Genomic DNA, 112,170 nt, shown 5'->3' on the forward strand with positions numbered 1-112,170 from the left:
GGTTACATTCCGAACCCGGAAGCTAAGCCTCACAGCGCCGATGGTACTGCAGGGGGGACCCTGTGGGAGAGTAGGACGCCGCCGAACAATCATTGTGGGAATGCCCCGCACCTCTGGTGCGGGGCATTTCTGCGTTCCAGGCCCCCTTGCAGGCGTCGGCCTGCCCTGAGGGTAAGGTCAGGAGGCATCGTTGGCTCGTTCCACACAGGAGGCTCCCGGGTGGAGGTCCAGGAGACCCGCGTCCAGACGGACCGGGTGCTCACCATCCCCAACATCCTCAGCATGGCCCGCCTCGTCGGCGTACCGCTCTTCCTGTGGCTGATCCTCCGCCCCGAGTTCGGCGGGCCCAACAGCGACGGCTGGGCCCTGCTGGTGCTGATGCTGAGCGGCGTCAGCGACTACCTCGACGGAAAGCTCGCGCGCCGCTGGAACCAGATCAGCAGCCTCGGCCGGCTCCTCGACCCCGCCGCGGACCGGCTGTACATCCTTTCCACCCTGGTTGGCCTCACGTGGCGCGAGATTCTGCCACTGTGGCTCACCGCCGCCCTATTGGCCCGTGAGCTGATGCTTCTGGTGATGGTGGGGATCCTCCGCAGGCACGGTTACCCGCCTCCCCAGGTGAACTTCCTCGGGAAGGCGGCTACCTTCAACTTGATGTACGCCTTCCCGCTCCTGTTGCTCAGTGACGGAAGTGGATGGCTTGCGTCACTCGCCGAAGTTTTCGGATGGGCGTTCGCAGGATGGGGTACAACGCTGTATTGGTGGGCAGGAGTCCTGTATGTGGTCCAGGTCCGCCGGCTCGTCAAGGCGGACAACGTGGCCGATTGAGCTCGTCGATGTGGTGCCGCGCAATGTCGCCGGCTCACGCCTGACGCCATGCGGCCTCGTTCCAGACGGGTGAAGTCGGCGAGACCGTCTCTTCAAGGAGGACGCTTCCGACATGAAGGCCGTCGTGATGGCCGGTGGCGAAGGTACTCGACTTCGTCCCATGACCTCAAGCATGCCCAAGCCACTCCTGCCGGTCGTGAACCGGCCGATCATGGAGCATGTGCTGCGGTTGCTCAAGCGCCATGGGCTCAGCGAGACCGTCGTCACCGTGCAATTCCTCGCCTCCCTCGTCAAGAACTATTTCGGCGACGGTGAAGAGCTGGGCATGGAGCTCAGCTATGCGAACGAGGAGAAGCCGCTCGGCACCGCGGGGAGCGTGAAGAACGCCGAGGAGGCACTGAAGGACGATGCGTTTCTCGTCATTTCCGGTGACGCCCTCACCGACTTCGACCTGACCGACCTCATCGCCTTCCACAAGGAGAAGGGCGCACTGGTGACGGTGTGCCTGACCAGGGTCCCGAATCCACTGGAATTCGGTATCACGATCGTGGACGAGGAAGGAAAGGTCGAGCGCTTCCTGGAAAAGCCCACCTGGGGCCAGGTCTTCTCCGACACAGTGAACACGGGCATCTATGTCATGGAGCCCGAGGTCTTCGACTACGTCGAGGCCGATGTGTCGGTGGACTGGTCCGGCGATGTCTTCCCTCAGCTCATGAAGGAGGGCAAGCCGATCTACGGCTATATCGCCGAGGGGTACTGGGAGGACGTCGGCACGCACGAGAGCTACGTCAAGGCCCAGGCCGACGTACTCGAAGGCAAGGTCGACGTCGACATCGACGGCTTCGAGATCTCCCCGGGCGTCTGGGTCGCCGAAGGCGCCGAGGTCCACCCCGACGCCGTGCTGCGCGGACCGCTGTACATCGGTGACTACGCCAAGGTCGAAGCCGACGTCGAGATGCGCGAGCACACCGTCATCGGCTCCAACGTGGTCGTCAAGACCGGAGCGTTCCTCCACAAGGCCGTCGTCCACGACAACGTCTACATCGGGCAGCACAGCAATCTGCGCGGCTGCGTGATCGGCAAGAACACCGACATCATGCGGGCCGCCCGCATCGAGGACGGCGCGGTCATCGGCGACGAGTGCCTGGTCGGTGAGGAATCGATCATCCAGGGCAATGTGCGGGTGTACCCGTTCAAGACCATCGAGGCCGGCGCCTTCGTCAACACCTCGGTCATCTGGGAGTCCCGCGGACAGGCGAATCTCTTCGGCGCCCGTGGTGTTTCGGGCATCCTGAACGTCGAGATCACGCCAGAAGTCGTGGTCCGGCTGGCGGGGGCGTACGCGACCACGCTGAAGAAGGGCTCCACCGTCACTACGGCGCGTGACCATTCGCGTGGTGCCCGTGCCCTCAAACGAGCCGTGATCTCCTCGCTCCAGTCGAGCGCCATCGACGTACGGGACCTGGAGAACGTGCCACTGCCCGTCGCCCGGCAGCAGACCGGCCGGGGCAGCGCGGGCGGCATCATGATCCGGACGTCGCCGGGGGTGCCCGACTCCGTCGACATCATGTTCTTCGACGAGCGGGGCGCCGACCTCTCCCAGGCGGGCCAGCGGAAGCTCGACCGGGTGTACGCCCGCCAGGAGTACCGCCGCGCGTTCCCCGGCGAGATCGGGGATCTTCACTTCCCCGCCAGCGTCTTCGACTCGTACACCGGCTCCTTGCTCCGCAACGTCGACACCACCGGGATCTCCGAGGCCGGGCTCAAGGTCGTCGTCGACGCCTCCAACGGCAGCGCCGGGCTCGTCCTGCCCAGCCTGCTCGGCCGGCTCGGCGTCGACGCCCTGACGATCAACCCGGGGCTCGACGAGTCCCGGCCCACGGAAACGGCCGAATCACGTCGCTCGGGACTGGTCAGGCTCGGTGAGATCGTCGCCTCCGCGCGGGCCGCGTTCGGCGTGCGGTTCGACCCCGTCGGTGAGCGGCTGTCCCTGGTGGACGAACGCGGCCGGATCATCGAGGACGACCGTGCCCTGCTGGTCATGCTCGACCTGGTCGCCGCGGAGCGACGCAGCGGGCGGGTGGCGCTCCCGGTGACCACCACGAGGATCGCCGAGCAGGTCGCCGCGTACCACGGCACACAGGTGGAGTGGACGACGACATCGCCCGACGACCTGACCCGGGTGGGCCGTGAGGAGACCACGATCTTCGGCGGGGACGGCCGCGGCGCCTTCATCGTGCCGGAGTTCAGCAGCCTCCTCGACGGTACGGCGGCCTTCGTACGGCTCATCGGTCTGGTGGCCCGTACGCAGCTCACCCTGAGCCAGATCGACGCACGGATCCCGCGCGCCCACGTCCTGCGCCGGGATCTGGCGACCCCGTGGGCCGTCAAGGGTCTGGTGATGCGCAGCGTCGTGGAGGCGGCCGGTGAGCGTCAGGTGGACACCACCGACGGGGTGCGCGTGGTGGAGACCGACGGACGCTGGGTGATGGTGCTGCCCGACCCGTCCGAGGCCGTCACCCATCTGTGGGCGGAGGGTCCTGACGACGCGTCGGCCCAGGCGCTGCTCGACGAGTGGTCGTCCGTGGTGGACAGCGCAGGTCATTAAGGGCGGTCCGGGACGCTTCGCAGGCGTCCCGGAGGCAGGCCGGACGGCGTCCTTCGACGCCGTCCGGCGCGTCGGTGGGGCCATTCGGCGGTAGCGGTCGCGACGTGCGACGATGTGCGGCATGTCGCAGCAGCCCCCCATCAGGAGCACCACTTCTCCGCCCGCGCGTCCGGACGCGTCGATGTCGCTGCTGAACAGTGTGATGGACCACAGCCTCGACGAGGGGTACGCGGAGGCCGCGGCCCGCAGGGACGCGGAGGACGGCGGGCTGCCGCGCACGCTCAAGGCCAAACTGGGCCTTGCCGCAGGGCTGGTGCTGGCCGCTCTCGTGGTCACTGTCGGTGCCGCCCAGGCGCGTATCTCGGCCCCTGTGGTGGCGAAGGAACGCGAGGAGCTGATCGACCGGATCAACTCGGAGACGTCGACCGCCGACGGGCTGGAGAGCACGGTCGAGAAGCTCCGCAAGGAGGTCGGTGACCGGCAGCGTGCCGCCCTGCGGACCCAGGGCGGCGACCAGGGCGAAGTGGTGGCCCTGCTGGCCGGTGCGACCCCCGTGCGGGGGCCCGGCGTGAAGCTGGTCGTCGACGACGCCAAGGACGCCTCGTCGGGTGGTGGCGGCGGTCCCCGGGAGAGCAGTGGTTTCTCCGACACGGGCCGGGTACGCGACCGTGACATGCAACGGGTCGTCAACGGCCTGTGGGAGTCGGGTGCCGAGGCGATCGCCATCAACGACCAGCGGCTGACCTCGCTGTCGGCGATCCGGGCCGCCGGGGACGCCATACTGGTCGACAACAGGCCACTCGTGCCGCCGTACACGGTGCTCGCGGTGGGGGACGGAAAGAAGCTGAGCACCGCGTTCCAGGACAGCGCCGATGGCCAGTATCTGCACTCCTTGCAGGAGAACTTCGGCATCCGCACCAGCATTTCGGACCAGCGGGACGTACGCCTTCCCGCCGCGCCCAGCCTGATCGTACGTACAGCAGAGCCGGAGACCGCCGACGCCGGGAAGGGCACCGGGCAGGACGCGGCCGACATGGAGAAGGGCACATCGTGATCGCCGTACTGGGCCTCGTCGTGGGAGTCGTGGTCGGACTGTTGGTCCGGCCCGAGGTGCCGGCCGTGGTCGAGCCGTATCTTCCGATCGCCGTCGTCGCCGCTCTGGACGCGGTCTTCGGCGGGCTGCGGGCCATGCTCGACGGGATCTTCGTCGACAAGGTGTTCGTGGTCTCCTTCCTGTCGAACGTGGTGGTCGCCGCGCTGATCGTCTTCCTCGGCGACAAGCTGGGCGTGGGCGCGCAGTTGTCCACGGGTGTGGTCGTCGTCTTCGGTATCCGGATCTTCTCCAACGCTGCCGCCATCCGCCGGCACGTGTTCCGGGCGTGACGCCGATGAACAGCGAAGAGAACCCCCGGAACCCCCAGAAGCCCGAACCCCCCGAGCCCTCCGGGACCCCCGGGAACGCGCAGCGTTCCGAGAGGCCCCAGGGCGCCGAGGGGGCCTCCGGCGCCGCGGACGCGACCCCCGGAGCCGGTGCGGCCCCCGAGGGCGCCACCGGGGACGCCCCGGGGCGGTCCGGGGCTCAACAGCTCACCGGACGCCAGCGGTTGGCGGCCGGGCTGTGGCCGCCGCGGGTGACGCGGGCGCAGCTCATCGTCGCCGTCCTGCTGTTCGGGCTCGGGCTCGGACTCGCCATCCAGGTCAGGTCGAACAACGACGACAGCGCGCTGCGCGGCGCCCGCCAGGAGGACCTGGTGCGGATCCTGGACGAGCTGGACAACCGGACGCAGCGGCTGGAGGACGAGAAGCAGCGGCTGGACGCCCAGCGCACCGAGCTGGAGACCAGCTCGGACCAGGCCGAGGAGGCCCGTAAGCAGACCAAGGAAAAAGAGCAGCAGCTCGGCATCCTGGCCGGTACGGTCGCCGCTCAGGGGCCCGGCATCACGCTGACGATCAGGGACATCAGCGGGACGGTCGAGCCGGACATGCTGCTCGACGCGCTCCAGGAGCTGCGGGCGGCCGGCGCGGAGGCCATTCAGATCAACGATGTCCGCGTCGTCGCCGATACGTACTTCTCGGGTGCGGGAGGTGAGGTGCGGGTGGACGGCAAGGCGGTGTCCTCGCCGTACGTCTTCAAGGTCATCGGTAAACCGCAGGATCTGGAGCCTGCCCTGAACATTCCGGGCGGGGTGGTCCAGACGCTGGAGAAGGAGCAGGCCACGGCCACGGTGACACGGGCTGAGAAGATCATTGTGAATGCCTTGCGACCCGCGAAGCGGCCTGACTACGCTCGGTCGTCATCACGGTGAGGCGGGGGCGCATGCGAGCCGTCGTACGGGGGCATGAGGTTGCGGGGGGTCGACGCACGAACAGTGCGGTGAGTGGTGGAAACTGTCCGGTGGATACGGACGTTGTCAAGATGTCCGGGTCGGCAGGTGTGTTCATTCAGGGTTCGTCCTGCCCCACGGGCGGGTCTGTTTCGGTCAAGGGGAATCGCCCGTGAAGTTGTTTGGGAAGTTGTTCGGCAAGAGCGCACGCGAGGACGGCGGGGGGCGCTCCCGCCATCGCGCAGCGCGTGGTGGGAGCGAGGAGCAGGGCGGCGAACGTCCGCTCTTCCGCGACCAGGTGGGCGGCGAGGCCACCGGCGCGTCGTCTGTTGACCCTGCCGGTCCCGGCCGCATAGGTTTCGGGGAATCATCGGCCCCCGGGGGGCCGTCGCGGCAGGAGGATCCCTCTATGGCGGCCTTGCCGGTTTGTACGAGGTGCGGGCACCGCAATGCCGAGGCCAGTCGGTTCTGCTCCAACTGCGGGGCGCCGCTGCGGGGCGGAGTGCCCCCGGAGCGCGCTTCGGAGACGACCTCGACGATCTCGATCTCGGGTCTTGAGGCGTACGACTCCGAGGTGACGGGCCAGACGTCGCTTCCTTCGCTCACCCCGGAGGCGCAGGCCGCCGTCGACGCCCTGCCGCTCGGCTCGGCGCTCCTGGTGGTGCGGCGCGGTCCGAACTCGGGCAGCCGCTTCCTGCTGGACGGCGAGCTGACCACGGCCGGCCGCCATCCGGAGAGTGACATCTTCCTGGACGACGTGACCGTGTCGCGCCGCCACGTGGAGTTCCGCAGGGGCGGCGACGGTCACTTCACGGTCTCGGACGTCGGCAGCCTGAACGGTACGTACGTCAATCGTGAGCGGATCGACTCGGTCCTGCTGGCGAACGGCGACGAGGTCCAGATCGGGAAGTACCGGCTGGTCTTCTACGCGAGCCAGCGGGGCGTGTGACAAGCCCCTGAGGAAGGTCCATGCCGCGTACACCGACGGGCGGTGCCGGACACGGCGCCGCCCCCGCCGGCGACCCGCTGATGAGTATCGGCGCGGTTCTGGGCAGGCTGCGGGACGAGTTTCCCGAGGTCTCCATCTCCAAGATCCGGTTTCTGGAGGCCGAGGGGCTCGTCGAGCCCTGCCGGACCCCTTCGGGGTATCGGAAATTCAGCGCGGAGGACGTTGAGCGGCTCGCTCGCGTCCTGCGGATGCAGCGGGACCACTATCTGCCGCTGAAGGTCATCAAGGGACACCTGGACGCCCTGGAGCGCGGCGAGGACGTGCCTCTTCCCGGCTCTCGGCGGGCGCTGAGGGGGCCGCGGGGGGATGCGGAGTCCGATCTTCCGACCGCGGCGCGGATCGGCCGTGAGGAGCTGCTGGCGGCTACCGAGGCCGACGGGCGCGCGCTCGCCGAGTGGGAGGCGTACGGGCTGGTCGCCCCGATGCCGGACGGCGGCTACGACGCGGAGTCGGTGACGGTCGCGAAACTTGTCTCGGATCTGGGCAGATTCGGCCTGGAACCGCGGCACCTGCGCGCCATGAAAGCGGCGGCCGAGCGCGACGCGGGACTGGTCGAGCAGGTCGTGGCCCCGCTGCGGCTGCACCGTAACCCGCAGACCAGAGCCCATGCCGAGGAGACCACGAAGGAGCTTTCGGCACTCTGTGTGCAGCTTCACGCGGCCCTGCTGCGTACGGCTCTCGGGCCGGGTCCGCACTGATCATGGGAGAGTCCGACTACCCAAACCTGCCGGGCACGTCCTAGGGTTGCTGTGTGAACGAGCTCGACGTTGTGGGTGTCCGGGTGGAAATGCCCTCCAACCAACCGATCGTGCTCCTGCGTGAAGTGGGAGGCGACCGGTACCTCCCCATTTGGATCGGACCGGGGGAGGCGACCGCCATTGCCTTCGCCCAGCAGGGCATGGCCCCGGCCCGGCCGCTGACCCATGATCTCTTCAAGGACGTGCTGGAAGCGGTGGGCCAGGAGCTCACCGAGGTCCGGATCACGGACCTGCGTGAAGGGGTCTTCTACGCGGAGCTGGTCTTCGCGAGCGGGGTCGAGGTGAGCGCGAGGCCGAGCGATGCCATAGCGCTCGCTCTGCGCACGGGTACGCCGATCTACGGCAGTGACGGGGTTCTGGACGATGCCGGCATCGCCATCCCGGACGAGCAGGAGGACGAGGTGGAGAAGTTCCGCGAGTTCCTCGACCAGATCTCTCCGGAGGACTTCGGGACCAACAGCCAGTGAGCGGCCGGTGAGCGCTGCACCGGGCCCCGTCAGCGCATTCGGTCAGCCTTTCCCCGAAATGGGGCACGGGAAACCACTCTCAGGGTGATTATCACTCGGCGTGGCGAGTGTGGCGATCGTTGACGCACCCCTGGTGACTGCCTACCTTCGACAGGGCAGGTCAAGGACGGAGGGTCGGCGTGAGAAGCAGCGGCGACGGTACGGCGGCGGGCGGTCCGTATCCGCTTCACAGCAGCGCGCCCGACCCCGGAGCGGAGACGGTCGGATACCGGGGGCCCACCGCGTGCGCGGCGGCGGGCATCACCTACCGCCAGTTGGACTACTGGGCGCGTACGGGGCTGGTCGAGCCCAGCGTGCGGCCCGCGTACGGGTCGGGCACACAGCGGCTCTACAGCTTCCGGGACGTGGTCGTCCTCAAGATCGTGAAGCGGTTCCTGGACACCGGGGTCGCGCTCCAGAACATCCGGGCGGCGGTCCAGCACCTCCGGGACCGCGGCTTCCGGGATCTGGACCGTATGACGCTGATGAGCGACGGTGCCACCGTCTACGAGTGCTCCTCGCCCGACGAGGTGGTGAGCCTGCTCCAGGGCGGCCAGGGGGTCTTCGGGATCGCGGTCGGCGTGGTGTGGCGGGACGTCGAGTCCGCGCTGTCCCAGCTCCACGGGGAGCGGATCGACACCGGCGAGACGCTGATCGGGAACAACCCCGCCGACGAACTGGCCAGGCGGCGCCGCGACCGGGCCGTCTGACCAGGCCCTTTCCGCCCACCGGCCGCCGCGCGGCGGCGTCCCGGGCCGATTGTCAGTGGTGTGAGGCAGCATCAGTGGTGTGAGAACCGCGCCGACCGTCCTCCATCTGGACATGGATGCCTTCTTCGCCGCCGCAGAGCAGGCCGCGAAGCCGAGTCTGCGCGGAAAACCGGTGGTCGTCGGCGGTCTGGGGCCGCGAGGGGTGGTCTCCACGGCGTCCTACGAGGCACGGCGGTTCGGGGTGCACTCCGCGATGCCGATGGCCCAGGCGAGACGCCTCGCGCCGAACGCCGCGTATCTCGTGCCGCGCTTCACGCTCTACCGCGCGGTCAGCGAGCAGGTGATGGGGCTGCTGGGCAGGCTCTCACCGCTGGTGGAGCCGCTCAGCCTGGACGAGGCGTTCGTGGACCTGGAGGCGGGCGGCTCCGCCGATGACACGGCCTCGGCGCTGGCGGCGGGGGAGCGGCTGCGCCGGGACATCAGGGAGCTGACCGGGCTCAGCGGCTCGGTGGGGCTCGCCGGGTCCAAGATGCTCGCGAAGATCGGTTCCGAGCAGGCCAAGCCGGACGGGCTGGTCCTGATAGAGCCCGGTACGGAGCGCGAGCTGCTGGCGCCCCTGACCGTACGGACCCTGCCCGGGGTGGGGCCCGCGACGGGTGAGCATCTGCGCCGGGCCGGTATGACGACGGTCTCCGACCTGGCCGAGGCGGGCGAGGACGAGCTGGTACGGCTGCTGGGCAGGGCGCACGGCGCCTCGCTGTACCGGATGGCGATGGGCAACGACGACCGGCCGGTGGTCTCCGAGCGCGAGGCCAAGTCCGTGTCGGTCGAGGACACCTTCGACACGGACCTCCACGACCGGCTGCGGGTGCGTACGGAGGTGGACCGGCTGGCGGAGCGGTGCGTGCGGCGGCTGCGGGGATCCGGGCACTCCGGGCGGACCGTCGTCCTCAAGGTGCGCAGGTACGACTTCTCCACGCTGACCCGCTCGGAGACGCTCAGAGGCCCCACGGACGACCTGGACGTGGTCAGGGAGGCCGCGGGGCGCCTGCTGGAGTCCGTGGACACCACGGGCGGCGTACGGCTGCTCGGGGTGGGGGTGACGGGGCTCGCCGACTTCACACAGGAGGACCTCTTCGCGCAGGCAGCCGCCCGCGAGCGGGAGGAGCGGGAGCATGCCGACCCTGCCGACCCGCTCGGCGAGGCCGCGGGGCAGGGGGACGCCGCGGCGGAGGGCGGTGCTGGAGAGGGGAAGGAGGAGGCGGCCGCGGGGGACGGGGCGTCGCCCCCTCCGGCGGGGCCCTCCGGGCTGTCCGAGCCGTCCGAGGAGCGGCGGTTCCCGGCCGGACACGATGTGCGCCATGCCGAGTTCGGTCCCGGCTGGGTGCAGGGCAGCGGGCTGCGGAGGGTCACCGTACGGTTCGAGGAGCCGGGGTCCGCACCGGGGTGGGTGCGGACGTTCTGGGTCGACGATCCCGATCTGGAGCTCTCCGAGCCGCTGCCCCTGGTGCCGGAGACGGGGCAGTCGCGTCAGTCGTCCTGGCCCGCCAGCCGCCCGAAGTTCCGCTCGGAGTCCCGGTCCGAGAGGGCCGCGGGCCCCTCCGGCGGTTCCGGGTCCGGCAGGGCGAGGCCGTAGTGGTGGTAGAGCTGAAGCTCCTGCTCGGGGGAGAGGTGGCGGCCGACACCGAAATCGGGGGCGTCCTTGATCAGCGCCCGTTCGAACGGGACCCGCAGCCCCTCCGCCTCCAGTGTGCTGGGGGCGAGGGGGACGAAGGCGTCCCGGCTGAAGAGCCCGGTGCGGACGGCGGCCCATTCGGGCGTACCCGTGGCGTCGTCGAGATAGACCTCGTCGACCGTGCCGAGCTTGCGCCCCTCCCGGTCGTACGCCTTGCGTCCTATCAGGCTGCGCGGATCGATATCGGTCTCCACGGTCCCTCCAGCGGGTCGCAACTGCTCGTAAGCACTACAGAAGTCTCGTAAGCACTACAGAAGTGCAGAACCGGGGCGACGGCCACTCGAAAGTTGCCCGGAAGATCCCGCTGGTAGGCTGGCAAGCGGCTGCTGACCCCGTGCGGGAGAGTTCTCCGGTGAGCCCACCGGAGGCGCCGAAGGAGCAAATCCTCCCCGGAATCTCTCAGGCCCCCGTACCGCGCGGACGAGGTCACTCTGGAAAGCAGGGCGGACGCCGGACCGTACGGCATCCGCTCTCACCGACGGTGAAAGCCGGACCGCCGCACGGCGGACCGGTGAAGCTCTCAGGTCGAGATGACAGAGGGGGAGGCCGATTAGGGCACCCGCGCCTTGGTGCCCCCGCAGGTCGTGGCAGACCAGGAGGCCTCCGTACATGAACGCCCACCGCACGCCGCTCGCCCAGCTTGAGCGTGGCATCCCCTTCGAACAGCGCCACATAGGCCCCGACGCGGGGGCGCAGGCGAAGATGCTCGCGCAGGTCGGCTACGGCTCGCTCGACGAGCTGACCGCCGCCGCGGTACCCGACGCGATCAAGAGCGCCGAGGCGCTGAACCTCCCGGACGCCCGCACCGAGCCCGAGGTCCTCGCCGAGCTGCGCTCGCTCGCCGACCGCAACCAGGTGCTGGCGCCGATGATCGGGCTGGGCTACTACGGCACGTTCACCCCGCCGGTGATCCTCCGCAACGTGATGGAGAACCCGGCCTGGTACACCGCGTACACGCCCTACCAGCCCGAGATCTCCCAGGGCCGGCTGGAGGCGCTGCTCAACTTCCAGACCGTCGTGGCCGAGCTGACGGGGCTGCCGACCTCCGGCGCCTCCCTGCTGGACGAGTCCACGGCCGCCGCCGAGGCCATGGCGCTCTCCCGCCGCGTCGGCAAGGTCAAGGGCGGGGTCTTCCTGGTCGACGCCGACACCCTGCCGCAGACGATCGCCGTGATCCGTACCCGCGCCGAGCCGACCGGTGTCGAGGTCGTCGTCGCGGACCTCGGCGAGGGCATCCCCGCCGACGCCGCCGAACGCGGCGTCTTCGGGGTGCTGCTCCCGTACCCGGGCGCCTCCGGGGCCGTACGGGACCTCAGGCCCGTGATCGAGCGGGCGCACGAGCTCGGCGCGGTCGTCACCGTCGCCGCCGACCTGCTCGCGCTGACGCTCCTCACCCCGCCCGGCGAGCTGGGCGCCGACATCGCCGTCGGCACCACCCAGCGCTTCGGCGTCCCCATGGGCTTCGGCGGACCGCACGCCGGCTTCATGGCCGTACGCGAGAAGTTCGCGCGCAGCCTGCCGGGACGCCTCGTCGGCGTCTCCGTCGACGCCGACGGCCACAAGGCGTACCGGCTCGCGCTCCAGACCCGCGAGCAGCACATCCGCCGCGAGAAGGCCACCAGCAACATCTGCACCGCGCAGGTGCTCCTCGCCGTCATGGCCGGCATGTACGCGGTCTACCACGGCCCCGACGGGCTGCGCTCCATCGCCCGGCGCACCCACCGATACGCGGCGGTGCTCGCCGCGGGGCTGAGCGCCGGCGGGGTCGAGGCCGTGCACACCGCGTACTTCGACACGCTCACCGTCCGGGTCCCGGGACGGGCCGCCGAGGTCGTCGCCGCCGCCCGCGAGGGCGGGGTCAACCTCCGCCAGGTCGACGCCGACCAGGTCTCCGTGGCCTGCGACGAGACCACCGGCCGCGCGCAGCTCGCCGCCGTGTGGACCGCCTTCGGTGTCCAGGGCGACATCGACGCGCTGGACGCGGCCACCGACGACGCGCTGCCGGCCGCGCTGCTGCGCACCGGCGACTACCTGACGCACCCGGTCTTCCACGAGCACCGCTCCGAGACCGCGATGCTGCGCTACCTGCGCCGGCTCGCCGACCGCGACTACGCGCTGGACCGCGGCATGATCCCGCTCGGCTCCTGCACGATGAAGCTGAACGCGACCACCGAGATGGAGCCGGTCACCTGGCCCGAGTTCGGCGCGCTGCACCCCTTCGCCCCGGCCGAGCAGGCGCAGGGCTATCTGACGCTGATCCGCGAGCTGGAGGAGCGGCTCGCCGAGGTCACCGGGTACGACGCGGTCTCCCTCCAGCCCAACGCCGGGTCGCAGGGCGAGCTGGCCGGACTGCTCGCCGTACGGGCGTACCACCGGGCCAACGGCGACACCGGGCGCACCGTCTGCCTCATCCCGTCCTCCGCGCACGGCACGAACGCGGCGAGCGCGGTCATGGCCGGGATGCGGGTCGTCGTCGTCAAGACCCGCGAGGACGGCGACGTCGACGTCGAGGACCTGCACGCCAAGATCGAGCAGTACGGCGCCGAGCTGTCCGTCCTGATGGTCACCTACCCGTCCACGCACGGGGTGTTCGAGGAGCACATCGGCGACATCTGCGCGGCGGTGCACGACGCGGGCGGTCAGGTGTACGTCGACGGCGCCAACCTGAACGCGCTGGTCGGGCTGGCGAAGCCCGGCCGGTTCGGCTCCGACGTCTCGCATCTCAACCTGCACAAGACGTTCTGCATCCCGCACGGCGGCGGCGGCCCCGGTGTCGGTCCCGTCGGCGTACGGGCGCACCTCGCCCCGTACCTGCCCAACCACCCGCTCCAGCCGGCCGCCGGGCCCGAGACCGGCGTCGGGCCGATCTCGGCGGCGCCGTGGGGCTCGGCCGGCATCCTGCCGATCTCCTGGGCGTACGTACGGCTGATGGGCGGGGAAGGGCTCAAGCGCGCGACCCAGGTCGCCGTGCTCGCCGCCAACTACATCGCCAAGCGCCTGGAGCCGCACTACCCCGTGCTCTACACCGGTCCGAACGGACTGGTGGCGCACGAGTGCATCGTGGATCTGCGCCCGCTCTCCAAGGCCACCGGGGTCAGCGTCGACGACATCGCGAAGCGCCTGATCGACTACGGCTTCCACGCGCCGACGATGTCGTTCCCCGTGGCGGGCACGCTGATGATCGAGCCCACCGAGAGCGAGGACCTGAACGAGATCGACCGCTTCTGTGAGGCGATGATCGCGATCCGTGGGGAGATCGAGCGGGTCGCGTCGGGTGAGTGGCCCGCTGACGACAACCCGCTGTGTCACGCCCCGCACACGGCCGCCGCGCTGGGCGGGGAGTGGGAGCACGCCTACAGCCGCGCCGAGGCGGTCTTCCCGGCCGGGGTCTCGGCCGCGGACAAGTACTGGCCGCCGGTCCGCCGTATCGACGGCGCGTTCGGCGACCGTAATCTGGTCTGCTCGTGCCCGCCGGTGGACGCGTACGACAACTGACGTACGGGGCGTACGCGGCGGCAGGCTGCGTACGAGACGTTCGTGGACATGCGTCGGGGCCGGTGCGGAGTGAGTCTCCGGGCCGGCCCCCGTTCTTCCGGTGGCAGCCGCGCGCCTCGCGGGCGGCGAACTGCCGGGCGGCGGCCGGGGTTCAGGCCGCCGTGGCCACCTGCTCCGTGCGCAGCGGCCGGTGCGGAGCGATGATCTGCCCGTCGGGCAGCAGCTCACCGGTGTCCTCGAAGAGCAGTACGCCGTTGCACAGCAGGCTCCAGCCCTGCTCCGGGTGGTGCGCGATCAGCCGAGCGGCTTCGCGGTCGGCGGAGTCGGCTGTCGGACAGGCTGGCTGGTGCTGGCACATGGGTGGATTCTTTCGCTGTGTCGTGAGTGTCCTGCGGCTCGATGTGGTCATGGCCGCCCCCCGTATCTGTCTGGTCCAGTCCTAGTGTTGCCCTACGGACGGTAAATCCGCAGGTATTTCGCGGCAGCGCTTCCTTCTGCTTAAGGACGTGCCACCCGCCCGGACGGTTCAGCTCAACTGCGCTCTCTTTTCGGGTGGTTCGCAGTGGCCTGAGCGGACTACGCCACATGGTCAGCGAAGTGCCCCGCGGCCGCCGGGGGCCGCGGGGCACAGGCGCCAGGAGCGCGTTCAGGCCGGGGTGCGGAGCAGGGGCGGCGCGGGAGTGAGCGGAGGGGCCGGAGGGAGAGGCGGGGCCGAGGGGAGCGGAGGGGGCGGAGTGAGCCGCAGTCCGATCACCGGCAGCAACTCGGCGACCCGGTGCGGGCGGTGCGCGGCGATGCCCGGCGGCGCGGGCGCCAGCGGGACGAGGATGTCGGTCGGCGCGGGCGCGCCCGCGCCGGCGTCGGCCTCCGTGTCGCCGTGCAGCCAGAGGGCGAGCATGTACAGCTCGGGTATGGAGAGCAGCCGGGGCTGGTAGGCCGTCGTCAGGCTCTCGGCCTGACGCAGCGCGCGCTCCGTGGAGGGCAGGTACGGGCCCTCGAAGAAGCGCGAGAAGGTCCAGCCGTCCGCGGTGGGCATGGTGTCGGCGGCGGCCACGGTGCGTTCGCCGCTACGGATCAGGAAGCGCCAGCCGGTCAGCCTGGTCCGCGGTGCTCCGCTGCCTGCTGTGGTCGTTCGGTCCTCCGGGGTGACGTGGTCGAGCACATGAACGGGAAGCGGGAGTTCGGGGCTCAGCGGTCCCTGGACGGACTGGAGAGCGGGGGTGCGGGCATCGCGCACGGCGGTGGGGGAACCGAGTGCCGCGAGAACGCTGCGCAGGGCGGGCGCCGGGGCCGGGGGTACATGCAGCGGCATGGTGGGTTGCCTCTCATTCAGGAGACAGGGTGACGCGTGAAATGGAGCGTGGGCGGGTGCGGACATCGCTGTCGGCGTGCGGGGTCAGAGGTGGGTCACCGGGTCGCTGGCGGCCGGGCGCCGACTCTCTGCCTCGTGGGCAGAGTTTATACGACGCGTGTTCACGCCATGTTTCCGCTAGCTGTACTGGATATTGCGGGCAAGACACTATTAAGTCCATCTCCCGCGCGCTTTCTGTTGATAAATAGGGAAGGGAGGGTGTCTGGCCTGGGGTGATTCACCGGATGGGGTCGGCTGAAAACGGTCGGCGATTTTGGAGGACGGTTCCGGGAGTGGAAACGAATATCCACTGCCTGCCCTGTCACCTGTCATGCCGAGGGAATGTGCCGGACGCCTCGGGGGCCGGACTCGCCACCCTACCGGGCGCCGGGCGACGGCGGGACGTTACGGATCACTCTGTGTGGGCATTATCGATCGTGACGCGAGCGGCCCCAGCCGCCGGAAGCCCAGTCGAGGAGGGACACTTCGATGGGGGAGAAGGTCGAAGCGGGCGGTTCCGACCTGTCCGATCGGCAGAAATACCGCAGGAAGCTCCAACAGTGCCTGAGGGTGCTGGAGCGACTACTGGCGGAGGAGAGGTTCGACCGGCCCAAGAATCTGATGGGCCTGGAGATCGAACTGAATCTGGCGGGCTCCGACGGGATGCCCCGCATGATGAATGCGGAGGTACTGAAGCGCATCGCGAGCGGCGATTTCCAGACCGAACTCGGAATGTTCAACATGGAAGTGAACGTGGCTCCGCACCGCCTGGGCGGGCGCGTACTCGATCAGCTCGCTGAGGAACTGCGCACGGGCCTCGGATATGCCCACCGTAAAGCGAGTGAGGTCGACGCGGGGATCGTGATGATCGGAATTCTCCCGACCCTCACACAGCACGACGTGGTCTCCGCGAACCTTTCCGACGTGGACCGCTACACACTCCTCAACGAGCAGATGGTGGCGGCCCGCGGCGAGGATTTCACCCTCGACATCGAAGGCGTGGAACGGCTTACGTGCACATCGGCCTCGATCACCCCGGAGGCCGCCTGCACCTCCGTACAACTGCATCTCCAGGTCACCCCCGACCGGTTCCCCGACGTGTGGAACGCGGCCCAGGCGGTGGCGTCCGTACAGGTGGCACTCGGTGCCAACGCGCCCTTCCTGTTCGGCCGGGAGCTGTGGCGTGAATCCCGGCCGCCGCTCTTCGAACAGGCCACCGACACCCGGCCGCCGGAGCTGAAGGCACAGGGGGTACGCCCCAGGACCTGGTTCGGCGAGCGCTGGATCAGCTCCGCCTACGACCTGTTCGAGGAGAACCTGCGCTACTTCCCCCCGCTGCTGCCGATCTGCGACGACGAGGACCCGATGAGCGTCCTCGACGCGGGCGGGATGCCCGACCTCCAGGAGCTGGCGCTGCACAACGGCACGGTCTACCGCTGGAACCGGCCCGTGTACGAGGTCGCCGACGGCGCCCCGCATCTGCGGGTGGAGAACCGGGTGCTGCCCGCGGGGCCCACGGTCACCGACGTCATCGCGAACGTCGCGTTCTACTACGGGCTCGTGCGGGCGCTCGCCGAGGACACCCGGCCGGTGTGGAGCAGGCTGCCCTTCGAGGACGCCGCCCGGAACTTCGAGGAGGCGTGCCGGCACGGCATCGACGCGGAGCTGCGCTGGCCGCGCCCGGGCCGCACCGGCGGGATGACGACCGTACCGGCGGTGAAGCTCGTACGGGACGAACTGCTGCCGCTCGCCGCGGCCGGGCTCGACGCGTGGCAGGTCGCGCCGGTGGACCGGGACTTCTACCTCGGGGTGATCGAGGAGCGGTGCAAGCGCCGGGTGAACGGCGCCTCCTGGCAGGTGGAGACCTTCCACCGGGCGCTGGAGGCCGGGCTGGAGCGGGACGCGGCGCTCGCGGCGACGACCCGCCGCTACTGCGAGCTGATGCACCGGGGTGAGCCGGTGCACACCTGGCCGACGGGGTTCCCGGCCCGGTCCGGCGTGGGGCTGTCCGGTACGGGCGACTCCGATCCGGGCGACTCCGACGTGGGGCCGTTCGCCTCCGGGACGGGGCGAGGTCTCCGCGAGCCGGAGCCGCGTGAGCCGGACCTCCCGCTGCCGTAGCCGCATGCCCCGGAGTCCCGCGAGCCGAAGCCCCACCGGAGCCCCCGGGGGAGCGAACGGCGGGGCCCCGGCCGGTCCGGCCGGTCCGAGCGGGCCGGCGGCGTCGGCGAGTCAGGGGCGCGCCGCGGTGGTGCCGCCCGTGGCGTCCGCCGCGGACTCGCTCGCCGACAGCATGATCGCCCGCAGGATCACCGACTGGATGTCGGCCGGGTCGCTCACCTGGTACCCCGCGCCGCCGGTGGCCCGCGCGATCGCGTCGATCTCCTTGCGGTCCGCGTCGGGCCCCACCGCGACCCCGATCAGCGGCACCGGTCGCGCCGGGTCCGCGAGCTTCTTCAGCCGCTTGACGAGATCGCCGCGCGAGATGCCGTCGTCGTCCTTGTTGGAGCCGTCGCTGAGGATGACGAGCGCGTTGAACTTGCCGGGCACATAGCCGGCCTGCGCCTCCTGGTAGGCGGCCAGCGTCGTGTCGTACAGCCCGGTGTCACCGCCGGGGACGGGCTTCAGCGCGGTGAAGGCGTCGGACAGCCGCTCGCGGTGGGTGCCGCCGCCCCGCGAGGGCTCACCGAGCCGGGCCGTCCTCTCCAGCTTGCGGTAGTCCTTGGCGCCGTCCAGACGGGTGCTGAACTCCCACAGACCGATCTCGTCCTCGGCGGTGAACTGCGCGAGGGCCCGCAGCAGCGACGCCTTGGTGACGTCCATACGGCTCTGGCCACCGCGTCCCGGCACGGGCTCCTCCATCGAGCCCGAGGCGTCCACGACCGTCGTCAGCCGGATGCTGCGTACGGACATCGTCCACAGGCCGAGGGCCCGCTCCACCGCTTCGGCGGACGGCGGGCGCGCGTCCTCCCCGGTGTACGGCTGGGGCGAGCGGCCACCGGCCGTACGGAGCACGTCGGCGTGGACGGGGCTGTTCGCGACCCGGAAACCGTGCTCCGCCAGGGTGCGGTACGAACCGTCCTCGCTGAGCAGCACCATGAACCGCATGGCGGCGCGGCTCTCGTCCGTACTCAGCTCGGTCTGGTTGACCAGGCTGTACGGGTAGTCGAGCGCCGGCGCCCCGTCGGTGGGGTAGAAGAGTTCGAGCCGCGCGGAGTCGCCGGTCCCGGAGTTGTGGCGGAACGCGGCCTGCTCGGAGAGGAGCACCGCCTCGTTGCGCCGGGGGTCGGCGAGCCCGGCGCCCGCGTCGTCCCGGGCGAGGCTCTCCAGCACCCGCGTGTCCGACTCCGAGACCCGCTGGGTGAGCAGCTTGGCGAGGGCGGCGGCCCGGGTGCCACCGGCCCCGTCCTGCCGCTCGGACTCCTTCGGCCTGCCGCCCCGCCGCTCGGACTCCTGCCGCTCCGACTCCGCGATGCTGCTGAGCGCGAGCAGTCCGGTGGCGCTGCGCGACGGGTCGGCGGAGCCCAGGCGCAGGGTGTCGGCGTTGCCGGCCGCGGCGGCGAGCGCGGCCCAGGTGTAGGTCTTCGTGGGCCAGCCGAGCGCCCGCGCCGACGCGGGCAGCGCGGCCAGCGCCACCGGGGAGAGGGCCACATTGCCCGCCGGGGTCAGGGAGACGGCGTCCTCGATGTTCTTGGCGCGGTCCACCCACAGGTCCGAGTCCGGTACCCAGATCTGGTAGTCGGGCGCGGCCGTGGCGGTGGCGAGCGCGTTCGCGACCTCGGCGTTCTCGCGAGCGGTGACCCGGATGTCGATACAGCGGCCGTCGGAGGTGACATGGTCGCGCCGGGCGCGGTCGGCGACGGCGCGCAGGGCGGGGGCGATGTCCGGGGAGGCCACGAGATCCAGCCGTACCGGCGCGTTCCCGCAGGAGGTCTCCGAGAGGGAGAGCAGACCGCTCCCCGCCGCGATCCCCGTCCCCGCGGCCACCGACACCACGACCGCGGCGGCGATCGTGACGGTGCGCCGGCGGGGCGGCCAGACCCTGCGCACTCCTGCCGATCGTGCGTCGGGCAAGCTGTGACGTCCCATGGCGGTGGTGCCCCTCCTTCGTGAAGGGTGAACAAGGGCTGGGAGAGTGGACGGGCCCCGAGGTCCAGGGCCCGGACGCCGAAGGGCGCCGGTCTCCCGGCCTGTCGCGAGCGATCTTCGTATCTGCATTCGAGACCCTAGCGGCACCGTGCGAGGCATGAGGCGCGAATACTCAACTGGAGGCTGTGTGCAGGCGGAGGCGGGGCGGGTGGACGGCTCATACCCCCAAGAGGCCCTCTCACCGAGGACGTTGCGGTCCGAGACGGTGCTCGTGCTGGCGCTCTCGCTCGGCGCGAGCGGGGTGTCGGCGCTCATCAGTTTCATCGGCTCGCTGACCAGGCCCGGAGCACTGAGCGACCAGGCGGCCCGGCTCAACGCCTCGGCGGCGCCGGGCCGGCCGTGGCTCGACCTCGCCTGGCAGCTCTTCGGGATCACCACGGCGCTGGTGCCGGTCGCGCTGGTCGCGCACCTTCTGCTGAGGGAGGGCAGCGGGCTGCGGGACATCGGCTTCGACGGCCGCAGGCCCTGGCCGGACCTGGGGCGCGGCACGCTGGTGGCGGCCGGGATCGGCAGCGCGGGACTGGCGTTCTACCTGGCGATGCAGGCGGCCGGGTTCAATCTGACGGTGCAGCCGGAGTCGCTGCCCTCCGTGTGGTGGAAGTTCCCGGTGCTGATCCTCTCGGCGGTGCAGAACTCCGTACTGGAGGAGGTCATCGTCGTCGGGTATCTGCTGCGCAGGCTCGGACAGCTCGGCTGGACGCCGATGGGCGCGCTGGTGGCGAGTTCGGTGCTGCGCGGTTCGTACCACCTGTACCAGGGGATCGGCGGCTTCATCGGCAACATGGTGATGGGCGTGGTGTTCGTCCTGCTCTACCGGCGGTGGGGCCGGGTCGGCCCGCTGGTCGCCGCCCACGCGCTGCTCGACATCGGGGCGTTCGTCGGGTACGCGCTGCTGGCGGGGCATGTCTCCTGGCTGCCCACGGTGTGACGTGGTGACGCGCTGACGTGGTGACGCGCTGACGCGGTGACGCGGTGATGTGGTGACGGTGGCATGACGCGTGAGCGGTGCCGAGGGGCTTACGGGGCCGCCGTACGCCCCTCGGCGGTGTCACGGTGGTGTCACGGCGCGCTGTGCAGCTCGCCGTCGATGACCGTCACGGCCCGCCCGGTGAGCAGCGTCCGGTCGCCGCGCAGCGAGGTGCGGACGAGGCCGGTACGGGCGGAGGCCTGGAGCCCGGTGAGCTCCGTACGGCCCAGCCGGGCCGACCAGAACGGGGCGAGCGTGGTGTGCGCGCTCCCGGTCACCGGATCCTCGTCGATCCCGACGTTGGGGAAGAAGCCCCGCGAGACGAAGTCGTAGCCACGGCCCGGGTCCTCGGCGACTGCGGTCACGATGACGCCCCGCCGGGAAACCGCGCTGAGCGCCGCGAAGTCCGGGGCGAGGCTCCGTACGGTCCGCTCGTCGGCCAGCTCCACCAGCAGGTCCCCGATGTGCTCCGACGTGTCGTGCACGGAGAGCGGTTCGGCGCCCAGGGCGGCGGGGACACCGTCCGGAACGGTGACCGGGGTCAGTGGCGAGGTCGGGAAGTCCAGGGTGAGGGAGCCGTCCTCGTGCGCGGTGGCGCCGAGCACCCCGGGGCGGGCGGCGAAGCGCAGGGGGCCGCTCGCGCGTCCCGTGCTGTGCAGCACATGGGCGGTGGCGAGGGTGGCATGGCCGCACATGTCCACCTCGGTGACCGGGGTGAACCAGCGCAGCGCCCAGTCGGCGTCGCCGCCGGGCGGCAGGGGATGGGCGAAGGCGGTCTCCGCGTGGTTCACCTCGGCCGCCACCCGCTGGAGCCAGGCGGCGTCGGGGAAACCGTCGGATTCGAGGAGCAGCACCCCGGCGGGGTTGCCGGTGAAGGGGCGGTCGGCGAAGGCGTCGACGATTCGAATGCGCATGGGGCGAGCGTACGAGCCGTACGGGAGCCGGGGTCCGAGGCGGACCCCCGGGCACCGGACCCTCGGGCCCCGGATCCCGCACGGACACCGCCGGAGCCGGTGTCGGACCTCCGCCGTCCCCGCGCCCTGGGTACACCTCACAGGGGCACCCAGGGCCGGACCGGGCCGCCTACGCTCGAAGCCATGGAGCTGGAGAGCCTCGGGGCCTATCTCAAGAGCCGCCGTGACCGGGTCACGCCCGCCGACGCGGGACTGCGCACCTACGGAACGGCCCGTCGCGTGCCGGGTCTGCGGCGCGAGGAGCTGGCCCAGCTCGCGGGGGTGAGCGCCGGCTACTACACGCGGCTGGAACAGGGCCAGGCCGGTACGGCCTCCCGGCAGGTCCTCGACGCGCTCGCCCATGTGCTTCAGCTCGATCCGGCCGAGACGGCCCACCTGCGCAACCTCGCCCGTCAGCCCGCCACATCACGGCTGGTCCGCCCCCGCCCGGAGGAACCGCACCCCCGGGTACGGGCGCTCCTGGCCTCCCTGGGTGAGACCACGCCGGCCGTCGTCCTCGGCCGCCGTGGCGACGTACTGGTGTGGAACCGCACCGGACACGCCCTCGTCGCGGAGCACCTCGACTTCGACGCGCCCCACGATCTCGCACGACGGCCGTCCATCCCCCGGATGTTCTTCCTCGACCCCCTCACCCGCGATCTGCACCAGAACTGGGAGGAGTTGGCCCGATCCCATGTCGCCTACCTGCGGTTTACCGCCGGCAGATATCCCCACGACGCCCGGCTGGCCGAACTGATCGGTGAACTCGCCATGCACAGCGCCGACTTCGCCGAACTGTGGGCCAGGGGCGATGTCGCGGAGTGCACCGTGGGCACCATGCGCCTGCGCCACCCGACCGTCGGCAGGGTCGACGTCGACTACCAGGTGTGGCTCCAGCCCGAGAGCCCCAGCCACCGGCTGGAGGTCTACACACCCAACGACACGGCCTCGGCCGACGCACTGCGCCTGCTGTCCGACCAGGTCGCCGATCAGCGGGAACCCGGGGCCGCCCGCCCCGAGGCGCTCCGGCGCACGGGCGGATGACCGCCGTCGTCCGTCTCTCGCGCGCCCGCTCACCCCACCATGCCGCCCGACAACGTAGGGAGATCCCATGGCTGTTGCGCTCATCAACCCCGACGGGCACGTCCGCGTCCCGCTTTACCACCACGTCGCGGTGGCGACGGGGAGCAAGCAGGTCCATATCGCGGGGCAGGTCGCCTGGGACGAGAACGGCGACCTCGTGGCACCGGGCGACCTCGCCGGACAGGTGGCCCAGGTCCATCGCAACGTCGCCAGGGCGCTCGACGCGGCAGGAGCCACGTTCCACGACGTCGTCCGGTTCACCTGGTACGCCGCCGGCTGGAAGCGGGAGATGTACGAGGCGTTCAACGCGGGCATCGAGCAGGCGGCCCGAGAGTTCGATCTCGCCACGCCGCCGCTCGCGCTGATCGGGGTCGACATCCTCTTCGAGCCAGGGATCCTGGTGGAGGCCGAGGTCACCGCGATCGTCGAGTAGCCGAGCAGTCGAGTAGGAGGCGGCGATCAACACGGTGGAGGGGCCGGTCCTCGGGTGGATAGGGTGGCCGGATGGCGTCGATCAAGCAGGTCCAGATCACTTTCGACTGCGCGGAACCCGAGCGCGTTGCTCGTTTCTGGTGCGAGGTGTTGGGGTACGTCGTACCGCCGCCGCCGGAGGGGTTTGCCACGTGGGGCGATTTCGACCGCTCGCTGCCGCCCGAGCGTCAGGGCTCGGCGTTCGCGTGTGTCGATCCCTCAGGTGCGGGCCCGCGGCTGTTCTTCCAGCGTGTTCCCGAGGGCAAGGCCGTCAAGAACCGGGTGCATCTCGACGTGCGGGTCGGCACCGGGCTCGTGGGCGAGGAGCGCCTGGCAGCGCTTGAGGCCGAGTGCGCACGACTGCTCCCGCTCGGCGCGGTGCGCGGGGACCTCCTGGTCGCCGATGGATTCAACGAGTCGTGCCTCGTGATGCAGGACGTCGAGGGCAACGAGTTCTGTCTCGACTGACGGCCGTGAACAGGGGGGCCGGCCACGACCGAGTTGGTCCTTCGGACGGTCATCCGAGGACGAGCGGGAGTGTCGTGGCCAGCTCGCCCAGTCCGGCCTTCTCCGCACCGGTCGGCGCGCGCCGACCGGTGCCGACGAGCAGGGCGTCCTTGTCGGAGAACGACGCGGGGAACGCGGCCCCGGCGATCCTCTCCAGCATCTCGCGGGACCGGGCGAGCCCCTCCGCCGGCGGTGGTGCCGCGTCCGGGAGGTACGCGACCAGGTCGAGATGGTGCAGGGTCCACTCCAGGACGTACGCGGACAGGTAGTCGGCCGCGGTGAGGACCACGTCGCGGGTGCCCACCCGCAGGCGCGGGTCGGCGAGTCCGGCGGCACGGCCGGCGGCGGAGCCGACATCGTCGAGGTGGAACATGAGCAGCCGGGGATCCTCGTACGCGGCGGCCAGCCGGACGGTCAGCGCGTCGAGCGGGTCGTCGCCCGTCGGCGGCGTTCCGGTGACCTCCCAGTAGGTCACCGCGTCGCGGGTCGGTTCCGTTTCGGCCGGGGTCGCCAGGGTGATCAGGACGTCCTGGGCGTCGATGACCAGATGGCAGACCAGGTCCCGTACGAGCCAGCCGGTACAGCCGGACGGCTGTCCGAAGTCCTCGTCGGAGAGTTCGGCGACCGCCGTGCGCAACGCCGTCCAGGAGCGTGAGAAGAGATCCATGACGGCACGGTAGTGCGGTGCCGTCATGGCGGACAGCGGACAGCGGACAGCGGAACGGGCCGGAGCGGGCACGTTCCGGCAGGGACGGGGCCTCGCCGATCCGTCAGGTGCGAGGCGGTCTTCGCCGGGCCGAGTCGGCGAGTCTGCCGGCGAGCGCCTCGACGAGGTCGCGGAGTTCGTCCGGTCGCTCGATGACGAACGGCCGGTCCAGCGACGCGAGCACGGCAGGCAGCCAGTCGAGCCGTTCCACCCGCAGTTCGACACGGGACCATTGCGTGGCGTCCGCCTCCGCGTCCGCGCGGTCCGCGGACGGTGACTCCTCCACGATCGCGATGCCGGCGGGAAGCCGGGTGTGGATCTGCTCGGCCGTCCCCTGGATCCGCAGAGTCACCTCGTGGCGGTACGGGGCGGTGGCGAGCCCGGTCAGGACGTGCTCCGCCGGGTCGAGTCCGGCGGGCGGATCGAACGCGCCGGGCAGGGTCCTCGCCCCGTCGATGCGATCCAGCCGGAACGTCCGGTCCTCACCGATCGCGGGATCCGCGCCCGTCACGTACCACCTGCCCGAGTGGGCGACGAGCCCGTACGGGTGCAGCGTGCGTTCGCTGCGCCGGCCGTCGGCGGCGGTGTACCGGATCGAGATCGGCCGGTGATGGCGTACCGCGTCGGCGATCGGGAGCAGGACCCCGGTCTCCGGGGCGGCCGGCTCACCGGGCGGAGCCGTGAAGGCGAGAGAGCCGAGTACGGCGTCGAGTCTGCGGCCGAGCCGCTCGGGCAGCACCCGCCGGACCTTGGCCGCCGCCGTCTCGCTCGCCGTGCCGGTGGCCGTCATCAGGCCGGCCCGCCGGCCCGCGACCAGGCCGAGCAGCACGGCGAGCGCTTCGTCGTCGCTCAGCATGAGCGGCGGCATGCGGTATCCGGAGGCGAGCCGGTAGCCGCCGTAGCGGCCGCGCACGGACTCGACGGGCACGTCGAGGTCGAGGAGGTGGTCGACGTACCGCCGTACCGTGCGCTCGTCGACGTCGAGCCGATCGGCCAGTTCGGCCACGGTCCGGATGCCTCCCGACTGCAGGAGCTCCAGCAGGGTGAGTACGCGAGCGATGGGTCGGGACATGCCGAGAAGTCTCTCGCGGATACCGGGCGGATTCTGTCCGGTATGGATCGTAGTGTGCGTTCAGAGGCATCGATCACCGCATCGATCACCGCATTGATCGGCCGCATCAATCAGCCGCATCGATCGGCCTCATCGATCACATCGATCAACCAGGAGAGAACCCATGAACTTCGTCTCGGTCCGCGTCATCACGGACGACGTCGCCCGCCTCGTCACCTTTTACGAGCGCGTCACCGGAGTGCGGGCGAGCTGGTCCAACGATGACTTCGCCGAGCTGAGGACCGCCTCGGCCACCCTCGCGATCGGCAGCACCCGTACCGTCCCCCTGTTCGCGCCCGGATCCGCCCGCCCGGCCGACAACCACAGCGTCATCCTCGAATTCCTCGTCGACGACGTGGACACCGTGTACGCGAACCTGACCGGCTTCGTGGAGGACTTCGTCAACGAGCCCACCACGATGCCCTGGGGCAACCGCGCGCTCCTCTTCCGCGACCCCGACGGCAACCTCGTCAACTTCTTCACCCCGGTCACCCCGGAGGCCGTCGAGAAGTTCGCTCGCTGACGGGAGAACGACGCGACGAGCCCGTACCAGCCGGCTACCCGTCACCGTGCAGATAGCGAGTGATCATGGCGGTCAGCTCCCTCTCCAGCCTCTCGACCTGGAGGGGATGCGGGGTTGCCATGAGCTTGTGGGTATTCATCTCCACCGTTCCCACGACAAGTTCCGCGGCCAGGTCGAGATCCCGCACCCGGACGTCCGGATGGCGGGCGAGCACATCGCGTATCTGACGCACCCGCGCCGTGCCGTGCCGGTCGATCGCTTCGATCAGTTCACTGGAGACCGGCGCTTCCTCGATCATGATCCGCAGGAGTTGCGGGTCGTCGCGATGGTGGTCGATCGCGTCGCGGACCAGGGCCAGCACCGTCTCCTTCAGGCTGCCGGGGGTCAGGTCCAGCTCTTCGGCCCCCTTCCAGGCGCCGCGATCGATGTGCCGGACCAGCAACTCGGCCAGGATGGCGTACTTGTTCGGGAAGTACTGGTACAGCGAGCCGATGGACATGCGGGCGTGCTCGGCGATGCGGTTGGTGGTGCCGGCGGCGTAACCGTACTCGGCGAAAACGTGAGCAGCGGAGGTGAGGATGCGCTCACGGGTGAGCTCGGCACGCACCTGCCGAGGCTTGCGACGTGGGGTGAGGCGGCGTTCGGCGGAGGACATCCGTTGATCTTCCCGGGCGGTGAAAAGCGAGTAGCCAAGAGGTGAGCTTTTGCTCAGAATACTGCCATGACCTGCGGAAACAAGCGAAGCGACTTAATGGGGGCGCGGCCGTGAACAGGACTCCCATGCAGCAGCACACACTCCGGCCGTACTCCTTGCACCGGCTCTCCTCCGTGGACGAGGTCGAGACGGTCATCGGCCGGCCGGCCGCGATCGTCATGCGCAAGCAGATCGGCGTCCTCGACGCGGGCTGCCGCGAGGTCCTGGCCCACAGCCCGGTCGCGGCCTTCGGCTACCGGGACGCCGACGGCACGGCCCGCACCACCTTCGTCGGCGGCGCGCCCGGGTTCGCGCGCGTCCACTCCCCGAAGCGGATCTCCTTCCCCGTTCCCGGGCCGGCCGTCGCGCACGGTCCGGTCTCGTTGTTCTTCCTGCTGCCCGGCGTGGGCGAGGTGCTGCGCGTCAACGGCACCGCGTCCGCCCCCAAAGGCGGGGCGGCAGCCGTGGACATCACCGAGGCGTACGTGCACTGCGCGCAGGCCGTCATCCGCTCCGGCCTGTGGGAGCCGCCCGCCCCGTTCCGGGCAGCCGAGCCGGTACCGGGCGAGGGCCCGTTGACCGGACCCGGCGTGAGCGACTTCCTGGCCGCCGCGCCTTTCCTGGCCCTCTCCACCTGGGACACGGACAGCGGCAGCGACACCAGCCCGCGCGGGGAGCGGCAGGCGGCCGTCCGCATCCTGGACGGCCGCACCCTGGTCCTCGCCGACCGCAGGGGAAACAAGCGCGCTGACACCCTGCACAACCTGGTGCGGGACGACCGGCTTTCACTCGCCGCGCTCGTCCCCGGCCGCAGCGGCGTGCTGCACGTCCACGGGCGAGGCGCGATCACCGACGACGCCGCGCTGCTGAAGACGATGGCGCTGCGCGGGGTGCCACCGCAGCTCGCACTCCTCATCGACGTGGAGTACGCCGAGGTGAGCGGCAACGACGCCGTGTCCGGTGCGCGCCTGTGGACGCCTGACGGGCGGACCGGCCAGGGTCAGGCGCCCGACATGATGGCCCTGGGCAGCGCCCATCTGGCCGCCGACCCGGCCGGGTCCGGGAGCGTGTCGGCATGGCTGATCAAGCTCATCACCTCCGTTCCGGGGGTGAGTTGGCTGATGCGGAAGGCCATCGACCGCGCCTACGTCTCCGGACTGCGCAAAGAGGGCTACGAAGACGTCCGAGCCCCCGCTGCCGCTCACCGCGACGACGCCTCCCCGGGCGAGGCGCTGGAGAGCCCGCCGCGCCCCGTGCGCATCCGCGAGATACGCCAGGAGACGCCCACCGTCCGAACCCTGGTTCTCGAGGACGCGGCCGGCGAGGCCGAGCGATTCGACTTCCACCCCGGGCAGTTCTTCACCCTGGTCACGGACGTGGAGGGGCAGCCGGTACGGCGCGCCTACTCGGCCTCCTCGGTCCCCGGCGCGACCCGACTGGAACTCACCGTCAAGCACGTGGAGGGCGGGCGCTTCTCCACACACGCCCACCGCGGTCTGCGCCCCGGGGACCGCCTCGCGGTACGCGGCCCCTCCGGCACCTTCCACACCCCGGCGCAGGCACCTGAACATCTGGTGCTCATCGCGGCGGGCAGTGGCATCACCCCCATGATGAGCATGATCCGAACCCGCCTGTCCGATCCCGCGGCGGCCGGCGGAATCCATCTGCTCTACAGCAGCCGGAGCCCCGAAGACATCATCTTCGGCGACGAGTTGACCCGCATGGAGAAGGACTGTCCGGACCGGCTGACGGTCACCCACGTCCTCACCCGCCGCGACGGCCGGCTCGACACCGAAGGCGTCCGCCGATGGGTCACCGGCCTGTCCCTGTCCGACAGTGCCCATCACTATGTCTGCGGCCCCGACGCGCTGATGGACACCGTCCAGGACGTCCTGCGGCATCTCGGCGTACCGGACGAACTGATGCACCAGGAACGCTTCACCGGTGGCGCTGCCGCTCCCACCGCCGCGGCACCCCAGGAGATGAGAATCGAGAAGGAGGGGAGCCTCGTCGGAGCCGCCGTGGTCGAGCCCGGCCAGACACTGCTCGATGCCGCTCTCGCCGCGGGACTGCCCATGCCGTACTCCTGCACGGTCGGCAACTGCGGCGCATGCATGGTGCGGATACGCAGCGGAGAGGTCACGCAGCCCGAGCACACCTGCCTCACACCGGAGCAGAAGGCCGAGGGTTATGTGCTGACCTGCGTCGGCTGCCCGCTGTCGAAGGTGACGCTCGACCTCGCCGATCCGGCGGTCTCCTGAGGACCTCAGGGCCTTAAGACCTCAGGACCTCAGGACCTCAGGGCCTCAGGGCCTTGAGGGCCTTGAGGGCCGGACGCGGCACCGCTTGTCCGATCTCGCCCGGTCAGGCGTCCACGAACGTCAGGTCGTGGCCGGTCAGTTCGCGGCTGGCCGCCCAGAGACGTGCCGCGGTCGTGGTGTCGGCCAGGTGGTTCCAGAGGGGTTCGACCCTGGGCGTACCGCGCAGTCCGAACAGCCGGGGGCTCCACATCTGGCCGCCGCGGACACCGGGGTCGAGCACGGCCCGGACGGCGGGCCATGCGGCGGCGTCCTTGCCCTGGACGAGAAGGCCGAGCGGCAGATGGCGCAGCCGCTCGCCGGTGGTCCGGACATGGAACGGCGGGCGCGAAGGCGTGAGGGAGTCGAGCGCGCCGCCGGGATGAACGACCACGCTCGACGTCGTGCTGCCGGCGGCACGCAGGCGGCGGTCGAGTTCGAAGGCGAAGAGCATCTGGGCCAACTTCGACCGCGCGTAGGTGCGCTTGGGCTGGTAGTCGTGCGTGCTCTGGAGATCGTCGAGGTCCAGGCGTTCGGACTTGGCGGCGAAGCTGCCGGTGGTGACGATCCGGCTCCCCGGGGTTGCCGTGAGCAGGGGGGCCAGGTGGTGGGTCAGCGCGAAGTGCCCCAGGTGGTTGACCGCGAGCATCAGCTCGTGACCGGCCGTGGTTTCGCGGCGCGGTGGATGGTCGAGCGCCACGCCGGCGTTGTGGACGACGGCGTCGAGGCGATCCAGACCGAGCGCGTCCACGGATGCCTTGAGCGACACGAGATCGGCCAGGTCCAGGGGCAGGTGCCGTACCTCGGCGCCGGGGACGCGTGAGCTGATGGAGGCGATCGCGGCTTCGGCCTTCGCTCTGTCGCGGCTGCCGAGAACGACCGTGGCCCCGGTGCCCGCGAGTTGCTCGGCGACGAAATACCCGATGCCCGCGTTGCCGCCGGTGACCAGGAAGCTCTTTCCCTCGGCGCGAGGCAGCCGGTGGACGTCCCACTGCGGGAACGGGGGTACGGAGGGCATGGCGGGCTCCCGGAAGCTCGGAGTGGTCTGGAGGCGGGCGGGACCGCACATGTACAGCCGGCCACGCCCAGTTCCTACGGTCCCAGGCGCCGCCCACATCCCGCCGACAGATCACTGTCCCCGCCGACAGCCGACCGACACTCACCTCGGCGGGCTTGTCATGCGACAGGTTCCGATATATCGTTGACGCATCGCGACAGATCAACGATGAAGGGAGCGTAGCGATGCGTTCACATGGACATGACCACGGACACGAGCACGGACCGGGACCCGGTCACTGCGGGCCCGGCCCTTCCGGCCGGGGTGACTTCGAGGGGCGGCGTCGGGCCTTCGGGCCGTTCGGGCCGCCGTTCGGCGGTCCCTTCGGTGGGGGCGGCAGGGGGCGCGGCGGCGGAGGCCGGGGGAGGGCGCGGCGCGGTGACGTGCGCGCCTCGATCCTGGCGCTGCTGAAGGACCGGCCGATGCACGGTTACGAGATGATCCAGGAGATCGGCGAGCGCAGCGGCGGGGCCTGGCGGCCCAGCCCGGGATCGGTGTACCCGACCCTCCAGTTGCTGGAGGACGAGGGGCTGATCACCAGCCGGAGCGAGGGCGGCAAGAAGCTGTTCACCCTCACCGAGGCCGGCGCCGCCGAGGCCGAATCGGGGCCCGAGGCCCCGTGGGAAGAGGCCGGCCGCGGTGTCGACTGGGAGTCGATGAACGAGATACGGCAGGCCGGATTCGGGCTGATGGAAGCCTTCGGCCAGGTCTGGAAGACCGGTACTCCCGATCAGCGGGAGAAGGCTCTGGCGGTCATCAACGAATCACGCAAGAAGCTCTACCTGATCCTCGCCGACGAGGGCTGACCGCCCCGTCGCCGACAGAGTGAGGCCCCGCGGCCCGAGCCGCGGGGCCTCACTCGCGCGACCACGCGGGGCCTCGCTCGGGGAGGCGCAGAGGGGAAGTGGTGGGGGAATCAGGGAATAACGGGGGAATCTCATCCGCAAGGAGGAGAACTCGTCCCGATGTACCCACCCTCCGTCGGACGTGAAGATGCTCCCCTTCGGGGATGACCCGGGCGCGCGGGACTGATGGGGTGGGAGAGTGCAGAAGCCTCCACCGCTGGTGCCGATACAGCCCGCCCCTGAGCGCGCCGGCGTCACGCCGGTCCGCGCCGCTGCCGAGTCCCGGCTCACCGCGGAGCTGGTGTCGGTGCTCTCCGGCGCGCGCAGGCGAGCGCTGCGCGTCGGGGACGCCCAGGTCGACACCGCCCATCTGCTGCACTCCCTGCTGGAGACGGACCCGCGGGTACGGGAGGTCTTCGGCGGCGATCAGCAGGTGGTCCGGGTGATGGGCTATCTCGTACAGCGGAGCATCGGTTACGGGCTGCGCTGGCAGGCCACGGTGGAGGACTCCGGATCCGTTCCCGCGGTGCCCGTACCGCGCGGCGCCGCGGACCGTGCCGTGACCGGCTGGTCCCCGCAGGCGCTCGCCGCCATGGCGGGCGCCCTGGACCGGGCGGCCCGCCACGGTGAGCCGCGCGTCAGCGGGCTCGATCTGCTGGCCGCGCTGCTCGCCGACCGTGACTGCCGCGCGGTCGAGGTGCTGGAACGGGCCGGGGCCGACGCCGGAACGCTGGAGCGACGGCTGTCCCGCCTCTCCGGCCTGCTGTGATCCGGGGCGCCGGGAGCGGCCCGTCTCGACAGGCGTCACGCGGATGACGCTCCTGACGCGAGCTGTCATGATGGCGCCATGCACGCGTCTCAGGGGAGAAACGTCGGCCTGGCACTGGCTCTGGGCTCGGCGTTCGCATTCGGTGGTTCGGGGGTCGCGGCCAAGCCGCTGATCGAGGCGGGGCTCGACCCGCTCCACGTGGTCTGGCTACGGGTCGCTGGCGCCGCACTCGTCATGCTTCCGGTGGCCTGGCGCCACCGCGCGCTGGTGCGCCGCAGGCCCGCGCTCCTCGCCGGGTTCGGCCTGCTGGCCGTGGCGGGCGTCCAGGCGTTCTACTTCGCCGCGCTCTCCCGTATCCCCGTCGGGGTCGCGCTGCTCATCGAGTACCTCGCGCCCGCGCTCGTCCTGCTCTGGGTCCGCTTCGTCCAGCGCCGCCCGGTCACCCGCGCCGCCGCGGTGGGGGTCGTCCTCGCGGTGGGCGGTCTCGCCTGTGTGGTGGAGGTCTGGGCCGGGCTGGGCTTCGACCCGGTCGGGGTGCTCCTCGCGCTCTGCGCCGCCTGCTGCCAGGTCGGCTACTTCGTCCTGTCCGACCAGGGCGGCGACGCGGAGGACGCCCCCGATCCGCTCGGCGTGATCGCGTACGGACTGCTCGTCGGCGCCGTCGTGCTGACCGTGGTCGCCCGCCCGTGGGGCATGGACTTCTCGCTCCTCGGCGGCTCGGTGGACGTCGGCGGTTCGCAGGTCGCGGCCTGGCTGCTGCTGGGCTGGATCGTGCTGATCGCGACCGTGCTCGCGTACGTCACCGGAGTGGTCTCCGTGCGCAAGCTCTCCCCGCAGGTGGCGGGCGTGGTCGCCTGCCTGGAGGCGGTCATCGCGACCGGGCTGGCCTGGGTGCTGCTGCGGGAACACCTGTCCGCGCCGCAGATCCTCGGCGGCGCCGTCGTGCTCATCGGCGCCTTCATCGCCCAGTCGTCGACGCCCAAGGTGCCGTCGGGACCGATCGCCGTGGGGACGGGCGGTACGACGGAGGAGGCGCCGCCTTCGGCGCTTCCCTCGGCGGCGCCTCAGCGGGCGGAGAGGTAGCCGGGCAGCGCGACGGACGGGTCGAGATCGTCGGCCGGCACAGGGGCGCCGTAGCCCCGTACGACAGGGACGACCCCGCTCCAGTACGGCAGGGAGAGGTCCTCGGGCTCGTCGTGGGGGCCGCCCGTACGGACCTTGGCGGACACCTCGTCCAGATCGAGCCGGATCACCGCTGTCGCGGCCAGTTCGCGGGCGTTGGCGGGCCGGGAGTCGGCGGAGCGGCCGGGGACGGCCTGGTCCACGATCGCGTCGAGCGCCGTGCGCCGCTCCTCGGGGTCGGTGACCTGGTGGGCGGTGCCGTGGACCACGACCGAGCGGTAGTTGATCGAGTGGTGGAAGGCGGCGCGCGCCAGCACCAGTCCGTCGACATGGGTCACCGTCAGACACACCGCGAGGCCGGGGTCCGGCGCGGTGCCGGTACCGGACGCCATCCGCAGCGGGCGTGAGCCCGTCGAGCCGTGCACGTACAGCCGCTCGCCCACCCGTGTGTAGAGCGTGGGCAGGACGACCGGGGCGCCGTCGCGGACGAACCCGAGATGGCAGAGGTACGCCTCGTCGAGGATCCCGTGCACCAGCTCGCGGTCGTACGAGGCCCGCTCCTTGGCGCGGGTGGGGACGGTGCGGGCCGTGGGCCGGTAGGCGGTGTCCGCCCCGGTGGGATCGGCGATGTCGGTGGTCTCGGTGGTCTCCGTGGGCTGCGGCATTTGCGTTCTCCATTGCACTAGTGCATAATCTTCTTTGTGCTAGGAGAGTACCGGATCACGGGCCGGGGTGCCGCTGAGATTTCCGCCAGCGTGGAGCGAGGGGTCGGCTCCGGTGAGCTGGCTCCGGGCCAACCGCTGCCCCCGATGCGGGAGTTGGCGACAGAGTTGGGGGTCAACCCCAATACCGTCGCCGCCGCCTACCGTGCCCTGCGCGACCGGGGGGTGATCGAGACGGCCGGGCGCCGGGGCAGCCGCGTACGGTCACGCCCGGCGAGTACCGCCCGCGGCTCCATCCGCGTCGACGCGCCGCCCGGCGTACGGGACATCTCCGAGGGCAACCCCGACCCGGCCCTGCTGCCCCCGCTGGACGACGCGCTCGCCGCCGCAGCGCGCCACAACGCCGCGCATCCGGGGCTGTACGGACAGGACCCCGTCGACCCGGAGTTCGCGCGCCTCGCCCGCGCCGGTCTGGACGCCGACGGCGTGCCGCCCGGCCCTGTCGCCGTCACCTCCGGATCGCTCGACGCCATCGAACGCGTCCTGGCCGCGCATCTGCGCCCCGGTGACGCCGTCGCCGTGGAGGACCCCGGCTGGGGCAGCCTGCTGGATCTCGTCCCCGCGCTCGGGCTGCGGCTCGTCCCCGTCGGGGTGGACGACGAAGGACCGCTCCCCGCCGACCTCGACCGGGCGCTGCGCGCCGGTGCCCGCGCGGTCGTCGTCACCTGCCGCGCGCAGAACCCGACCGGCGCGTCGGTGAGCGCCGACCGGGCCGCCCGGCTGCGCGCCCTCCTCGCGGCCAGGCCCGAGGTGCTGCTCATCGAGGACGACCACGGCCACAGCATCGTGGACCTGCCCCTGCACCCACTGGCGGGCGTCACCGACCGGTGGGTGCTCGTACGGTCCACCGCGAAGGCGTACGGACCCGATCTTCGCCTCGCGGTGCTCACCGGGGACGCGCTGACCGTCGACCGGGTCAGCGGGCGCCAGCAACTCGGCCCCGGCTGGGTGAGCCGGCTCCTCCAGCGGGCCGTCCTGCACCTGTGGACCTCGGGAGCGGTGGACGTACCGGCCGTCGCACGGGCCTACGGGGAGCGGCGGGGCGGGCTGGTGGCGGCGCTGGCCGAGCGGGGTGTGGCGGCGCACGGCCGCAGCGGTATGAACGTCTGGGTGCCGGTGGCCGACGAGACCGGCGCGGTCGCGCGACTGCTGCACGCCGGGTGGGCGGTCGCACCCGGCGCGCGCTTCACGACCCTGGCGCCTCGGGGCGTACGGCTGACGGTGTCGACCGTCACGGCCGACGACATCGGGCCGCTCGCCGACGCGGTGGCGTCGGCGGCGGGCCCCGCACCCGCCCGCAGCTACGGCTGACGGGCCGCCGTACGCCGTGATGTGCGGGACGGGTGTGATGTGCGGGATGTGCGGGTCCGGCTCTGCGTGAGCGCGGCCCCGAGGAGCACGATCAGCGCGCCGACCGGGGTGTTCCAGCTCAACTGCTCCCCGAGGAGCGTGACACCGGCCGCGGTCGCGATCACCGGGATGAAGTACGTGACCATCTGGCCGGTGGTCGGCCCGACCTCGGCGACGATGCCGTACTGGAGCAGGATCGCCAGCCCCGTCCCCAGCGCGCCCAGCACGACCACCGCCAGCAGCGGACCCACCGGGAACGAGGTCGGCAGCGTGGTGAACAGCGGGGTCACCACGGCGAGTTGCAGCGTGGCCAGGAAGAGCTGCGCACCCGTCAGGGAGAGGTACGAGTCGCTGCTGCCCGCCAGGGTGCGGCGTACGTAGATCCAGCCGATCGGGTAGCTCAGCGAGGCGAGCAGCGCCATCGCCGTACCGGTCGGATCGAGCCCCGAGAAGCCCTGCCACGCGCCCAGCACCGTCAGCACCCCGAGGAAGCCGAGGCCGAGACCGGCGACCCGGCGGCGGGTGGGCCGGTCCTCGGAGAGCGCGACCAGGGAGAGGACCATGCCCCAGAGCGGGGAGGTGGCGTTGCAGATGCCCGCGAGCGTGGACGGGATCGTCAGCTCGGCGTACGCGAACAGCGAGAACGGCAGCGCGTTGAGCAGGAACGCGGCGACGGCGAGATGACCCCAGGTGCGCACGGACCGGGGCAGCCCCTCGCGCCTGACCGCCATCGCGACGGCCAGGACCGCCGTACCGAAGAAGAGCCGGCCGAAGGTGACCTGGAAGGGGGCGAAGCCGTGGGTGCCGACCTTGATCAGCAGAAAGCTGAAGCCCCAGATGAGCGCGAGCGCGGCGAACCGTATGCGCCAGTCGAGCGCGGGACGCGGGCGGACCGGTGCGGCGGAACCGGTGGCATCGGCATCGGTAGCGGCATCGGTGGCCGGGGTCGGGTGGGCCGGGGTCGGGGTCGGGGTCGGGTGGGCCGGGGTGGCGGAGGTCATGGCGTCAACGATGGCGCGAGGAACCTCGTAGAACAAGCAAGACTTTGACCACCCCTCTGATTAGTATTGCTTACATGTTGAATCTGGAGCGCTTGCGGACCCTGGATGCCCTGGCCCGGCACGGCTCGGTGAGCGGCGCCGCCGACGGCCTGCACGTCACGACCTCGGCGGTCTCCCAGCAGATGGCCAAACTGGAGCGCGAGGTGGGCCAGCAGCTCCTGGCCAGGAACGGCCGTGGCGTACGGCTCACCGACGCGGGCCGGCTCCTCGCCGACCACGCGGCGCGGATCCTCTCCCAGGTCGAGGTGGCGCAGTCGGACATCGAGGCGCAGCGCGGCCGGGTGGTCGGCGAGGTACGGATCTCGGCGTTCCCGACGGCGGCGCGCGGGCTGTTCCCCCGCGCGCTCCGGGTGCTCCGCGAGGACCACCCCGAGCTGCGGGTCCGTTCGAGCGAGCTGGAACCCGAGGCCGGCGTCCGGGGCGTCATCAGGGGCGATCTCGACCTCGCCGTCGTACTGGACTGGAGCAACAAGCGGATGCCGGTGCCCGGCGGCCTCGCGACCGCGCATCTGCTGGACGACGCGGCCGACCTGGCGATGCCGGTCGGCCATCCGCTCGCGGGCCGGGCTGAGGTGGACCTGGAGGACTTCGCGGACGACGACTGGGTGTCCTGGCCGGAGGGCGAGTTCTGCCACGACTGGCTGATGTTCACCCTGCGCTCGAAGGGGTTCGAGCCGCGGATCGCGCATCTCGCGGGGGAGTACCACACCCAGCTCGCGCTGATCGCGGAAGGACTCGGGGTCTGTGTGGCGCCCCGGCTGGGGCGCGGCGCGCTGCCGGAGGGCGTCGCCGTGGTCCCCGTACGGAACGCGATGCACCGGCATGTCTCCGCCGTGTGGCGGACGGACGCCGACCGCCGCCCGTCGATCAGGGCGGCGGCGCGGGCGCTGGGCCGGGTGTCGGCCGAGGTGACCGGCCGGGACGGGCACGGCCCCCGTACCGAAGGGGTTGACGGCTGACGGGCTTCACCCGCTGCCGACGAAAAGTGAAGTCCGTCAGCCGTCGGTCTGTGGTGGCGCCGGGGCGCCAAGGTGGTACGGACCCACCGGCTCACCGGGCCCCTGGTGGCGGGGCCCGGTGGTCAGGCGAGGGTGATCGAGGTTCCGGAGACCTTGATCGAGGCCGCGGGCAGCGGCTTCGTGGCGGGTCCGGCCTTCACACTGCCGTCCGCCGCGCTGAACTGGCTGCCGTGGCACGGGCAGTGGATGACACCGTCCGCGATGTCCTTCACCGCGCACCCCGTGTGCGTGCACTTGGACGAGAACGCCTTGTACTCGCCCGCCGTGGGCTGGGTGACGACCACGCCCTGGTCGGCGAAGACCATGCCGCCGCCCTCGGGGATGTCGGTGGTCTTCGCGAGAACACCGCCGCCGGCCGCTCCGGCGTCGCCGCCGGTCGTCGGCTGCTCGGCCGCGCCGTTCGAAGAGTCCGAGGAGCCCGAGGAGTCCGACGTGTCGTCCGAGCCGCCGCACGCGACCAGCGCCGCGCCCAGCCCCACGGCGCCCGCCGCCGCGACCACCGTTCTGCGTCCGACGGTCCGGCGTTCCACGATCCGTGCGGTCCCCTGCGGTTCCGTCATGCCCAACTCCCGTTTCGTGCTGCTCGCGCTGTCCCGCGCTGTCCTCGCGCTGTTCTGCGTCGCCGGTTCCGTCTGCGGTTCTGTCTGCCTGCGTCGCCGGTTCGTCAGAAAGTACGTGAAGGAACGCCGGGATACTCAACACCTCAGAGAATTCTCAGGAATCCGTCCGCGCGGGGCCGGGCCCGAGCCCCACGAGGTCCGCCAGCCGGCGGTACGAATCCAGCAGGGCGTCCCGGTCGTACGTACTGGTCGTGACCAGGTACTCGTCCGCCTCGCTGCGGGCCAGCAGCTTCTCCAGGGCCGCAGCGACCTCCTCCTCGGTGCCGGCCGTCTGCCCTCGCCGCGCCTCCTCGAACAGCGCGCGCTCCCGCTCCGTCATGGGCGTCGCGAGGACCGTGTCGACCGGGGCGAGGGGCGGGAACGCGCCATGCGTGCGCGAGTACGCGGTCGACCACGCCTCCGGGATCAGCAGCCGGTGCGCCTCCTCGGAGGTGGCGGCCACCGCGAGCGTGCCGGAGAGCACCACGTACGGGTGCTCGCCCCACGCGGACGGCCGGAAGTCGCGCCGGTACTCCTCGACGGCCCGCAGCATCGCGTCCTCGCCCCGTACGGCCGCGATGACCAGCGGGAGTCCCGCCCCGGCCGCGACGCGCGCGCCCTTCCCGGTCGCCAGGACGAACGCGGGCGGGCGCAGCCCCTCGGCGGGGTGCGCGTGCACCTCGGGGTGTGCGGTCCCGTCACCGGTGAAGTAGGCCAGCAGCTCCGCGAGCCGTACGGGGAAGTCGTCGGCGTCCCGCTTGTCCCGGCCCAGCGCCCTGCGGATGCCGTCGGTGAAGCCGACGGAGCGGCCGAGCCCCATGTCGATCCGCCCCGGGAACAGGGACTCCAGCACACCGAACTGCTCGGCCACGACCAGCGGTTGGTGGTTCGGCAGCATCACCCCGCCGGTGCCGACCCGGATGGTGGAGGTCGCGCCCGCCACGGCCGCGGCGAGCACGGTCGGCGCGGAACCGGCCACGCCCGGCACGCTGTGGTGCTCCGAGACCCAGAAGCGGTGGTAGCCGAGCGCCTCGATCTCCCGCGCGAACCGTACGGTCTCCCGCAGCGCCTCGGGGGCCGTCACGCCCTGCCGGGTACGGGAGCGGTCCAGTACGGAGAACTTCGTCGTCGTCGCGATCGCCACGCTCGGTTCAACACGTGTGCCGGGCCGAAATTCCCCGCGGGCCCCGGCGCGCGCGCCCGGACCCGCGGGGTGGTGACACCGGCCCGGTCAGACGACCGTGCAGGCAGTTCCGTTCAGGGTGAAGGCGCCGGGCGCGGACGCGCCGCCGCCGTGGTTCGCCTGGTAGCCGATGGTGACACCGGCGCCCGGGTTGATCGTCCCGTTGTACGACATGTTGGTGGCGGTCAGAGCGCCGGTGGCCGGGGCGTAGGTGGCGCCCCAGCCGGAGGTGATGGTCTGGCCGGAGGGCAGGGTGAAGCCCAGCTTCCAGCCGTTGACCGGGGTGGTTCCGGTGTTGGTGACCGTCACGGAGGCGGTCAGCCCGGTGTTCCAGGCGCTGATCGTGACGGCCACCCGGCAGGTGCCAGGCTGCGGCTCGGGGCCGGGCCCGGTGCCGCCGCCGTCCAGCCCGAAGAAGGTGAGGACGCGCGCGGCCATGCCCCCGGCGGGCAGGTTGTGCCCGACGCCCTGGAGGCTGATGGCCTCGACCGGCGCCTGGTCGCCTGTGGAGCCGTAGCGGGTACGGGTCCAGTTGGACTGGGGCGAGTCGGTCGCGGCCGGCGTCTGGGCCAGTCCGTGGACGTTCGTCCACTGCTTGATCTCTTCCCCGAAATTGGGGTAGCGCAGGATGTCGTCCTCGGTGCCGTGCCAGAGCTGCATGCGCGGCCGTGGCCCGCTGTAGCCGGGATAGGCGGCGCGGACCAGGTCTCCCCACCCGGCGGGGGTGCGGCTGACCGTACCGTTGGCGCACGCGCTGTTCCACTCGGAGCCGTCGGTGGTGGCGAAGCAGCCGAACGGAACGCCCATGAACGCGGCGCCCGCGGCGAAGACGTCCGGGTAGTCGCCCAGCAGGACGTTGGTCATCATCGCGCCGGAGGAGGCGCCGGTGACGTAGACGCGGCTGGTGTCGGCGCTGTACGTACGCGTGGCCCAGTCGACCATGGACCGGATGCCCACCGGGTCGCTCCCGCCGCCGCGGCGCAGGGCCTGCGGCGAGGAGACGTCGAAGCACTTGCTGGCCCGGGTGACGGACGGGTACACGACGATGAAGCCGTACCGGTCGGCGAGCGAGGCGAATTCGGTACCGGAGTGGAACACCGGCCCGGAGCCCCCGCAGTAGTGCACGGCCACCAGGACCGCCGGGCGCGCGGCGACCGTGTCCGGCACGTACAGATACATCTGGAGGTTGCTGGGATTGCTGCCGAAGTTGGTGACCTCGGTGAGGGCCGCGGCGGGCGCGGCGGGCGCGGCGGGCGCCTGACGAGGTGCGGCGGGTGCTCCGGGAGGTGCGGCGGAGGCCATGGGCGCGGTGAGGAACACCGTCGCGAGCAACGGCGCCAGCGCTCCGAGAAGCGCGACGAGCGCTGTACGCAAGGGTCTCCTCGCGCGGTTCCTGCCAGTTCTGGACACGTCCTTGTCCCTTCCTGATCGCGGCTCGGGTGGGGGGTTGCCGGGTGCCGGGGAACGTTCAGCAGGTGGAGTTGGTCTGGGTGAGCAGCCCCAGCCGCCAGGGGAGCTGGGAGTAGTCACCGCTCGCGTCCGGATCGAGCCCCTGGTAGAGGAAGCGCAGACGGCACGGATCGATGGTGAGGTTCTGGTCGACCCCGTCGCGGATCAGCTCGCCGTGGCTGACGTCCCGGGTCCACGCGGCCTGCCCCGGCTCGAAGAGCACGTTGTTCGCGCGGGCGAAGGGTACGGCCTCCGTGTCCGCCAGCGGGGTCCATGTGCCGTCCAGCCGGTCGGCGGTCCAGGCCCGGAAGTACCGCCGCCAGTCCGAACCGGTGGCCAGGGCCTCGACGAGCATGAGGTACGTGCCGCTGTCGCCGACGCGGTAGACGTTGCTCGCCTCGAAGAGGTCGAAGCGGTTCGGGGCGGTGAGCACGACGGCGGTGTCGCGGAAGCCGCCGGGGAACTCGGCGAGGGTGGTCCGCGCCCGGTACTGATGGCCGTTGCCGTCGGAGAAGAACAGGTAGCAGTCGGTCCGGTCGCAGATCACCCAGAAGTCCAGCCAGCCGCCGTCCCCCTTGTTCTCCAGGAGGACCGGCGGCTCGGTGTCCATGAAGAGGCGGGGCGTGCTCCAGCTTCCCGGCCGGGTGGGGTCCTTGCTGGTGGAGTACGACGGCGGACCGGTCTGGTAGACCATGTACCAGGTGCGCTGGGGCGCGAAGTAGAACACCTGGGGTGCGGCGGCGTACCGGTCACCGATGTTCGGGTTGGTGTCCAGGAACGTCTGCGGCGCGGCGGCGGCGTCGGACCAGTTGGCGAAACTGGTGTACGCCAGGCTCCACCGGCCGGTGGTGTCGGCGGTCGTGGCATAGACGTGCCACCGGTCGGCGTACCGGAAGACCGTCGGGTCCTTGACCGAGACGATCGGATGGGCCGCGTCCGGCTTCGGAGCGATCAGCGGACCGCTGGACGACCAACTGAACGAGCGGGGCAGCGGGTTCGCCCGCGACGCCGACTCCGACTCCGCTCCCGCGTCCGCCTTTGACGCCGCCTTTGACGCCGACTCCGACTCCGACGCCGACACGGCCGGTCGCCGGTCGGCCGCGGTGGCCGGTCCCGGCGGGACGGTGAAGGCCACGACGGCCAGCAGTCCCAGGATCAGGGCGCTCACGAACAGGCGCCTGTGTGGAATTCTCATGACCTCGCCCCTCTCGGAAAGGCACCGTCCCGGGGCATCGTGGCATGGACACGGCCGCCGTGGAAGCGCTCCCACGGGGGTGGCCGGATCGCTTCGACGGAACGCGGGACGGGCCCGGCGCGGGCGTGTCAGCCCCGGGCGCGCGGCGTCCGCACGTACGCTGACCGGGCGGCCCGGCCGGAGTCCGGGCGTCGCACCGCGAGGACGGCGGAGGCCGGTGCCCGGCGTGCGCGACGGGTCCGCGGCCCTTCCCTCTCGGACCCGGAGGCGTCCTTGCGGTTCGGTACATCCTCGCCGCGTCCCTTCGGCCGGCTCCCGCTGGCCGGACGCTACCCCGCGGCGGTGGCGCTCTCGCTGCTCGCGCTGAGCCCGTATCTGATCCTCACCTCGGCCACCGCCCTGATGGAACCGCGGGTCATGGAGGACATCGGCGGGACCGCGTTCGAGCTGCAGCTCGCCGGTGCCCTGTCGAACGCGGCGTACGCGTTCGGCGCGGTGGCCGCCGCCGACCTCGTCCAGCGTGCGGCCCGGCGCCGGATCTACCTCATCTGTGAAGCGGGCTTCGTGCTGAGTTCGGTGCTGGCGCTCAGCGCGCCGGGAATCGGCCTGTTCACGGCAGGTGTGGTGCTCCAGGGCCTGTTCACCGGCATGCTGCTGGTCGCGGCGCTGCCACCGCTGGTCACCGGACACCCCGTGGAGCGGCTTCGGACGACCGCGGCCGTCATCAGCCTCGGACTGTTCGGCATGGTGGCCTTCGGGCCGCTGGTGGGCGGACTCGTCGGGAGTCTGGGCGGCTGGCGGCCCCTGTTCGCGGGCATCGCCACACTGGCGGCGATCGGCCTGACCATCGGCGCCCTGACCTTCGAGGGCAACGAACCACCGGACCGCCGGGCGCGGTTCGACCGGTCCGCCATCCCCCTCGCGCTCGGGACCACCATGCTGCCGTTCTTCGGCGTCTCCTGGCTGACCCGCGGCTCGTTCAGCGATCCCGCGTTCTTCGTGCCGGTCGGGTGCGGGCTGATCTGCGGTGTGTTTCTGGTGGGAGGCCAGTACAGAAAGGCCGATCCGCTGATGCCGGTGCGGCCCATCAGCAACACACTGCCGGTCGTGGGAACGGCCAACGCGATGCTCGTCGGCGCCTGCTTCACCTCGCTCCTGGAACTGACCGAGACCTATCTGACCAGGGAGGCACACTACGCCCCGCTGCGCGTCGGGGCGCTCGTCACACCTCAGATCGTCGGTGTGTTCGTGGCCGCCGTGCTGTTCCGGCGGCTGATGTCGACCCGGTGGACCCCGTACCTGGCCCTGTCGGGCACCGTCAGTGTGGCGATGGCCGCCGGCGTGCTGCTGACCGCGTCCACGGGTAACGCCTCCGTGGTCGTTCCCTTCGCGGCGCTCCTCCTCGGCTTCGGTGCGGGCGCCGGCGTGACGCCGGGGCTCTTCCTGGCCGGTTTCTCCGTACCGTCGGCGCAGATCGGTCCGACCTTCGCCCTGGTCGAACTGCTGCGCTCGGAAGCCGCGTTCCTGGTCGGCCCCGTCCTGCTGCACCTCGCCCTGACCACCGGCCTCGCGCACGGCTTCCACCTCGCCGTGGCGATCATCCTCGCGCTCCTGGTGATCGGCGCGCTGCTCCTGGTGGGCCTCTACGCCCTGGGCGGCGCCCGTCCGCAGCCGCCGGACCTCGAATCCTGGCTGGCCGGCAGCTCGACGGCCTATCACTCGCCGGCGCTGCTCGCCGCACTCCGCAAGAGCTGAACAGCGGTGATTCCGCGGCCCGTCGTGGTCGTCGGCACGGCTGCCGATTGACGGATTGGTGTCCGTCCCCGCTGGGCAATGAGCAGAGGAAATGTATGTCATGTGCACGACTTTCTCTCCTGCAAGGAGGCCGACCATGAACGTTCGTAAGCTGACCGGCGGGCTCGCCGCCACGCTGGCCGTGACCTTTTCCCTGATAGGCGGCCAGGCCGTGGCCGCCCCTTCCGCGGACGCGGACCGGGCCGCGGCCGCTCGGGTGGTCACCTATGACGCCAGCGGTACCGCGGAGTTCAGGTCCGCGGTCGACCGGGGCGCGGCGATCTGGAACGAGAGCGTCGACGCGGTGGAGCTACGCCCCGTCGCGACCGGGCAACGCGCCAACATCCGGGTCCTGGCGGATGACGGCTGGCCCCGCGCGATCACCACCTCGCTGGGCAACGGAACCGTCTACATCGGACGGCAGGCGGTGAACGAGGGCCACAACACGATCCGTATCTCGTCCCACGAACTGGGCCACATCCTGGGCCTCCCGGACCGCAAGCCCGGCCCCTGCACGAGCCTGATGTCCGGTTCCAGCGCGGGAACCACCTGCACGAACGCCTACCCGAACACGGCCGAGAAGGCCGAGGTCGAGAGGTACTTCGGCGGTGCGTTCGCGCGGACGGCCGGAGCGGCGCCGCTCAACGCCACGATCGCGGACTGACACACGACGCGGAGCCCCCGGCGGAAGTGGCCGCCGGGGGCTCCGTGCTGAGCGAACCCGGGCCGCCCCCGCGGACAGGAGCCGTTCGGTCGTCGCTTGAGCGGAATACTGCTTTCCGTTAATAGCGCCTGCTGAACGAAGCTGACTGGTTTCCGATACTCGGCTAGATTTCGCCGTGCGACGGAAAATGTGAACGGGGGATTCCGTGGAGCAGATGACTTTGGCGAGAGATGAAGTGGCCGTGGGTGCATCGAATGGTGCATTGGATCGGTTCATCGGTGAACACACCGGTAAAGTGTGGGAAAAGTGCGGCCCAAGCGGCCGCAAAGGTACATCTTTGACGGTGCGTCGACCGCGCGTCAGAGGTGGAGCCCCTGGTCGGGGCGTGTGTGCGCCCGGGAAGGCCGGCACATTCAGGGTGCCGCCGCTTTCCGGAGTGCCGTCCGTCGAATTGCTGCCCGCCCTGGTCCGCGCGCCGGAAGGCCCGTGCTCGGCACCGGTAGTGACCAGCGCCGTCTGAGATTCCGCACGTCATGAGTCCCGCCCCGCCGGCGGCCGCGTCCGTGGGCGCGGTGGACCTCCGGTGGCCGGTTTCCGGTCGAGCCATGTCCGTGTCGGCCGTCCGCCCGCGTTCCGCCGGCCCGGTCGTCCGCTGACTCCGCCACCCCCTGCCCGGACCGGTCCCGGGCGCGCCGCGCGCGTACGCCCGTCCGCGCGACAGGGCGGCGCCGTCGGCGCCGGACGTCATGACGAACACCCACCGCACGACTGAACGACCAAGCGCTGAACGGCGCGTCCGGAGAGGTGAGGGTCAATGGAGAGACGAACTGTTGCGCGTGTCGGGCCGGACCTGCCGAACCTGTCCGAGGTGCTTCCCGAACTGACCGCCGACGGGCGGCCGTCGAGGCTCGGTTCCTTCGAACGACGGTCGGTACCTCTGGACACCCTGAACCCCGCGGACTCGCCGCGGATGAAGACGATCGACCAGAACCACGTCGACGTACTGACCGAACTGAACGGGCAGTTACCTCCCATCGTCGTCCACCGGCCCACCCGGCGCGTCGTGGACGGGATGCACCGGGTGGACGCCGCCCGGCGCCGCGGTGACACCGCCATCGACGCCTACTTGCTGGACGTTCCGGAGCGCGACCTGTTCGCCCTCTCGGTACGTCTGAACACGGCACACGGCATGCCGCTGTCGTACGCGGAGCGGGTGGCCGCGGCCGGCCGGCTGCTCGGGGACAGCGCCGGAATGTCGGACCGGTACGTGGCGGTGGTCGCCGGACTGTCCGCGCGTACGGTCGCCCGTATCCGGCGTTCAACCGGGCACGATCCGCACCTGAACGCCCGTATCGGCATGGACGGCAAGGTCCATCCCAAGGGGGTGGCGCAGGGCCGGGAGCAGGCCGGGCGGCTGCTCGCCGAACGGCCGGAGGCGAGCCTGCGCGAGGTGGCCAGGGCGGCGGGGATCTCGCTGGGAACGGCGCACGACGTCAAGAAACGGCTCCAGCGCGGGGAGGACCCCATGCCCGGCGGGGGCAGGTCCGTGGTCGCGGAGCAGCGGCCGAAGCAGAAGCTCGCGCGCGCCACGTGCGAGACCCCGCCCCTGCCGACGGCCGAACTCCTCAAGAGGCTGCGCAGGGATCCGGCCCTGAGGTCGACCGACTCCGGGCGGGTGGTGCTGCGACTGCTCGCCCTGCACGACCTCGACACCTCCGACTGGACGAGCATCGTGATGAACCTCCCCACGCACTGCACCGATGTCGTCGCGGCGCTGGCCCGGCAGAGCGCGCTCAGATGGACGCAGTTCGCCGATCAACTGGAGAAGCAGGCTCAACTGGAGAAGGAGGCGGCGAACGGGCCCCGTACCGATGAATGAGAGGGCGGGGAAACGGGATTGGCCCCGCTATTCGCTTTCCTCGCTTGAACGGAACGGGCAGCGGTAGATTCGCAACGTCTTCCGGCGGTACTTCCATTTGGTGAATCGTTCCGCGAGAGCTGAACACAGAATGTGGGGGAAAGTGGGAACCAGTACGACGACGTGCGCCATTGCCGGTGCCGGCCCGGCCGGACTGATGCTCGGAATGTTGCTGGCCAGGGCCGGGGTCAATACCGTTGTCCTGGAGAAGCACAGCGATTTCCTGCGCGACTTCCGTGGCGACACCGTGCATGCCTCGACGCTCCGGCTCATGGGAGAACTGGGGCTGCAGGAAGAATTCATGAAACTGGCTCACCAGCAGATCCACCGGCTGCAGGTGGTCACCGACGACGGGCCGTTCACTCTCGCCGACTTCCGCCGCCTTCCGGGCAAGTTCAAGCACATCACGTTCCTGCCGCAGTGGGACTTCCTGAGCTTCCTGGCCGAGGAGGCGAGCCGGTTCCCGAACTTCCGGCTGTACCGGGACAGCGAGGTCACCGGGGCGATCGAGGAGAACGGCCGGATCACCGGGCTGCGCTACCGCGACGCGACGGGGGAGCACGAACTGCGGGCCGACCTCACGGTGGCGGCCGACGGCCGGCGGTCGGCACTGCGCCAGGACGCGGGGCTGCGGCCCCGGGTCTTCGGCTCGGGCATGGACATCCTGTGGTTCCAGCTCTCGAAGAAGGAGGGCGATCCGGGCGGGATGGTGGGCCGGCTCTCCGACGGGAAGCTGCTCGTCCGGATCGAACGCCAGACGCACTGGCAGACCGCCTACACCGTCCGCAAGGGCGGATACGACGAGGTGAAGGCGCACGGCCTCGACCGGTTCCGCCGGACCCTGGCCGAACTCACCCCCTTCCTCGCTGACCGGGTGCACGAGGTGCGCACCTGGGACGACGTCAAGGCCCTGGACGTACAGATCGACCGCCTCCCGCGCTGGTGGCGTCCCGGGCTGCTCTGCCTCGGGGACGCGGCCCACACCATGTCGCCCATCATGGGCGTCGGGATCAACCTCGCGATCCAGGACGCCGTGGCCGCCGCCAACGTCCTCGCCGGACCGCTGGCCTCCGGGACGGTCACCGACCGCCACCTGGCGCGGGTCCAGAGGCGTCGTACACCGCCCACGGTGATGACCCAGCGGCTCCAGCGGTTCCTGCAGAGCCGGTTCCTGGAACCGTGGGTGCGCGGGGAGGGCAAGTCCACCACACCGGTGGTGCTGCGGATCCTCAAGCGTCTGCCCGTGCTCCAGGCCGGCCCGGCCCGCACGATCGGCATCGGCCTGCGCCCGGAACATCCTGCTCCGGAACTGCGGTGAGCGCTGCCGCCCCGCCGTGCCCGCCGACACCCAGTCACTTTCGTAACTTCCGTCCCTCTCGTTACTTCCCTTACGTCTGTTACATCTGCTACGTCCGAGGAGATGATGCGCCGTGCGCGTGTTGATGATGATCACCCCCGGTGCCGGTCACGCCTTTCCGATGGTGCCGCTCGGCTGGGCCCTGCAGATGGCCGGGCACGAGGTGCTCGTCGCCTCGGCCGGCCCCGGTCTGATGCTGGGCGAGGCGGGCGTACGGTGCGTCGACGTGGCCCCGGGCCTGTCCCTGACGCAGATGCAGGCCAAGCTCGCGCAGAACCACCCGGACGTGATCGCGCGGCTGAACAACGACTCGCTGGACCCCGACTACCACCAGACCATCGGCCTGGCGGTCTCGTCGGCGCTGCGCCTGCAGCCCACACTGGTCGAGAACATGATCCGTACGGCCGAGGAGTGGCAGCCGGACGTCATCGTCTACTCGCCCCTGCTGACCCCCGGCCTGATCGCCGCGGCCAAGCTCGGCATCCCCGCGGTGCGCAACGAGTTCGGCATGGTGCGTACCGACGACTCGCCGCAACTGATGCGTCACCTGCACAGCGACCTCTTCGAGGCGCACGGCGTGGAACTGCCCAAGACGCTGGCGACCATCGACATCACCCCGCCGAGCATGGGCGGGATCGAGCCCGGTGCCTGGCAGATGGGCGTCGTCCCCTTCAACGGCGGCGGTGTCTTCCCGCCCGGTGTCTACGACTACCTGGTGGAGGCCCGGCGCCACGGGACCCCGCGTATCGCCGTGACGTTCGGCAGCGGGCCGCCGCCGCAGGAGACCGAGCGCGTCGTACGGAACCTCATGGACGCGGCCGGACACATGGACGCCCAGTTCGTCCTGGCGGCGCCCACCATGGATCTGGAACCGTTCGGACCGCTGCCCGACAACATGATCTCGGTCGGCTGGGCGCCGCTGGTCTCGCTGATGGAGTGCAGCTCGCTGGTGATCCACCACGGAGGGCCCGGTTCCGCCTTCGCGGCCGTCATGAGCGGCATCCCCCAGATCATCCCCGCCTTCGGCGGCCTCGGCCGGCCGCTCATCATGGACGCGGTCGGGAACCGGGGGGTCGGCCTGACGGCGCCGCCCGAGGCGCTCGGCCGTGACCTGCTCGAAACGGTCCTCGCCGACGGGAAGATGAAGGCGGCCGTCCACGAGGTGCGCGAGGAGATCCGCGGCCTGCCCACCCCGTCCGACATCGTCGCCCGGATCGAGGACCTGGTGGAGACGTCCGGATGAGCGGAGACGTCCGGATGACGACCGCCCCGACGACCGAGTGGGGCCGCGCGCTGGCCGCGGCCCACACGATCTACGATGTCGCACCGCTGTACGAGGCGATCTACCTGGGCCGCGGCAAGGACTACGCGACCGAGGCGGCCACGGTCGTCGGCCTGGTCAAGGAGCGCAACCCGGGCGCCAGCGACCTGCTGGACGTGGGCTGCGGGCCGGGCACCCATCTGCACCACTTCGCCCGGGCCTTCGACCGGGTGGAGGGTGCCGACCTCGCCGAGCCCATGATCCGCCACGCGCGGCGGCGGCTGCCCGAAGTCCCCTTCCACCGGGCGGACATGCGCGACTTCGACCTCGGGCGCCGGTTCGACGCGGTGACCTGCCTCTTCAGCGCGGTCGGAAACATCCGCGGCGTCGACGAACTGCGGGCCACCCTGCGCTGCCTGCGTCGCCATCTCCGGCCCGGCGGAGTCCTGGTCGTCGAGCCGTGGTGGTTCCCCGACACCTTCGTCGACGGCCATGTCGGCGGTGACGTCGTCGAGTTCAAGGGAACCAGGCTGTCCCGGGTCTCGTACACGGTCGGAGAGGGCGACATCAGCCGGATGACCGTGCACTACGTGGTCGCCCGCACCGGTGAGGGCATCTGGCACTTCACCGACGAGCACGTCATGGCGCTGTTCCCCCGCGAGACGTACCTGACGGCGTTCCAGGAGGCCGGCCTGGACGCCGAACTCCTCGACCTGGGCAACGGCGGGCCGGGGGCGTTCGTCGGCACGCTCCCCGGCTGACCGCGGCCCCGCCGGAACCTCTTCTGTCCGAATTCCCTTATGGGTCCCCGTATGTGGCGAAGACGAGCTTGGAGTATCGGATGACGACCCTGGTGTGGTCCTACGAGGATGAGTACAACGCCGAACGCGACGACATTCTGGACGCGGTCGACTCGGTGTTCTCCTCGGGCCAGCTCATTCTCGGTCCCAGTGTTTCCGCGTTCGAAAAGGAGTTCGCGGGTTTCCACGGCGTACGCGACTGCGTCGGGGTCGACAACGGCACCAACGCGGTGAAACTCGCCCTGGAGGCGCTGGGCATCGGCCCGGGCGACGAGGTCATCACCGTCTCCAACACCGCCGCCCCGACCGTCGTGGCGATCGCCGGCACCGGCGCGACCCCGAAGTTCGTGGACATCGACCCGGCGACGTACCTGATGGACACCGCCCGCCTGGCCGACGCCGTGACGGAACGGACCCGCTGTGTCCTGCCGGTGCACCTGTACGGCCAGTGTGTGCCGATGGCGCCGGTCGTCGAAGTGGCCGAGGCACACGGCCTGGACATCGTGGAGGACTGCGCCCAGGCCCACGGAGCGCGCCAGCACGGCAGACTCGCCGGTACGACCGGTGCCGCCGCCGCCTTCTCCTTCTACCCGACGAAGGTTCTGGGCGCCTACGGCGACGGCGGCGCCACGCTCACCGACCGCGAGGACGTCGCGAAGAACCTGCGCCGCCTGCGCTACTACGGCATGGAGGAGCGCTACCACGTCGAGGCGCTCCCCGGCCACAACAGCCGGCTCGACGAGGTCCAGGCGGAGATCCTCCGGCGCAAGCTGCGGCGGCTGGAGGGGTACATCGCGGCCCGGCGCAGGGTGGCCGACCGCTACCGCGAGGGGCTCGCCGACACCGCTCTCGTCCTGCCGGAGACCGCGCCCGGCAACGACCACGTCCACTACCTCTACGTCGTCCGGCACCCGGCCCGCGACGCCGTCATCGACGGCCTGCGCGCCCACGGCATCCACCTCAACGTGAGTTACCCGTGGCCGGTGCACACGATGGCCGGCTTCGCGCACACCGAGGCCGCCGAGGTGTCCCTGCCGGTCACCGAACGGCTGGCCGGGGAGATCTTCTCCCTGCCCATGTACCCCTCGCTCGCCCCGGACCGGCAGGACCGGGTGATCGAGAGCCTGCGGAAGGTCCTGGCCACCGTCGGCGCGCTCTGAGCGCCGGAGACCCAGACAGGAGGACGGTGGTGATCCCGATGTCCGCGAGGACGAGCAGCGGTACGCCCGCCCCCAGGGCGGTGGTGGTGGGAGCGGGACCGGTCGGCTGTCTGGCCGCCCAGGTCCTCGCCCGGCACGGCTACACCGTCGACGTCCACGAGAAGCGTCCGCACTACACCGAGCACGGGCTGAGGTACGACGGCCGCACCATCAACCTGTCCCTGTCACCGAGGGGCATCGACGCCCTGGACGGGTTCTGCGACCGCGCGGCCCTGGACCGGCTCGTGGTGCCGATGGACCGCCGCGTACGCCACCGTCCCGACGGACGGGTGGACGCCGCCGGGTACGGGCGCGACGACTGGCGGAACCTGTCGATCGACCGCAACGACCTGAACCTGTTGCTGATGACGAGCGCCGACGCCGTTCCCGCGGTGCGCTTCACCTTCGGTACGGAGTGCACCGGCGTCGACCCCGTCACCCGCAGGGTCGCCCTCACCGACCGGCGGGGCCGCTCCTGGGAGGCGGAGTACGACCTGCTCGTCGGCGCCGACGGAACACACTCCGCGGTGCGCGACCGGCTCGCCGAACAGGGGCTGACGCACTGCCGGCAGCACCGGACCGGCGTCGAGTACCGGGAGATCACCCTGCGCCCCCCGGACGAGGACGGGGGCGGGGGCGGATACGGGGGCGGGGACGGGCGCATGACACCGCGCGCGATCCACGTCTGGCCCCGCGACGGGTTCTTCATGGTCGGCCTGCCCAGCCACGACGGCTCGCTGCGCTGCACGCTCGTCCTGCCGCGGGAGGGCTCCACTGGCTCCCCGGGCTCCCCGGGCTCCCCGGCCTTCGCCGACCTCATGACGGAGGAGGCCCTGCGCGCCTTCCTGCGCCGGCACTTCCCCGACGCGGCCGAGATCTTCCACCCGGCCGAGCCCGACCCGTCGAAGGTGCCGGTGACCCCCATCTCGGTGCTGACAACGGCCCCGGTGGTCCACGACGGCTCCGTCCTGCTGGTCGGCGACGCGGCGCACACCGTGGCGCCCTTCCTGGGCCAGGGCGTCAACCTCGGCCTGGAGGACTGCGCCGTACTCGCCCGGTCCCTGGCGCGCCTGCCGGGCGACCAGGCCGCCGCCCTCGACGCGTACCAGCGGGAACGCCTCCCCGAACACGAGGCCGCCGCCGCCCTCTCCCTGGCCAACTACGCCGAACTGAACGGCACGGGACCGCGGCCCGCCGGCCCGGACGCCGTCCCCCTTCCCACCCTGGTCAACTTCGTCAGCTCCACCTACCGGGAAGCACTCGACATCTACACACGCGACCGCCGCGTCCCCGTGGCGGCCCGGCCGTCACGGCCCAACGGAGGGTGACACGACGTGACCACGACTCACCAGCTCGCCAAGGTGTTCCACTGGCGGGACGACCGGACCGAGGCGGAGGGCTGGCTCGTCATCGACAGCCTCGTCGGCGGCGTCTCGGGCGGGGGCCTGTTCATGCACCCGGACGTCACGCTGTCGGAGGTGGCCGACCTGGCCTCCACCATGACGCTGAAGAACACCCTGCAACGCCCGCGGTTCGGCGGCGGCAAGGGCGGCATACGGTACGACCCCGCCTCCCCGGAGGCCGAGGGCGTGCTGCGCCGGTTCATGCTCGCGCACCGTGAGGTCATCGCGCGGGACTGGAGCACCGGGGCCGACCTCTACACCAGCAGGGACGTCATCGAGCGCATCGCACGCGAGGACCTCGCCCTGCCGACGGCCTTCGCCGCGATGGCCGCCACCCTGGCCCGGCACGCCGGCATCGCCTCCCAGGCCCCCGCCATGCCGCGGCGGCTGGCCCGGCCCTGGAACGAACACGCCACGGTCGACGACGCCGCCACCGGACACTCCGTCGCCGAGGCGATCCGGCTCTCCGCCGGGGGCACACCGCGCGTGGCCGTCCAGGGCTTCGGCAGCGTCGGTTCGAACGCGGCGTACTCGCTCACCTCGCGCGGCATCGGCCAGGTCACCGCCGTCTGCGAGAAGGACGGCTACCTCCTCGACCCCGACGGCATCGACATCCCCGAACTCCTGCGCCGCCGGGCCGGGCGGGCCGACCGGCCCGCCTTCGGCGACCTCGTCGGGGAGAACCCGCTCCCGGGCTGGAAGTGGGTGCCGCGTGGCGCCGGCCGCTCCGACGAGGCGCTGCTCACCGAGTTCGCCGCCGCGGCCGGCGCCGACGTCCTGACGCCCTGCGCGACCCGCTACGCCCTGACCGACGGGGTCCTGCGGGAGTTCGTGAACGGCGGCGGCCATGTGGTGGTCTGCGGCGCCAACAACGCCTTCGCCACGGCCGAGGTGAAAACACGCTGGATTCGGCAGGGCCTGACCATCGTCCCGGAATGGGTCTCCAATTCCGGCGCGGCGATCCTCTTCGCCGAACTGCTCAAGACGGAACAGGCCGACCGGGACACGCTGGAGTCGATCTTTTCGACGATCACCGAACGCATCGAGGAATTCCTGCACACCCACGGTCTGCACGTGGACAACCGAAAGAGGAAAAAGACTGATGCTGCGGAACAACAAGGCACTTGAGCTGATCCGGCGGGGAAGCCCGGCCGTGGGCACCTGGCTCCAACTGCACAGCGTGCCGGCGACCCGACTCCTGGTCGCGCAGGGCGCGTTCCGCTGGATGCTCGTGGACTTCGAGCACACGCCGGTCGACCACACGACCGCCAGCCACCTCTTCAGCACGGTCTCGGACCTGAGCGGCGGCGAGATCACCCCGGTCGCCCGGGTCGCGGCGGGCACCATCGACCACATCAAGCACGCGCTGGACGCGGGCGCCCAGGGTGTCATCGTGCCGATGGTGAACACCGCCCAGGAGGCCGAGGACGCCGTACGCCACGCCCGGTTCCCGCCCCGGGGCGAGCGCGGCGGCGGAGGCATGCACCCGCACATCGGGTTCGGTGTGAACGCCCCCGGCTACCTCGCCGAGGCCAACGACGAGATCCTCGTCGGCGTCCAGATCGAGACCGCCCAGGGCGTGGCGAACATCAAGGAGATCCTCGCCGTCGACGGCGTCGACCTGGTCTTCATCGGCCCGAACGACCTGCATCTCTCGCTGGGGCTCCCGGCGAGGTTCTGGAGCGCGGAACCGGCGTTCCTCGACGCCGTACGGACCGTGACCGACGCCTGCCGCGAGCACGGCGTTCCCTTCGGGACCCTGTGCCGGGACTCCGCCTCCGTCCGGGACCGTGTCGACGACGGGTTCACCTTCCTCGGACTCGCCAGTGATCTGCACTTCATGCTGACCCGGGCCGGCGAGGAATACGGCGCCCTCCACGACCTGGACGAACCCGCGAGCACCTGGTGCAACATGGTGAATCTCGATCGCCTGCCCGATTCACTGCGCGGCATTCCGCGCGCCTGAGAACCCGTCAATCACCTGCGGGGAACCGGCGTACTCAGAACCGTCAGGAAAACAAGAGAAAGGTGACGAGCATGCTCGACAAGGTAGTGATCGTGGGCGGCGGCACATCCGGCTGGATGAGCGCCAGTTATCTCAAGGCCGCGTTCGGCGACCGGATATCGGTGACCGTCGTGGAGTCCGACCGGGTGCCCACGATCGGCGTGGGCGAGGCCACGTTCAGCACGGTGCGCCACTTCTTCGAGTTCCTCGGTCTCAAGGAGACCGACTGGATGCCCGCCTGCAACGCCTCCTACAAGCTGGGCATCCGCTTCCAGGACTGGTCGGCCCCCGGAACGCACTTCTACCACCCCTTCGAGCGGCTGCGCGTCGTGGACGGCTTCCCCCTGACGGACTGGTGGCTGAAGCTGCGCCCGTCGGACCGGTTCGACGCCGACAACTTCGTGATGGCGGCGATGGGCGACTTCATGCGCTCGCCGCGCTACCTCGACGGCACCATCTTCGAGCGGTCCGAGAACGACCTCGGGCCCGGGTCCGCCGCCTTCCGGTCCACCCTGAGCGAGCAGGACACCCAGTTCCCGTACGCCTACCACTTCGACGCGGCGCTGCTCGCGAAGTACCTCACCGAGTACGGCGTCAGCCGTGGCGTACGGCACGTGGTGGACGACGTGGTCGACGTCCGGCTCGACGACCGGGGCTGGATCAAGACGGTGGCCACGCGCGACCACGGGGACCTGGAGGCCGACCTCTTCGTCGACTGCACCGGTTTCAAGGGGCTGTTGGTGAACGAGGCCCTTGAGGAGCCGTTCGTCTCCTATCAGGACACCCTGCCCAACGACCGGGCGGTGGCGCTGCGGGTCCCGGTGGACACGGCCGAGGTGGGCATGCCGCCGTACACCCGGGCCACCGCCCAGGAGGCCGGCTGGATCTGGACGATCCCGCTCTTCGACCGCGTCGGTACGGGCTACGTGTACGCGAGCGACTACTGCGGGCCGGAGGAGGCCGAGCGGACGCTGCGCGCGTTCGTGGGGCCCGCCGCGGAGGGGATGGAGGCGAACCACATCCGCATGCGGATCGGCCGCAGCCGCAACTCCTGGACGAAGAACTGCGTCGCCATCGGTCTGGCGAGCGGCTTCGTCGAGCCGCTGGAGTCGACCGGGATCTTCTTCATCCAGCACGGCATCGAGCAGTTGGTGAAGCATTTCCCGCAGCAGGACTGGTCGCCGCGGCTGCGCGACTCGTACAACCGCGCGGTGAACAACTGCCTCGACGGCGTACGGGAGTTCCTCGTGCTCCACTTCAAGGGCGCGGCGCGCGACGACAACGCGTACTGGCGGGACGCCAAGACCCGTGCGGTGCCCGACGGGCTGGCCGCGCGGCTGGAGCAGTGGCAGCACAAGACACCGGACGCCGAGAACATCTTCCCCCACTACCACGGCTTCGAGGCGTACTCGTACGTGGCGATGCTGATGGGCCTCCAGGGGATCCCGCTGCGCGCGCCCGGCGCGCTGGACCTGATGGATCCCACCGCCGCGGCCGAGGAGTTCGCGCGGGTGCGCGCCACGGCGGCCGAACTGGTCCGCAGCCTGCCGGGACAGTACGAGTACCTCGCCCAGATGCGCTGACGTCAGCACACGTCCGTACAACGGAAGGAAGACCTGGTGATGCCGGGATGATCGCGCACGACACCCCATCGGCGGCCACTCTCGCCCCCGGTGCGTTCCGCGAGTTGATGTCCGCGTATCCCACCGGTGTCACGGTGGTCACGGCCTTCGACGCGGCGAACCGGCCCTGGGGGATGACCTGTTCGTCCCTGTGCAGTGTCACCCTCGACCCGCCGACCCTCCTGGTGTGCCTCAGGAACGGCAGCCCGACCCTGGCCGCCGTGCTGGAGGCGGAACGCTTCTCGGTGAACCTGCTGGGCGACTCCGGCCGCCCGGTCGCCGAACTGTTCGCCTCCGGGGCGGCCGACCGGTTCGACCGGGTGCGCTGGGAGGGCGCGCCGGGCCGCGGCGGCCCGCATCTGCCCGAGGACGCCCACGCGGTGGCCGACTGCCGCCTGGCGAAGGCCGACACGGTCGGCGACCATACGGTGGTTTTCGGCCGGGTCGAGTGGTCGGCCATCTGGTCGCCGGCCCCGCGGCCCCTGATGTACGGGCTGCGTGACTATGCCGTCTGGCCGGCGGCATGACCGGCGGCGGGGGCGCCGTACGGACCAAACGGACCCGCGACGACCTGGCGTACTTCGGGGGTACGCCGGGCTTCGCCGAGGACATCCGGGTGGGGACGCCCAACGTACCGGCGAAGGACCGCTACCTGGAGCTGGTGAGCGAGGCGATCGACCGCCGCTGGCTCAGCAACCTCGGCCCGCTGGTGCGGCGGTTCGAGGAACTCACGGCGCGGCGGACCCTGCGCCGGCACAACACGGCGATGAACAACGCCACCACCGCGTTGCAGGTCGCCATGAAGGCGTGCGGGGTCACCGGCGAGGTGATCATGCCGTCGTTCACCTTCGTGGCGACCGCGCACGCGATGAGCTGGATCGGCCTCACACCGGTGTTCTGCGACATCGATCCAGTGACGGGCACCCTGGACCCCCGCTCGGTCGCCAAGGCGGTCAACTCCCGTACGGGCGCCGTCCTGGGCGTGCACCTCTGGGGCAATCTGTGCGACCTGGCAGGACTGGACGACGTCGCCCGTGGGGCGGGTGTGCCGCTCGTCCTCGACGCGGCCCAGGCTTTCGGCTGCCGGCCCCTGCGGCCGGGTCCCACCGGGACGGCGGAGGTGTTCAGCTTCCACGCCACGAAGGTCCTCAACTGCTTCGAGGGCGGGCTGGTCGCCACCGACTCCGCCGAGGTCCACGCCCGGGTCAGGTCGCTCCACAACTTCGGCTTCGACGAGGCGATGGAGGTGGCGGGGCCGGGCACGAACGCGAAGATGAACGAGTCGTCGGCGGCGATGGGCATCGCCTCCATCGAGCGCCTCGACGAGACGCTGAAGGCATACCGGGCGATCCACCTGCGGTACGAGGAGGGGCTGCGGGACGTGCCCGGCGTGACGCTGATGGCGGGCCCGGAAGGGCAGACCCATAACCACCAGTACGTCGTGGTCCAGGTGGACCCGGCGGTGGCGGGCCTCCACCGCGACCGGCTGTGCGACATTCTCGGCGCGGAGAACATCCACGCCAAGCGGTACTTCGCGCCGGGGTGCCACCGCATGCCGCCCTACCGGGCGGACGCGGTGCACACGCCGGTGGACCTGTCGGCGACCGGGACACTGACGGAGCGGGTGCTCGTTCTGCCCACCGGCCTGGCGGTCTCGCCGGGGGACGTCGACCGGATCTGCGACGTGATCGCGGCCGCCGTCCGCTACGGGTGACGGGGCGAGGGGTGGCCCGCCCGGTCCCGCGGGGCGGCGCCGGCCACCAGCTCCTCGATGAGCTCGGCGACCCGGCGGGGCCCGTCGAGCGCGCGGTACTCCTCGCCGAACCGCCGGGCGCGCTCGCGGTAGGCGGGCTCGGCGAGGACACGGCGCACCGCCGTGCGCAACCGGCGCTCCAGGTCGTCACCGGCCTTGAGATGCACGCCGGCCCCGGACCAGCCGACGTGCGCGCCGACCTCGTTCTTGTCCTCGGTCGCCGAGGCCACGACGAGCGGCACCCCGTTGGTCAGCGCCGCGGTCACACCGCCGTACCCGCCGTTGGTGACGAGCAGGTCCGCGTGCGGGAGGAGATGGTGGTACGGCACGAACCGTTCCACCCGTACGTTGTCAGGGAGCGGGCCCAGGTCGAGCTTCTCGGGCGGAACCCCGGTGGTGAGGACGACGAGGGCGTCGAGTCCGGACAGCGCGCGGATCGCGGGCCGCAGCAGACGCTCCGGCTCGTTGGCGACGGTGCCCTGCGTCACGTGCACCACCGTGCCGTACGCCGTGAGGTCGTCCCACCAGGGCGGCGGGTCGAACGCGTCGGTGACCGCGCCGGTGATGGGGCCGACGAACCGGGTCTGCGGAAGCAGATCGCCGCGCGGGTACTCGAAGGACGGGACCGTCCCCAGCAGATACAGCGACGGCATCCGGATGATGTTCTCGAACGCCCCGGCGTCCAGCGGCGCCAGACCCACCAGGGAGCGCGTACGGGTGGCCTCCCGGCGCAGTTCGCGCATGAGGACATGATCCGCCGTCCACTTCAGGACCCGGTTGCGCAGCCGCCCGAGGACGGTGGCGCTCGGCTTCAGTCCCATGCCGAACGGGGCGGTGTCCCGGCTGCTGAGCGTGTAGATCGAGGTGGCCATCCACACCAGCGGAACCCCCGTCAGCTCGCTGAGGAAGCCGCCCGCGTAGGTGGTCTCGTCGGTGACCACGACATCCGGCCGCACGTCCCGCGCCAGCGCCGAGAGGTCCCGTAGCTGGTCGGGGGCGGTTCCGAGGAAGACGTCCCGGAAGACCGCGGTCATCCCCCTGACGCCGGTCAGGCCGTTGTGCTCGGGGAACGCCTCCTCGTGCGTCAGTCCGCCGTAGTCGAACCCGGAGACGATCGGGGAGAACCGGGCACCGGTCCTTTCGACACGCTCCTGGAAGACCTTGCCGGTGTACCAGGTCACCGTGTTTCCGCGCCGTACGAGTTCCTTCACCAGATGCGCCATGACATTGACATGGCCCTCGGCCGGCGCGGTGGCCACGAGAACGTTCGCCAAGGCTCTGCCTCTCTCCTCGTCCGTGGTGGATACGGCGGAACGCTAGCCCAGCGGCGGGCTGTTCAGGCCGGGACGTGGGCCGCGCGCGGACGGCTGGTCAGCGTCCGGGCCGTGGACCGGCCGGTGTCCTGGCGGGTGTCCGACCGGCGCTCATCGGTGGCCGAAAACCGCTCTGAGTGAGTAGGCAGCCAACGTAGAGGCTGCTGAGTGTGCTACCTATTGGTTGGCAGCCAACGTATTGCCACGCAACCCAGCTCTCGAAGGGGCTTCTGGTGACCAAATTCCTGCTCTCCGTGCATGTCTTGGCGGCGATTCTGGCGATCGGGCCGATCACGGTGGCGGCATCGATGTTCCCCCGCTTCGTGCGTCCGCAGGCCGCGGACGAGCAGAGCACGGAGGAGCGCACCCCCCAGACCGCGGCGCTCCTGCACCGGATCTGCCGCGGATACACCGTCGTCGGCGTCGCCGTACCGGTCTTCGGTATCGCCACCGGCGCCCAGATGGGTGTGCTGACCGATGCCTGGCTCGTCGTCTCGATCGTGCTCACCGCGATCGCCGCGGCCCTGTTGCTGGCGGTCATCCTGCCCGGGCAGGAGCGGCTGCTGCCCCAGCCCGCGGGCACGGGAACGGACACCGCCTCCACGGAAGCCGCCTCCACGGAAGCCGCCTCCACGGACCCCGGTGGCACGGCCACCACCACCACCGCCGAGACGACCCGGTCGGGCGCCGCCCGGCTGGCCATGGTCACCGGCATCTTCAACCTGCTCTGGGCCACCGTCGTCGTCCTGATGATCGTCCGCCCCGGCTCCACCACCGGAGCCTGACCGGCCGGACGGTCCCGGACGGAACCCGCCCCACCGAGCGCAGTCGAGCACGTCGATGACAAGGACGGACATGACCCTCTCCCACGAAGCATCCAGCCTGGCCAAGGCCCTGGCCGACGCCGTCACCGGCCCGGTGCTGCAACCCGAGGACAGCGGTTTCACCGAGGAACTCGCCAGTTTCCAGCTCGCGCTGCGCCATCAGCCGGACGTCGTGGTCGGGGCGCGCGACGCCTCCGACGTACGGACCGTGCTGCGCCTGGCCGGTGAACACGGCGTTCCGGTCACGGTGCACAACACCGGGCACGGCATGCGCCACGCGGCCGACGGGGGAGTCCTGCTGACGCTGCGCCGGCTGAACGGCGTCCAGGTCGATCCCGCCGCGCGCACCGCCCGCGTCCAGGGCGGCGCGACCTGGCGCGACGTCATGGAGGCCGCCGCCCCGCACGGACTCATACCGCCCAGCGGCAGCATGGGCTCCGTGGGCGCCGTCGGCTACACCCTGAGCGGCGGGATCAGCCTGCTGGCCCGCTCGGACGGCTGGGCCAGCGACCTCGTCCGCTCCTTCACGGTCGTCACCGAGGTCGGCGTCGAGCGCGAGGTCGGCCCGGACGACGCCGGCCTCTTCGCCGGCCTGCGCGGCAGCGGACCGGTGGACGGGCTGGTCGTCACCGGGATGACCATCGGCCTGCTGCCGGAGGGCACCCTCCAGGGCGGCGGGCTCACCTTCGACATCGGTGCGACAAGCGCCGACGGCGACCCGGCCGTGCTGCACGCGTTCCGGGAGTGGACGACGACGGGCCTGCCGGACGAACTCACCTCCACGCTACGGGTGATGTCCTTCCCCGATCTCGACTACCTGCCCCCGAAGCTGCGCGGCCGCCGGATCGCCCGCGTCGCCGTCGCCCTGCGCGGCACGAAGGCGGAGGCCGACGGGCTCGTCGCGCCGCTGCGCGGCATCGCGCCGCCGATCGAGGACAGCCTGGCGCCGATGCCGTTCGCCGACTACGCCCGGGTGCACGCCGAGCCGGACAACCCCGGCCCGTACATCGGGGAGAACCTCCTGGCCGACTCGCTGGACCCGACGGCCCTGGAGTCCCTGGCCCGGCTGACCGGACCCACCATGGTGATCATGAACATCCGTCATCTCGGCGGCGCCCTGGCCCGTCCGCCCGCCGTCCCGGACACCGTGGTGGGACGCGACGCCCGCTACCTCCTCGCGGCCGTCGCCCCGGTGGACCCGTGCGTGTCCGTCTCGCACCCCGCCGCGGCCTGGGAACAGAGCAACCCCGGCTGGGCGCTGGAGCCCTTCGCCGCGGCGTCGGTCGGCGCCAGCCCCGGCTTCACCGTCGGGCCGCGCACCAGGAACTGACCTTTCGACGGTAAAAGCCGCAGGGGCGCCCTCATTCCCCGTCAGGGCGCCCCTGCTTTTTTGTGCGCTCCTGTTCAATCTCTTGTCACCGATGATTACCGGCCCGTATTCTCCGACGCGTTGGATTCATTTCGGGAAGGGAATTCGATGGGTGCGCAGCCGCAGGTGAACGAACTCTGGAAATACATCGGCGAGAACGAGGTCAACGAAGATCGGATCGGTGACCTCGCCGACTTCAAGAGAAGTCAGGTCAATTACCGGCTGACCTGTTTCGACGTCCGCACCAACGGCGTCCGCTACCTGAAGACGCTCGTCTACAACCTGGCCGGCCAGTTGAGCGCGGACGACTGGGAGCGGCTGCGCCGGATCACCGGGCGCGAACTCGGGCAGCCGTACTCCGTCACGTACGACGGGGAGCAGGTGTGCCTCGACTACCTGCGGGCCGTGCGGGACCTGGAGTTCATCGGGAAGAACGTCGAGCTCGACGGCGCGCGGGTGCTGGAGATCGGCGCGGGGTACGGCCGTACCTGCCACACGCTGATGTCGAACCAGGACATCGCCGCGTACACGATCATCGACCTGCCGACCACCATGGCCCTCTCCAGGAAATACCTGCGGACCGTCCTTTCCGAGGAGCAGTTCGGCAAGGTGACGTTCATCCCCATCGACGAACTGGAGACGGCTCCGCTCGGCGACGGGTTCGATCTCGCCATAAATATCGATTCGCTCGCCGAAATGGACCGGGGAACCTTCGGGTACTACATGGCGCTGATCGCCGGGCGCTGCCGCTTCTTCTACACCAACAATCCGGTCGGCAAGTACATGGACAAGAGCCTCGACGACCACGCGCGCGGTGAGGACGCCCTCGCCCGCGCGCTCGACGCGGGACCGCTGACCGAGGTCATCGACGTCCACGACAACCGGGCGGTGCGCGGCCAGGCCGGGAAATTCGTCGACGCCTACCGGCCGGGCTCCGGCTGGAGCTGTGTCGCCGACGAGTGGGCGGCGCCCTTCACCTGGTACTGGCAGGCGCTGTTCCAGGCGCCGGCCGCCGCCCGTTGACCCCCTACCAGGGGCCGGTCATGACCATGGCCGCCGCGCCGATCGCGCCGCTCGGCGCGCACTCCTTCCTCCTGCTGCTGACCCAGGTCGCGGTGTTGCTGGCGCTCGCGTCGCTCTTCGGGCGGCTGGCGGTGCGCTGGGGGATGCCCGCCGTCGTGGGCGAACTGCTGGTCGGTGTCGTGCTCGGCCCCTCGCTGCTGGACCGGTTCGCGCCGGCGGTGACCGAGTGGCTCTTCCCCAAGGAGGCGGCCCAGTTCCATCTCCTCGACGCGTTCAGCCAGATCGGTCTGCTGCTCCTGGTCGGCGTCACCGGAACCCAACTGAGCCTCGGGCTGATCCGCCGGCAGGGCGGCACGGCCGTGCGGGTCAGCGCGGGCGGTCTCGTCGTGCCGCTGTTCCTCGGCATCGGCGTCGCCTTCCTGCTGCCCGCGGTGCTGGTGCCGGGGGACGTCGACCGTACGGTGTTCGCGCTCTTCCTCGGGGTGGCGATGTCCGTCAGCGCGCTGCCCGTCATCGCCAAGACCCTGGCCGACATGGGGTTCCTCCACCGCGACATGGGGCAGCTCATCCTGACGGCGGGGATGATCGACGACACGGTGGCGTGGTTCCTGCTGTCGATGGTGACGGCGCTGGCGACGGTCGGTCTGACCGCGGGGAACGTCGTCCTGACGCTCGCCTCCCTGCTGGTCTTCCTCCTCGTCGCCTTCACCGCGGGCCGGGCCGTCGTCGGGGCCGTACTGCGCGGAACGGCGAGGTCGGCGGATCCGGGATCGTCCGTCGCCGCTGTGGTGGTGATCGTGCTGCTGTCCGCTGCCGCCGCCCACGCGCTCAAGCAGGAACCGATCTTCGGCGCGTTCGTGGGCGGCATGGTCATCAGTTGTACGGGGGCGTTGGCGCCGGCCCGGCTGGCCGCCCTGCGCACGGTGGTGATGAGCGTGTTCGCGCCCGTCTTCTTCGCCGCGGCCGGGCTGCGCATGGATCTGACCGGGCTCGCCGACCCGGTGGTGCTGGGGACCGCGATCCTGCTGCTCGTCGTCGCGGTGGTGGGCAAGTTCCTCGGCGCCTACCTCGGCGCCCGGCTCAGCAGGCTGACGCGGTGGGAGGGGCTGGCCCTCGGCGCCGGCCTCAACGCCCGGGGCGTCGTCGAGGTCGTCATCGCGATGGCGGGGCTGCGGCTCGGGGTGCTCACCACCGAGTCCTTCACCATCATCGTGCTGATCGCCGTCGTCACCTCGCTCATGGCGCCGCCGATCCTGAACATGGCGATGCGGCGGATCGAGAAGACATCCGAAGAGGCGGCCCGCGAGAAGGCGTACCTGTAGCGAACGGCGAAGGGGTCCGCCGCCGCCCGGCACCTCAGGCCGGGGCGGCGGCGGACCCCTTCGTGTCCGGGGCCGTTACGGTCAGGGCTCGCCCAGGGGCAGCCGGGCGCAGCGTCTGCAGGAGCGGGCCGAGCTCGCGATGAGGCCGTGGGAGGTGGCGGCGAGCGCCCCGGCGAAGGCCAGCAGCAGCCAGTTGGTGCCCAGCGCCGCCGCGATGGCCAGGGCGAGCGTGGCGACGGCCATGGAGACGCTGGCGGTGGTGCCCGCCCACGCGACGGTGAGGGGCAGCCGGTCCGGTGTGGGCAGCCAGCGGGCGAGCGTGCCGGTGGCCGCCAGGGTCACCGCCGCCAGCAGCGCGGCGGCGGCCGAGACACCGGCCAGATGGACCGCCAGCAACTGGGCCGTGCGCGGCAGTTGCCAGGTCTGTTCGTCACCGGCCTGCCGGACCAGGTACCAGCAGGCGATCACGAAGGGAATGGTGAGGGCGACGGCCCGCGCGGTGTGCCGGGCCTGGGCGATCGTCAGCTCGCGCTGCCAGCTCACCACGAGCTCGTCCGTCGTCCCGAACTCGCGCATCGCCTGGTCGGCCGCCCGCTGGTACGTCAGCCCCGCCCGGGTGCGCTCCGACACCGCGTCCGTGAGCCCTTCCCGTACCTCGGCCACCATCCGGTCCTTGGCGCGCGCCGGGCCGTGCAGGGCCGCGGCCAGGGAGGCGACGTAGTCCTCGACGGGATCGCTCTGCGGGCTGACGGTGCTCATGTGACGGCTCCGGGCGGTGTGACGGGGTTCAGGACCGAGCCGATCGCGGTGGTGAACTCCTGCCACGCCGTCCGCTCGCGTGCCAGAGTGCCTCGTCCGGCGTCGGTGAGTTCGTAACAGCGCCGCCGCCGCTCGCCGGCCGACTCCCAACTGCTGCGCAGCAGACCGATGCGCTCCAGGCGGTTGAGCGCCGGATAGATCGTGCCCGTGCGTAGCTCCAGGGCGCCACCGCTGCGCTGTTGGACGGCCGTGATGATCGCGTAGCCGTGCAGAGGAGCGGGCTCCAGCACGGCGAGCAGGAGTCCGTCCAGGTGGCCTCGCACCGCATCGTGTCTCATGAGTTGCCAGCCTACACAAGAGAAGTATTGCTGTGTTATCTATTGGTAGCCAACATATTGGCTCCGACGGCTCCGATGGCTTCCGGGATCTCCGAACGACCACGACGAGCACGATCACGACCACGGGCACAACCATGAGCACGACCACGACGAAGGGGTCCACAGTGACCAAGGCGCTGTTATCCGTCCGCCTCGGCCGCACGAAGGACGACACGTACGCAGGCGACACGTACGCAGGGGACAGCGCGGACGGCGCGGGACGGGGGAGGACACGATGAGGACCGGCAGCACTGCCGCGGCCATCGAGACCGCGGGACTGGTGAAGACCTTCGGGGGCAAGAGGGCGGTCGACGGCATCGACCTCGTCATCCCCGCCGGCACGGTCTACGGGGTCCTCGGCCCCAACGGGGCGGGCAAGACGACCTTCGTGAAGATGCTCGCGACGCTGCTGCGGCCGGACGGCGGCGAGGCCCGCGTCTTCGGCCGTGATGTCGTACGCGAGGCGGACGAGGTGCGTGCGTGTGTCTCCCTCACCGGGCAGTACGCCTCGCTCGACGAGGACCTGACCGGCGCCGAGAACCTCGTCCTCCTCGGCCGCCTGCTCGGCCACGGCAAGACCGGCGCCCGTAGCCGCGCCGAACGGATGCTGGAGGCTTTCGTCCTCACCGACGCGGCGCACCGGCAGGTGCGGACGTACTCCGGCGGCATGCGGCGCCGGCTCGACATCGCGGCCTCCCTCCTCAACACCCCCGACCTGCTCTTCCTGGACGAGCCCACCACGGGGCTCGACCCGCGCAGCCGTAACCACGTCTGGGACATCGTGCGGGCCATCGTCGACCAGGGCACGACGGTGCTCCTCACCACGCAGTACCTGGACGAGGCCGACCAACTGGCCGCCCGGATCGCGGTGATCGACAGCGGCAAGGTGATCGCGGAGGGCACCAAGGGCGAGCTGAAGGCGTCCGTGGGCGGCGGCTCGGTGCATCTGCGGTTGCGGGACGTCGCCCAACGGCCCGACGCCGAGCGGCTGTTGCGGCTCTGCCTGGACGGCGCCCCGGTACAGCCCGACCCCGACCCGGTCGCCCTGACCGCCCGTGTGGGTGTCGTGGGGGCCGGCGGCGCCGAGGCGGCCGAGCAGGCATCCCGCGCCCTGGCCGAACTGGCCCGGGCCGGTATCGCCGTCGACACCTTCTCCCTGGGGCAGCCCAGCCTCGACGAAGTCTTCCTCGCCCTGACCGACGACGCCGCCCCCCGCGGCCGCAGCGCCGAGGAGGCCCTGGCATGACCACCATGGTGAAGACCGACGACCGTACCGAGGGGCCCGCCCGGGTCTCCGCGGAGTCCCTGGCCGAACTGCTGGCCCCGCCGCCCGGCCGGCGGCCGAGGGCCGGGGCGCCGACGGCGTCCATGGCGTTCGGCTGGCGGGCGATGCTGAAGATCAAGCACGTGCCCGAGCAGCTCTTCGACGTCACCGCCATGCCGATCATGATGGTGCTGATGTTCACGTACCTCTTCGGCGGGGCGCTGGCGGGGTCGACCGAGGAGTACATCCAGTTCCTGCTGCCCGGCATCCTGGTGATGTCCATCGTCATGACCACGATGTACACGGGCATCTCCCTCAACACCGACATCGCCAAGGGTGTGTTCGACCGCTTCCGGACCCTTCCGATCTGGCGGCCCGCGCCCATGGTCGGCTACCTGCTCGGCGACATGCTCCGCTACACCGTCGCCGCCGTCGTCATCCTGACGGTCGGTCTGATCCTCGGGTTCCGGCCGGACGGCGGGCCTCTCGGGGTGCTGGCGGGCGTGGCCCTGCTGCTCGTCTTCAGCTTCGCCTTCTCCTGGGTGTGGACCATGTTCGGTCTGCTGCTGCGCTCGGAGAAGTCGGTGATGGGCGTCTCGATGATGGTGATCTTCCCGCTGTCGTTCCTGAGCAATGTGTTCGTCGACCCGGGCACCATGCCGGGCTGGCTCCAGGCGTTCGTCAACAACAGCCCCGTCTCACATCTGTGCGACGCGGTACGGGGCCTGACGGCCGGTGACATGCCCTCGGCGGCCATCGCCTGGGTGCTGGGCTGGTCGGCGCTGTTCCTGCTGGTCTTCGGGCCGGTCACGATGCGGCTTTACGCGCGCAGGTGACAGGGAAAGGACGTTCAACCGTGGAATAGCCGCACTTGAACTCCGGGCCGGATCGCACCGGTCCGGCACATACGGCGGGCAGCGCTTCTCGGAGCGCCGCCCGCCGTTTCCGCGGAATCAGCCCCTCGATATCGAACAGAGTTCCACCGGACGGGTTCTTTTGAGAGGATCCCCGAGCGAAAGGCCGGTGCGGCGCCGTCGGAAGTGCCGCCCGCCGAGACCGATCCGTCCCGCTCCCGGGACTTCGGTCCGCTCTCTCTCCTCTCCTGCCTGACCGAGCGTCCCCGGTTCTGTTGTCTCCCCGTGCCGCGGACGCACCACAGAAGGTGGAACCATGACCGTCACAGATACGGCCACAGAAACGGCCGGGCCCCCGGGATATCCCTTCGGCCCCGTTGTCCGGCTGGATCTGAATCCCCGTTACCTGGAACTGTGCCGCGCCGAACCGGTGTCCCGGGTCACCATGCCCTACGGCGGCGAGGCATGGCTCATCACCGGATACCACGAGATGAAGGAGTTCCTCGCCGACCCCCGGTTCAGCTCCCGCGCCGCGACGGAACCGGACACCGCCCGGGTGACACCGCTGCCCCTGCGCCCCGGGAACCTGCTCAGCATGGATCCGCCGGACCACGGACGGGTCCGCAAGATCGTCGCGCACGCGTTCCGGCCCCGTATCGTCTCCGAACTCACCGCCCGCATGCGGGAGCTGGTCACCTCGGAACTCGACGCGATGGAGGCGGCCGGCCCGCCCGGCGACCTCGTGGCGAGGCTGGCGGTCCCGCTTCCCGTACGCATGATCGTGGAACTGTTCGGCGTCCCGTACGAGGAACGTGCCGAATTCCGCAGATACTCCGATGTCTTCGTCGCCACCTCGGCGCACACCAAGGAGGAGATAGACGAAGCCAGGGACGGCCTGGAGGAATTTCTGCGTAAACTCATCACGCTGCGCCGAAGCACTCCGTCCGACGACCTCATATCGGTTCTCATCTCGGCTCTGGACGCCGGTGAGATGACGGAGGTCGAAGCCGTACGGACCGGAATCGGCATTCTCATGGCCGGACACGAGACATCGCTCAGCATGATTTCCAATGTCGCGTTCCTCCTGCTGGCACAGCGTGACCTGTACGAGCAACTGTGCGCGGACCGCTCCCTCATGGGGCCCGCCATCGAGGAAATGCTGCGTATCGTCCCGCTGCGCTCCACGGGCAGTTTTCCGCGCCGGGCCGCCGAGGACGTGGAGATCGGCGGGGTGCTCATCCGCAAGGGGGAGACGGTCATCTTCCAGCGGGCCGCCGGCGACCGTGACGAGCGCGCGTTCACCGACCCGGAGACCATTCGGTTCGACCGGGAACGCAACGCACACCTCGGCTTCGGCCACGGCATCCACTACTGCCTCGGAGCGGCCCTGGCCCGCGCCGAGCTGCAGGCCGCGATCGGGGGACTGCTCGACCGGTTCCCCACCCTGCGACTGGCCGGCCCGGTGGCGGACGTCCCGTGGAAGCCCGGCCTGATCGCCCGGGCACCGGAGTCCCTCCTGGTCACCTGGTGACCCCGCCCACCCCCGCCGCCCAGGGCGAACCGGACGAGGAGCACGGCCGGAACCGGCCCGCGTGGCGGATCGAGGTCGACCGGCACGCCTGCGCCGGCTCCGGACTCTGTCTCGCGACGGCACACGGCCTGCTGCGCCTGGACTCCGGCCGCTCCCGCGCGGTGACGGAGCTGATCGCGCCGGACGCCCGTGTGGTGGACGCCGCGGAGATCTGTCCCATGGAAGCGATCACCGTACGTCACGCCGGTACGGGCGAGGTCCTGGCCCCGCTGCGCTGACCCCTCAGAAAGGAACCACCACGCCATGCCGCAGCCCGAACCGCTGCCCCTCCACGGCAAGGACTACAAGACCGACCCCTACCCCCTGTACCGCGACCTCCGGCAGCAGGGGCCCGTCCACCGGGTCACGTTCCCCAGCGGGGTCAACGCATGGCTGGTCACCGGATACGCGGCGGCACACAGCACCCTGAACGACGACCGCCTCGGCAAGAACCACGACCTCGGCAACGACGCCTGGCGCGAGCGCGCCGCCATCATGCCCGAGCCCCAGCACTCCCAGCTCCAGGCCCATCTGCTGCACCAGGACCCGCCCCAGCACACCGTGATGCGGAAACTGGTCGCCGAGGCGTTCGCGCCCCGCCATGTCGAGCGCATGCGCCCCCGGTTCGAGGAGATCGCCGACGAACTGCTCGACACCGCCCTCGGCACCCACCAGGACACCGGCGCGAGCGGTGTGATCGACGTGGTCGCGGCCTTCGCCGCACACTTCCCGCTCCGCGTCCTGACCGAGGTGATCGGCCTGCCGGCCTCCCTGGCGGCACGCTTCGACCGGGACTGGGGCAAGGTCGTACAGCCCGTCGGCCCCGCCGATCCGCAGCGGCCCGTCTACGAGGCGCGGCTGCGCGGTCTGCAGGGCTACATCGCCGAGGTCACCGAGGACAAGAGGGGCGACCCCGGCGACGACCTGCTCACCAGGCTCGTCGTGGCCTGCGACGAAGGGGACATCACCAAGGAGGAACAGGACTCCGTCGTCTTCCAGTTGCTGGTCGCCGGGCAGGAACCGGTGACCAACCAGATCACCACCGCCCTCATCGCCCTCCTGCGCCACCCCGCCGAACTGCGGCGGCTCACGGCGGCCCTGCACGGGGGCGATGGGGCCGACCCCGGGCTGCCGGCCCGCGCGGTGGAGGAACTGCTCCGTCACGACAGCGCCTTCGAACTCACCACCTGGCGGTTCTTCGCCGAGGACGCGGACCTCTTCGGCACCAGGATCCCGGCCGGCGACTCCGTCATCGTGTCGCTGAGCGCTGCCAACCGCGACCCGGAGCGGTTCCCCGACGCCGACACCCTCGACCTGGACCGCACGCCCAACCCGCACCTCGCCTTCGGCCACGGCATCCACTTCTGCCCCGGTGCCGCGCTCGCCCGAATCGAACTCCAGATCGGTCTACGCGCGCTGCTCACTCGGCTGCCCGGCGTGCGCCTCGCGATCGAGGACCAGGACCTGCGGTGGATCGGCGCCGTCCTCGCCCGGGGCGTCGACGAACTCCCCCTCGCCTACGGGCCGTCGGCGACCGCCCCCACGGCCACCGGCTGCCCCGTACAGCACCGCACGGCCTGAACCCCCGCACCGCCGTAGCTCCCCCCTCCCTGATGCCCGTTCCCTCTCCCCCCGACAAGCCCCCGCACCCCCGTCCCCAACCGCACCACCCGTCAGACGATCAGCGGAAGCGAGTCGAACACCCATGTCCCAGATGGCCACCACCTTCACCCCGGCCTCCGCGGCCGAACGCGTCAGCCGGGAGATCCTGGAGCTGCTGCTCCCGCACCGGCGTGCCGCCGAACCCGATCAGCACCTCGACACCCCCGACGACTTCCCGGAGCAGTTGGCCCAGATCGGCGGATTCGTCGAGCGCGGCGAGCCGGTGGTCTTCAGCCTGCCCGGCTTCCCCTGCAAGTCGCCCAACCCGGACAAGGTCTTCGGCAGCCTCCCGGACCACGGCGAGCGGCTCGCGCTGCGTTTCCTGGGCTCCCTGTGCGCGGAGATGGCCAAGGTCCACGAGCCCGGTGCGAAGATCCTGATCTGCTCCGACGGCCATATCTTCGGTGATGTCATCGGGGTCCCGGACGAGCACATCGACGCCTACGGCCACGGCCTGCGCGAGATGATCCGTACCGAGGGTCTCGGCGCCCACCTCGGCACCTTCGACCTGAAGGACGTGTACGGCCCCGACCTGTCGTACGACGAGAAGCGCGCGCTCGCCGCGGAGACCCTCGGCCCTTCGGTCGAGGAGCTGCGGGCCGAAGTACGCAGCGACGAGTCGACGTTGCGCATGTACCGCGGCATCACCCGCTTCCTCGTGGAGGACGTGGCCGACTGGGAGGGTTCCCGCTCGGCGCTCCAGCGGGACTGCCGCCGCCGCGCCTACGAGGTCATCGCCCGCAGCCGGGCCTGGGGCGAACTCATCGCCCAGCACCACCCGGACAACGTCCGCCTCTCCATCCACCCGCAGAGCCGCCGCGAGCCCAAGTTCGGCATCGGGCTGGTCGGCGAGGCCGACGCCTGGACCACACCGTGGCACTCCGTGGCGCTGCGCCACCTCGACGGCACCTGGCAGCTCATGGCCCGCTCGGCGGCCAGACGTCTGGGCGGCGAGGTGCACGTGGACGGCCGGCCCAGCCACTTCGAGGCACACGCGAGTGTCCCGGCCCGGCGGGAGGCCACGGGATGAAGGGGATCATCCTGGCCGGCGGCCACGGGACCCGGCTGTACCCGATCACACTCGGGGTCTCGAAGCAGTTGCTGCCGGTCTACGACAAGCCCATGATCTACCACCCGCTGTCCGTGCTGATGCTCGCCGGCATCACCGAGATCCAGATCATCGCGGCCCCGCAGGACGTCCACGGCTTCCAGCGGTTGCTCGGCGACGGCTCCCGGCTCGGCCTGCGCCTGACCTACGCCGAACAGGACAAGCCCCGGGGCATCGCCGACGCGTTCGTCGTCGGCGCCGAGCACGTGGGGGACGACTCCGTCGCCCTCGTCCTCGGCGACAACCTCTTCCACGGTCCCGGCTTCGGCGAGATCCTGCGCACCGCCGCCCGGAACATCGACGGCTGCGTCCTGTTCGGCTATCCGGTGAGCGACCCCGAGCGCTACGGGGTCGGCGAGGTCGACGCCTCGGGCACCTTGCTGCGGCTCGACGAGAAACCCGCCGCCCCCCGCTCCCACCTGGCCGTCACCGGCCTCTACTTCTACGACAACGACGTGGTGGGGATCGCCCGGGAGCTGCGCCCCTCCGAACGCGGCGAGTTGGAGATCACCGACGTCAACCGGACCTATCTGGAGCGTGGGAAGGCCGAGTTCGTCCAGTTGGGCCGCGGGTTCGTCTGGCTCGACACCGGCACCCATGACGCACTCACCGAGGCCGGTCAGTACGTGCAGATGCTCTCCCACCGCCAGGGTGTACGCATCGGCTGTATCGAGGAGATCGCCTGGCGCATGGGCTACATCGACCGCGCCACCTGCCACCGGCTGGGCCTCGGCCTGGCGCACTCGCCCTACGGCCAGTACCTGCTGGAGATCACCGGCGACACGAAGGCGGACGAGGGAGACGTATGAGCGCCGTACAGATCCGCACCCTGGGCATCGAAGGGGTCCGCGAGTTCACGCCCCCGGTCCACCAGGACGACCGCGGCTGCTTCTCCTCGCCGTACCAGGACGCCGCGTTCACCGGCGCCACGGGCCGTCCGCTCTTCCCGGTGAAGGACATCAGCCACAACCTCTCCGCCGGCGGGGTGCTCCGCGGCATCCACTACACCGCCACCCCACCCGGCCGGGCCAAGTACGTCTACTGCCCGTACGGACAGGTGCGGGACTTCGTCGTGGACCTCCGGGTGGGCTCGCCCACCTTCGGCCGCTGGGAGGTCACCGAACTCAGCGGCGAGAACTGCCGCGCCCTGTACATCCCGGTCGGCGTCGGCCACGCCTTCCTCTCCCTGCGGGACGACTCGATGGTCGTGTACGTGATGTCGGAGGGGTACGTACCGGAACACGAACAAGCCGTCTCCCCGCTGGACCCGGCCCTCGGCCTCCCCCTGCCCGCCGGACCCGCGCCGCGGCTGTCCGACCGGGACGGCGCCGCCCCCACCCTCGCCGAGGCACGGGACCAGGGCCTGCTGCCCACCTACGACGCCTGCCGAGAAGTGGAGGCCGCACTGTGGCCATGACCCCCGTACCCACGATCGCGCTGCTCGGCGCCACCGGCTTCGTCGGCTCGGCCGTACTGCGCGAACTCGCCGCCCGGCCCGTACGGATCCGGGCCGTCTCCCGGCGCCCGGCGGCCGTTCCGCCCGACGCCCGCGCCGACATCGAGACACGGACCGCCGACCTCACCGAACCCGGCGAGACGGCAGCCGCCGTGGCCGGCGCCGACGAGGTCGTCGTCGCCACGCTGTACAGCTCCGCCACCGCCACCTGGCGGATCACCGACGGCGACACGGCGGCCGAGCGCGTCAACGTCGGCCTCGTCCGCGACCTCGTCGACGCGCTCGCCGCACGCCGGGACGGGCCGCCGGCCAGGGTCGTGTTCACCGGCGCCGCCTCCCAGGTCGGCCCGACCGCCAAGGCGGTGCTCGACGGCACCGAACCCGACCGGCCAGCGGGCCCTTACGACCGCCAGAAGCTCGCCGCCGAACGGCTCCTGCTCGACGCCGCGGCCCGCGGAGTGCTCCGCGGGACATCGCTGCGCCTGCCCACCGTGTTCGGGCCCGCCGGCGGGCCCACGGCCCGGGACCGCGGTGTCGTCTCGGCGATGGCGCGCCGGGCCCTGGCGGGGGAGCCCCTGACGATGTGGCACGACGGCACGGTCCGCCGCGACCTGCTGTACGTCGAGGACCTGGCCCGCGCCGTCGCCGCCGGGCTCGACCACGCCGAGGTCCTCGCTGGACGCCACTGGCTGCTCGGTACGGGCGTCGGCCGGCCGCTCGGCCCGGTCTTCGAGGAGGTCGCCGCCCTCGTCGCGCGGCGCACCGGCCGGCCGCCCGTGCCGCTGGTCTCGGTGAAGCCACCGGAGCAGGCGGAAGGCGGGGACTTCTCCAGCATCACGATCGACGCCTCGGCGTTCCGCTCCGTCACCGGCTGGGAACCCCGTGTCCCGTTCGGCGAGGCGCTGCGCCGGACGGTGGACCGTCTCGCGGAAGCAGTAGAGGAAGCAGCAGAGGAAGCGTACGAAGCAGGGGAAGCGGCCGAAGCGGCCGAAGCAGGGGGAGGCCGGACATGAGCACCGCCACGCTCCTGCGCCCCCGAGGCGCCCAGGACCTGGCCGCGCGGCTGGCCCGGTCCGCCGCCGTGACCGGCGAGGGCCACCAGATGCGTACGGAGGACGTCACCGGATGGCTCGCCGAGCGGGCCCGCGCCCACCGGTTCACCGTGCACCGGGTGCCGCTGGACCGTCTGGACCGCTGGTCCTTCACCCCCGGCACCGGCGACCTGGTGCACCACAGCGGCCGGTTCTTCGCGGTACGCGGCCTGGCCGCCAGGATCGGCGGCGGACCGCTCGGCAGGTGGCAGCAACCCGTGATCCACCAGCCGGAGGTGGGCATCCTCGGCATCCTCGCCAAGGAGTTCGACGGCGTACTGCACTTCCTGATGCAGGCGAAGATGGAGCCGGGCAACCCCAACCTGCTCCAGCTCTCCCCGACCGTGCAGGCCACCCGCAGCAACTACCAGCGCGTCCACGCGGGTTCAGGGGTGCGGTACCTGGAGCACTTCACGGAGGTCCCGCCCGACCTGGTACTGGCGGACTCCCTCCAGTCGGAGCACGGCGCCTGGTTCTACCGCAAGTCGAACCGGAACATGCTGGTCGAGGCCGTCGGCGCCGAGATCCCGATCACGCCCGACCACCGCTGGCTGACCCTCGGCCAGATCGGTGAACTGCTGCGCCTGGACAACGTGGTGAACATGGACGCCCGTACGGTCCTGGGCTGTCTGCCACTGCCGGCGACCGAGCCGGACGCCCTGCACACCGATGTCGAACTCCTCTCCTGGGTCACCGCCGAGCGGGCCCGCCACGACCTCGACGTGCGGCTCATCCCGCTCGCCGAGGTCGACGGCTGGACCCGTGACGCGGACTCCGTACGGCGCCCCGACGGCCGCTTCTTCCGGGTCACCGGTGTGACCGTCGAGGCAGGCAACCGCGAGGTCAGGGGCTGGTCCCAGCCGTTGGTCGAGCCGTGCGGCACCGGTGTGGCGGCCTTCCTCTTCCGCCTCCTGGACGGTGTGCCGCACGTGCTCGTCCACGCGCGCGTGGAGGCGGGATACGTCAACCGGGTCGAACTCGCCCCGACTGTCCAGTGCACCCCCAGCGACTGGGAACCGCTGCCGACAGGAGACCGGCCACCGTTCCTGGACACGGTCCTGCGCGCCGCCGAACGCGGCGCGACCCGTTACTCCGCCACGCACTCGGAGGAGGGCGGGCGGTTCCTGGACGCGTGCGTGCGCTACATGTTCGTGGAGGCCGACGCGGAGACGGCGGCGATCGAAGCCCCCGGCGGCTACACCTGGGTGACGATCGGACAGCTCAACTCCCTTGCTGCCCACGGCCATTACCTCAATGTCCAGGCCCGTACGCTGCTGGCGTGCGTCAACTCCGGCGCCGTACGCCTGTGACGGACGACCGCACGGCCGCACGCCGCGTCCCGGTGCTGGTCCTCGTCCTCGTCTTCGAGGGCGTCGACGGCCTCGGGGTGTCCGCCGTCGCGGACGTCCTCTCCGGGGCGAACGCGAGGGCGCCGCAGGGCTTCCGGTACGACGTACGTACGGTCTCGCCGGACGGCGCGGCGGTCCGCACCTCCAGCGGGCTGAGGATGCTGCCGGACCACGGCCCCGGAGGTGTGACCGGTGTGGACACGGTGGACACACTGGTCGTACCGGGGGCCGACGGCATTCCCCCGGCCGGGCCGGAGACCGTACGCGCGCTTCTCCGGGCGGCGGACGGGGCACGGCGTGTGGCCTCGGTCGGCACGGGCGCCTTTCTCCTCGCCGAGGCGGGACTTCTCCACGGGCGCACGGCGGCGACACACTGGGCGTTCGCCGAAGAACTCGCCCACCGTTTCCCGGACATCACGGTGGACCCACGGCACACGGTGGTGAAGGACGACCGTGTCACGACCGCCGGTGGCGGGGGTTCCGCCCTGGATCTGGCGCTGTCCCTGGTCCGGGAGGATCTGGGGCACGAGGTCGCGCGGCGCACCGCCGCGTCCCTGGCCACCTCCCCGCGCACACCGGGCGGGCAGGCGCAGTTCGCGGTGCCGCGCGTCCGTGAGGCGCGGAACCCGGCCCTGCGCGCGGTGCAGCGCCAGGTTCTCGACGACCCCGGCGGGGACTGGTCCCTCCCGTCGTTCGCGCGCCGCGCGGGGCTGTCCGAGCGCCAGATCAGCCGTCTGTTCAGGGCGCAGGCCGGTATGACGGCCCGGGAGTACGTCGAGCGCGTCCGGGTGTCCTTCGCCTCCCGCCGGCTGCTGGAGACCGCGCGGAGCCCGGAAGCCGTGGCGCGCGAGAGCGGCTTCGGAACCGAGGCCGCCATGCGCGGTTCCTTCCTCCGTGTCCTTCAGGTCTCGCCCGTCGAGTTCCGGAACCGCTTCTCGTGACACGCCGACCGAACCGGCGGCGTGCGCCGCCCACGCCGCGCACGGACACGGGACGGGCCTGCCCTCATCTCATCGCGACGACGACCTTGCCCGCCCTCGCGCGGCCCTTCTCCACGTACTCCATGGCCTCCCGGGTCTCCGCGAACGGGAAGACCCGGTCGACGACGGGACGGATCTCCCCGGCGTCGACGAGCGGGGTGAGCGCGCGGAGCTGATCGCCGCTCGCCTTCATGAACAGGAACGAGTACGTCACGTCACGGCGCCCGGCGCGGCGCCGGGTCGTGAAGCTCAGCGCGCTCATCGCCAGCCGGAGGAGCGCGTTCGCGCCGAGTTCGCGGGCGAAGGCCGCGTCGGGAGGGCCCGCGACGCTGATGATCTTCCCGCCGGGCTTGAGTACCCGCACGGACTTCTTGAGCGTCTCGCCGCCGAGGGTGTCCAGGACGACGTCGTAGCCGTCGAGGGCGGTCGCGAAGTCCCGCTGCGTGTAGTCGATCACGACATCCGCGCCGAGCTCCTTCACCAGGCCGACCTTGCCCGTGCTCGCGGTGGCGGCCACGTACGCGCCCAGATGCTTCGCCAACTGGACGGCGACGGTGCCGACGCCGCCGGCGCCCGCGTGGATCAGGACCTTCTGCCCCGGCCGGACCTGTGCCCGCTCCACCAGCGCCTGCCACGCGGTCAGGGCGACCAGGGGGAGGGACGCGGCCTCCTCCATGGTGAGCGTGGCCGGTTTGACCGCCATGTCGTCCTGGTGGACGGCGATGAGTTCGGCGAACGTGCCGATACGGTCCTGGTCGGGCCGCGCGTACACCTCGTCGCCCACCGCGAACCGTGTGACGGCCGGTCCCACCTGGACCACCACCCCGGCGAGGTCGTTACCCAGGACGAGCGGGAGACCGTACGGCAGGATCGCTCTGAAGTCCCCGTCGCGGAGCCTGAGGTCGAGCGGGTTGACGCTCGCCGCATGGATCCGGACCAGGACGTCGCCGGCGCCCACCCGGGGGTCGGGCATCTCGGCGGCGCGCACACCGGCCTTGTCGCCGTACCGCTCGATCATGAAGGTCTTCATCGCCGTCTCCTCCTCGGCCTCATGCCACCGGGGCGGCCGGGGCGACGACCCGGCCGGCGTCGCCTCCCTGGATGCCGTCGAGGGACCGGGCGATCGCCTCGTGGGGAACTCCGAGCGGCACTTCACTGACGTCCGACAGGCGGGCGAACTGCCGCGGCGTCAGGTCGACGTCGAGAGCGCTCAGGTAGCTGTCGAGCTGGGCGAGGCTGCGCGGCCCGATGATCGGTACGAGCGAGGTCGCGGACCGGGCGGCCCGCTCCCGCACCCAGGCCACCGCCACCTCGGCAGGTGTCACGCCGGCCTCCTCGGCGACGGCCAGGACGGCGTCGACGACGGCGGTCTTCTGGTCGGTGCTCTCCGTGTGGATGACCGCCCCCAGGTCGCTGAGGCGCCCCTCGGCGCTGCGGCGGTACTTCCCGGTGAGCAGCCCGCCGCCGAGCGGGGACCACAGGGCGGCGCCGAGTCCGAGGCTCTCGGCCATCGGCAGCAGTTCCCGGTCGGCGGTCCGCTCGACGAGGCTGTACTCGTACTGGACGCCCACGACGGGCGCCCAGTTCTTCAGATCCGCGAGGGTCACCGCTCGGGAGACACGCCAGGCGGGGAAGTTGGACAGGGCGGCGTGGTGGATCTTGCCGGAACGCACCAGGTCGTCGAGCCCGCGCAGGATCTCCTCCACGGGGGTGAGCTCGTCGGGGAAGTGCACCCAGAGCAGGTCGACGCGGTCGGTGCCCAGGCGTCTGAGGCTGGCTTCCACGGAGGCGACCATGTTCTTGCGGCTGTTGCCCGTGGTGGAGACGCCCGGCCGCGGCGCGGCCCCGAGGGTGAACTTGGTGGCCAGCACGAAGTGGTCCCGGTCGGCGGCGACGAACTTCCCCGTCAGCTCTTCCGACTCGCCGAACTGGTAGGCGTCCGCGGTGTCGAGGAAAGTGCCGCCCGCTTCGGCGAACCGGTCGAAGATACGGCGGGCCTCGTCCGGCTCGGCGCCCGCACCCCAGCCGGTGCCGAAGTTCGCCGTACCGAGCGCGTACTCGGACACGCGCAGTCCGGTCCGGTGTCCGAAGGTCGTGTAACGCATCAGGTGTCCTTACTCCACGAAATCGATACGAGGGGCGGCGGGGTGCGCCTCACGCCGCGTTCGGCGACGCGGCCAGGCTCTGCCGGACGTACCGGGTGGTCTCGTCGGCGAGGATCTCGGGCAGGCCCGCCTCGACGCCGTCCAGGGCCTGGGCGGCGACCTCGGCGGGGTCGGCCTTCTGGTCGGCGGGGACGCCCGCGGCCATGTCGGTGTCCATGTAGCCGACGTGCAGCGCGGAGACGGTGATGCCGCGCGGCGCCAGTTCCTCCCGGGTCGCGTCGGTGAGCGCCCATGCCGCGGCCTTGGCCGAGGCGTAGGACCCGAGGGCGGCGGGGTGCAGCCAGGACAGGACCGACAGGATGTTGAGTACGGCGCCGCCGCCGTTGCCCTCGATGACGGGGGCGAAGGCCCGTGTCACGGTGAGCGGGCCGAAGAAGTTCGTCTCCATCTCCAGGCGCACCGCGTCCAGGCCGCCCGCGACCAGCGGTGTGGCGGTGGAGATGCCCGCGTTGTTCACCAGCAGCGTCGCGTCGGACGCGGTGCGGGCCGCGGCCCGGATCGACTCCTCGTCCGTCACGTCCAGGCGCAGCGGGATGACGCCCGGCAGGTCCACCGTCTCGGGGCGGCGGGCCGCCGCGTACACCGTCGCACCGCGCTCCACGAGCTGGGCGGCCAGATGGCGGCCGAGCCCCCGGTTGGCGCCGGTGACCACCGCGACCGCGTTCTTCAGTTCCATGTCCACTCCCAGCGTTGCGGGCGCCGACCAGGGCGCCTAATTTAGATTATGAGTACAATCTAAACATGGCCTAGGATAGATGGCAACCGACATCCAACCGGGAGGTGGCTGATGGGCCGCGTATCGCAGGCGCAGGCGGAGGAGAACCGCCGGCGGGTCGTGGAGACCGCCTCCCGGCTGTTCCGGGAGCGGGGCACCCACGTCAGCGTCGCCGACCTCATGAAGGCCGCCGGCCTGACCCACGGCGGCTTCTACAAGCAGTTCGCCTCCAAGGAAGCGCTCGTCGACGAAGCCACCGCCCACGCCTTCGGCACGCTCACCCGGCTCCATGAGGGCGGGGCGGAGCGGTACGACGGGGAGCGCGACGTGGCCCAGCGGGCACTGATCGACACCTACCTCTCGACCGAGCACCGTGACGGCGCGGCGGACGGCTGCCCCGTCGCCGCGCTCGCCTCCGACATGGCTCGCGACCCCGGAGAGGGTGAGGCCCACCGCGTCTACACCGAGGGAGTGGGCGACTTCGCCGCATGGCTCGCGACCGAGGACCAGGACGGCATCGCCCGGCTCTGCACCATGCTCGGCGCGCTCGTCCTGGCCCGGGCCACGAAGGGCGACCCGCTCTCCGAGGAGATCCTCGCTTCCGCGCACGCGGCACTGACGGCCACCGACCGACGCTGACGGCCACCGACCGACCGGGGGTACGTCGCGGGACGGCGTGCCGGGTTTTTGGCCGGTGCGCTGCGCGGGGGCGGCCTCGTGGTCGGCCGTGGCGCGAGGCACCTCGCGTCACCCGGGCGACCCGCGTGGCCCCGCGGGCTGCTCCCGGACGCGCCGCACCGCACCGCGTCCGCGCGGTCCCCGCGCGGGGAACCCCGCCGCGATGCGGCCAACCCGCCGAGGGGAAACGGAATCTCACGGCCGAATGTGCCGGTGTCCCCGGCGGGGCCGTTATGGTCGGGGCCCTGGGAATTTCATATTCCGCGTGCGCGTCCTTACCTCGGATTCGCTCCCCTTTCCCTTCCGTCCCCATCCGTCTCTGGTGAAACTTCGGGTCCGTACAAGGGAAATCCGAGCAAGTCGAAATTCCGTCAACCGGCACGATCGGTGTTTTTAGGACTTTACCTGCCGGAGGAACCGGGAAATCGTTTCTTCGTATCTACGATCGTCAGCTATGACCGACATACCACGGGACAACTCCGCCACCCGTGCGCGCTGGCAGACATGTCTCAGGCTCGCCCGCGAACTCCTCCTCGTCGGGCAGGACGACAAGGACCTCAAACTCGACTATCTCCACACTCTGATCGACACGGGCCGCCTCGGCCCCACCCACCACCCGCGCAAGAAGATCCTCGTCATCGGCGCCGGCGTCACCGGCCTCGTCGCCGGCCGCCTGCTCAAGGACGCCGGCCACGACGTCACCATCATCGAGGCCAACGCCGGCCGCGTCGGCGGACGCATCAAGACCATCCGCGCCACCAAGCACCACCAGCCCTTCGAGGACCCCGCCCAGTACGCCGAGGCCGGCGCGATGCGGCTGCCCGACTTCCACCCGCTCGTCCTCGCCCTCGTCGACAAACTCGGGCTCGGCCGCCGCCAGTTCTACAACGTGGACGTGGACCCCGCCACCGGCAGCGAACCCGACGTCCCCGTCCCCCCGGTGACGTACACCTCCTTCACCGGCCGGACCTGGACCTACGGCGACGACAGCCCCGACTTCCGCGAACCCGACAAGCGGGGCAACTCCTGGATCCGCGCCAACCGCGTCCAGGTGCGTCGGGCCGAATACGCCACCACTCCGGAACGGATCAACGAGGGCTTCCACCTCACCGCCGACGAAGTCCGAGCCCCCGTCGTGAAGATGGTCGACGACGCGCTGGAATGCGTGCGCGACTACTACTCCGACCTCGTCGACGGGAAACGCGTCAACAAGCCGTTCGACGCGTGGGTCGAGGGCTGGGCCCGCGTCATCCACGACTTCGACGGCTACTCGATGGGCGGCTTCCTGCGCGACCACGCCGGGCTCAGCGACGAGGCGATCGAGGCCGTCGGAACCCTGGAGAACATGTCCTCACGGCTCCACCTCTCCTTCTTCCACAGCTTCCTGAGCCGCAGCGACATCAACCCCGCCGTCCGCTACTGGGAGATACCCGGCGGCAGTTGGCGTCTGCCGCACGCCCTCCACCAGGGCCTGCGCGACGAGGTGCGACTCGGCCACCGCATGATCCGCCTCGAATACCACGACCCCAGCCGGGACGCCGACCCCGAGGGCACCGGCGCCGTCGGACCCGACGGATGGGGCGTGGCCGTACAGACCGTCGAGGAGAACGACCCGCGGGCCCTGCCCCGCCTGTGGACCGGGGACCTGGCGATCGTCACCATCCCGTTCTCCGCCCTGCGCTTCGTGGAGATCGTCCCCTCGATGTCGTACAAGAAGCGCCGCGCCGTCATCGAGACCCACTACGACCAGGCCACCAAGGTGCTTCTGGAGTTCAGCCACCGGTGGTGGGAGTTCACCGAGGACGACTGGCGCGACGAGTTGGAGAACATCGCGCCGGGCGCGTACGAGAACTACCGGCTGAACACCGAGGCGGACACCGATCCCGCCCTCACGCCCACCACCGCGGACGCCGACCTGCTCGGTGCCGCGGTCAAGGACAGCGGTGTCACCGAGGAGATGCGGCAGCTCAACAGCACCATGCCGCTGCGCGGCCCCGCCGTACGCCCCGCCACACACAGCTTCGGAGGCGGCTCCGCCGCCGACAACCCCAACCGGTTCATGTACTACCCCTCGCACCGGGTCGACGGCAGCACCGGCGGCGTGGTCCTCGCCGCGTACTGCTGGTCCGACGACGCCGCGCGCTGGGACTCCATGCGCGACGCGGAGCGCTACCTCTACGCCCTGCGCAACCTCCAGGCCCTGCACGGCCGCCGCATCGAGGTGTTCTTCACCGGGCGGGGCGCCACCAAGAGCTGGGCCCGCGACCCGTACGCCTTCGGCGAGGCGGCCACCTACACCGCCCACCAGATGACCAGCTTCCACCTGGACGTGCCCCGGCCCGAAGGCCCCGTGCACTTCGCCGGGGAGCACACCTCCCTCAAACACGCCTGGATCGAGGGCGCGTTGGAGAGCGCCGTCCGCGCCGCCATCGCCGTCCACCAGGCCCCGCCCGTCACCACGCCGGGCCCGGACACGGAGGGCAGCTCGTGACCGCGATCACCCCCCGGTGCACGGTCGCCCGCTATCTCGCCCTGCGGCTGGCCGAGTTGGGCATCACCCACCTGTTCGGCGTGCCCGGCAACCACCTCGGCCCGTTCCTGACCACCCTGCGCGCCGAGGGCGACATCGAGTGGGTCGGTACGCCGACCGAGGGCGGCGCGGGACAGGCCGCCGACGCCTACGCCCGTATCCACGGCATCGGCGCGGCGGCGGTCACGTACAGCGTCGGCGCGTTCAATCTGCTCAACGCCTGCGGCGGCGCCTACGTCGAGCAGATCCCGCTCGTCGCGATCAACGCCTCCCCGCCCTACGAGCAGTGGCAGAACTACCGGGCCCTCGGCATGCTCACCTCGCACATGAGCCCGCGCGCGGAGAGCAACCTCGACGTCTACCGGCAGGTCACCGTGGACGCGCAGGTCATCTCCAACCCGGGCCTCGCCGGCGGGCAGATCGACGCCGCGCTCACCGCGTGCCTCTCCGAGCGCAGGCCGGTCTACCTGGAGGTCATGGAGGACCTGTGGGACGAGCCCTGCCCCGAGCCGGGGGAGCCGATCGTCCGGCGCGAGCGGCCGTTCAGCGCCCGCAACCAACCCATGCTCGACCACGCCGTGAACGCGATCCTCACCCTGGTCGCGGAGCACCCGGGACCGGACGGCAGGCCCCGCCCGATCGTGTGGGCCGGTGAGGAGATCGACCGGTTCCGCCTCGGCGGGCCCCTCACCGACCTGGTGGAGGCCACCGGAGTGCCGTTCTGCACCACCGTCGGAGCCAAGGCCGTCGTCGAGGAGGACCTGCCGCAGTTCCACGGTGTGTACAACGGGCGGGCCAGCCACCCGGACGTGCACCGCGTCTTCAAGGACTGGGCCACCTGCCGCATCGGGCTCGGCGCCTGGGCCACGTCGAAGAACCTCGGCGGCGAACAGTACGTCGGCGGCGACTGGGTGATGGCGGCGAACGGCGGTGTCAGCGTGGGCACTTCCTACTTCCCCGACGTCCAGCTCGAACAGCTCCTGCCCGCCCTCCAGGACGCGCTGGTGAACCGGTACGGCTCCGGGGGCCTGGACGCCGACTACTACGCCGAGGCCCACGCCCACCACGGAGCGCCCGACGACCTCCCGGCCGGCCTGGAGCTCCACCGCGCCTCGCTCCGTATCAGCGGCTCACCGTCCCGGCAGGCCGAACGGCTCACCTACGACGGCCTGTTCGACCGGATCAACCACTTCCTCGGCCAGGAGACCCGGCAGAACTGGACGGTCGTCTCCGACGCCGCGTTCTCCCTCATCGGCTCGATGAACCTGTCCCTGCCGGCGGGCGGGTTCCTGTCACAGATCAGTTGGCTCTCCATCGGCTGGTCGGTCGGCGCGGCCACCGGCGCCGCGCTCGCCCCCGAACGCGGGCACGCCCGCCCGATGGTGTTCGTCGGCGACGGCGCCTTCCAGGAGACGTGCCAGGAGATCTCCACCCACACCCGGCTCGGGCTGCGCTCGGTGGTGTTCGTCATGGACAACGGACACTTCTACGGCATCGAGCAGATGCTGGTGCACCCGTCCTACTACGCCGAGCCGGGCTGCGCCGCCCCGGACCGCACGGACTTCTACAACGTCCTCCACCCGTGGCACTACGACCGCCTCGCGGACGTCTTCACCGGCAAGGAGACCCCGGCGACCGGCATCAGCATCGCCCACACCTCAGAACTGGACGACCTGCTGACCCGGCTCACCGACCCGACCGACCCGGTCAACGCGGGACCGCTGCTGGTCCGCGTACGCCTGCACCGGCACGACTACCCACGAGCGATGGCGTACAAGGTGCCGAAGCCCTCCGGGGCGGCCTGAGGACAGACGACCCGCACGTCCTGCCAGGAAAACCTGGTCAGGAAAGTCTTGTTTGCGGAAGGGACAGGAAATGGCTGATCTCAACGTACTGATCGCGTTCGACGCGGCCACGATCGTCGAGCGGAACCCCAACGCGTCGAGGAACCCGGAGGCGCCGACGCAGGTCGACCACGCCCTGATCTACATGACGACGCGCCACGACCACATCGTCGGGACGTCGGGGGCCGAGCTGAACCTCCGGGCCGAACCCGGGGACAGCATCAGGTGGCGGGAGACGACGCTTTCGCTCAGCAGCGACTACAAGGCATTGCTGTACAAATACGTGAGCAGCGACAGCGAACACCAGCTCATCAGGACCCCGGAGATCGAAGTCATCGACGGCGTCTATCCGATGCCGAAGGAGGGCTCCGAGGGCAGGCCGGAATTCGTGACGCAGAACTACGAGGACCATTACTGGCGGACGACCGTCAAAAAGCCCGGAAAGGTCGTGTACCACTTCTACTTCCAGATCCTGGACCGCCATCGGCAATTGCAGGGGTACTTCCAGTGGGACCCCTTCATCACCATCGAGAATTCCTGACGGTCACCCACGCGGTGAGCGGCGGTCCGCCATGTCAGGCGGACCGCAGCAGCGCGCGCAGCCCGGCGGTGTCGATGATGTGGGCCCGGGACGGGAACACCTTGTCGAGCAGGACGCGGTGGATTTCGGGGTCGGGGTCGGCGACACCGTCGGACAGGACGTAGAGGCGGTAGTCGCGGTCGGCGGCGTCGATGAGCGTGGACATTACGACGCCGCTGGTGCTGATGCCCGCGAGCACCAGGGTGTCGATGCCGCGGTCGCTCAGCCGCTCATGGAGATCGGTGGTGGAGAACGAGCCGTAGCGGACCTTGCGTACGACGATGTCGCCGTCCTCGGGTGCGAGCCGCTCGTCGATCCGGCAGGCGGCGTCCTCGTGGTGCAGCATCTTCGCCGCGGCGACCGCGCTGAAGGACTTGTTGGTCGCGGGGACCGCCGCCCAGTCGTCCTCGGTGAAGGCGACGCGGACATGGCCGACGGTGCCGCCCGCGGCGCGGACCTCGGCGACGGCGCCCGCGACCCGCGCGACGAGCGCGTCGGAGTCGGGGGCGAGGGAGACGATCCCGTTCTGGAAGTCCATGGCCAGCAGGGCGGTCCGCTCGGGGACGACGGTGGTCGGGGCGGTGGTGCTCACGTGGGGTTCTCCTTGGTGGTGGTGTCCATGGTGGGGGTTTCCGTCGTGGCTGTTTCCGTGGTGGGTGTTTCCGTGGTGCCGGTCGGGTGGTTCGTGCCGCGGCCCATCAGTCGGCGGTCGAGGAGGGTCAGCAGCAGCACCGCGAGGCCCGCCGCGACCAGCACGACGCCGAGTGTGTGCAGACCGTGGTCGCTCGCGCCGTCGCGGAAGACGATGCCGCCGATCACGGCGGAGGCGATGGAACCGAGGTATCCGAAGGTCCGGAAGAGGCCGGAGGCGGTGCCGATCCGGTCGGCGGGGGCCGCCAGATAGAGGGCGGTCTGGTTGCCGACCGTGGTGGTGGCGGACGTGACGCCGAAGACCAGGGAGACCAGGACGAGCGCGATCGCCGGACTGCGCGAGGTGAGCAGCAGGATGCCGACGGCGCCGAGCAGCATGGTCACCGCCGAGGCGATCAGCGGGCCGCGCACCAGATTGCGCCGGGCGATCGGGCGCGAGAGCAGCGCGGACACGGCACCCATCGGCAGCAGCAGGAGCCCCGCCTCCACCGTGGACAACCCGTGCGCGGCCTCCATCCACTGGGTCATCCCGTACAGCACGGAGTAGACACCGAGAAGGGTGAGGGCCTGGCGCAGATAGGTGCGGGCGAGGGCGCCGTTGGCGGCGAGGCCGCGGAAGTCGAAGAACGGCGCGGTCCTCCGCAGCTCCCACACGACCGTGGGTACGGCGGCCAGGACGAAGACCGCGAGCGCGGCCCACTCGACGCGGGGCAGGCTCATCAGGAAGATGACCAGCGCGCTCATCGACCCGGCGAAGCCGAGGACGCCGGGCAGATCGATCCGGCCGGCCACCTCGCGGAAGCCGCTGTGCTCGCGGTCGAGCGCGGCGTCCCGGGGCAGTTGGCGCAGCGCCATGACCATGGCGATCGCGGTGACCGGGATGTTGATCAGGAAGGCCCAGCGCCAGCCCGCGGCGCCCACGAGGAGCCCGCCGATCGGCGGGCCGACGGCGGCGGTGGCCATGCCCGCGACCGCGATGCCGCCGAGCACGGCGCCGGGCGGCGCGTCCATGCCGGCCTCCCCGGCGCGGCGCCGTATCAGCACCATCGCGCAGGGGAAGCCCGCCGAGGTGCCGACGCCGATGAGCACCCGGGCGACGGTCAGCGTCGCCAGATCCTGGCCGAGGCCGCCGACCAGGCCCCCGACCAGGACCAGCACGATGCCGGAGAGGAAGATCCGCCGCGGTCCGAGCACCTCGGCCAGCTTCCCGGCCGTGGGCTGTGCGACGGCGCTGGCCAGGTAGAGCGAGGAGACCAGTACGGCGGTGCTGCCCACGGCGACATGCAGCTCGGCGGCGATGGGCACCAGGGCGGTGGCGATGAGGGAGCTGTTGATCGGGTTGAGGCTGGAGCCCACGTAGAGCGGGGCGGTGAAGGTCCAGGCGAAGGGCTTGTGTGCGAGCCCCTTCGCCGTGGAGCCGGTCCGCGCTGCGCCGATGGCCCTCATATGACGCCGTCGTACGGGCCGGCGCCGTCGTACGGGCCGACGCCGTCGTACGGGTCGGCCGCGGCGAGACGCTCCAGCAGTTCGACGGCCTTCTCCATGTCCGCGCGCTCGTGGGGGGCGACGACCTGGTCGATGGCCCGCGCCAGGAAGGTGGCACGCTCCGTGAGCAGCTTGTCGACCAGCGCGGTCGCGGTCGGGTCGGGGCTCATCAGCTTCTTGCGGCCGTCCCGCGGGTCCGGCTCGCTGTGAATCAGCCCGGCGGCCTTGAGCACCGCCAGGCTCTGCGCGATGGACTGCGCGCTGACATGCTCCAGCGCGGCGAGCCGGGCCGCGGTGACCGGGCCCTCCCGTACGACGCTCGCCAGCACGCCGAGCTGTGTGAGCGTGAGGCCGGTCGCATGCTGTCCCGACTCCGCGCGCAGGCGGGCGCGGAGCCGCTTCATCGCGTCGTGGAGGCGCTGCGCGGTCGCGGCGGACCGCTGCGTACCCGGGATCTCGGTCATGCCCTCACCGTAAAACTGCACAAGTAACTTCGCCAAGTTACTTGTGCAGTTTTTACCTGGACGTCGCTTCGGGCGCCGCTTCGGGGGCCGCCTCGGGGACTGTCCCGGGTGGTCACGCCGCCAGGTGGGCGGCGAAGAAGTCGTTCAGCTTCTCGACGGCGGGCGTGACGTACGCGTCCTTGTCGTAGAGGTCGACGTGGGACGCGCCCTCGCGGCGGCGTCCGGCATGCCCCGCAGGACGGCCGGGTCCTGGGCGTCGTCCGCGCCGAGCCGGAACTGCCGTGAGATGTCGACGGCGCTGACCGTGCCCACGGCCCGGATACGGTGATCGGCGGCCGCCGCGGTGAGGGCGGGCGTACAGGCCGGAAGCCTGTTCCTTCACCCCGCTTCCCGGGTGCCCGACCACGACGGCCGGGTACGGACGGGGCGCGTCGCCGTCGGGGGTGAAGAGATGGCCGGCGAGCTTCGGACCGGCGCCGGGAAGGACGACATCCGTACGCATGGTGGTGCCTCCAGTCGTTCGGCAGGGTCGGCCGGGTTCGCCGGCCCTGTCCTCACCCTCGCGCCGTCCCGTACGGAGCCACCAGCTCACCCTCGATGTCCAGCAGTTCACGGTCGACACCCACCCCGAGCAACTCCTCGTCGCCTACACCGCCCCGCCCGACTCGCCCTCCCGCGATGCGCTGGGGTTCCTCCTGCGCTGGGCGAGCCATTCGTCGAAGGTCTGACGGCCCCGGGGGCCTGGTCCGGTCGGAAGCTGGCCGTCGCCCGCCATGGCCGCGCCCGTGGCGCCGGGGAGCCTGACCGGTACCAGCAGGCGCCGCTGGTGCGTGGCCCGCAGCAGTCGGCGCGCCAGGTCGACGAGCTGCTCGACACGGGGTCCGGCGAGCTCGGGGGCCATGCCCTGCGCCGGGTCCAGGGCGAGGCGGACCAGGTGCTGGGCGACCTCGCGGGCCGCGACCGGCTGGGTCCGCATCCGGGGCACCACCGCGAACGGTTTCGGGACCAGGTCGAGGGTCTGCTCCACGAACTCGTGGAACTGCGTGGCCCGCAGCACCGTCCACGGCGTCGGACCGCCCTTCACCACGCTCTCCTGACGCAGTTTCCCCTGGTAGTAGCCGTGCCCGACCCGGTCGACGCCGACGATGGACAACGCGATGTGGTGGCGTACCCCGGCCCGCTCACCGGCGGCCAGGAGGGTGCGGCTGACGCTGTCGAAGAACGGGACGGCCTTCTTGCCGCTCATGGTCGTCACGTTGCTCACGTCGACGACCACGTCCACACCCGCCATGGCCGCGTCGAGCCCCGTACCCGAGACGAGGTCCACACCTCGCGACCGGGCCAGCACCACCGGCTCCTGGCCGGCCGCGGCCAACTCCTCGACCACCAGCCGCCCGACCAGCCCGGTCCCGCCCGCCACCGCTACCCGCATGCCCGGTCTCTCCTCAGCGCTCATGTCGACATTGTCACCTATGTCGCTTTCGTTGGCCGCGCGCCCATGTGGTTTCGGCGCCGAGGGTTCGGTCGACGGCCATGGTGCCCGAACCGGCACCGACCGCTGCCTCCGCGGGCGCCGGAGCTGCCCTTTCGTCAAGGACGGGGGACATCCAGGTCGGATCGGATGACCGTAGGGTCAAAGGATCATGACAGTCGAGGCGCTGGAGGGGACGTTGCGGGCGAACGGGCGAAGAGGCGGGACAGCACGGGAAGAGCGGGGCGTGATGAACGCGCGCCGGTCCGAACTCCCCGCCCGCGCGGCGGCTGCCGTCGCGGCCGGGCGGGGCGACGAACTGCCGACGCGGGACATGCTGGCCGTGCAGAGTCTCGTCGGGAACACCGTCATGTCCTCCGCTCTCGGGAACTCGACCACCGGCCGGACCACCGGCGGCCCCGCCGCCCGCCGGGCGGTGGGCGGCCCCGCTGTGCAACGGGCGGGTGACGCGGAGCGGGAGAGGAAACCCTCGGGCCCGTCGCGCGGCGGACGGGCCGCGGCAGCCGCCGGCGGGGCGGGCAGGGACACCCTCGGGCTCGGTTCCGACCTGGCCACCCCGGCGGCCACCGCGACCATCGCCGGGCAGTACGACGTGCCGACCTTCAGCACCCCGGACTCCTACAACGTAGGCATCGCGGGACCCGCGGGCACCGCCGTGGCGGCGGGCGCCGGGCTCTACGGGAACGTCCGGGCGGGCCGCGCCGCCCATCAGGGCCGCAAGCAGGCGCCGGAAGGCAGTGGACAGCACCAGGGCTTCAGCCGCGATCTGAGCGGTGCCCGGGCGGACGGGGCGCAGAACACCGCCGCCATGGTGGGCGGTGTGCTCAACGGCGCGGGTGGCGCGATGAACCTCTCCGGAAGCTTCACCCCTGCCGTCTACAACGGCGTCCTCTCCGGCGGCGGTGTCGCCGCCCTGCCCGGGGCCGCTCTGCAGGCCGGTCGGTACGGCCGCAAGGCGGCCAAGGCCCGGAAACGGGTGAAGAAACTCGAAGCTCTCATGCTCGCGCAGGACCAGCAGCCCGCGGCGGCGCTGAAGGCCGCCAACGAGGAAGTACAGGCGCGCCTCGACCTGATGCACACGCTCGACACCGAGTTCGAGGGTGCGCACGCCGAGTACAAGGCCCGGGTCGAGGACCAGGCACGGCCGGAGGGCGAACGGCGCTACCCGGACACCACGAACGAGCTGCTGGCCGGCCTCGTCCTCACCTACCAGGACCTTGAGGCGCAGCTCCAGGAAGCCGTGACCGCACACGCGACCGCCGTGCGGGAGGCCGCCCGGCGCGAACAGGCCCAACAGGCGATCAGCAGGGCCCTGAACGAATTCGCGGAGGCGGTCGGCCGGCACGAGCGCGGGGGCGACGACCAGGTCACCCTGCGGCAGATCCAGCTCTACGCGATCGGGAAGAACAAGCGGGGTGTCATCAAGAAGATGACGAGCGCCCTGGCCGGGGCCCTCGGGGTGTCGGCCTCGGTGGCCTCCCTCATCTCCACGATCGCCATCGCCGCTGGTGCCACCGCCGGTGCCGCGGTACTCGTGACCACGCCGGTGGGCTGGGGTCTGGCCGCGGCGGCTGCGACGGTCGCGCTGGGGCTCGCCTCGTACAAGGCGTGGAAGACGGTGGCCAGACGCTGGGAGCAGACGGCCGCCGAGGCACCTGACGACGGAACCCTCCAGCATCTGGGCAAGACCTTGGCGTTCTGGCGCAGGACCGGCCCCAGCAAGCGTGAGGAGTACGCGGTGGCGCTGTACCGGTTCGCGGACGGTGCGGACCCCGTACAGGCGGAGATCGCCCGCAACACGGTGCGGACCCTCGGACTCGACTGGGGCCGGATCAAGAGCGACAAGGAGAGCGCCACCCAGCTCATCGCCGCCAAGATGGCTTCCTGACCAGGACGGCCCGTGCGCGCCGGCCGGCGCGCGCGCCGGCCGGCCGACGCGCGAGATGCCGGGTCATCCCGAACCCGGTCCGTGGGGGCTGCCGGTCAGGCCGGCTCGGTGTGTCCCGCTGTCGTGGTGATCCGGGTGATGGCCTCACGGGTCAGCGCGCGGTCGTGGGGCTCGCGCGACAGGGCCCGGTGGAGGGTCAATCCCTCGATGAGTGCGTCGAGTTGGCGCGCCGTATCGGGGTCGAAGTGCTTCTCCAGATGGACGCGGCTGCGGCGCATCCACTCGTGGGTGATCTCCCGGTAGACGGGTTGGCGGGCGGCGAGGGTGTACAGCTCCTGGGAGAGTACGAGGTCGCGCTGGCTTCCCTCGGACAGGACGTGAACGAGGTCGGTCACCGCCTCGCACGCCTGGTCGCGGTCGGTGGGGGCGGCGAGGTGGGCGTCGAAGACGGCGACGATGTGGTCGGCGAAGCGGCCGAACGCGTCCCTGAGCAACTGTTCGATGCCGCTGAAGTGGTAGGTCATCGATCCCAGGGGGACACCGGCACGCGTGGCGATCTTCCGGTGGGAGACACCGGCGACGCCCTCCTCGGCGATGAGGTCGAGGGTGGCGGCGATGATGCGTTCGCGTCGCCGCGGGTCGGTGTGTCCGGTCGCCATGGCAGGAGTCTCTCAGAGGTTCCGGACCGGGCGCGCGGGGTTGCCCACGGCGACGACGTCGGCGGGCACGTCCTTCGTCACCACCGCGCCGGCGCCGATGACGGAGTTGTCCCCGATGCTCACACCGGGCAGGACGGTGGCGCCTCCGCCGAGCCACACATTGTTCCCGATGGTGATCGGGCGGGCGGCCTCCAGTTTGTCGCGGCGGGGCTGCGGCTCCAAGGGGTGGGTGGGGGTGAGCAGTTGGACGTTCGGCCCGATCTGGCAGTCCTCGCCGATGGTGATCGCCGCGACGTCCAGCGCGGTCAGATTGAAGTTGACGAAGGTGCGTGCGCCGACGGTGATGTTGCTGCCGTAGTCGACATGGAGCGGTGGCCGTACGTGCGCCTCCTCGCCCAGGGAGCCGAGCAGTTCGGCGAGGATCGGCCGCGCGGCGTCGGCGTCTTCGACGTAGGCGGCCTGGTAGCGGGCGGCCAGGCGTACGGCTTGCTGCTGCCGACGGGCGATCTCGGGGTCGTCGGCGATGTAGAGATCGCCCGACAGCATGCGTTCGAGGTGGGTGCGGGGGTCCTGGGCGAAGTGGTCCATCGGCATGCGTACGATCGTACACTCGGGGCGGGGTACGGGCCCGGGCGTCGTACGACCGGAGGGCCCACCGTTTCCGGCCTGCCGTTTCGGCCTACTGTTTCCGGGCCTGCAGCACTCCCGCGAGCAGGAGCGCGAGCAGTCCGGCGAGGGGCACCACCAGCAGACCTGCCCGGAGGCTGGTGGCGTCGGCGATCAGCCCGACGACGGGCGGGGAGACCAGGAAGCCCAGGCGCATGAGCCAGGAGACGATGGCCAGGCCCGAACCGGCCTTGAGGCCGGGCAGTTCGTCGGCCTCGTGCATCGCCGCGGGAACCAGCGTGGCCACCCCGAATCCGGCGGCGGCGAAACCGAGGATCGTGCCGGGCACGGTGGGTACGGCCAGCGCCAGACCCATGCCGGCCGCCGCGATGAGGCCGCCCGCGCGGGCCACGGTGCGCTGGCCGAAGCGGTCGACGAGTCGGTCGCCCAGGAGGCGGCCGATGAACTGGGCTCCCACCAGGGCGATGAAGCCGCAGGCCGCGAGCGTCACCGAGGCGTCGAGCGAGTCGGAGAGGTAGAGCGTCGCCCAGGAGCTCCCCGCGTCCTCGACGAGCGTGCCGGCCGTGGCGATGAGGACGAGCGCGGCCAGCACGTAAGCGGCGCGCGGACCCGCTGCCGCACGCCCCGGCCGGACCGTCTCCCGGCCGCCGTCGTCGCTCTCCCCGGGCGGCTCGGTGTCGGGGCCCGGCAGACGGAACCGCAGGGCGACGCACGCGGCGATCGCGAACACCACGGCCGAGATCGTCAGATGCTGCCCCCGCGAGAGACCGAGCGCGATCGCCGCGGCGGCCATGGAGCCACCGACGACGGCACCGATGGACCAGACGGCATGGAAGGAGTTGATGATGGAGCGTCCGTAGCGGCGCTGCACCCGCAGCCCGTGGGCGTTCTGCGCGACATCGGTGATCGAGTCCGCCGCCCCGGCCAGGAACAACGCCGCCGCGAACATCACCACCGAGTCGGCCAGCCCCGCGGCGAGGATCCCCGCGCCGGTCACCAGGGTCCCGGCCACCGCCGTCCGCGCCGAGCCCAGCCACCGGACGGCCACCCCGGCCGCGAGACCGGCCGCGATGGCGCCCGCGGGGAACGCGGCGACTGCCAGCCCATAGGCGGCGTTGCCGATATCGAGATCCGCCTTGATCTGCGGATACCTCGGCAGAAGGTTGGCGAACAGAGCTCCGTTGGTGAAGAAGAGCACGGCAACGGCTACGCGAGCCTGCCGTTCGGCCGAAGCGGGCCGGCGTAGTACGTCAACACTCATGCGGGGACCCTACAGCCAGAGCGTACGAACGTACACTCCTCCGCGGCCCTGGTCTCATTCCTGATTTCCGGGGCAGGATCTCTGTGTCCCGCGTCAGTGTCAGTTGAAGATCCCGTACGAGGTCAAGGGGGCACCGCGTGACGGAACTCGTCCCTGCTGGTGGAGGTCTGCTGTGGGACGGGGAGTCCCTGCGGGAGGACGACTGGCTGGTGCGACTCCCGTGGTACGGAGGCGGCGTTACCGCCAGGGCCGGTCGGGACGCCTTGGCGGATGTGGCCCCGTACGTCGATCGCCGCCTGCGGGAAGGGCCCGGCTTCGCCGTCGTACGGCGCGTGGAACTGGAGGGGTTGACCGACGCGGAATGCGTCGAGTTGGCCAGGCGGTTCGGCGGGCTGCTGGGCACGGTGCGGCCCCGCGGGGAAGCGACGGACGAGCTGGTGACGGCCGTTGCGCGGGCCAGGGGGCAGGTGCCGGTTCCGGACCAGGACCGTGACGATCGTGCGTTGCGGGAGCCGTTGGAGCACCGGTTCCTGGTCCGGGTGTGGGCGGACTGAGCGGACCGAACCGCCAGGTGCTCCGCACGCCGCCCCGCGTGGCCGAACGGCGGCACCTTGTCGAAACACGCCCTAGTGGCGGGGCGTTGCGCTGGCTTGAACCAGGGCTCGTGCCAGGTCGGTGCTCTCCGGGAGGCTGTCGAACGGGAGGGGTTGCGTGGCGACGGCACCCTCGTGCAGCACGAGGAGTTGAGTGGCGAGGGTGGCCGGGTGCGAGCAGCCCGCTGTGGCGGCGAGTTCCTTGAACAGGTTCAGCAGCCAGAGCTTCTGGTTCGCGGCGATGCGGTGTGCGGGATGCGAGGGGTCCGGGATTTCGGCCAGCGCGTTGATGAAGGCGCATCCGCGGGTGTTGGTCTCGCTCCAGGTCCGCAGCGCCTCGAAGGGGGCGGTGACGGCCTCGGTGGGAGTGTCGCCGGCGTCGACGGCGGCACGGACATGCGACCGCCACCTCTGGTCGCGTTCCGTGAGGTAGGCCGCCACGAGGTGGTCCTTCGAACCGAACTGGTTGTACAGGGTCCGCTTGGTCACGCCTGAGTGCTCGGCGATCAGATCCACCCCGACCGCTGTGATGCCGCGGTTGTAGAACAGCTCCTCGGCGGCCGCCACGATGCGGCGGCCGGCCGGCGTCATAGGCCGCGCTTCCTGCATGACGGGCCCCTTCACTGATCGGTGTACGGTGGGAGATGTTCACAGATCAGTATACCTGCGAGGAGGTTCAAGCGATGGGTGTTTCCGATGTCATGCGCGCGGTGCGCATCACAGAGCACGGAGGACCGGAGGTTCTCGAGTTCGCGGAGGTGGCCGTGCCTGCCCCTCAGGCAGGGGAGGTGCTGGTCCAGGTCGGCGCGGTGGCGCTGAACAACACCGACCTGTGGACCCGGGAAGGCGCCTACGGCCGTCCGGACGACCCGAAGGCGCTGTCGGGCTGGCGAGGGCCGATCGATTTCCCGCGTATCCAGGGCGCCGATGTGGCCGGCCGGGTCGTGGCCGCCGGGACCGGGGTGGAGGGGAGCCTCATCGGACGCCGAGTGGTCGTCGACCCCGCGATCTACGACACCGACGGGCCGGACGCCAACCCGGTGGGGCTGATGGGGAGCGAGCGCGACGGCGGATACGCCGAGTATGTGACAGCGCCGGTGGAGCGTGTGCATGACGTGACGGAATCTCCGCTCACGGACGACCAGCTCGCGGCGCTGCCGACCGCCTACGGCACCGCGCTGGGCATGATCGAGCGCGGCCGGCTGCGGAGGGGGGAGACCGCCCTGGTCTCGGGAGCCTCCGGCGGCGTCGGCCTCGCGCTGGTGCAGATCGCCCGTGCGCGCGGCGCCAAGGTGATCGCCATCAGCAGCGGACCCAAGATCGATGCGGTGCGCGAGGCGGGCGCGCACGAAGTCGTCGACCGTGCGGGAGACATCGCCGGGCACATCCGCGCCGCCGCCCCGGAAGGCATCGACGTCGCACTCGACGTCGTGGTCGGCGATCTGGTGAGCGAGGGGCTGCCGCTGCTGCGCGAAGGGGGCCGGTGGGTCATCGCCGGCGCACTCGGCGGCTACGACGTGACCTTTGACGTGCGCCGCCTCTACCTGCACAACGCCCAGATCATCGGATCCGCGATGCACACGCCCACCCACTTCGGCCTCCTCATGAACCTGGCCCGCCGGGCAGAGGTCCAGCCCGTCATCGCCGCGACCTTCCCACTGGACCAGGCCGCTCGGGCCCAGGAGGAACTCTCCCGCAGGGGGCACGTGGGAAAGATCGTCATGCACCCCTGAATCAGTACCGGCGCTCGCTTCGGGACGACGTGACGACGGCTCGGTACGGAGGCAACTGCCCCGCGGGTCGCGTGCGGTAGCCGGCAAGGCAGGTCGTACGTTCCACTCCGCCGCCGGTCTCCCCGCTGATCTCGCCGGCAGGGCCGCGGCTACCGGGGGAGGTCGGCGAGTTCGGCCAGTGTTTCGGCGATGCCCGGCAGGAGGTCGGCCGGGATGTGGTCGAGGACCCGGCGCCGGGCGCTGGCGAGGTGGGCGGGCTGAGCCGCGCGCATGGCGTGCAGTCCGGTGTCGGTGAGGACGGCTTCACTGCCGCGCGCGTCCAGGCTGTGGCGCACCTTGCGCACCATGTCGTGGCGGGACAGGCCGTCGATGATGCGCGTGATGCGCGAGGGCGTGAGGCCGCCGACCGCGCCGACCTGCTGCGCGTCCACACCCGCCCCGACGCGATGCGCGGCGGCTTCGAGCACTACACCACCCTCGTCCAGGACGGGCGGGCCGCCCGCGCCGGCGGCCGCCTGACCATGCCCGTCCTCGTCCTGAACGGTGAGCGCGGCCTGCCCCAGAGCGTCCTGCTGGAGGGGGCCCGCGCGACTGCGGCCGACGTGCGCCGCGACACCGTCCCCGGGGCCGCGCACACCTTCGCGGCCGACAACCCGGCTTGGACGGCCGACCGGCTCGCCCGGTTCTTCACCACCACCCCCGCCGCCTGACCCGGGCACGACACAGCACACGGAGCACTCCTCATGCAGATCCTCGTCATCGGCGCCACCGGCTACGCCGGCCGCCGTGTCTCAGCCGCTCTGGCCCGTGCCGGGCACACCGTCCTGGGCCTGGCGCGCGACGCCTCCGCCCCGCGGCCCGCGCTCTCACCGTGGACGAGGTCATCCCCGTCGAGGGGGACTTCTCCGAGCCGGAGACCTGGCGCGGACACCTCGACGGCACCGACGTGGTCGTCCACCTGCTGATGGACATGAGCGACCCCGTCGGCGGTGACCGGCGCCTGTTCGCCGAGCTGCTCGCCGCCCAGGAGCGGGACGGGCGCCGCCGCCTGGTGTTCACCACCGGCATATCCTCCTACGGCCGTACCGGCCTGCCTCTCATGGACGAGAACACCCCCGGAAACCCCGAAAGCCCCATCGGCTTCCGCTTCGTACTGGAGAAGGAGCTGGCCGCCTCCGGCCTCGCCCACACCGTGATCCGCCCCGGGTTCATGAACGGAGGCCCCGCGACCACCTCCATGACCGGCCAGTGGTTCGCCGCCGCCGAGGCGGGCGACATGATGCAGATGGCCGCCGACCAGGACGAACTCGTCAGCAGCGCCAAGGCTCACCGCCTCCTGGGCTGGACCCCCCCGCCACACCTCCTTCACCGACGACCCCACCCGTCACTACCGCGCCTGGAAGGCCGCCCAGCCCGCCGCCTGACACCTCGCCGGGTGCGGGTCACGTATTCGGCGCCCCGCATCCCGGCCCCCGCCGGCCCGTCTGTCGGATCGGGGCGTCGTCGGCCGGCGACGGCACGGTGCACGGGCGCAGCACCATGAGCGGGTCTTCCCAGGCCGCCACCATGGCAAAGGGAAAGCGGTCGAGCTCAAGGCAGAGTGCGACGTCATCAGGATGGGCTCCCTGACGTACCCCCTCCGTCAGCTCGGTGGCGGCGCGCGACCCGGCGGCGCGGCGGAGGAACTCGGCAGGGTCCGTCCCAGCCCCGGTGGCTCTCCGGGCGATGTACTGAGCACATGCCAGATCCTCGTCGGCCTGTCCGTCTTCGCCGGTGACCACGAAGGTGACCCTGCCACGCGCGCGCGTCCGCAAGAACTGAGCCGTCGCCTCCGCCACCACGAAGCTGGTACACAGCACCATCGGCGCCTCCTTGACCGCAAGGGTGCCGACCGTCCCTGCCGTGGTCTTCTGCACAACGGTCCGTCCGCCAAGGTCGACGGACCGCAGCAGGCCCGGCGAGTTGACGGCGTCGAACCCGGGTGCGGGCGGACCGTCCTTGAGCGCCACCCAATCCGGGTGACGGGCCTTGAGCGCCAGGGCTTCGTCCAGCGACTCGGCAAGAACGATCTTTTCCGCCCCCTGGGCAAAGGCCCGGGCGGCCACGGTGAAAGCACGCATGACGTCGACCACGACCGCCACGGACGGGGTTTCGACCAGATCGGCGATACCAAGGAAACGAGTGTCCATTCCGGTCATGATCGCTCATGCCCCGTTCACGCGTCAGCCGTTGTGCGTGGCGGGCAGACGCAGGAGCCGCTCGATCGTGCGCAGGACGCCGTCGTCGTTGTTGGAGGGTGCCGTGTACCGGGCCCGATCCAGGACGTCCGCATGGGCGTTGGCCATGGCGAAGGACCACTCGGCGGCGTCGAGCATCTCCAGGTCGTTGAGGTAGTCGCCGAACACCAGTGTCTGGGCGGGGGTGATGCCCAGGTCCTGCTGGACGCGCCGGAGGGCGGCGCCCTTGTTGGCGGTGCGGTTCATCACGTCGATCCAGTGCTCGCTGGAGACGACGACCTGATGGGTCTCGGTGAACTCGGCAAGGGCCGGTGCTGTGGTGAGGGCCGCGGGGCCGAAGTCGAAGAGGGCTATCTTGTTGATCTCGTCGTCGACGGCGGTGGCGTCCTCGACGCTCTCGTGGGCGACGTAGTACTTGGCGACCTGGGCCAGGAAGGCTTCGTCGGCGCGTTCCGTGTAGGCGCGGTGTTTGCCGCAGACCACGGCCCCCACGTCGATGCCGCTGTCGGCGAGGCCGCGTACCTTCTTGACGAGCCGGGCGGCCACGGCCGGGTCCAGGGGGTCGGAGCCGAGTTCCCTGCCGTCGCGGACCACGTGGGTGCCGTTCTCCGCGATGAAGATCATGCCGTCGTCGACGCCGCTGAAGAGGCGGGCGAGGGTGGCGTACTGGCGGCCGCTCGCCGGGCTGAACAGCACGCCGCGTCGGCGCAGCAGCGCCAGGACCCGGCGCAGCCGAGGGGGCGGGTTTCCCGCGTCGTCCAGGAGGGTGCCGTCCATGTCGGCGACGATCAACTTGATGTCGACCGGCTCGCTGGGCAGGGTCTGGTGTCCGACGGAAGAGTGCATGGTTCCGTTCTCTGCTCGTGGTGCTGTGCGGTGGTGGTCGGACCCTGTCCGGCTCAGTGGGTGCTGTCGCCGCCGGTCCGCTCCCCATGATGACGGTTGCGGACCGGACCGGGGCGGGCGTCGGCCCCGGGGGAGGACCCGGCAGCGGTCACAGGAGTCGGGCGGCGGTCGTGACGTCCGGCTGCCGGCCAAGAGCGTGGGCGGCGAGGAGGGCCGACCCCACCGCGGTCACTTCGGGTTCGGCGATGACACGAGCTGTCCTGCCGGTGACGGTCTGCTTGATGTCGATCCAGCCGCGCGAGCGCGCCCAGCCGCCCGCGGTGAACACCGGCGCGTCCGACGCCGTGATGGTCCGCACGGCGGTGATGGCACGGTCACCGAGGCCGGCCGGCGCGCCGAGTACGGCCGAGGCGCGGGAGAAAGGAGCCGCCGGGGCGCAAGCGGTGAACGCGGGGGGCTGACCGCCGGCCGCGCCGGGCAGGAAGGTCCCTGAGAACCGACGATCTCTCCCGTGGGCACCGCGGAGGGCAGCAGGCCGGTGGTGCCGAGGGTGGCGCGCACCCGGGCGGTGTGCCAGGTGCGGGCGAGCGGACGCCAGGCGCCGGTGCGCGCGGCGAGGGTGTCGCTGAGGAAGCTGGTCGTGCTCCACCTGCAGGCCACGAAGTCGGTGAGGGCGAGCCAGGCGGTCGCCCGGTCGGCGTGTGGCTGTGCGCGGGCCCAGGCCCAGCCGACGAGGGAACGGGCCGTGTCCGTGGCCGTGCCGACGTCGTCGGCCGGGTCGAGTACGGGTCGCAGGGTACGGAAGAGGGCGGTGCGGCGGGGATCGAACCAGGGCAGGGTCCGGGTCAGAGGGTTGAGGTCGGCATCCACGAGGACGCCGTCCTCTGGGCGAGGGCGGCCTGCTCGGCGCGGGAGCCGTTCCAGGGGAAGAGCATCTCGACGGCGTCGACGCCCATGCGGACGGCTTCCTCGACGGTGGTGATGAGACTGTGGGAGCCGCCGCCGTCGAGCTGCGCGTAGTCGTAGTAGGTGTCGATGGTGAGCACGCGGGTCAGGTGCGGGTGACGGGCGAAGAAGGCTTCGGTCTGCTTGACCTGGCCCGGGGTCATCATGAAGCCGGTGACGTCCTTGTCACCCCAGGTGGAGAACGGGGCCGAGGGGGTCTCCAGGCCCTCGATCCGGTTGAAGATCAGGCCGTGGTCGACGGGCATGATGATGGCGACCCGGTCGCTGGGGAGGGTACGGCGCATCCGGTATTCCATGGACATGGCTGTCTGGTCCCTCTCGTCGTCAGGGTCTGGTCGGCCCGCTCACCTGGCTGACCTCCTCGGCGTCATATCCTCTTTCCCGCCTGGTCGCCGAGGGCTAATGTTCGTTCGGTGAACAGCCCACGAGGAGCCAAGAACATGCCCGGTCGTCCGAGCGCGCGTTGACGTTGTAGGCCGTGATCGGCCTGTCATCGCGTGCTGCCCTTGAGTCGCGGCACAGCGAGCCTTCCCCCGCCTGAACCGTCGGTGCGTCTGTCGTGCGCCGGGTGACGGGCCTCGTTGTCCGCTGTCAAGGGATTCCCGTGCCGTCCAATTCCTCCGGCTCCTCCAATTCCTCCGGCTCCTCCGGCTCCTCCGCCTCCTCCGCTGTATCCGATTCCGGTTGGCCTGTTGCGTCCAGCCTGTGGCGGGACGCCGACTTCCGCCGACTCTGGGTGGGGCAGACGGCCTCCCAACTCGGCGAACACACCTGTCTGGTGATCCTGCCGCTCTTCGCGGTCATGACGCTCGACGCCGGCGCCGGGCAGTTGGGCATCCTGCGCGCGGTGGGGCAGGCGCCCATCCTGCTGCTCTCGCTCTTCGCCGGCGCGTGGGTGGACAGGTGGCGGACCCGCACCGTGATGGTGCTGACAGACGCCGGCCGAGCCCTGGCGCTGGGCGCCCTCGCGATGGCCGGCCTCCTCGGGTGGCTCGGCCTGCATGCGCTGTTCGTGGTCGCCTTCGCGGTCGGGGTCCTGTCCGTGTTCTTCGACGTGGCGTATCAGGCGTCTCTCGTACGGCTGGTGAAACGCGATCAGTTGGTACGGGGGAACAGCGCGCTCGAAGGCAGCCGGTCCGCGGCGCAGATCGGCGGTCCCGCCCTCGGCGGCGCGTTGGTGTCCCTGCTGTCGGCGCCGATCGCTGCCGCCTCCAGCGTGCTGTTCTTCGTACTGTCGTTCCTGTCGGTCCGGCGGATCCGCCGGACCGAACCGATCCTCGAGCGTTCCGAACGTCCTCCTCGGGTCTGGCGGCGGATTGGTGAGGGCCTGCGTTTCGTCGTCGCCGATACCGCGCTGCGGAGCGTGTGCCTGGCCTCGGCGGCCTTCCAGTTCTGCTTCGCGGCGATGATGACCGTCTACCTGCTCTTCCTGCCACGGGAACTGCACCTGTCGGGCACCGCTGTCGGGCTGGCGCTGGCGGCGACGGGACCAGGAGCGCTCCTGGGCTCGGTGCTGGCCGCGCGGCTGCCGGGCCGATTCGGTTACGGTGCGGTGCTCGTGGCGGCGGCGGCACTCGGCGACGGTGCGTTCCTGTGCGTGGCCGCGCTGCGTGGCTCCTCCGTGGTGACGGTTTCCGTACTCCTCGCGGTCAGCTTCGTGTTCGGGGTGGGCGGCCAGTTGGTGTCCGTCACGGTCATGGCCGTCCGGCAGGCGGTGACCCCGGACGGGATGCAGGGCCGTACGGCCGCCACCATCACGTTCATGGGCATGGGACTGGCCCCGCTCGGCTCTCTGCTCGGCGGATTCCTCGCGGAGGAATGGGGACTGCGCACCAGCCTCCTGGTGACGGCCGCAGGCATGATGCTGTCCCCGGTGGTACTGGCGCTGTCCCCGCTCGCTCGCCTGGGACGGGCGCTTCCTGCCGTCCCGGGACGCGCTGCCGACCCACCCCTTTCCTGACTCCTGCGGGACCAGTGGGTTGGCGTGGCGCTGCGATGAGTTTCGCCGTGAGGTCCCGTCTCCATTCACGTACCCGCTCCACCACACCCGAGGAGAGCATCATGGCCGCCATCTACACCTTCGATGTCTTTTCCACCCTCGACGGCTACGGCTGCCCCACCAGTCGCGACTGGGGCGGCTACTGGGGCAAGCAAGGCCCCGAACTGCTCGACCGCCGCCTCTCCCTGTACGAGGCCGAGCAGCGGATGATCTTCGGCGCCCACACCTATCGGACGTTCGCGCAGGTACTGACCCCGGTCTTCGAGGAGTCAGGGCGTGACCCCTGGGTCACCCGGATGATGAACCTGCCCGCGACGGTGGTGTCGACCACCCTGGACGGACCGCTCGACTGGCCGGACGCGACTGTCGTGAGCGGTGACGCCGTGGACATCGTCACCCGGCTCAAAGAGGAGTCCGAGGTGCCGTTGCGCTCGCACGGCAGCATGTCGCTCAACCGGGCGCTGATGGCCGCCGGCCTGGTCGACCGCGTCCAGGTGACACTCTTCCCCGTGATCACCGGTCAGACCGGCGATCATCCGATCTTCCAAGGTGCGGCCGACTTCGACCTCGAACTGCTCGACAGCCGGACACTCGACGCCAACATCCAGGAACTCATCTACCGGCCCACCCTGCACGCCTGAAGCCATCCACGCACCCCACCCGGCCCGGGCATGCGTTCGACTCCCACTCACCAAGATCGATAAAGCAACAGGCGCACACCCGGGCCGTCCGAAAACACATTGCCGGATCACGCTCCCGGCGGCACACACTGCCAGCACTCAGCGAGTGCACTCGTCCGCATGCTTGCGCTGACGAGGCGCAGCACGGCCGGGGCCCGGCGCGTACTCCTCTCTGCGGCAGCCGGAGCAGGTCACCCACTGGTGGCCTTTGTCGTCCTCTTCGATCCGAACCACCCCGCGCCCCGCACTCCGCAGGACCCTTCCAACCACCTTGCGCCCACGTCCCATTGCTTCACCTCTTCCGATCGGTCTGCCCCTCCATGATGGGACGGCCCACCCCTGACGGACCAGGGCAAAACCCGCCCCGGAGAGGAACCGGCCGAGGGGGCCCGTCGGCCCGCACAGCGCGGCCACGGTGGGTTGTTCGTGGCGTCAGCTTGAGTGGACCGTCCGCACTGCGCGCCTCAGGTGGTCACAGACCCTCCACGCAGGGACACCGCCCGCGGTGGGCTGCCCGTAGGCACAGCCCACGAGCAGCCCACGAGCAGCCAAGGGCACGGCTCGGCGTCGCGCGTCCCATACGTGGACGGATCGCCGGCCGGGCCGCCCCAGGCCGGAAGTCACCAGGCGTTCATCAGCGCCCCCGCGACGGGATCAGACGGTGAGGACGAGCTTGCCCTGGAGGTGACCGCCGTCGAGCAGCCGGTGCGCGTCGGCGACGCGCTCGAACGGGAACGTCTCCTGCACGTGGACCCGGAGCTTGCCCTGTTCGACGAGTTCGACGAGACCTCGCAGGGCGACCGGATCGGGGTCGACCGCGATGCCGCTGAAGCGCATGCCGGCCGCCTCGTACCTGGCGACGAGCTGCGCATCGCCCTCCGCGACCGCCGTCACCAGGTGACCGCCTGGGCGGAGCACTTGGAGCGACCGCTCGACGGTGTCGCCGCCGATCGTGTCGAGCACGACATCGATGTCGCGGACCGCCTCGGTGAAGTCGACCGCCGTGTAGTCGATCACCTCGTCCGCGCCCAACCCCTCGACGAACTTCCGCTTGCTCCCGCCGGCGGTCGCGATCACGTGCGCGCCGAGGGCTTTCGCGATCTGGATCGCGACGTGGCCGACCCCGCCACCACCGCCGTGGACCAGGACGCGGTCGCCCTCGGTCACGCCGCCGAGGTCGACGAGGCCCTGCCACGCCGTCAGCCCGACGACCGGCAGCGCCGCCGCCTCCACGTGCGAGAGCGACGCCGGCTTGCGTGCCAGGTGCAACGCCGGCGCCGACACGACCTCGGCGTACGCGCTCGCCGCCCGTGGGAACATCGGCATCCCGAACACCTCGTCGCCGGGCTTGAACCGATATGTCTGCGGCCCCTCCTCGACCACGCCGCTGATGTCCCAGCCGAGGACGAACGGCGGTCGGCCGAGCAGCGGGGGGAACTCGCCGGCGCGCAGAAGTGCTTCGATCGGGTTCAGCCCGATCGCCTTGACGCGGACGAGAACCTCGGTCGGGAGGGGCTGGGGCTCGGGCGCGTCCACGATGGTGAGCACCTCGGGACCGCCGAGCGACTGCTGAGTGATGACGCGCATGACTCTCCTGGCTCTGGAAGGGGGGAGAACTCAGGCTATGCATCCGATAGGAACCAGCAGGTACCTTAGGCGCCATGAGCGGTTTCGGTCCCGGTGATCCCTTTCTCGCCGACTGTCCGGCGCGTCTGGCGGTCGAACTCATCGCCGACAAGTGGACGGCGGTCGTGCTCTACGGCCTCAGCAGGGGCCCGGTGCGCCATGGCGAGCTGATCGAGCTGATCGGGGGCATCTCCCGCAAGATGCTCACCCAGACGCTCCGACGGCTCCAGGCGCACGGACTCATCCGCCGCCACGCCTACGCCGAGGTGCCGCCCCGCGTCGAGTACGAGCTCACCCCGCTCGGGGCGACGCTGATCGATCCGATCCACGCGCTGACCGAGTGGGCGAGGGCGAACGGCGACGCGGTGCTCGACGCGCTCGACGCGCATCCCGAGCCGGCCGCCCACAGCGACTGAGACCCCCGCCAGGACACTGTCTCAGCACGTGCCATCGAAGTGCGCTGTCCCACCTGCACGCGGTGGAGCCTGGAGCGGTGCGAGGAGGATCATGAGGATCTTGTCGCGGTCGCAGTGAGAAGAGCACTCGCCGAGGCGGCCCCCCCTCGCCACCGCGGCCTGAACGACCCGCCGAACTCATGCGGTCGGGAGTACCTAGAGTTGCGAAGCCCCTCCGTCGACAGGGAACTCCGCCCCCGTCGAGAAGGTCGCACCGAACGCCAAGTACGCCACCGCGGCGGCCACTTCCTCGGACGTCCCCAGCCGCTGCATCGGGTTGGTGCTCCGGTAGGTGTCCTTCACCGTCTCGACGACGTCGGTGGGCAAGGAGCGGTCCAGGATGCCCGTGTCGGTCGGGCCGGGGCTCACAGCATTGACGCGGACCTTGCGTGGCAGCAGCTCCCGGGCCAGGGTGCGCGTCATCGACCGCAGGGCTGCCTTGGTCGCCGAGTAGACACTGAGCGCGTCGAGGCCCAGGACGTTCACCACCGACGTGGTGAGGACCACGCCGCTTCCCTCGCGCATCAGCGGTGCCAGCGCCTGCACCGTGAAGTACGGGCCCTTGGTGTTGATGCCGAACAGCGCGTCGTACATCTCCTCCGTCGTCGAGTCGAACGGGGCGGACGCGGTGACACCGGCGTTGACGAACAGCGCGTCCACCGTGCCGAACCGCTCCTGAACCGTGCCGGCCAGCGCGGTGATGTCCTTCAGGGACGCGGCGTCGCTGCGGACGGCGACCGCCTTGTCCCCCAACTGCTCCAGCGCGGCGTCCAGGGTGGATCGGGTGCGGCCGGTGATCAGTACGTGCGCCCCACCGTCCGCGAACAATCGAGCCGCAGTCAGGCCGATCCCGTTGCTTCCGCCCGTGATCACGATCTTCTTGCCGTCATAAGTGGTCATGCCCGCAAGCCAATATCCACCCGCACAATCTGTCCAAGGCCCGTTCCGCATGCCGCCATGTCCCAGGCGTATGACGGCGTGCGACATACCCTGGGCGGATGGACATCGATCTGCGGCTCGTGCGCTATTTCACGGTCGTGGCGGAGTACGGCAACTTCGGCCGGGCCGCCACCAGGCTGCACCTGGCGCAGCCGTCGCTGAGCCGCCAGATCCAGCGGCTGGAGGCTCAGCTCGGTGTCCGGCTTTTCGACCGCTCGCCGCAGGGCAGCAGCCTCACCGACGCCGGTCAGGCGTTCCTGCCCAGGGCCCGGATACTGCTCCAAGAGGTTGAGCAGGCCGCTCGCACGGCCAGAGCCGCCGCCCAGCCCCGTACCGTCACCGTCGGCTACACCGAAGGACTCGTCATCACCGCCTGTGCGCAGGAACTGCGCCGCCGGCACCCCGAGGGCCGGGTCCGCACCCGGCACCTCGACTGGCGGGACACGCGCGCCCTCGCCGAGCGGCGGGTCGACGCCCTCGTCACGTACAGGCCCCTGCCCTTCCCCACGGACGGCCTCCGGGTGACCAAGCTCCATGAGGAGTCGCGGGTACTCGTCACGTCGGCGCGTCATCATCTGGCGAACGAGAAAGCCGTCAGCCGACAGGCTCTGTCGGGCGAGGAACTGGTGGCCTGCGTCAGCACTCCGGTTGTCTGGAGCACGCCCAAGCCGGTCGGCGACCGCCCGGCACCACCCCCGCCCGCGAGCGACGACAGCTTCGAGGACAAGCTGGAACTCATCGCCGCCGGCCACTGTGTCGCGATCTTCCCTGCCGGCGATCGGCGCGCCGCTGTCCGCGAGGACATCGCCCTGGTGCCCGTCATCGACATCGATCCCTGCGAGGCCGTGCTCGTCACGCGCGCTGACGACCCCAACCCGCTGCTCGGATCACTGGAAGACGTCGCACGTACCTTCCGGGTGAGCGCGGACGCGGCACCGCTGAAGATCCAGGCCCGCCGCTGACGAGCGAGCAGAACGCCAGGGGTGGCATCACACCTGCCCCTGGCGACACATTTGAATGCAAGCTCAGCCGGTACACACCGGCTTGATCGCACCCCACAGGGCACGCTCGTGCAGACGGTCGAGATCGTACTGGTGGTCGGCGGTCTTCTCGGCGCGAACCAGCGCGACATGGCACCGGAGAGTCCCGCCGCGCAACTTCTGCGTGGCCACCAGTTGGTCGATGAACTCAGCAGTGATCCGGTCCAGCTCGGGACGGACCTCGGTGGCCAGGTCGGGACGCTCGGTCGGTGCCTGATCCGGATGCTCGGTCCACTGGTCGTACAGTCCCTGCTGCACGACCTTGCTCATCTCGATCTGTGCCCGGAAAAAGTCCACGGTCCCACCCGTGTCCAGACCGGCTTCGACGGCGAGGGCCTTGGCCTGGTCGAGCACCTGCTGCTCCCGCGTCGGGTCCTCGATCGGCGTACCGGTGCCGAACTTGGCCGCGGCGACCTTGTCGGCGAGCAGAATCCGCTCGGCGGCGAGGCCGACCAGCGCGGTCAGCTCGCTGCCCGGTGTCACGCTCGGGGAGGATGCCGCCGTCGCGGGTGTGGCGCCGGCCAAGAACACTCCGGCGGTCGCCAGCGAGGAGAGCCAGACACGCAGCGATCGGGAGGAAGTACCTTCAGCGAACATGGGGAACCGCCTTTCTTCAGGTCTGTGCGGCAGCACAGCCCTGATTGTGTCGACCACACCAGGGGTTCGGGGCCGACTGCCGATGAAGTCCCCTCTCGGGGATGCTGTTCCTGCTGAACAGGGTGCGGCAGTTGACCTCGATATCAGGTCGTCGTCGACGGCTCCTCGGCCGACGGCTTTGCGCGGAGGGCGTTGACGACCGCGCGCTCCAGGACCGCCGACTTGTTGATCAGGGTGCCCTTCTTGCCCATGGAGGTGTCCCTGATGAGGTAGCTCCGTTCGCCCAGGTACTCCAGGGTGGTCGGGTCGAAAATCCAGGCGGTGCGCCAACCGGCCCGGGTGTCGTCGCGGGCCACGCCGATCCCGCGCCGGCCGGCCGCGTCCACCGCGTCGGGGTCCACGGTCACGCCGGGGATCTTCGCCGCGGCCTGGTAGAGGGCGGCCGCGGTCTTCGGCGGCATCAGCGTCTCCCGCAGCAGTTCACCGATGGCGTCGAAGGTGTCCTGGGCCTGGTCCCGCTCCTCGGCCGGGGTGTCGCGCGCGTCCTGGTCCCGGGTGATCTCGGTGGTGAGCCGCCGGAGCAGGGCGTCGGGGTCGGTGGGCAGCGAGGCCAGCCACGTGTACGTCGGCCGGTTGAGGCCCGCCGGGTAGCCGACGGCGGGCTCGCCGTCCGGGACCCCGACGGTGATCGGGAAGTACGAGCCGTCCTCGTGGATCAGGCCGACATCGATCACCGGCCCCGCCTTCTGCGACATCCAGACCTCACGATCGCGGGGCTCGGTCAGTTTCACCGGGCCGTCGAAGGCGCCGTCGTTCCGGGTCTGCAGTGTCTTGACGTACACGAACTGGTCGTCGGTGACCTTCTGTTCGCCCTTCTTCGCGGCGGCCGAGGCGACCCGGTCGAGCAGTACGGCCGCGCCACGCGGGGCCGTGGCCTGGGAACCCGTGCCCGCGGCGGACGGTGCCGGAGCGCGGTCCTGGCCGGTCACGGCGAGCGCGGTCAACAGCACCCCGCCCAGGGCGAGTCCGGCGGCGGGCAGCAGGACGGCGGGGCGCAGGAGGCGGGGGCGGGGGCGTGCGGTGGCGCGGTCGCCGTCCTGGTCGATCAGACGCATCAGGGTGTCCTTGTGGTGGAGATGACGGCCAGGGGGCAGGTCCCGTTCGGCCGGGGCCGGCAACAGCCGGGCCAGTTCCTCGCGTTCGGCCCGCTCGGGGCCGGAGGTACGGTCGTTCATCGGGCTTCCTCCTGGATGGGCAGGGCCACGAACGCGGCCCTGCCCTCTACCTCTCCGCGGCGAGGGCGGGGTTCCCTTCCGGATCGGACCGCTTCCCCGGGGCGTGTTTCTCGCGCGGACCCGTTCGGCGTCCGGCCGAGTTCCTCGTCGGTGAGCCGGCGCAGCCGGGTACGGGCGCGGGACAGCCGCGACCGTACGGTGCCCACCGGGATGCCCAGGGCCTCCGCGGCCTCGGCGTAGTCCAGCCCGGACCAGACGCAGAGGGCCAGCACCTCGCGTTCCTGGCGGCGGAGTCGGCCCAGTGCCTGCCGGACCGCGGCGAGCCGCCGTGTGTCGTCGACGTGTCCGGCCGTGGCGTCCGCGATGTCCGCCACCGGTTCCGGGGCGGGGCGGCGGGCCAGGAAGGCCAGGCGCCGCCCGATACCCCGGTTCGCGTTGCGGGCCTTGTTCGTGGCGATCCCGAGCAGCCACGGCCGCAGTGAGTCGCCCTCCGGCTCGACGGCGTGACGGGTACGCCAGGCGGCCAGGAAGGTGTCGGACAGAACCTCCTCGGCCGTCGACCAATCGCCCGTCAGCCGGTAGGCGTGGTTGTAGACCGCCCGCGCGTACTCCTCGTAGAGCGCGGCGAACGCCTCGCGGTCGCCCGCCCTGATGCGTGCGCGCATGCGCTCCCGATCTCCCTGTTCATCACATCTCACACCACCTACCTCTCCGGCCGGGCCGAGGAGTTCCCGTGACCCGCGCCACACCACGGGGCTCCGCTGACACCGGACACGGATCCACGAACGGGTCAGGAACCCCGGCATCGGCACCCACTGCGCACCGGTCCGGAACCTCCCGGCGATCCCGCACGGCCGGTCGGCTCGCGGTGGCTCGGAAACTCCTCGCCCGCGATCACACGCGGTTACTATGCTCACTTCATGCCGGAGGCCGGAAGCGAGGGGCGTACCGTCATCGACGGACGGTCTCCGCTGTGGCGCCCTTCCCTGGTTGTCCGTGGATTGCAGGGCTGAAGAGACAGGTAGCCTGGGAAAATGTTGAATGAGGTCACTGCGACCCGCTACATCACGCCCCTGCGGGAGGGCGGTTCGCTGCCGGGTCTCGTCGAGGCCGACGATCTCGGCACGTACGTCATGAAGTTCACCGGGGCCGGGCAGGGCCGCAAGACGCTCGTAGCCGAGGTCATCTGCGGACAGCTCGCGCGCAGGCTCGGGCTGCCGATCCCCGAGCTGGTACGGATGGAACTCGACCCGGTCATCGGGCTCTCGGAGCCCGACCAGGAGGTGCAGGAGCTGCTGAAGGCCAGCGGTGGGGCGAACCTCGGGATGGACTACCTGCCGGGGTCGATCGGATTCGATCCGCTGGCGTACGAGGTGAGCTCCGAGGAGGCGGGCCGGGTCGTCTGGTTCGACGCCGTCATCAACAACGTCGACCGTTCCTGGCGCAACCCCAACCTGCTGGTCTGGCACGGGGATCTGTGGCTCATCGACCACGGGGCCACCATGATCTGGCACCACAACTGGCCGGGCGCCGAGAAGTCCGCCGCCAAGCCGTACAACGCCTCCGACCACGCGCTCGCGCCCTTCGCCCCCGATGTCGCCTCCGCCGCCGAACAGCTCGCGCCGCTGGTCACCGAGGAGTTGCTGACCGAGGTCACCGCCGACGTACCGGAGGAGTGGCTGGCCGACGAGCCCGGCTTCGACTCCACCGAGGCGCTGCGCCGGACCTACGTGGCGCCGCTGCTGGAGCGCGCCGCGACGATCCACCGGCGCATCACGCTCGACGCGCCCAGCCCCGACCGGCCCTCGCGGGCGCCGGGGTGGCTGGCCGACCGGCTGGCCCCGCGGTCGCGCCGGGCGCAGGGTGCGCCGAGCGAGAAGGGTGGCGCCCAGTGACCACGAAGGACTTCACCGGACCCACGTACGTCAGGAACGTCAAGGGCGAGAAGGACACGTACGAGTACGCGCTGCTGCGGGTCGTGCCGCGCGTCGAGCGGGGCGAGTGCTTCAACGCCGGGGTACTGGTCTACTGCCGCGCGCGGTCCTACGTCGGCGCCCTCACGCACCTCGACGAGGCCAAGCTGTCCGCTCTCGACCCGCGGGCGGACCTCGCGGGGGTACGGGCGGCGCTGCGCGCGGTCGAGGGCATCTGCGAGGGCGGCGAAGCGGCCGGACAGGCCGCCGTGGACGACGCGGGCCGGCGCTTCCGCTGGCTCATCGCGCCGCGCTCGACCGTCGTACAGCCGGGACCCGTCCATACGGGGCTGACGGCCGACCCGCGGGCCGAGGCGGAACGGCTGCTGCGTCTCCTCGTCCTCTGAAACACCCTGAGTCGCTGTCCTCCTGGTCGCTGCTCCCCGCTTTTCCTCGCCCCTTCCCGTCTTTTCCAGCGGCCGATTCCGCCACCGGCGTCGTCGGCCGTTGACACGGCGTGCTCCGGCTTCTAGCGTCTGTCTGCTGAACCTACTAAGCGGTTGCTCAGCATTAGGGCCGCAGGATCCTAGGGCGAGGAGATCAGGGATGTCCACCACCGAGCAGCGCGTAGCGGTCGTGACCGGGGCGGCGCGCGGCATTGGCGCCGCCACCGCGGTACGGCTGGCCGCGGAGGGCCGTGCCGTGGCCGTACTCGACCTCGACGAGGCGGCCTGCAAGGACACCGTGGAGAAGATCACCGCGGCGGGCGGCACCGCCCTCGCCGTCGGCTGTGACGTCTCGGACGGCGCGCAGGTGGAGGCGGCCGTCGCACGGGTCGCCGCCGAACTGGGCGCCCCGACCGTACTCGTCAACAACGCGGGCGTGCTCCGGGACAACCTCCTCTTCAAGATGAGCGAGTCCGACTGGGACACCGTGATGAACGTCCACCTCAAGGGCGCCTTCCTGATGGCGAAGGCGTGTCAGAAGCACATGGTGGACGCCGGGTTCGGCCGTATCGTCAGCCTCTCCTCCAGCTCCGCGCTGGGCAACCGCGGCCAGGCCAACTACGCCGCCGTCAAGGCGGGCCTCCAGGGCTTCACGAAGACCCTCGCCAAGGAGCTCGGCAAGTTCGGCATCACCGCCAACGCGGTGGCCCCCGGCTTCATCGTCACCGAGATGACGGCCCAGACCGCCGCCCGGGTCGGCATGGGCTTCGAGGAGTTCCAGGCCGCCGCCGCCACCCAGATCCCCGTGCAGCGCGTCGGGCGGCCGGAGGACGTCGCGAACGCGATCGCCTTCTTCGCGGGCGACGCGGCCGGATTCGTCTCGGGACAGGTCATGTACGTGGCCGGCGGACCGCTCAACTGATACCGGAGGCAGCCGACATGACAGAGCAGACGGATCGTACGGAGCAGGGCGGGCGGGCCCCGGAGAGCGGCAGGGCCGCGCTGGTCACCGGCGCGAGCCGCGGTATCGGGTACGGCGTGGCCGAGGCGCTCGTCGCGCGCGGTGACCGGGTGTGCATCACCGGGCGGAACGAGGACGCGCTCAAGGAGGCCGTGGAGCGGCTCGGCGCCGACCGGGTGATCGGCGTGGCGGGCAAGGCGCACGACGAGGCGCACCAGGCCGTCGCCGTCGAGCGCGCCATGGAGGCGTTCGGACGGGTCGACTTCCTGGTCAACAATGCGGGAACGAACCCGGTCTTCGGCCCGATGGCCGAGCTGGACCTCAATGTCGCCCGCAAGGTGTTCGAGACCAACGTCATCTCCGCCCTCGGCTTCGCGCAGCTCACCTGGCGCGCCTGGCAGAAGGAGAACGGCGGCGCGATCGTGAACATCGCGTCCGTCGCCGGGATTTCCGCGTCCCCCTTCATCGGCGCGTACGGGATGAGCAAGGCGGCCATGGTCAACCTGACCCTCCAGCTCGCACACGAGTTCGCGCCGGCCGTCCGGGTCAACGCCATCGCGCCCGCCGTGGTCAAGACCAGGTTCGCCCAGGCGCTGTACGAGGGCCGGGAGGCCGAGGCCGCCGCCGCGTACCCGCTGGGCCGGCTCGGGGTGCCCGAGGACATCGGCGGCGCCGCCGCGTTCCTCACCTCCGACCAGTCGGACTGGATCACCGGGCAGACGCTCGTGGTCGACGGGGGGATCTTCCTCAACGCCGGGGTCGGCTGACCGCCGGCCCCGGACCCCGGCCGGGCGCCCCGGGGGCGTGAGCCGTGGAAAGGGCTGGTGGGAACCGTTGTCAGTGGTCACCGGTAGGTTCAGGGATACAAGTGATTGCTTACCGGAGGTTGTTGACGTGACCGACACCGACATGCTGCCCGCGTCCTGGCGTGGTGTCCTCGGCGAGGAGCTGGAAAAGCCCTACTTCAAGGAGCTGACCGACTTCGTCGAGGAGGAGCGGGCGAAGGGGCCGGTCTACCCGCCGCGCGAAGAGGTCTTCGCCGCGCTCGACGCCACGCCGTACGAGCAGGTGAAGGTCCTGATCCTGGGCCAGGACCCGTACCACGGCGCGGGGCAGGGGCACGGGCTGTGCTTCTCGGTCCGTCCCGGGGTACGGACGCCCCCCTCCTTGCGGAACATCTACAAGGAGATGAAGGAGGAGCTGGGCCATCCGGTGCCGGACAACGGCTATCTGATGCCCTGGGCGCAGCAGGGGGTCCTGCTGCTCAACGCGGTGCTGACGGTCCGCGAGGGCGAGGCCAACTCCCACAAGGGCAAGGGCTGGGAGAAGGTGACGGACGCGGTGATCCGCGCCGTGGCCGAGCGGCCCGACCCGGCGGTCTTCGTCCTGTGGGGCGCCTACGCGCAGAAGAAGCTCCCCCTGATCGACGAGGAGCGCCATGTGGTGGTGAAGGGCGCGCACCCCTCGCCGCTGTCGGCGAAGAAGTTCTTCGGGTCGCGTCCGTTCACCCAGATCAACGAGGCGGTCGCCGCGCAGGGGCACGCGCCCATCGACTGGCGCATCCCCGACCTCGGCTGAGGGCGAACGCCCGTGAGGGCGGTTAGCGTGATGT

The 112,170-nt window shown here is 71.0% G+C and carries 109 protein-coding genes, 1 rRNA gene, 1 pseudogene and 1 riboswitch; of the genes and pseudogenes, 71 read left to right on the forward strand and 40 right to left on the reverse strand.

Going from position 1 to position 112,170, the window contains the following annotated elements:
• From rrf to ACIO3P_RS22890, 11 genes are all read left to right on the forward strand, one after another.
• Positions 1-87, forward strand: a 5S ribosomal RNA gene (gene rrf, locus ACIO3P_RS22840); the annotation flags it as partial.
• Positions 88-219: 132 nt separating this feature from the next.
• Positions 220-828 carry a CDP-alcohol phosphatidyltransferase family protein gene (locus tag ACIO3P_RS22845; protein ID WP_329823349.1) on the forward strand — a complete coding sequence of 203 codons (609 nt, stop codon included), beginning with the start codon at positions 220-222 and terminating at the stop codon, positions 826-828.
• A gap of 112 nt (positions 829-940) precedes the next feature.
• Positions 941-3,436 carry a mannose-1-phosphate guanyltransferase gene (locus tag ACIO3P_RS22850; protein ID WP_329823348.1) on the forward strand — a complete coding sequence of 832 codons (2,496 nt, stop codon included), beginning with the start codon at positions 941-943 and terminating at the stop codon, positions 3,434-3,436.
• Positions 3,437-3,557: 121 nt separating this feature from the next.
• A complete protein-coding gene (locus ACIO3P_RS22855; RefSeq protein WP_401789737.1) occupies positions 3,558-4,490 on the forward strand; it encodes a DUF881 domain-containing protein in 933 nt (310 codons plus the stop codon).
• Positions 4,487-4,819, forward strand: a complete 333-nt coding sequence (locus ACIO3P_RS22860) for a small basic family protein (RefSeq protein WP_023543062.1) — start codon at positions 4,487-4,489, stop codon at positions 4,817-4,819. Before ACIO3P_RS22855 ends, ACIO3P_RS22860 begins: the two co-directional genes overlap by 4 nt.
• 5 nt (positions 4,820-4,824) lie before the next feature.
• Positions 4,825-5,742 (forward strand): DUF881 domain-containing protein, encoded by a 918-nt coding sequence (locus ACIO3P_RS22865; RefSeq protein ID WP_329823336.1) that lies wholly within the window; start codon positions 4,825-4,827, stop codon positions 5,740-5,742.
• Positions 5,743-5,824: 82 nt separating this feature from the next.
• A complete protein-coding gene (locus tag ACIO3P_RS22870; RefSeq protein WP_329823361.1) occupies positions 5,825-6,709 on the forward strand; it encodes an FHA domain-containing protein in 885 nt (294 codons plus the stop codon).
• A 20-nt stretch (positions 6,710-6,729) separates the two neighbouring features.
• A complete protein-coding gene (locus ACIO3P_RS22875; RefSeq protein ID WP_329823334.1) occupies positions 6,730-7,467 on the forward strand; it encodes a MerR family transcriptional regulator in 738 nt (245 codons plus the stop codon).
• Positions 7,468-7,520: 53 nt separating this feature from the next.
• Entirely contained in the window at positions 7,521-7,994 is a 474-nt protein-coding gene (locus tag ACIO3P_RS22880) for a bifunctional nuclease family protein (RefSeq protein WP_006123076.1), read from the forward strand.
• A gap of 179 nt (positions 7,995-8,173) precedes the next feature.
• Positions 8,174-8,743 carry a MerR family transcriptional regulator gene (locus tag ACIO3P_RS22885; protein ID WP_401851810.1) on the forward strand — a complete coding sequence of 190 codons (570 nt, stop codon included), beginning with the start codon at positions 8,174-8,176 and terminating at the stop codon, positions 8,741-8,743.
• 79 nt (positions 8,744-8,822) lie between these two features.
• Positions 8,823-10,379 carry a DNA polymerase IV gene (locus ACIO3P_RS22890; RefSeq protein WP_401851813.1) on the forward strand — a complete coding sequence of 519 codons (1,557 nt, stop codon included), beginning with the start codon at positions 8,823-8,825 and terminating at the stop codon, positions 10,377-10,379.
• Here the strand turns inward: ACIO3P_RS22890 and ACIO3P_RS22895 are convergent.
• A complete protein-coding gene (locus ACIO3P_RS22895; RefSeq protein ID WP_329823329.1) occupies positions 10,274-10,672 on the reverse strand; it encodes a PRC-barrel domain-containing protein in 399 nt (132 codons plus the stop codon). The genes ACIO3P_RS22890 and ACIO3P_RS22895 overlap by 106 nt on opposite strands.
• Positions 10,673-10,805: 133 nt before the next feature.
• Positions 10,806-10,903, forward strand: a riboswitch (glycine riboswitch).
• A gap of 184 nt (positions 10,904-11,087) precedes the next feature.
• Here ACIO3P_RS22895 and gcvP point away from each other — a divergent pair.
• A complete protein-coding gene (gene gcvP / locus ACIO3P_RS22900) occupies positions 11,088-13,973 on the forward strand; it encodes an aminomethyl-transferring glycine dehydrogenase (protein ID WP_401851816.1) in 2,886 nt (961 codons plus the stop codon).
• A gap of 151 nt (positions 13,974-14,124) precedes the next feature.
• On the opposite strand, the gene ACIO3P_RS22905 is transcribed toward gcvP, so the two are convergent.
• Positions 14,125-14,331, reverse strand: coding sequence for a DUF5999 family protein (locus ACIO3P_RS22905; RefSeq protein ID WP_329823326.1), 207 nt, complete (start codon positions 14,329-14,331; stop codon positions 14,125-14,127).
• A 288-nt stretch (positions 14,332-14,619) separates the two neighbouring features.
• Entirely contained in the window at positions 14,620-15,285 is a 666-nt protein-coding gene (locus ACIO3P_RS22910) for a hypothetical protein (protein ID WP_329823324.1), read from the reverse strand.
• A 528-nt stretch (positions 15,286-15,813) separates the two neighbouring features.
• Between ACIO3P_RS22910 and ACIO3P_RS22915 the strand changes: the two are divergent.
• Positions 15,814-17,313, forward strand: a pseudogene (locus ACIO3P_RS22915) (glutamate--cysteine ligase); the annotation flags it as partial.
• A 243-nt stretch (positions 17,314-17,556) separates the two neighbouring features.
• On the opposite strand, the gene ACIO3P_RS22920 reads toward ACIO3P_RS22915, so the two are convergent.
• A complete protein-coding gene (locus ACIO3P_RS22920) occupies positions 17,557-19,413 on the reverse strand; it encodes a hypothetical protein (protein WP_401851819.1) in 1,857 nt (618 codons plus the stop codon).
• Positions 19,414-19,600: 187 nt separating this feature from the next.
• Between ACIO3P_RS22920 and ACIO3P_RS22925 the strand changes: the two genes are divergently transcribed.
• Positions 19,601-20,401, forward strand: a complete 801-nt coding sequence (locus ACIO3P_RS22925) for a CPBP family intramembrane glutamic endopeptidase (RefSeq protein WP_329823359.1) — start codon at positions 19,601-19,603, stop codon at positions 20,399-20,401.
• Positions 20,402-20,532: 131 nt separating this feature from the next.
• Here ACIO3P_RS22925 and ACIO3P_RS22930 read toward each other — a convergent pair whose 3' ends face one another.
• Positions 20,533-21,354 carry a PhzF family phenazine biosynthesis protein gene (locus ACIO3P_RS22930; protein WP_329823322.1) on the reverse strand — a complete coding sequence of 274 codons (822 nt, stop codon included), beginning with the start codon at positions 21,352-21,354 and terminating at the stop codon, positions 20,533-20,535.
• A 183-nt stretch (positions 21,355-21,537) separates the two neighbouring features.
• Here ACIO3P_RS22930 and ACIO3P_RS22935 point away from each other — a divergent pair, with 183 nt between their 5' ends.
• The 3 genes from ACIO3P_RS22935 to ACIO3P_RS22945 all read left to right on the forward strand — a co-directional run bounded on the left by ACIO3P_RS22935 (position 21,538) and on the right by ACIO3P_RS22945 (position 23,415).
• Complete coding sequence (locus ACIO3P_RS22935) at positions 21,538-22,437, forward strand: helix-turn-helix transcriptional regulator (RefSeq protein ID WP_329823321.1); 900 nt, start codon at positions 21,538-21,540, stop codon at positions 22,435-22,437.
• Positions 22,438-22,504: 67 nt separating this feature from the next.
• Entirely contained in the window at positions 22,505-22,909 is a 405-nt protein-coding gene (locus ACIO3P_RS22940; protein ID WP_329823319.1) for a RidA family protein, read from the forward strand.
• A gap of 71 nt (positions 22,910-22,980) precedes the next feature.
• Complete coding sequence (locus tag ACIO3P_RS22945; protein ID WP_401851823.1) at positions 22,981-23,415, forward strand: VOC family protein; 435 nt, start codon at positions 22,981-22,983, stop codon at positions 23,413-23,415.
• Between the two features lie 49 nt (positions 23,416-23,464).
• Here the strand turns inward: ACIO3P_RS22945 and ACIO3P_RS22950 are convergent, their stop codons facing one another.
• A complete protein-coding gene (locus ACIO3P_RS22950; RefSeq protein WP_401851826.1) occupies positions 23,465-24,121 on the reverse strand; it encodes a maleylpyruvate isomerase N-terminal domain-containing protein in 657 nt (218 codons plus the stop codon).
• Between the two features lie 103 nt (positions 24,122-24,224).
• A complete protein-coding gene (locus ACIO3P_RS22955; RefSeq protein WP_401851829.1) occupies positions 24,225-25,232 on the reverse strand; it encodes a helix-turn-helix transcriptional regulator in 1,008 nt (335 codons plus the stop codon).
• 163 nt (positions 25,233-25,395) lie between these two features.
• On the opposite strand from ACIO3P_RS22955, the gene ACIO3P_RS22960 reads away from it, so the two are divergent.
• The gene (locus ACIO3P_RS22960; RefSeq protein WP_401851832.1) at positions 25,396-25,794 is read left to right on the forward strand and encodes a VOC family protein; all 399 of its coding nucleotides are present in this window, start codon (positions 25,396-25,398) and stop codon (positions 25,792-25,794) included.
• Positions 25,795-25,828: 34 nt separating this feature from the next.
• On the opposite strand, the gene ACIO3P_RS22965 is transcribed toward ACIO3P_RS22960, so the two are convergent.
• Entirely contained in the window at positions 25,829-26,449 is a 621-nt protein-coding gene (locus tag ACIO3P_RS22965; RefSeq protein ID WP_329823311.1) for a TetR/AcrR family transcriptional regulator, read from the reverse strand.
• 125 nt (positions 26,450-26,574) lie between these two features.
• On the opposite strand from ACIO3P_RS22965, the gene ACIO3P_RS22970 reads away from it, so the two are divergent.
• Positions 26,575-28,749, forward strand: a complete 2,175-nt coding sequence (locus ACIO3P_RS22970) for a 2Fe-2S iron-sulfur cluster-binding protein (protein WP_401851834.1) — start codon at positions 26,575-26,577, stop codon at positions 28,747-28,749.
• Between the two features lie 103 nt (positions 28,750-28,852).
• On the opposite strand, the gene ACIO3P_RS22975 is transcribed toward ACIO3P_RS22970, so the two are convergent.
• The gene (locus ACIO3P_RS22975; protein ID WP_401851837.1) at positions 28,853-29,803 is read right to left on the reverse strand and encodes an SDR family NAD(P)-dependent oxidoreductase; all 951 of its coding nucleotides are present in this window, start codon (positions 29,801-29,803) and stop codon (positions 28,853-28,855) included.
• A 224-nt stretch (positions 29,804-30,027) separates the two neighbouring features.
• On the opposite strand from ACIO3P_RS22975, the gene ACIO3P_RS22980 reads away from it, so the two are divergent.
• The 3 genes from ACIO3P_RS22980 to ACIO3P_RS22990 all read left to right on the forward strand — a co-directional run bounded on the left by ACIO3P_RS22980 (position 30,028) and on the right by ACIO3P_RS22990 (position 32,539).
• Positions 30,028-30,648, forward strand: a complete 621-nt coding sequence (locus tag ACIO3P_RS22980) for a PadR family transcriptional regulator (protein ID WP_329823306.1) — start codon at positions 30,028-30,030, stop codon at positions 30,646-30,648.
• A 238-nt stretch (positions 30,649-30,886) separates the two neighbouring features.
• Positions 30,887-31,456, forward strand: coding sequence for a Clp protease N-terminal domain-containing protein (locus tag ACIO3P_RS22985; protein WP_401851840.1), 570 nt, complete (start codon positions 30,887-30,889; stop codon positions 31,454-31,456).
• A 78-nt stretch (positions 31,457-31,534) separates the two neighbouring features.
• The gene (locus ACIO3P_RS22990) at positions 31,535-32,539 is read left to right on the forward strand and encodes an EamA family transporter (RefSeq protein ID WP_401851843.1); all 1,005 of its coding nucleotides are present in this window, start codon (positions 31,535-31,537) and stop codon (positions 32,537-32,539) included.
• Here the strand turns inward: ACIO3P_RS22990 and ACIO3P_RS22995 are convergent.
• Entirely contained in the window at positions 32,521-33,243 is a 723-nt protein-coding gene (locus ACIO3P_RS22995; RefSeq protein ID WP_401851846.1) for a pyridoxamine 5'-phosphate oxidase family protein, read from the reverse strand. The two genes, ACIO3P_RS22990 and ACIO3P_RS22995, sit on opposite strands and share 19 nt — an antisense overlap.
• A gap of 36 nt (positions 33,244-33,279) precedes the next feature.
• Here ACIO3P_RS22995 and ACIO3P_RS23000 point away from each other — a divergent pair, with 36 nt between their 5' ends.
• Positions 33,280-34,611, forward strand: coding sequence for an aminotransferase class I/II-fold pyridoxal phosphate-dependent enzyme (locus tag ACIO3P_RS23000; RefSeq protein WP_401851849.1), 1,332 nt, complete (start codon positions 33,280-33,282; stop codon positions 34,609-34,611).
• On the opposite strand, the gene ACIO3P_RS23005 is transcribed toward ACIO3P_RS23000, so the two are convergent.
• Positions 34,602-35,687 (reverse strand): DMT family transporter, encoded by a 1,086-nt coding sequence (locus ACIO3P_RS23005; RefSeq protein ID WP_401851852.1) that lies wholly within the window; start codon positions 35,685-35,687, stop codon positions 34,602-34,604. The two genes, ACIO3P_RS23000 and ACIO3P_RS23005, sit on opposite strands and share 10 nt — an antisense overlap.
• 38 nt (positions 35,688-35,725) lie before the next feature.
• Between ACIO3P_RS23005 and ACIO3P_RS23010 the strand changes: the two genes are divergently transcribed.
• Positions 35,726-36,670 (forward strand): LysR family transcriptional regulator, encoded by a 945-nt coding sequence (locus tag ACIO3P_RS23010; protein WP_329823299.1) that lies wholly within the window; start codon positions 35,726-35,728, stop codon positions 36,668-36,670.
• Between the two features lie 122 nt (positions 36,671-36,792).
• Here ACIO3P_RS23010 and ACIO3P_RS23015 read toward each other — a convergent pair whose 3' ends face one another.
• The 4 genes from ACIO3P_RS23015 to ACIO3P_RS23030 all read right to left on the reverse strand — a co-directional run bounded on the left by ACIO3P_RS23015 (position 36,793) and on the right by ACIO3P_RS23030 (position 41,156).
• Positions 36,793-37,290, reverse strand: coding sequence for a Rieske (2Fe-2S) protein (locus ACIO3P_RS23015; protein WP_329823297.1), 498 nt, complete (start codon positions 37,288-37,290; stop codon positions 36,793-36,795).
• 154 nt (positions 37,291-37,444) lie between these two features.
• A complete protein-coding gene (locus tag ACIO3P_RS23020; protein ID WP_401851856.1) occupies positions 37,445-38,473 on the reverse strand; it encodes an LLM class flavin-dependent oxidoreductase in 1,029 nt (342 codons plus the stop codon).
• A gap of 87 nt (positions 38,474-38,560) precedes the next feature.
• Complete coding sequence (locus ACIO3P_RS23025; RefSeq protein ID WP_401851859.1) at positions 38,561-39,922, reverse strand: PHB depolymerase family esterase; 1,362 nt, start codon at positions 39,920-39,922, stop codon at positions 38,561-38,563.
• Positions 39,923-39,980: 58 nt separating this feature from the next.
• The gene (locus tag ACIO3P_RS23030) at positions 39,981-41,156 is read right to left on the reverse strand and encodes a non-reducing end alpha-L-arabinofuranosidase family hydrolase (protein ID WP_401851861.1); all 1,176 of its coding nucleotides are present in this window, start codon (positions 41,154-41,156) and stop codon (positions 39,981-39,983) included.
• A 273-nt stretch (positions 41,157-41,429) separates the two neighbouring features.
• Between ACIO3P_RS23030 and ACIO3P_RS23035 the strand changes: the two genes are divergently transcribed.
• The 13 genes from ACIO3P_RS23035 to ACIO3P_RS23095 all read left to right on the forward strand — a co-directional run bounded on the left by ACIO3P_RS23035 (position 41,430) and on the right by ACIO3P_RS23095 (position 56,893).
• Positions 41,430-42,911 carry an MFS transporter gene (locus ACIO3P_RS23035; protein WP_401851864.1) on the forward strand — a complete coding sequence of 494 codons (1,482 nt, stop codon included), beginning with the start codon at positions 41,430-41,432 and terminating at the stop codon, positions 42,909-42,911.
• 136 nt (positions 42,912-43,047) lie between these two features.
• Positions 43,048-43,614, forward strand: a complete 567-nt coding sequence (locus ACIO3P_RS23040) for a snapalysin family zinc-dependent metalloprotease (protein WP_329823288.1) — start codon at positions 43,048-43,050, stop codon at positions 43,612-43,614.
• Positions 43,615-44,428: 814 nt separating this feature from the next.
• Entirely contained in the window at positions 44,429-45,493 is a 1,065-nt protein-coding gene (locus tag ACIO3P_RS23045) for a ParB N-terminal domain-containing protein (protein WP_329823287.1), read from the forward strand.
• Between the two features lie 142 nt (positions 45,494-45,635).
• Positions 45,636-46,850 carry an FAD-dependent oxidoreductase gene (locus ACIO3P_RS23050; protein WP_401851868.1) on the forward strand — a complete coding sequence of 405 codons (1,215 nt, stop codon included), beginning with the start codon at positions 45,636-45,638 and terminating at the stop codon, positions 46,848-46,850.
• A gap of 112 nt (positions 46,851-46,962) precedes the next feature.
• Positions 46,963-48,132 carry a nucleotide disphospho-sugar-binding domain-containing protein gene (locus ACIO3P_RS23055; RefSeq protein WP_329823283.1) on the forward strand — a complete coding sequence of 390 codons (1,170 nt, stop codon included), beginning with the start codon at positions 46,963-46,965 and terminating at the stop codon, positions 48,130-48,132.
• Complete coding sequence (locus ACIO3P_RS23060; RefSeq protein WP_401851870.1) at positions 48,129-48,911, forward strand: class I SAM-dependent methyltransferase; 783 nt, start codon at positions 48,129-48,131, stop codon at positions 48,909-48,911. Before ACIO3P_RS23055 ends, ACIO3P_RS23060 begins: the two co-directional genes overlap by 4 nt.
• 80 nt (positions 48,912-48,991) lie before the next feature.
• On the forward strand, positions 48,992-50,110 hold the full coding sequence (locus ACIO3P_RS23065) for a DegT/DnrJ/EryC1/StrS family aminotransferase (RefSeq protein ID WP_329823279.1): 1,119 nt from the start codon (positions 48,992-48,994) through the stop codon (positions 50,108-50,110).
• Between the two features lie 38 nt (positions 50,111-50,148).
• A complete protein-coding gene (locus ACIO3P_RS23070) occupies positions 50,149-51,477 on the forward strand; it encodes an FAD-dependent oxidoreductase (RefSeq protein ID WP_401789778.1) in 1,329 nt (442 codons plus the stop codon).
• Between the two features lie 6 nt (positions 51,478-51,483).
• Positions 51,484-52,680, forward strand: coding sequence for a Glu/Leu/Phe/Val dehydrogenase dimerization domain-containing protein (locus ACIO3P_RS23075; protein ID WP_401851873.1), 1,197 nt, complete (start codon positions 51,484-51,486; stop codon positions 52,678-52,680).
• A complete protein-coding gene (locus ACIO3P_RS23080; RefSeq protein WP_401851875.1) occupies positions 52,655-53,518 on the forward strand; it encodes an HpcH/HpaI aldolase/citrate lyase family protein in 864 nt (287 codons plus the stop codon). The genes ACIO3P_RS23075 and ACIO3P_RS23080 overlap by 26 nt, the downstream gene beginning before the upstream one ends.
• Before the next feature lie 71 nt (positions 53,519-53,589).
• A complete protein-coding gene (locus ACIO3P_RS23085; RefSeq protein WP_401851878.1) occupies positions 53,590-55,140 on the forward strand; it encodes a tryptophan halogenase family protein in 1,551 nt (516 codons plus the stop codon).
• Positions 55,141-55,187: 47 nt separating this feature from the next.
• Positions 55,188-55,706 carry a flavin reductase family protein gene (locus ACIO3P_RS23090; RefSeq protein WP_329823271.1) on the forward strand — a complete coding sequence of 173 codons (519 nt, stop codon included), beginning with the start codon at positions 55,188-55,190 and terminating at the stop codon, positions 55,704-55,706.
• Positions 55,703-56,893, forward strand: coding sequence for a DegT/DnrJ/EryC1/StrS family aminotransferase (locus ACIO3P_RS23095; protein WP_401851882.1), 1,191 nt, complete (start codon positions 55,703-55,705; stop codon positions 56,891-56,893). The genes ACIO3P_RS23090 and ACIO3P_RS23095 overlap by 4 nt, the downstream gene beginning before the upstream one ends.
• Here ACIO3P_RS23095 and ACIO3P_RS23100 read toward each other — a convergent pair.
• On the reverse strand, positions 56,884-58,206 hold the full coding sequence (locus ACIO3P_RS23100; RefSeq protein ID WP_401851885.1) for a glycosyltransferase: 1,323 nt from the start codon (positions 58,204-58,206) through the stop codon (positions 56,884-56,886). The two genes, ACIO3P_RS23095 and ACIO3P_RS23100, sit on opposite strands and share 10 nt — an antisense overlap.
• A 272-nt stretch (positions 58,207-58,478) precedes the next feature.
• Here ACIO3P_RS23100 and ACIO3P_RS23105 point away from each other — a divergent pair, with 272 nt between their 5' ends.
• From ACIO3P_RS23105 to ACIO3P_RS23120, 4 genes are all read left to right on the forward strand, one after another.
• Positions 58,479-59,030 carry a hypothetical protein gene (locus ACIO3P_RS23105; RefSeq protein WP_401851886.1) on the forward strand — a complete coding sequence of 184 codons (552 nt, stop codon included), beginning with the start codon at positions 58,479-58,481 and terminating at the stop codon, positions 59,028-59,030.
• Positions 59,031-59,100: 70 nt separating this feature from the next.
• On the forward strand, positions 59,101-60,399 hold the full coding sequence (locus ACIO3P_RS23110; RefSeq protein WP_329823267.1) for an FAD-dependent oxidoreductase: 1,299 nt from the start codon (positions 59,101-59,103) through the stop codon (positions 60,397-60,399).
• Between the two features lie 147 nt (positions 60,400-60,546).
• Entirely contained in the window at positions 60,547-61,461 is a 915-nt protein-coding gene (locus tag ACIO3P_RS23115) for a putative sugar O-methyltransferase (RefSeq protein ID WP_401851889.1), read from the forward strand.
• A gap of 20 nt (positions 61,462-61,481) precedes the next feature.
• Positions 61,482-62,783, forward strand: coding sequence for a cation:proton antiporter (locus ACIO3P_RS23120; RefSeq protein WP_401851891.1), 1,302 nt, complete (start codon positions 61,482-61,484; stop codon positions 62,781-62,783).
• Between the two features lie 81 nt (positions 62,784-62,864).
• Here the strand turns inward: ACIO3P_RS23120 and ACIO3P_RS23125 are convergent, their stop codons facing one another.
• A complete protein-coding gene (locus ACIO3P_RS23125; protein ID WP_329823261.1) occupies positions 62,865-63,542 on the reverse strand; it encodes a permease prefix domain 1-containing protein in 678 nt (225 codons plus the stop codon).
• Positions 63,539-63,880, reverse strand: a complete 342-nt coding sequence (locus tag ACIO3P_RS23130; RefSeq protein WP_329823259.1) for a helix-turn-helix transcriptional regulator — start codon at positions 63,878-63,880, stop codon at positions 63,539-63,541. Before ACIO3P_RS23130 ends, ACIO3P_RS23125 begins: the two co-directional genes overlap by 4 nt.
• Before the next feature lie 274 nt (positions 63,881-64,154).
• On the opposite strand from ACIO3P_RS23130, the gene ACIO3P_RS23135 reads away from it, so the two are divergent.
• From ACIO3P_RS23135 to ACIO3P_RS23185, 11 genes are all read left to right on the forward strand, one after another.
• Positions 64,155-65,165 (forward strand): ATP-binding cassette domain-containing protein, encoded by a 1,011-nt coding sequence (locus ACIO3P_RS23135; protein WP_401851895.1) that lies wholly within the window; start codon positions 64,155-64,157, stop codon positions 65,163-65,165.
• Positions 65,162-66,019, forward strand: coding sequence for an ABC transporter permease (locus ACIO3P_RS23140; protein ID WP_329823255.1), 858 nt, complete (start codon positions 65,162-65,164; stop codon positions 66,017-66,019). Before ACIO3P_RS23135 ends, ACIO3P_RS23140 begins: the two co-directional genes overlap by 4 nt.
• Before the next feature lie 334 nt (positions 66,020-66,353).
• Positions 66,354-67,568: a cytochrome P450 gene (locus ACIO3P_RS23145; RefSeq protein WP_329823253.1), complete on the forward strand. Its 1,215-nt coding sequence runs from the start codon at positions 66,354-66,356 to the stop codon at positions 67,566-67,568.
• Positions 67,565-67,846, forward strand: coding sequence for a ferredoxin (locus ACIO3P_RS23150; protein ID WP_329823251.1), 282 nt, complete (start codon positions 67,565-67,567; stop codon positions 67,844-67,846). The genes ACIO3P_RS23145 and ACIO3P_RS23150 overlap by 4 nt, the downstream gene beginning before the upstream one ends.
• Positions 67,847-67,871: 25 nt before the next feature.
• Complete coding sequence (locus tag ACIO3P_RS23155; RefSeq protein ID WP_401851897.1) at positions 67,872-69,188, forward strand: cytochrome P450; 1,317 nt, start codon at positions 67,872-67,874, stop codon at positions 69,186-69,188.
• 133 nt (positions 69,189-69,321) lie between these two features.
• Entirely contained in the window at positions 69,322-70,299 is a 978-nt protein-coding gene (locus ACIO3P_RS23160; protein WP_401851899.1) for an L-tyrosine/L-tryptophan isonitrile synthase family protein, read from the forward strand.
• Positions 70,296-71,186 (forward strand): glucose-1-phosphate thymidylyltransferase RfbA, encoded by an 891-nt coding sequence (gene rfbA, locus ACIO3P_RS23165; protein WP_329823248.1) that lies wholly within the window; start codon positions 70,296-70,298, stop codon positions 71,184-71,186. Before ACIO3P_RS23160 ends, rfbA begins: the two co-directional genes overlap by 4 nt.
• Positions 71,183-71,794, forward strand: coding sequence for a dTDP-4-dehydrorhamnose 3,5-epimerase family protein (locus ACIO3P_RS23170; protein ID WP_329823247.1), 612 nt, complete (start codon positions 71,183-71,185; stop codon positions 71,792-71,794). The genes rfbA and ACIO3P_RS23170 overlap by 4 nt, the downstream gene beginning before the upstream one ends.
• Entirely contained in the window at positions 71,791-72,846 is a 1,056-nt protein-coding gene (locus ACIO3P_RS23175; protein WP_401851903.1) for an NAD-dependent epimerase/dehydratase family protein, read from the forward strand. The genes ACIO3P_RS23170 and ACIO3P_RS23175 overlap by 4 nt, the downstream gene beginning before the upstream one ends.
• On the forward strand, positions 72,843-74,234 hold the full coding sequence (locus tag ACIO3P_RS23180; protein ID WP_329823243.1) for an NDP-hexose 2,3-dehydratase family protein: 1,392 nt from the start codon (positions 72,843-72,845) through the stop codon (positions 74,232-74,234). The genes ACIO3P_RS23175 and ACIO3P_RS23180 overlap by 4 nt, the downstream gene beginning before the upstream one ends.
• The gene (locus ACIO3P_RS23185; protein WP_401851906.1) at positions 74,204-75,214 is read left to right on the forward strand and encodes a GlxA family transcriptional regulator; all 1,011 of its coding nucleotides are present in this window, start codon (positions 74,204-74,206) and stop codon (positions 75,212-75,214) included. The genes ACIO3P_RS23180 and ACIO3P_RS23185 overlap by 31 nt, the downstream gene beginning before the upstream one ends.
• Positions 75,215-75,278: 64 nt before the next feature.
• Here the strand turns inward: ACIO3P_RS23185 and ACIO3P_RS23190 are convergent, their stop codons facing one another.
• The 3 genes from ACIO3P_RS23190 to ACIO3P_RS23200 are packed head-to-tail and all read right to left on the reverse strand — an operon-like array spanning position 75,279 to position 78,094.
• Positions 75,279-76,283: an NADP-dependent oxidoreductase gene (locus ACIO3P_RS23190; protein ID WP_401851909.1), complete on the reverse strand. Its 1,005-nt coding sequence runs from the start codon at positions 76,281-76,283 to the stop codon at positions 75,279-75,281.
• Positions 76,284-76,302: 19 nt separating this feature from the next.
• Positions 76,303-77,358 (reverse strand): aldo/keto reductase, encoded by a 1,056-nt coding sequence (locus ACIO3P_RS23195; protein WP_329823238.1) that lies wholly within the window; start codon positions 77,356-77,358, stop codon positions 76,303-76,305.
• Positions 77,359-77,407: 49 nt separating this feature from the next.
• Positions 77,408-78,094, reverse strand: coding sequence for an SDR family oxidoreductase (locus ACIO3P_RS23200; RefSeq protein WP_401789814.1), 687 nt, complete (start codon positions 78,092-78,094; stop codon positions 77,408-77,410).
• 111 nt (positions 78,095-78,205) lie between these two features.
• On the opposite strand from ACIO3P_RS23200, the gene ACIO3P_RS23205 reads away from it, so the two are divergent.
• The 4 genes from ACIO3P_RS23205 to ACIO3P_RS23220 all read left to right on the forward strand — a co-directional run bounded on the left by ACIO3P_RS23205 (position 78,206) and on the right by ACIO3P_RS23220 (position 83,726).
• Positions 78,206-78,772, forward strand: coding sequence for a TetR/AcrR family transcriptional regulator (locus ACIO3P_RS23205; protein WP_401789816.1), 567 nt, complete (start codon positions 78,206-78,208; stop codon positions 78,770-78,772).
• A 493-nt stretch (positions 78,773-79,265) separates the two neighbouring features.
• Positions 79,266-81,302, forward strand: a complete 2,037-nt coding sequence (locus tag ACIO3P_RS23210; protein WP_329823232.1) for an FAD-dependent oxidoreductase — start codon at positions 79,266-79,268, stop codon at positions 81,300-81,302.
• A complete protein-coding gene (locus tag ACIO3P_RS23215; RefSeq protein ID WP_401851912.1) occupies positions 81,299-83,146 on the forward strand; it encodes a thiamine pyrophosphate-binding protein in 1,848 nt (615 codons plus the stop codon). The genes ACIO3P_RS23210 and ACIO3P_RS23215 overlap by 4 nt, the downstream gene beginning before the upstream one ends.
• A gap of 70 nt (positions 83,147-83,216) precedes the next feature.
• Positions 83,217-83,726: an inclusion body family protein gene (locus ACIO3P_RS23220; protein WP_329823229.1), complete on the forward strand. Its 510-nt coding sequence runs from the start codon at positions 83,217-83,219 to the stop codon at positions 83,724-83,726.
• Positions 83,727-83,760: 34 nt separating this feature from the next.
• On the opposite strand, the gene ACIO3P_RS23225 is transcribed toward ACIO3P_RS23220, so the two are convergent.
• The 5 genes from ACIO3P_RS23225 to ACIO3P_RS23245 all read right to left on the reverse strand — a co-directional run bounded on the left by ACIO3P_RS23225 (position 83,761) and on the right by ACIO3P_RS23245 (position 87,821).
• Positions 83,761-84,357 (reverse strand): cysteine hydrolase family protein, encoded by a 597-nt coding sequence (locus ACIO3P_RS23225; RefSeq protein WP_401851913.1) that lies wholly within the window; start codon positions 84,355-84,357, stop codon positions 83,761-83,763.
• Positions 84,354-85,862 (reverse strand): MFS transporter, encoded by a 1,509-nt coding sequence (locus ACIO3P_RS23230; RefSeq protein ID WP_401851916.1) that lies wholly within the window; start codon positions 85,860-85,862, stop codon positions 84,354-84,356. The genes ACIO3P_RS23225 and ACIO3P_RS23230 overlap by 4 nt, the downstream gene beginning before the upstream one ends.
• On the reverse strand, positions 85,859-86,365 hold the full coding sequence (locus ACIO3P_RS23235; protein ID WP_401851919.1) for a MarR family winged helix-turn-helix transcriptional regulator: 507 nt from the start codon (positions 86,363-86,365) through the stop codon (positions 85,859-85,861). The genes ACIO3P_RS23230 and ACIO3P_RS23235 overlap by 4 nt, the downstream gene beginning before the upstream one ends.
• Positions 86,366-86,477: 112 nt before the next feature.
• Positions 86,478-86,867, reverse strand: coding sequence for a hypothetical protein (locus tag ACIO3P_RS23240; protein ID WP_401851921.1), 390 nt, complete (start codon positions 86,865-86,867; stop codon positions 86,478-86,480).
• 144 nt (positions 86,868-87,011) lie between these two features.
• Positions 87,012-87,821 (reverse strand): SDR family oxidoreductase, encoded by an 810-nt coding sequence (locus ACIO3P_RS23245; RefSeq protein WP_401851924.1) that lies wholly within the window; start codon positions 87,819-87,821, stop codon positions 87,012-87,014.
• A gap of 265 nt (positions 87,822-88,086) precedes the next feature.
• Between ACIO3P_RS23245 and ACIO3P_RS23250 the strand changes: the two genes are divergently transcribed.
• Positions 88,087-89,745: a hypothetical protein gene (locus tag ACIO3P_RS23250; RefSeq protein ID WP_401851926.1), complete on the forward strand. Its 1,659-nt coding sequence runs from the start codon at positions 88,087-88,089 to the stop codon at positions 89,743-89,745.
• Positions 89,746-89,840: 95 nt separating this feature from the next.
• Here ACIO3P_RS23250 and ACIO3P_RS23255 read toward each other — a convergent pair whose 3' ends face one another.
• From ACIO3P_RS23255 to ACIO3P_RS23265, 3 genes are all read right to left on the reverse strand, one after another.
• Positions 89,841-90,404: a TetR/AcrR family transcriptional regulator gene (locus ACIO3P_RS23255; RefSeq protein WP_401851928.1), complete on the reverse strand. Its 564-nt coding sequence runs from the start codon at positions 90,402-90,404 to the stop codon at positions 89,841-89,843.
• Between the two features lie 12 nt (positions 90,405-90,416).
• A complete protein-coding gene (locus ACIO3P_RS23260) occupies positions 90,417-90,998 on the reverse strand; it encodes a sugar O-acetyltransferase (protein WP_401851931.1) in 582 nt (193 codons plus the stop codon).
• Positions 90,999-91,083: 85 nt separating this feature from the next.
• Positions 91,084-92,292, reverse strand: coding sequence for an MFS transporter (locus ACIO3P_RS23265; protein ID WP_401851932.1), 1,209 nt, complete (start codon positions 92,290-92,292; stop codon positions 91,084-91,086).
• Positions 92,293-92,429: 137 nt separating this feature from the next.
• Here ACIO3P_RS23265 and ACIO3P_RS23270 point away from each other — a divergent pair, with 137 nt between their 5' ends.
• Positions 92,430-92,846, forward strand: coding sequence for a hypothetical protein (locus ACIO3P_RS23270; protein WP_329823217.1), 417 nt, complete (start codon positions 92,430-92,432; stop codon positions 92,844-92,846).
• 72 nt (positions 92,847-92,918) lie between these two features.
• On the opposite strand, the gene ACIO3P_RS23275 is transcribed toward ACIO3P_RS23270, so the two are convergent.
• Positions 92,919-93,476 (reverse strand): TetR/AcrR family transcriptional regulator, encoded by a 558-nt coding sequence (locus ACIO3P_RS23275; RefSeq protein WP_329823216.1) that lies wholly within the window; start codon positions 93,474-93,476, stop codon positions 92,919-92,921.
• Positions 93,477-93,568: 92 nt separating this feature from the next.
• On the opposite strand from ACIO3P_RS23275, the gene ACIO3P_RS23280 reads away from it, so the two are divergent.
• Positions 93,569-94,618: a zinc-binding dehydrogenase gene (locus ACIO3P_RS23280; protein WP_401851935.1), complete on the forward strand. Its 1,050-nt coding sequence runs from the start codon at positions 93,569-93,571 to the stop codon at positions 94,616-94,618.
• A 149-nt stretch (positions 94,619-94,767) separates the two neighbouring features.
• Here ACIO3P_RS23280 and ACIO3P_RS23285 read toward each other — a convergent pair whose 3' ends face one another.
• The gene (locus ACIO3P_RS23285) at positions 94,768-94,953 is read right to left on the reverse strand and encodes a hypothetical protein (RefSeq protein WP_401851937.1); all 186 of its coding nucleotides are present in this window, start codon (positions 94,951-94,953) and stop codon (positions 94,768-94,770) included.
• Between ACIO3P_RS23285 and ACIO3P_RS23290 the strand changes: the two genes are divergently transcribed.
• Genes ACIO3P_RS23290 through ACIO3P_RS23300 form a run of 3 tightly spaced genes read left to right on the forward strand, consistent with a single transcriptional unit; the run spans position 94,945 to position 96,161 of the window.
• On the forward strand, positions 94,945-95,328 hold the full coding sequence (locus ACIO3P_RS23290) for an alpha/beta fold hydrolase (protein ID WP_401851940.1): 384 nt from the start codon (positions 94,945-94,947) through the stop codon (positions 95,326-95,328). The two genes, ACIO3P_RS23285 and ACIO3P_RS23290, sit on opposite strands and share 9 nt — an antisense overlap.
• Positions 95,329-95,361: 33 nt before the next feature.
• Entirely contained in the window at positions 95,362-95,583 is a 222-nt protein-coding gene (locus ACIO3P_RS23295; protein ID WP_401851943.1) for an NAD-dependent epimerase/dehydratase family protein, read from the forward strand.
• A complete protein-coding gene (locus ACIO3P_RS23300; protein ID WP_401851946.1) occupies positions 95,490-96,161 on the forward strand; it encodes an NAD-dependent epimerase/dehydratase family protein in 672 nt (223 codons plus the stop codon). Before ACIO3P_RS23295 ends, ACIO3P_RS23300 begins: the two co-directional genes overlap by 94 nt.
• Here the strand turns inward: ACIO3P_RS23300 and ACIO3P_RS23305 are convergent.
• The 4 genes from ACIO3P_RS23305 to ACIO3P_RS23320 all read right to left on the reverse strand — a co-directional run bounded on the left by ACIO3P_RS23305 (position 96,061) and on the right by ACIO3P_RS23320 (position 98,969).
• On the reverse strand, positions 96,061-96,807 hold the full coding sequence (locus tag ACIO3P_RS23305; protein WP_401852553.1) for a 2-phosphosulfolactate phosphatase: 747 nt from the start codon (positions 96,805-96,807) through the stop codon (positions 96,061-96,063). The two genes, ACIO3P_RS23300 and ACIO3P_RS23305, sit on opposite strands and share 101 nt — an antisense overlap.
• A 33-nt stretch (positions 96,808-96,840) precedes the next feature.
• Complete coding sequence (locus ACIO3P_RS23310; RefSeq protein WP_401851948.1) at positions 96,841-97,701, reverse strand: Cof-type HAD-IIB family hydrolase; 861 nt, start codon at positions 97,699-97,701, stop codon at positions 96,841-96,843.
• Positions 97,702-97,849: 148 nt separating this feature from the next.
• On the reverse strand, positions 97,850-98,059 hold the full coding sequence (locus tag ACIO3P_RS23315) for a hypothetical protein (RefSeq protein ID WP_401851950.1): 210 nt from the start codon (positions 98,057-98,059) through the stop codon (positions 97,850-97,852).
• Positions 98,060-98,546: 487 nt separating this feature from the next.
• Positions 98,547-98,969: a hypothetical protein gene (locus tag ACIO3P_RS23320; protein ID WP_329823207.1), complete on the reverse strand. Its 423-nt coding sequence runs from the start codon at positions 98,967-98,969 to the stop codon at positions 98,547-98,549.
• A gap of 401 nt (positions 98,970-99,370) precedes the next feature.
• Here ACIO3P_RS23320 and ACIO3P_RS23325 point away from each other — a divergent pair, with 401 nt between their 5' ends.
• Complete coding sequence (locus ACIO3P_RS23325; RefSeq protein ID WP_401852555.1) at positions 99,371-100,627, forward strand: MFS transporter; 1,257 nt, start codon at positions 99,371-99,373, stop codon at positions 100,625-100,627.
• 101 nt (positions 100,628-100,728) lie between these two features.
• Complete coding sequence (locus ACIO3P_RS23330) at positions 100,729-101,307, forward strand: dihydrofolate reductase family protein (protein WP_329823206.1); 579 nt, start codon at positions 100,729-100,731, stop codon at positions 101,305-101,307.
• Positions 101,308-102,000: 693 nt separating this feature from the next.
• Here ACIO3P_RS23330 and ACIO3P_RS23335 read toward each other — a convergent pair.
• Positions 102,001-102,933, reverse strand: coding sequence for an NADP-dependent oxidoreductase (locus ACIO3P_RS23335; RefSeq protein ID WP_401851953.1), 933 nt, complete (start codon positions 102,931-102,933; stop codon positions 102,001-102,003).
• A gap of 74 nt (positions 102,934-103,007) precedes the next feature.
• Here ACIO3P_RS23335 and ACIO3P_RS23340 point away from each other — a divergent pair, with 74 nt between their 5' ends.
• Positions 103,008-103,388 carry a helix-turn-helix domain-containing protein gene (locus ACIO3P_RS23340; RefSeq protein WP_329823202.1) on the forward strand — a complete coding sequence of 127 codons (381 nt, stop codon included), beginning with the start codon at positions 103,008-103,010 and terminating at the stop codon, positions 103,386-103,388.
• 195 nt (positions 103,389-103,583) lie between these two features.
• Here ACIO3P_RS23340 and ACIO3P_RS23345 read toward each other — a convergent pair whose 3' ends face one another.
• Positions 103,584-104,327, reverse strand: a complete 744-nt coding sequence (locus ACIO3P_RS23345; protein WP_401851955.1) for an SDR family oxidoreductase — start codon at positions 104,325-104,327, stop codon at positions 103,584-103,586.
• A gap of 98 nt (positions 104,328-104,425) precedes the next feature.
• On the opposite strand from ACIO3P_RS23345, the gene ACIO3P_RS23350 reads away from it, so the two are divergent.
• On the forward strand, positions 104,426-105,328 hold the full coding sequence (locus ACIO3P_RS23350) for a LysR family transcriptional regulator (protein ID WP_401851958.1): 903 nt from the start codon (positions 104,426-104,428) through the stop codon (positions 105,326-105,328).
• Between the two features lie 63 nt (positions 105,329-105,391).
• On the opposite strand, the gene aroQ is transcribed toward ACIO3P_RS23350, so the two are convergent.
• The 3 genes from aroQ to ACIO3P_RS23365 form a co-directional block, all read right to left on the reverse strand.
• On the reverse strand, positions 105,392-106,003 hold the full coding sequence (gene aroQ, locus ACIO3P_RS23355) for a gamma subclass chorismate mutase AroQ (RefSeq protein WP_401851960.1): 612 nt from the start codon (positions 106,001-106,003) through the stop codon (positions 105,392-105,394).
• 143 nt (positions 106,004-106,146) lie between these two features.
• Positions 106,147-107,238 carry a CU044_5270 family protein gene (locus ACIO3P_RS23360; RefSeq protein WP_401851962.1) on the reverse strand — a complete coding sequence of 364 codons (1,092 nt, stop codon included), beginning with the start codon at positions 107,236-107,238 and terminating at the stop codon, positions 106,147-106,149.
• A complete protein-coding gene (locus tag ACIO3P_RS23365) occupies positions 107,235-107,903 on the reverse strand; it encodes an RNA polymerase sigma factor (protein ID WP_401851965.1) in 669 nt (222 codons plus the stop codon). The genes ACIO3P_RS23360 and ACIO3P_RS23365 overlap by 4 nt, the downstream gene beginning before the upstream one ends.
• A 369-nt stretch (positions 107,904-108,272) precedes the next feature.
• Here ACIO3P_RS23365 and ACIO3P_RS23370 point away from each other — a divergent pair, with 369 nt between their 5' ends.
• The 5 genes from ACIO3P_RS23370 (at position 108,273) to ACIO3P_RS23390 (ending at position 112,136) form a co-directional block, all read left to right on the forward strand.
• Positions 108,273-109,133 (forward strand): HipA family kinase, encoded by an 861-nt coding sequence (locus tag ACIO3P_RS23370; RefSeq protein ID WP_401851968.1) that lies wholly within the window; start codon positions 108,273-108,275, stop codon positions 109,131-109,133.
• On the forward strand, positions 109,130-109,558 hold the full coding sequence (locus ACIO3P_RS23375) for a DUF3037 domain-containing protein (RefSeq protein ID WP_401851971.1): 429 nt from the start codon (positions 109,130-109,132) through the stop codon (positions 109,556-109,558). Before ACIO3P_RS23370 ends, ACIO3P_RS23375 begins: the two co-directional genes overlap by 4 nt.
• Before the next feature lie 199 nt (positions 109,559-109,757).
• Entirely contained in the window at positions 109,758-110,519 is a 762-nt protein-coding gene (fabG, locus tag ACIO3P_RS23380; protein WP_329823190.1) for a 3-oxoacyl-ACP reductase FabG, read from the forward strand.
• Positions 110,520-110,536: 17 nt separating this feature from the next.
• Positions 110,537-111,325 (forward strand): SDR family oxidoreductase, encoded by a 789-nt coding sequence (locus tag ACIO3P_RS23385; protein WP_329823189.1) that lies wholly within the window; start codon positions 110,537-110,539, stop codon positions 111,323-111,325.
• 127 nt (positions 111,326-111,452) lie between these two features.
• A complete protein-coding gene (locus ACIO3P_RS23390) occupies positions 111,453-112,136 on the forward strand; it encodes a uracil-DNA glycosylase (protein ID WP_329823188.1) in 684 nt (227 codons plus the stop codon).
• Positions 112,137-112,170: the final 34 nt, after the last annotated feature.

This window comes from Streptomyces sp. NPDC087310 (assembly GCF_044744405.1).
In the GTDB taxonomy this organism is placed as follows: Bacteria; Actinomycetota; Actinomycetes; order Streptomycetales; family Streptomycetaceae; genus Streptomyces.

Coding starts and splice junctions, on each gene's coding strand:
- ACIO3P_RS22850 (WP_329823348.1), top strand. CDS start 941: ATGAAGGCCGTCGTGATGGCCGGTGGCGAAGGTACTCGACTTCGTCCC.
- ACIO3P_RS22855 (WP_401789737.1), top strand. CDS start 3,558: ATGTCGCAGCAGCCCCCCATCAGGAGCACCACTTCTCCGCCCGCGCGT.
- ACIO3P_RS22865 (WP_329823336.1), top strand. CDS start 4,825: ATGAACAGCGAAGAGAACCCCCGGAACCCCCAGAAGCCCGAACCCCCC.
- ACIO3P_RS22875 (WP_329823334.1), top strand. CDS start 6,730: ATGCCGCGTACACCGACGGGCGGTGCCGGACACGGCGCCGCCCCCGCC.
- gcvP (WP_401851816.1), top strand. CDS start 11,088: ATGAACGCCCACCGCACGCCGCTCGCCCAGCTTGAGCGTGGCATCCCC.
- ACIO3P_RS22905 (WP_329823326.1), bottom strand. CDS start 14,331: ATGTGCCAGCACCAGCCAGCCTGTCCGACAGCCGACTCCGCCGACCGC.
- ACIO3P_RS22910 (WP_329823324.1), bottom strand. CDS start 15,285: ATGCCGCTGCATGTACCCCCGGCCCCGGCGCCCGCCCTGCGCAGCGTT.
- ACIO3P_RS22920 (WP_401851819.1), bottom strand. CDS start 19,413: ATGGGACGTCACAGCTTGCCCGACGCACGATCGGCAGGAGTGCGCAGG.
- ACIO3P_RS22930 (WP_329823322.1), bottom strand. CDS start 21,354: ATGCGCATTCGAATCGTCGACGCCTTCGCCGACCGCCCCTTCACCGGC.
- ACIO3P_RS22935 (WP_329823321.1), top strand. CDS start 21,538: ATGGAGCTGGAGAGCCTCGGGGCCTATCTCAAGAGCCGCCGTGACCGG.
- ACIO3P_RS22940 (WP_329823319.1), top strand. CDS start 22,505: ATGGCTGTTGCGCTCATCAACCCCGACGGGCACGTCCGCGTCCCGCTT.
- ACIO3P_RS22945 (WP_401851823.1), top strand. CDS start 22,981: ATGGCGTCGATCAAGCAGGTCCAGATCACTTTCGACTGCGCGGAACCC.
- ACIO3P_RS22950 (WP_401851826.1), bottom strand. CDS start 24,121: ATGGATCTCTTCTCACGCTCCTGGACGGCGTTGCGCACGGCGGTCGCC.
- ACIO3P_RS22955 (WP_401851829.1), bottom strand. CDS start 25,232: ATGTCCCGACCCATCGCTCGCGTACTCACCCTGCTGGAGCTCCTGCAG.
- ACIO3P_RS22960 (WP_401851832.1), top strand. CDS start 25,396: ATGAACTTCGTCTCGGTCCGCGTCATCACGGACGACGTCGCCCGCCTC.
- ACIO3P_RS22965 (WP_329823311.1), bottom strand. CDS start 26,449: ATGTCCTCCGCCGAACGCCGCCTCACCCCACGTCGCAAGCCTCGGCAG.
- ACIO3P_RS22970 (WP_401851834.1), top strand. CDS start 26,575: ATGCAGCAGCACACACTCCGGCCGTACTCCTTGCACCGGCTCTCCTCC.
- ACIO3P_RS22975 (WP_401851837.1), bottom strand. CDS start 29,803: ATGCCCTCCGTACCCCCGTTCCCGCAGTGGGACGTCCACCGGCTGCCT.
- ACIO3P_RS22980 (WP_329823306.1), top strand. CDS start 30,028: ATGCGTTCACATGGACATGACCACGGACACGAGCACGGACCGGGACCC.
- ACIO3P_RS22990 (WP_401851843.1), top strand. CDS start 31,535: ATGCACGCGTCTCAGGGGAGAAACGTCGGCCTGGCACTGGCTCTGGGC.
- ACIO3P_RS22995 (WP_401851846.1), bottom strand. CDS start 33,243: ATGCCGCAGCCCACGGAGACCACCGAGACCACCGACATCGCCGATCCC.
- ACIO3P_RS23010 (WP_329823299.1), top strand. CDS start 35,726: ATGTTGAATCTGGAGCGCTTGCGGACCCTGGATGCCCTGGCCCGGCAC.
- ACIO3P_RS23015 (WP_329823297.1), bottom strand. CDS start 37,290: ATGACGGAACCGCAGGGGACCGCACGGATCGTGGAACGCCGGACCGTC.
- ACIO3P_RS23030 (WP_401851861.1), bottom strand. CDS start 41,156: ATGAGAATTCCACACAGGCGCCTGTTCGTGAGCGCCCTGATCCTGGGA.
- ACIO3P_RS23040 (WP_329823288.1), top strand. CDS start 43,048: ATGAACGTTCGTAAGCTGACCGGCGGGCTCGCCGCCACGCTGGCCGTG.
- ACIO3P_RS23045 (WP_329823287.1), top strand. CDS start 44,429: ATGGAGAGACGAACTGTTGCGCGTGTCGGGCCGGACCTGCCGAACCTG.
- ACIO3P_RS23060 (WP_401851870.1), top strand. CDS start 48,129: ATGAGCGGAGACGTCCGGATGACGACCGCCCCGACGACCGAGTGGGGC.
- ACIO3P_RS23065 (WP_329823279.1), top strand. CDS start 48,992: ATGACGACCCTGGTGTGGTCCTACGAGGATGAGTACAACGCCGAACGC.
- ACIO3P_RS23070 (WP_401789778.1), top strand. CDS start 50,149: ATGTCCGCGAGGACGAGCAGCGGTACGCCCGCCCCCAGGGCGGTGGTG.
- ACIO3P_RS23080 (WP_401851875.1), top strand. CDS start 52,655: ATGCTGCGGAACAACAAGGCACTTGAGCTGATCCGGCGGGGAAGCCCG.
- ACIO3P_RS23085 (WP_401851878.1), top strand. CDS start 53,590: ATGCTCGACAAGGTAGTGATCGTGGGCGGCGGCACATCCGGCTGGATG.
- ACIO3P_RS23090 (WP_329823271.1), top strand. CDS start 55,188: ATGATCGCGCACGACACCCCATCGGCGGCCACTCTCGCCCCCGGTGCG.
- ACIO3P_RS23095 (WP_401851882.1), top strand. CDS start 55,703: ATGACCGGCGGCGGGGGCGCCGTACGGACCAAACGGACCCGCGACGAC.
- ACIO3P_RS23110 (WP_329823267.1), top strand. CDS start 59,101: ATGACCCTCTCCCACGAAGCATCCAGCCTGGCCAAGGCCCTGGCCGAC.
- ACIO3P_RS23115 (WP_401851889.1), top strand. CDS start 60,547: ATGGGTGCGCAGCCGCAGGTGAACGAACTCTGGAAATACATCGGCGAG.
- ACIO3P_RS23120 (WP_401851891.1), top strand. CDS start 61,482: ATGACCATGGCCGCCGCGCCGATCGCGCCGCTCGGCGCGCACTCCTTC.
- ACIO3P_RS23125 (WP_329823261.1), bottom strand. CDS start 63,542: ATGAGCACCGTCAGCCCGCAGAGCGATCCCGTCGAGGACTACGTCGCC.
- ACIO3P_RS23130 (WP_329823259.1), bottom strand. CDS start 63,880: ATGAGACACGATGCGGTGCGAGGCCACCTGGACGGACTCCTGCTCGCC.
- ACIO3P_RS23135 (WP_401851895.1), top strand. CDS start 64,155: ATGAGGACCGGCAGCACTGCCGCGGCCATCGAGACCGCGGGACTGGTG.
- ACIO3P_RS23140 (WP_329823255.1), top strand. CDS start 65,162: ATGACCACCATGGTGAAGACCGACGACCGTACCGAGGGGCCCGCCCGG.
- ACIO3P_RS23145 (WP_329823253.1), top strand. CDS start 66,354: ATGACCGTCACAGATACGGCCACAGAAACGGCCGGGCCCCCGGGATAT.
- ACIO3P_RS23155 (WP_401851897.1), top strand. CDS start 67,872: ATGCCGCAGCCCGAACCGCTGCCCCTCCACGGCAAGGACTACAAGACC.
- ACIO3P_RS23160 (WP_401851899.1), top strand. CDS start 69,322: ATGGCCACCACCTTCACCCCGGCCTCCGCGGCCGAACGCGTCAGCCGG.
- rfbA (WP_329823248.1), top strand. CDS start 70,296: ATGAAGGGGATCATCCTGGCCGGCGGCCACGGGACCCGGCTGTACCCG.
- ACIO3P_RS23170 (WP_329823247.1), top strand. CDS start 71,183: ATGAGCGCCGTACAGATCCGCACCCTGGGCATCGAAGGGGTCCGCGAG.
- ACIO3P_RS23175 (WP_401851903.1), top strand. CDS start 71,791: ATGACCCCCGTACCCACGATCGCGCTGCTCGGCGCCACCGGCTTCGTC.
- ACIO3P_RS23180 (WP_329823243.1), top strand. CDS start 72,843: ATGAGCACCGCCACGCTCCTGCGCCCCCGAGGCGCCCAGGACCTGGCC.
- ACIO3P_RS23190 (WP_401851909.1), bottom strand. CDS start 76,283: ATGAAGACCTTCATGATCGAGCGGTACGGCGACAAGGCCGGTGTGCGC.
- ACIO3P_RS23195 (WP_329823238.1), bottom strand. CDS start 77,358: ATGCGTTACACGACCTTCGGACACCGGACCGGACTGCGCGTGTCCGAG.
- ACIO3P_RS23200 (WP_401789814.1), bottom strand. CDS start 78,094: ATGGAACTGAAGAACGCGGTCGCGGTGGTCACCGGCGCCAACCGGGGG.
- ACIO3P_RS23205 (WP_401789816.1), top strand. CDS start 78,206: ATGGGCCGCGTATCGCAGGCGCAGGCGGAGGAGAACCGCCGGCGGGTC.
- ACIO3P_RS23210 (WP_329823232.1), top strand. CDS start 79,266: ATGACCGACATACCACGGGACAACTCCGCCACCCGTGCGCGCTGGCAG.
- ACIO3P_RS23220 (WP_329823229.1), top strand. CDS start 83,217: ATGGCTGATCTCAACGTACTGATCGCGTTCGACGCGGCCACGATCGTC.
- ACIO3P_RS23230 (WP_401851916.1), bottom strand. CDS start 85,862: ATGAGGGCCATCGGCGCAGCGCGGACCGGCTCCACGGCGAAGGGGCTC.
- ACIO3P_RS23235 (WP_401851919.1), bottom strand. CDS start 86,365: ATGACCGAGATCCCGGGTACGCAGCGGTCCGCCGCGACCGCGCAGCGC.
- ACIO3P_RS23240 (WP_401851921.1), bottom strand. CDS start 86,867: ATGCGTACGGATGTCGTCCTTCCCGGCGCCGGTCCGAAGCTCGCCGGC.
- ACIO3P_RS23245 (WP_401851924.1), bottom strand. CDS start 87,821: ATGAGCGCTGAGGAGAGACCGGGCATGCGGGTAGCGGTGGCGGGCGGG.
- ACIO3P_RS23250 (WP_401851926.1), top strand. CDS start 88,087: ATGAACGCGCGCCGGTCCGAACTCCCCGCCCGCGCGGCGGCTGCCGTC.
- ACIO3P_RS23255 (WP_401851928.1), bottom strand. CDS start 90,404: ATGGCGACCGGACACACCGACCCGCGGCGACGCGAACGCATCATCGCC.
- ACIO3P_RS23260 (WP_401851931.1), bottom strand. CDS start 90,998: ATGCCGATGGACCACTTCGCCCAGGACCCCCGCACCCACCTCGAACGC.
- ACIO3P_RS23265 (WP_401851932.1), bottom strand. CDS start 92,292: ATGAGTGTTGACGTACTACGCCGGCCCGCTTCGGCCGAACGGCAGGCT.
- ACIO3P_RS23275 (WP_329823216.1), bottom strand. CDS start 93,476: ATGACGCCGGCCGGCCGCCGCATCGTGGCGGCCGCCGAGGAGCTGTTC.
- ACIO3P_RS23280 (WP_401851935.1), top strand. CDS start 93,569: ATGGGTGTTTCCGATGTCATGCGCGCGGTGCGCATCACAGAGCACGGA.
- ACIO3P_RS23295 (WP_401851943.1), top strand. CDS start 95,362: ATGCAGATCCTCGTCATCGGCGCCACCGGCTACGCCGGCCGCCGTGTC.
- ACIO3P_RS23305 (WP_401852553.1), bottom strand. CDS start 96,807: ATGGACACTCGTTTCCTTGGTATCGCCGATCTGGTCGAAACCCCGTCC.
- ACIO3P_RS23310 (WP_401851948.1), bottom strand. CDS start 97,701: ATGCACTCTTCCGTCGGACACCAGACCCTGCCCAGCGAGCCGGTCGAC.
- ACIO3P_RS23320 (WP_329823207.1), bottom strand. CDS start 98,969: ATGTCCATGGAATACCGGATGCGCCGTACCCTCCCCAGCGACCGGGTC.
- ACIO3P_RS23330 (WP_329823206.1), top strand. CDS start 100,729: ATGGCCGCCATCTACACCTTCGATGTCTTTTCCACCCTCGACGGCTAC.
- ACIO3P_RS23335 (WP_401851953.1), bottom strand. CDS start 102,933: ATGCGCGTCATCACTCAGCAGTCGCTCGGCGGTCCCGAGGTGCTCACC.
- ACIO3P_RS23340 (WP_329823202.1), top strand. CDS start 103,008: ATGAGCGGTTTCGGTCCCGGTGATCCCTTTCTCGCCGACTGTCCGGCG.
- ACIO3P_RS23345 (WP_401851955.1), bottom strand. CDS start 104,327: ATGACCACTTATGACGGCAAGAAGATCGTGATCACGGGCGGAAGCAAC.
- ACIO3P_RS23350 (WP_401851958.1), top strand. CDS start 104,426: ATGGACATCGATCTGCGGCTCGTGCGCTATTTCACGGTCGTGGCGGAG.
- aroQ (WP_401851960.1), bottom strand. CDS start 106,003: ATGTTCGCTGAAGGTACTTCCTCCCGATCGCTGCGTGTCTGGCTCTCC.
- ACIO3P_RS23360 (WP_401851962.1), bottom strand. CDS start 107,238: ATGAACGACCGTACCTCCGGCCCCGAGCGGGCCGAACGCGAGGAACTG.
- ACIO3P_RS23365 (WP_401851965.1), bottom strand. CDS start 107,903: ATGCGCGCACGCATCAGGGCGGGCGACCGCGAGGCGTTCGCCGCGCTC.
- ACIO3P_RS23370 (WP_401851968.1), top strand. CDS start 108,273: ATGTTGAATGAGGTCACTGCGACCCGCTACATCACGCCCCTGCGGGAG.
- fabG (WP_329823190.1), top strand. CDS start 109,758: ATGTCCACCACCGAGCAGCGCGTAGCGGTCGTGACCGGGGCGGCGCGC.
- ACIO3P_RS23385 (WP_329823189.1), top strand. CDS start 110,537: ATGACAGAGCAGACGGATCGTACGGAGCAGGGCGGGCGGGCCCCGGAG.